Here is a 115,343-nt window from a genome sequence, read left to right as displayed (position 1 = left end):
GATACGAATTGTATCTAACTTGTGCTTCAACAACTCGAAATTGCGATTATATGTGTCGGTTGTTTACTGTAAAACATCAGTTAAATTTCATAATACTCAGAATAAAGATTATCAATTCACTTTCTCATACATATATGCAAAAATGTAACTAAGCTAAACTTTTCTTTCAATCTTTCCCCTAATAAAGGTTGAAATGATACATGGTTGTTAGCCTGAAACAGAAAAGCTCATTTCTTGTAAAAATGAGCTTTTCTTTGGAATTTATTAAAATCGATACTAAATTCACTATTTTATATATTTTATCATAATACACACAAATTTATCACATTATTCTGATGTGTTTTAAGCGAATTAATAGCGGGCTTTAAACCGGTAATATCACTAGGATGAATTATTGTTATTATTGGATTTGTTTGTTATCCTTATTTACCTTCTATGCATGGTTTTATACAATGTGGAGACTTCGAGGCTTTTTAGACATGAATGTTTTGTATTAGGGTGCAACGTTGTATAAAAAATCGATTTTTTGTAAGGATCTTCTTAAAGAAAAATAGAATAAGTGAGCTATAGAGCTTATCTTTATAATAAAGTTAGATTTGTACATTTTAGTTTGTATTTAAAAAGCAAAACAGAGTAATTTAAATTACTCTGTTTTGCTTTTTTTCGTTTTGGGTAATTTTGAGTTGAAGTTAGTGGAGGTAAGGATTGATAGATCCTTACTAATATTTTATGAATAAGGTGAAAAGAAGCTTGTACATTTTTGATGAAATTTATTTTATTTTTATGTAAAAGGGGCCAAGAAATAATTTGTAGTTTTATTTCTTGGCATGGGTGTTTGGAACGCTTGGATGCTGTCCCTTACATTATTCTATGTTTATATTTATTAAATGGTTTGTTATTATTGTTAATTTTAATGAAAAAATGGAACATGAAAACACCTATTTTAAATGAATTGACAACAATCGATTTGAAAAAAATAATACTACACAAACAAAGAATTTAAGAATACATAAGGAATTAACACCCTTTTTAGTTGATTTTATATTTGCATTTATTAAACCTGCGCTAAATATATTCCTCTTACAGTTAACATAATAGAAGCTCATATTGATATTATTTTCTCTTAAAATCAGTTGTCCATTTGATATTAACCACAAACTTTTATTAAAATCTTGCCGTATTTTCCATGCTGTTAGATGATTTTTAGTTATTTTTAAATTTTTTTACTAATACTCTGTATTCGATATTGTCTATCTTGACACAAGAAAGCCCTCAAATACCACTACAGTAACTGTTCGTACGTTTCCATAACAGAAACTCAAACTCCTTTTTACATACAACAGATGCAAATACCGGATAATTTTACGGATAGCATGGAAAACTATCGCTTGATTCGCATTTCACTTTACTAAAGAAAGGAAGATGTTATTGTTAATAGAATATATTTGGGCATTACTGATTTTAATTATTTTAGAAGGTGTTTTAACTATTGATAATGCGATTGTGTTTGCTTTTCTTATGAAAAAATTACCAGAAAACCAACGAAAAAAAGAATTATTTTACGGTTTGACAGGAGCATTAATATTCCGATTTATAGCATTATGCATGATTTCCTTACTTCTTGATTTATGGCAAGTACAAGCGCTAGGATCACTTTATTTACTGTATATAGCTACAAAGAATTTATTTGAAAAGGAAAATCAACAAGCAACGAAAGGAAAGCATATAAAAAAACAAGAAGATTTTTGGCGGATACTCTTAAAAGTTGAACTCATTGATCTTGCGTTTGCTATTGATTCTATTTTCGTAGCGGTGGCATTAACGATGAATTTACCTAAAACAAACTTAGGTACTATTGGTGAACTTGATATAGGTCAATTTTCTCTTGTTTTAATAGGCGGTATGATTGGTTTAATCATTATGCGCTTTTCTACTTCTGCCTTCGAGAAAATAATAAAGAGTAGACCAAAATTAAACATTACGGTATCTTTAGTCATAGGCTGGGTTGGTATTAAGCTAGCAGTATATGCATTAGCCCATTCTCCTTTAAGCATGATTGCACATTCCTTTCCGGAATCTACAACTTGGAAAACCCTATTTTGGACTATATTTATTGGGATTGTAATTAGTGGATGGATTTCTTCTATGAGGGATAGGGCCAGCATCTCCGATTAATATATTATTATTAAACATTCTAAAAATAATATGTTTTAAAAATTTCCCTGTTTAAATCATGGTTTATGAGTTCTGTATCACTTTTTTGAGTTTGTGAACTACCCGCCACTTAACGTCCTAAGACAGCCTAGCTAACAAAGGTTATTTTATTACTATCTATGTTAACGCTAATAGGCGTATTACTTCATTTTTGATATTGATAGCTGCGTTACATCTCTATCGAGATTTACACCGCATATACAAGAATAGACTCGCTCAGACAATGACATATGTTTTACATTTCCACAACTGCTACATGTTTTGGTGGAAGGAAACCATTTATCTATTTTCACAAGCTGTTTGCCTTGTTCATGTAGTTTATAAGCTAGGTAAGAAGTGAACATACCCCAAGCATGATCAGCGACGCTTTTTCCAAAATGAAGTGCTTGCGATATGCCCTTCCTATTTAGATCTTCAATAGCTACAACATCAAAATGAGTCGCTAGCTCTTTAGATTTATGATGAAGGAAGTTCTTACGTTGATTTGCTACTTTTTCATGCAGCTTAGCTACACGGATACGTTGTTTATTCCAACGACCTGAACCTTTTGTACGTCTTGATAATGCTCGTTGAGCATTTGCTAATCGGTCTAATATTTCACGATAGAATTTAGGATAATTGGCTCTCTCATCCTCAGAACTGACGTATAATTGATCCATCGCAAAGTCTAATCCAACAACTGTTTCTACTTCTTTTTGTACGATTTCTTTTTCATATACAGGCAAAATGGACACATAGTACATGACTTAATTATATGGTCTTGTCGTATTTCTCTATGCTGTTTGATACGTACCATTTTCAGTTTTAGCAATTTGATATGACCGTTCAGCTAACATTCTGTTATACACGAAACGTACACAACCGAAGGTTTTACGCATAAGGTGTGCTTGGTCTTCTGTTGGATACAAACGGAATGTATATGCTTTATTCTGCTTTGCCCTATCATTTTACCTCACTTTTCACTTTGATTTTCAATATATGTTTTTACTACGTCTATTGGCGAACCACCAATAGTTCGCAAGCAAAAACTTCTTGACCAAAACATCTCTTTCCAAAGTTTCTTTTTCACTTGTAGAAAGTCTCTTTTCATAAGTCGAGAACTTGCACTTTTATAAGCATTGATGAATTTTGTCATTTCTGTATTAGGGTGTGCCTTGAATAAAACTTGAACATGGTCTACATCATGATTCCATTCAACTCATGTGATGTTATAGTTTTCAGATAGTCGAACAAACATATCTTTTGCATAGTTTGATATATCATCATCAAACACATTTCTTCTGTATTTCACGACCAACACAAGGTGATAATTCAACAAGAATACTGAATGGTTATTACTATCTCATTTCATTTATATAACATCCTTTATAATTTATACGACTGATTATATCAGAGGCAAAATAAAAAGGAAAACCTTTTGGCTACGCCAAACCGAAATTCATTAAAATATGAAATGAAATTGATATTGACGACAAAGTGTCACAGAAGCATATTTCTATGACACTGATTGTTTAAATTTTAAAAATAAAACTTTACTTGTCGATGCTAAGACCTACAATAAAGACAACGCCATCGTCCTAGATTTAAATAAAAAGGTTTTAAATAATAGTACATATCAGGATATGACAGTAAAAACGAAGAAAAGATATTCTTATAAAAGGGCGGAACGGCTTCAACAAGTCGATATTGCGATTATATGTATTGGTTATTAGACACAAACTTTTAAACAGGTTGACTTTCCATTTACCATAAAACGGATTGAAACGTATGTGTATTAAGATAAAACGTTTTATTTGTTCCACACACAAACGGGTCTTTTTAAAGTCCGAACGATTTGGTAGTTACTCTTTTCACTTTTGCAGAAAATATTACTTACATCTGTAATCGCTTGATCTTTCACTTGGAAGATCGGCTTTGATATCCTTTATACTTTTCTTTGTTCTTCTCTTTTCTTCAACCATTTCAGATACAAATGTAGTAATGAATTTGATATACTCTTGACTACTTTGTTTCAATAGCCTGGTTTATTCTTTTGTCGGAAGTAATTTAATTTTGACCGTCATGGTTTGCGTCACAAGTTTCACCCTCTTGTTTTTAGACTTTCTACATACTATTGTATGGTCTCACTTAATCCATTTCCAGCAATAGTACCAAAATCGAAACGTGGCCACAGGCTTGGCAAGTACTGAAGAGCAAGAAATTTCTCTCTTACTTTTTTAAGAAGTCACTCCTTTGATTTTGCTATCGTATCAATGCCGGTAATGTATGCAAGAACAAGTGAACATGATCTTCGTCACATTTCATTGCGATAATTACAACATCCAGCTCATTGCATACTTCTTGAACCAATTCTGTAAAATGTTCTTCTATAATCATTCATCATGTATCCGTTTAATAAAAACTACAACAAAACGATACCCACATTTTGGATACTGAGAGTGCCACAACCCTTACAATTTTTAGTAGCACTCTGTCTCCAACCTCACTTTCATCCTATACCTAAAGGCGATGTGCTTTCTCGTTCAAAAAGGACTGTAATTTCTTGTTACCCTGTTAGAAGAAGAATCGCATTGTATGGCCTAAGGATGTATGTTATTTATACATCAACTTTTGAAATCGTCACTTAAGATTCCACAAAAAGACTTTACCTTCTGTATATCTTACCGTTGCCATAAACTTATAAAAAATCTATACATCATGTTTATTTCCCTGTTCTACGTGTCTAATTTTGCCGAAGCTACTTTTGTTTGATATAACACTCCGAGAGCGTAAATTCGGATACAACGAATCCTACATATCAGCATTTTCACATTTTCAATTTGTCTTTCTAAATCATCTTTCTGCTTATGGGAACTAACTCTACAATAGCCTATCACCTTTTTAGTTATTTCTTCTTTATTGCGAATCCCTAGAAAATGATTAAGTTGTTCCTGCGAATAATAGCGAGTGCCACCAACAGAAACATGATGTGGTTTGAATTTATTATTTTTATCCCCATTCCTAAGAGTTTGTTCCGTCCTACCTATCTTTTCTGCAAAATCACCAATTGAATATAGTTTCATGTTTCTCACCTCACGAAACTATTTTACTATATCAATATTTTCATCTATAAATATTTTATCGTTACTTATAGATTTTTATAAATATAAACTAACTGTGGTTACCCTCCTTATTTTTAACAAGCCTCTATTGATGCAGTACGTGTCCTCGATCCGAAGGGAGTACAAAATACCCTTCATAATTTAAAAAGAAGCGTTCCATATTCGGAATAAGAGTGTTTACAATATGTGTATTATTATTAAAAGACGCGAGGATAGAATAATAGATATCAAATCCACAATCATTTAACCTAATTTTTAGTTCTTGAATATATTTTTCAAGAGATTGATGTGGAAATGAGCAGATAGAATCAAAAGAAACCTGTCTAGATTCCACATTCCATAGCCGTTGTGTATTAAACTCTGCGCATCTGTAATGTTGGGGATATTCTTTTAGAGCTTCTAATATAGCTACTCTTTCTTCATTAGCTTGTTCGGGAAACAAACGTATCATATGACACGTTTGAACTAATTCCGTTATTGCACGAGTGATAGCATATTCTAAGTAGAGAGAGGTCCCTAAACCCACATAGGGAATATTTCCATTTAAGCTTACAGCAAGGATAGTTGGTATATTTGTTTCTGTTGTAATATTGAGTAAAATAATATTTTTACCTATTTCACTGACAGCATTTTTCATAAGTGTTTTTAGTTCACTTGGAAATGTATTTAGGTCCATTATTTGTAAAATACTTTTATTTTGATAGTAATAATGCTTTAACAAAAATAATGACCACGCGTCACGCTCAATCACCTCATTTGTTGCGTGAATAAGAGCTTCATAAAAAGTAGAACCGATAGCAATCCCACTATTACTACTATATCGCTTTAACTTTTTATAATTAAAAGAGTCGTCTGGATGAGTAACATTTTCAGCATAATATGGATTTGTAATAAAAAGAGGGTACCATACATGTTGTTTGTTTTTTTTTAAAGAAGTGTACTTACGGCATAGTAAAACGTCTTCCCTCTCCGTATATAATAGTTGTATAATACATTCCCGATTAAATGTTTCAATTTCAGGAATCCTATGAGAAGGAAATGTACAGCAATTATGTAATGCATCTTTTTCGGTATAGTAATGTTCCAGGGCCTCAAATAAAGCACCTATCTCACTTGTTTCTCCTAATCCTTTTCCCGTACCTGAACTTACCACTTCATTTTGTGCATTTCTAAGCGTAATATGAGTTGTATATATGGTATCTCCTATCACATTTTTTTCATAAGATAATCCAGATTGTTGAATGACAGTAATAGCTTTATGGTAAGCATTTTGCATAGATGTTTCTCGTTCCCAAATGTACACATATTCCACTCCCTATACAAAAGATCTAACATGTATACAAATATACGTAGCATGTTAGATCTTATGAATTGAATTGACTTCACTTCATTATTTTGTTACTTGTTTTTTTTCTTGTTGTGTTAATTCCGGTTTTGTAACTTTTGTACCAGTTAGCATTCTTGCAGCACCCATATTTTCACCTTCTTTCATAATTAGAGTAATAAAAATATAGCACAGTTGTTACACAATTATAATTGAGAAATAATAACTGTAGTATTGATACAAAACCTAGTAGATTTTATTGCAACATTTCTTTTCAAGATATTTGAGCGATACCTTGAGCAGATTTCTTTGTGATACGAAGTCTGCCTAACTTGTGCTTCAACAAGTCGAAATTGCGATTATATGTGTCGGTTAATACGGCACGAACTTTTAAACGTGGTGACTTTCCAGTTACCATAAACGGAATTGCAATGTACGTGAAGCCCAATGAATCGTTTTAGTTATTCCACACATAAATATTTTTAAAAATTCAGAATATTTTAGTGGTTTCTCTTTTTCACTACACTTAGAAGGTTCGCCTTGATATCTGTTGTACTTTTCTTTTTCTCAACCATTTCAGATACAATTGTAGTAATGAGTTTGATATATTCCTGGCGACTTCAAAAAGTCAGATACCGAAAAAGATACGCTCCGTAAAGATGCATTGCATGTATTTGAAGATGCGAAATAACAGAAATATCAGGACAAACAGATGCATGTTTGATATTATATTTTATAAGCTATGGTAAGCTGTTATTTGGAAGATTGAGCGAATTCGCTCAATCTTTTTTTATATTTTTTACTATCCCATGACTCAATTGCAACATATGGCGAGTACACACTGCCTATCAAGGGAATTTCCATGACAGTAAAATGTTGATGTATCGACGATAGAGGACCTCTATCTCAATTTTTATGTTTTAAACAAATGTTTGATTCGACATCCTTCGTACGAAACACATACGGATTCGCTGCAATTCGTCAATACTTACATATTTTTTTGAGAAAGGAATTCTCGCATGTATAAATCTAATTTCGTTGCTTTCTTATTATTCATGATTTCTTTTTCTTGTTACGTCATCTATGTAACCAAAAATCCGCTCTATTTGCATCCAGTCGTTTTATTATCTATTATGTTGATTACCATTATAGGTATCATTCTTTTTAGTGATTTCTATGATACAACTTATATGAAATATATACTTCTCGCAGGATTATTTCTGTATCTCATTCTTATATGTCGTACAATGCTAAACATCATATGAGTGTGGGTTGTACAATAACATCCTAGTATTTTTTTACTTGAATCCCTTTACATTGGCTCTCTAAGATAGGTGACAAATAAAATCACCCCATTTTTATTGCAAAAACCCATTCTATGCGAGTCATATTTCTGTTTTCTTACATATTTATACTTCAAACAACACACGCTATTATACATACCAATTCTTAATAGAAGGAGTGTATATGAAAGCGATTCTGAAACTCATTTTTGCTAGTTCCCTTCTTTGTCTATTGTGTGCGTGTGCGGAACGAAGAGAAATCGAAGAATTAGGATTTGTTGTTGGCGCCGCTTATGATCAGGCACGAGGGTCGGGAATCAAAGGAACCTATCAAATGGTATTACCTAATACACTTAGTACCTCAGAGCGTGGCACATCTACACAAAAAAATTATATTAATTTAAGTGCTACAGGAGAAAGTATTTTTTCTCATTTCCGCATGATTGCAAAAAAAATTAGTCGCCCTTTATTTTTCCCACACATACAAGTGATTATTTTCTCTGACAAACTCCTACAAACACCGTATATGTTACAACATATTTTAGATCAAAATGCAGGTCCTGAATATTTACCTGCCAAATACGTTGACATGTTATCAGAACATACACAAAAAAATGCACAAATGGTAGAGAAAAAACGAATTGGTGATATTCATAGTAAGATCCTTGCCAAGAAAAGCTTTGTACTTCCCGCTTTATTTCAAACAAAAGAAGGAATAGCATTAAGTGGGGCGGCTTTATTTAGAGGAAAAGATAACCGTCTCGTTACAATTTTACCTGCAAAAGATACAGCCTCCTTAAATTACATGACTGGTTCACAGGTAAGAGGAATTTTTACCATTTCAATGCAGAAACAACCCATTACATATGAATTTCAACGTGTACACCATCGTATGAAACTAGATATTAAGAATCCAAAACATCCTAATATAGATATATACGTGACAGTAGATGGAAAATTTTCAGAAATACATCCCTCTTTGTATCGTCATTTTTCAGTAGAACAATTACATAACTTACTAGCAAAGAAAATGACAGAACAATTACAAAGTACGATACAGCGCATACAAAAACAATATAAACTAGATGTCTTAGGAATAGGAGATGTATATCAGCGTAAAGACTATAAAAAATGGAAAACAATATTTCACTACATGTCAAATCCGTATCCATGTAAACCCCAATATTACACACTCCGGTTCTACATTACCAAAATAGTACACGAGGAGATCTACCCGGAACTTTTATCTCATGATTTCTTTTTTACACCATACAAAAATCAATAGGAGTATAAAAATAATGAAAGTAAACCCAGCATATCAAGTATCTACCATCTATACACTTTTTTAATCCATAGTGCCCAATTTGGAGCTGGTGTCCTAGGTTTTTCTAGAATTGCAGCTGAACAAGCAGATTATGATGCATGGATAGGCGTTTTACTAGCAGGAATTGTTCTCCATATTTTGATGTGGATGATATATCGTATGCTTTCTTGGATAAATGGCAGTATTTTAGAACTCCAAACTTATATGTTTGGAAAATTATTTGGTACAGGTTTAAATTTACTATTTCTCCTCTATTTTTTTATTGTGAGTGCTTCTATCTTACGCACTTATATTGAAATTGTACAAGTATGGATGTTTCCTACCGCGTCTACTTTTATCCTTGCCACGGTTATGTGTATATGATGTTAGACTAAAAAGTAGACACAGGTTACTATAAAAAAAATGAACCAAATGGGGTGTTTACATGGGGAAAATAAAACAATATGAAGAAGAATTTAAACGCCAAAGCGTAAAACATATCTTTACAACAGGAAAGTCCGTAGCTCAAGTTGCCCGAGAATTAGGGGTTTCAGTAAATACCCTTCATGGTTGGGTAAAGAAATATAAGCAAGAGCCTAAAGTTACAAAACAACGAACATTCCGTTCTGAAGATTAACAAACAAAAGAGATGGAACAACGTATTCGAGACTTAGAGGAAGAAAATGCAATTTTAAAAAAGGCAATGCACTTTTTCGCGAAAGACCATCGGTAAAATTTCAATTTATCCATCGATACCGCTTCACATACCGAGTGGAGAAGATGTGCCAAGTTCTACATGTATCCCGAAGCGGATATTACAAATGGAAACATCATACGAAAAGTCCCAGACAAGCACAAAGAGAACAGGTCACCAAAGAAATACACTGTATTTTCTTAGAATCTCGTTCTTTATATGGAAGTCCTAAAGTAACGTCCATGTTACGCCAAAAAGGAAGACGTATCTCACAAAAAACAGTAGCAAGAATCATGAAAGAACAAGGGCTACAATCAAGAACTGTAAAAAAATATAAAGCTACTACAAATTCCAAACATTCTTATCCGGTACATGACAATGTGCTAAATCGTCAATTCAAGGTAGAAAAGCCAAATCAAGTTTGGGTAGCCGATATTACTTATGTACCGACGAAAGAAGGGTGGTTGTATGTAGCAAGTCTGATGGACTTGTATTCTAGAAAAATTGTGGGCTGGCATGCTGATCATACGATGACAAAAAAATTGGTATTAAAGGCTTTACAACAAGCCTATTTTCGTCAAAAACCGGAAGGTTTTGTCTTGCATCATTCTGATCGAGGAAGCCAATACGCTTCTCTGGATTATCAAAGTCAATTACAACAGTATGGCATGAACTGTAGCATGAGTAGAAAAGGAAATTGTTATGATAATGCTTGTATTGAATCATTTCATGGTGTCCTAAAAAAAGAGCTTATTTATCAGCAACAATACGCAACACGTGCTCAAGCACAGCAAGATATTTGGGAATACATTGAAATTTTCTATAATCGTAAAAGAATTCATTCAGCGAATGATTATTTGTCACCAATTCAAAAAGAACGCATGTACGAATTAAAGGCTGCATAACTGGAATTATCTGTGTCTATTTTATTGACTTAATATCAATATTAGTGTATTATATCGTTTCATCTGGATTTCGAATCATGACTGCAATCTGTGTACTCTCTATTTTTATGTCTATATTATATATTTTCTTATGTATATACTGCACCATGAACTATGGTGAGATGGATAGTTTTTTACCGATTTGGAATCATTCGATACAAGATATTGGCGATGCTATGCAAAAGTCCATTTATACGATGGCAGGATCAGAAATCATTCTCATGATATATCCTTTTATTCATAATCCGAAAGAATCCCATAGATTTGCGCAATATGGATTGCTTTTTTCTAATTCGCTCTACCTCTTGACTATTGTTTCGGCATTAGCCTGTTTTAACGAAAACATGCTTGCACATAAAATTTGGTCCCAACTTTCTCTTTCTCAATTGATTACGTTCCCTTTCATACAAAGATTAGAGTATATTATGGTATCCGGATATGCATGGGGGATGATTACCAGTATCATTTTACCCATCTGGGCTTGTACACGTGGTATACGAGAAATATTCGCTATTCGCCAAAGATATATATTGCTTGTCTTGATAGGGATACTGATTGCCATCGCATGCCAGCTACAAGATCGACATACGATTAATACATTTATTACACAAACTTCTCATTTTACCTTTTATTTAATCTATATCTACATTCCTATCCTCTTTTTGTTATTTTGTTTAAAGGTACAATATCAAAAAAAACAGAATGCTCTATAAGTGTTCCATCTATATGGAGTGTGATTTAAGAATGAAGTGGACACATCGACTGCTCCTAGTACATATAGAAATCCTTATAGTTCACCAAAATCTTTGCACAAATAAGAAAGCAAACGTGATGGACAAAACAATGAATCTTTGTAACTACTCAGCCACCTTTCGGTGTCTTTTTTAAATTTTACTAGTTTCATATGCCTCCCATTTGTAAATACTGAGTATATCAAACAGGGGAGGTGAATCTTATGGTCGATCGAAAAATTATTTTAGATACATATAAAAAAGGACCTGAAGCTGTTATTTCTTTATTTGAAGAAACATTTTCTAAGTTAGAAAAACGTATACAAGAACTAGAAAATGCTTCAAAAAAAAACTCCAAAAATAGTCATAAGCCACCTTCTACAGATGGTTTGGGTAAGCCTGTTACAAAAAGTTTGCGCAAACCGTCTCATCGTCAAACGGGTGGCCAGTTGGGCCACAAGGGACATACTCTTGGTTTGACAGCGACTCCAGATCATACGATTACACATTCTCCTACATATTGTACTTGTTGTCATACTTCCTTGAACCACGAGCCTGTAAAAGGGTATCGCATTCGCCAAGTGTATGACTTACCACCTATTCAGATCGAAGTGACAGAACATAAAGTAGAACAGAAAGAATGCCCACATTGCCATTCTATCCAAGAAGCCCAATTTCCTTCGACAGTATCTCGTCCTGTTCAATATGGTCCAAATATAAAAAGACTGATTCCCTATTTAACGCATTATCAATGCATTTCTTTGAAGCGAACAAAAGAATTCTTTCAGGATTGTTTTGGACATTCTATAAGCGAAGGAACCCTGGTAAATCATACACAGGCTTTCGCTTCTCAATTGCAGCCATTCATAAAAGAAGTAAAGGAAAAGATTCTGCAGTCTCCTGTTGTCCATTTTGATGAAACTGGTATGCGTGTAGAAAACAAAACACAATGGTTACATACTGCCAGTACACCGGAGGTGACATTGCAACATATTCATCAAAAACGTGGAAAAGAAGCAATGGATGCTGGAGAAATCTTGCCATCTTTTTCTGGAATTGCGATGCATGATGGTTGGAAATCGTATGATGCGTATACAGATTGTCGTCACGTTTTATGTAATGCCCATCTCTTACGAGATTTACAAGGAATTATAGATAGTACTGGAGAACAATGGGCACAACAGATGCAGAAATTTCTAACGCAAGCGTTGACGATGAAAAAGCAATCCGAAGGTACCATGCCAAAAGCGACGCAAAAGAATCTGTTTATTATGTATCAATCCATATTGAAAGAACAACAGATTCTTTCCACGAAACAAAAGAAGAAAGGAAAGCAGACGCCTTCTCAAAATTTATGGAATCGCTTCGTCAAGTATTCTGACAGAATTCTAGGGTTTTTAGAACATCCAGCCATTCCATTTGATAACAATCAAGCAGAACGGGATATTCGGATGACGAAAGTAAAACAGAAAGTGTCTGGGACTTTCCGAAGTAAGAAAGGCGCAGAATCTTTTTGTCAGATACGAAGCTTTATGAGTACCATGAAAAAACAAAAACAATCGGTCTTACAAGCGATAAACCAAGTCATAGAAACTAGAACGGTTCCTTGGAATAACACGACTTCATAAGAGAATTTCTCTATTTGGCATAGATTCTTTCTCTGATTGGAGTATTTTCTTTTCATGTTTTCGAATCGGAAACATGTATTTGGCCTGTTTTTTTATTTGAAGAAGCTGAGTAGTTACCTTTGTCGTTTCTGTATTGGGATGTACCTTGAACAAAGTCGGAGCATGGTCTACACCATGATGCCATCCGACTAAAGTTACATTGTATGTTTTAGACAGTCGTACAAACATGTCTGTTGCATAGTTTGATATAGTATCATCAATACATTTCTTCTATATTTTACAACTAACACAAGAGGATCATGCAATAAGAATACTGCATGATGATTACGATCTCATTGCATTGATATACCAACCTTTTATTTTGATAAGACTAATTATATCAAAATAAAAACAAAAAAATAAAAAGCCAAGCCAAGTTCTTTTTGGCTACGCCGAACCGAAATTCATATCCCCCTACCGTTGGTCTAGCGCCCTTCACATGCTTGTGGAAGGAGAATTTTTTCGGATAGTGCGTTAAAATTAGGGGCTCTGGTTAGTGCTAGTTAACGAATTGAATATATCTGAGCAATTATTACCCACATATTACCTGAAATGAAGTGATTATGACAGCCCTTTCGTGTTTAGGTTTTCAATAGTTACCATGAAGTGTCTACATTTGTTCGTATTCAGTCAAGGTAGATACAAAGTATTTACTATCAGATGGTATAGAAAATTCACATGATTTGAGTTTTGCTACTTTAATATGAATGCATAATACTTCCATTTACTATATAGGTTGTATAGGAAGCTTTTGTTTATTTAGTTGTTCTTAATTTATATTGTATTTCTCATATCTTCCTTCACGCTTAGTCAGATTTGATTATGTGCGCTTTGTATATAACTGAAATATATAGGCTTTATTATGTTTGGCCCCCCCTCCCCTCACTTAATGATTAAGAAAAAATTCCAAATCTTATATGAATACATGTTGCCGTTTCTGTATTAGATTGTATCTGAGACAAAATATGAACGTGTTAAACTTTCTGATGCCTCTTTCGTGGGAGAATAAGAAGTAGAGTGTATGCTAAACAGAAGTACATCTCCGCCTATCGTTGAATTCGCAAATCGATGTTGGCGGAGTTTACGTGCTTCATACCGCTGTTAGTTAATATGAAATTGATAAAACTTAATTTAAAAAGTAGACAAATAAATAAAAATAAGTCACAAGTTTATGTAGTATTCTGAAGATTCTAGAGACAACTATTAAGTTAAGGACAACTTAACATAACAATGACGTTCCTCCTATTTTTATATTTATACTATGTTTTTATTTTGAAGGTATATACCTTTTGTTGTGCAATATTTTTTGATCCGCGTTTATTCTTCAGCATTTCTTTGCTATTCAACATGTCTATCACAACTTATTTCATATGCACGAGAAATTTGATATTTTTGTTTTTTTATCGAGTCTGATTCTTATTTTTCTCGTAGTCAACAGCTAAAACAGTGCAAATTTTTATATAGAATCACAATCTTTTCTACTCCCGAATTAGTGACCTTTTCAATGAGTTGAATGATTCCTTTTTACTCTAGTTAATTCTAGTTGTTTAACGTTTAAGCTATTTTTCTTATTAAATGAGCAAATTCACCTATGGAATCGTACTGAATCTATTACTCCCTGCCTTTTTTGAATATCAAATAAAAAAAGAAAAAGAAATTATATTTTACGGGTTCATTTATACGGCGCTCATATAAAACTTATAAATAAGACTTGTTTATAAGTTTTATATGAATTTCATACTGTATTTTACATGTATGAAATTCATATTTAATCTTTCTATACAAGTGTTTTTTTATAAGACGTATTTATGCAACTTATATATAAGTTGCATAATGAAATGATTATAATAAAAGTATATTATTTTGAGGAGATATAGTTTAGAGATTTGATTTCAGAGAGAATCCTACATGTTTTTTGTGTGTTTGTTCATTTTTTAATATGTATTGTTAATTATATGAACGCTAATATTAACATATGTTATTCACTACTTGCATATACGTCTTATATATCTAATGTTGATATATAAGACATTAAGGCTAATTTTATGTATTGTAACGTATATATAAGACTTATTTATAATGACTTGATATACATCCTATAATGATGTAAGATGTTTTTAGGAATAATTAACCAACATTTTAAGGGGGGGACAAATTGAACGAAGTATTGAGTAGGAAATATAAACAAAACAAATTTACTGAAGAAGTTGTGGAAATGTTTGCAGATATTATTGAAGAAGACACTGTACTTTACAATGTGTTTCATTACATAGGATCTCAAGTCAATAAACAATATCAAGAGACAAAATATATGAGAGGTATTTCAATAAATGAGATAGTAGAACATGTTGTTGTTGATAGGAGGGTAAAGAAGCCTAGGGGTAGGTCTTACTCATTAGAATTTGAAAGGACTAACATTTCCAGAAGATCGGCAGAAGGAAGTGTAGGCACTTTAGCTGCCATGTCCTTAATAACAGAAAAGATTATGCACCCATATAAGTTTTTGGTTTCAACTATTCGAGGGCAACAAGTTTTAATCGAATTAGAGAAGCGTAAACAAAATATAAACCGAATAGAGGAGAGATAATATAATGGCGAAAAAATTTTTGAAGAATGAAGTAGCGGTGAAAATGACTATGGTCGGTTTTGGACAAGCGGGAACTAGAATGGTAGATAAGTTTGCTGAATATACCTACACGGACGGTACAGCAGTTTATAATTGTCTTGCATTGAATAGTAATGACGGAGATTTAGCAGAACTGAAACATGTTCCAAAAAGTAATCAAGTTTCATTGAAATTAGGCGGTTTAGGTAAGAATCCAGAACGCGCTATAAAGGTTTTAGAATCTAACGATGAAGCTAAAGATAGGTTGAAAAATTTTATAACGGAGCGTGTTCGACCATCTGACGAATTAGTGTTATTCTTTGCAGGATTAGGTGGTGGTACGGGTACATCTACAATTATTAAAGCGATTGAAGAATTCACTGCTTATCATAATAAACCTGTAATTGCTGAAGAACTTAAAAATATGGCCATGAAAATTCCTAGAGAAGAATTAATAGAAAATCAGCAAAAATATGCAAGAATTGCATTTAATAATGCAATAGAGCGTAAGGATTTCATTAAAATGGGGATTGTAGTTACACTGCCAGTTAGAGCGGATGGACCAGATGTGTTAAGACAAGTAAATAAGTTTTCTCAAGAAATATGGAAATTAGCAAATAATCCAGCAAAAGGCGTTGCATTTATTGTATTTGCAGATAATCAACATTTTTATGATGAGTTTAAAGGGTTAAACGAAAATGAGAAAAAGGGCATTACAAATTCACGAGACTATGCAAATCAGCGCATTGGAGATATTATTCATGAGTTAAATACAGCAGCAAATGGTGGAGGAACATCTGTAATTCTAGATTCTCAGGACTTTAAGCGGATTTTACTGGAAAAAACAGGTTGTTTAGTAATCAATAAAGTTTCGCGGAATATGAATCAAATTGAAAATAGTAAAGAGATTGTAGATTTGTTTACAGAGTCCTTGAAAGGCAGCTCCTTCCATCACCCCATAGACCTGATGAAGACAAATGAAAATGGAGATTTAGAAGCATCAAAGATACATCATTTTGGTATGTTAGCAATTTTAGATGAACAAAAAAATATTGATGATTCATTTATGGATGATGCAAAAGTCGAAGTGACAAACAGACTCCCTATTAACGGCACTGTTTTTAATGGCTATTTAGTCAGTAAAAATGATTTTATGGGGAGTGTATATACATTTTATAAAACAGATGCACTCCCATCTAGATTATCGAAAGGATTAGTTGAAGAATATAATGAATTTAAAGCAAAACAAAGCCAAATTCATTATACAAAATCCCAAATTACTACTATTAATGAACAAGACTTAGATGATGATTTTAATATTAAATTTGGGGATTATTTCGAATTAGAATCAGTTGAAGATGACATATCTGAAAAAAAAAGTGATGAAGCATTAGAAGCATTTATGGATCCAGATACCATGTTTGGAGCGGAATAAAAAAATAAGCCTGGAATTTACCAGGCTTATTTTTCTATTTTTAATGTATTTTTCATGTGTTCAATCATATTCTCATCAATATAGTTCTCTATGAAAAGTTGTTTTTTCGCAAGGTCTTCTTTTTTTTTAAACCAACCCACTTTCTTAATACGAGTTTCTTCTGATTGTGTACTCCATTCTTTTTCGGCTTTTTTTCTCAATTCCTTACGTGCTCTATGCTGGATTATCATATTATCTAGCCGTTCTTGTCTTTGGCGCGCTTTTAACATTTCAGGATCCTCTGGTTTAGGTAATATAGTGTGTATAGTATCTTTAAGTTGTTCTTGATATTTTAATTCAATAGTTTGCAAATGCATTTGAACCTTTTGCTCTACTATTCTTTCAATAGTAGTTGCTATTTCATGCATGTTAAATTGAGCTGAGATTTCACTGGTTTGATTTTCTGGAGAAACGGGTCTTAGTTCAAATTGATGTGGTAAAAGCTCAATAATTGCATCTAGTGACCATTTTTCATCCCTCTTTAGCTTTATAAATAAAGCTATGTCTAAATCCAGGGTGTTATATAATTTTTCATTTGTATTATTGGTTCTTAATGTACCGTGTATCCCCTTTTCTTCTAGAGTATTAAACCAATTGTATACAGTGTTATGATGCCGGCCCACTAATTTTGAGAATTCTGTTATTCTCCATGCTTTTTCAAAAATATCTTCATGACTAGAATGTCCGTTTGTATTATTGGTATCATGTTCAATCATTGTTATACCCCCTTGGAATATAATGGTAAAGACAAAATGGAATTAACATTAACATGTTGAGTAGTTTTCGATAGCGCGAAACCCAATACCTCCTATTAATTGAGATCTATATAAAATATATAATTAACATGTAAAAAACACGTATCTGTATGATGATATAAAATACAGATTTGAATGAATCTACTATCAATGTTATGTCGATAAAAAATAAGTGCTATTGCTATAAGATTGATAAATAAAACCTATATTAATGATAAGAAAATATAAGTGATTTGTAAACAAATTATATGAGGCCTACAAATATTAAAAAGAAAGCCTTATATTAAGGATAACAAAAATATACAGTGATATTAAAGTAACTAGTGCTAGGTTGATGACTATTAACGGTTGCGAATACTCATACCATAATCTAAAATTGCTATATTTAATGAATGCGAGTAAAACGCTGCAATAAGACAACCTTCGCTGACTTATTCAACGAATTATACCGAAAGAAATACTCTATTAATGACCGCTACAGCCAGAGCTTTCAAACTTATAGTTGACAGAGTAGATTCAAATACCTTGTCAATGTCGTGTTCATAATTCAAAGGAAATGTAACTAGAGAGTGGCACTTTCTTCAACTTACGCGATTAATCAAAGGATTTGGTTCGGATCCTTTGTGTGCGGTGGACTCAATTGAGGTAGTGATTACATATCAACACTCCCCCTCAAGATAAACAAATAACACAACATGTCAATTCTACATTTTATATCAATAGACAATCAATCTATTAGTGCGAACGATGCTCCCAGGAGAGATTGTCTTTAAATCATCGAGATAGTGTATGTCAAAATTATTTCTAAAGATGGCAACAACAAACAACACCAGAAACATTGATATGTAATTAACAATTGACATGTCAACGCTAAAACTAAACCAAGAAACAGAGCGTATTCGATTCACATTGACATGAGGTTAATAAATCAACGTATAATCAATCTAATTTCAAACGATTACGAAACATAGCTTATCACTTAATTTATGTGCAGAGGAATCAATTTTAGCAGATGAAGTTTAATTATTTTAGAAAATACAGTTTCAAATTGTGCAGTTAATCAAAAATTTAAGCGTAAAACTTATTTTTATATACTTCTATAGTAGACGCAATTGATATGTTAAAGATTTGTCAACAGCGCCTCTGGTGATTAGGAGAAAATAATATATCAATTGTGTACTCCATATCAGTAACAGATTGCTTAGTGTGAATAAGGTTTCGGAAAAATAAAATCGTATTTATACTGTTAATGTTATTTTTATGTGGTGTTAACAGCAAATGACGAAATAAACATCCGCATGTCAATAACAACCCACATGTCAATGATAACAAGAGTGTTATGTGTATCCTTTACGTTAACATGAAATGAATATGATATATATATATCTTGGGATTTAATATTGAAAGCTTGTTAAAGAAGGTTTATTACTGGTAATGCACTTCTGGAGCAGTCTATTTTAATAGACAATCATTTCATTTGGAAAACGAGGATTTGATATATACATATTAATATTATGTCAATAGTAGCTCTGTACAATCAAAAATTAATAATATAACATGTCAATTCTACATTCTATATTAATGATAAATCGACTTACTAGTGTGAACGATGTTCTGAGAGAAGGAGTTGTTATTTCAATTAATTGTATTATACTTTGTTATGCTCCCCTGATATTAACAATAAGTACGACGGGAAATTTGACATGTCAATGTTAGGTTATATGTTAATTATAAAAGTGACGATAGAAGACATTGTTATTGTAGTTTTTATTAACAAAAGAGTGAATTTTTGGATATCTTAGGATTTAATATAAACAGTTCCACAAGATTTTTAGAAAGAAATGGTGAATCAGTGTTTTTAATATCAAACAAGAATATTCACAGGAGATCGATAACTATAAATTTTGTGATATGCTAGTGGGAGCATGGACAGTTGTTTTGTAGGTGGGGAAGAAGGAAAACTGTGACAAGAATTGATCAAGGAGAGCTCAGGTATAGATATAGGCGTCACTCACAAGAACAACTTAATCACTTCTTGGGTATGAAAGAGAAAAGGCAGGTAAATAAAATGGTGATAGGATACTGTAGAGTTCGCTCGCCTAAACAGAAAGATGATTTGGAAAGACAAATAGATAACGTAAAAACGTATATGTTTGCTACAGGCTATCAATTTGAAATCATCACTGATATAAGTAGTGGGATTAACTATAATAAAAAGGGATTACATCAACTAATTGATAAGGTCACTCATTCAGAAATAGAAAAGATTGTTATTCTGTATAAAGATCGGTTCATTTGATTCGGGTATGATCGAAAACGGATGTAATACATATGGAACGACTATTGAGGTCATTGATCATACAGAAAAGACCGAGGAACAAGAATGAGTAGAAGATTTCATTCAGATTATCACTGTTTTCAGCTGTAGATTGTAAGGTAAAAGAGCCAATAAAGCCAAGAAGATGAGTAAGGAGTTGATGGAAAATGATACTTACGAGGAAAGTAAGAATAAGACCAAATAAAGAACAAGAACAGCAACTTTGGAAATCCGTCGGAACAGCCCGATGGGCTTATAATTGGACATGAGGTAAACAAGAAGAAAATCCAAGCTGTCTTGTTAGAATGATAATGTGAAGTTGAAAGTTCGAAATAACGAAGTGTGGATTGAAAAAGTTGGATGGATGAAAACTTCAAAATCATTACCAGTCGATGTCAAGTATACGAATTCACGTCTTCATTTCGACGGGAAGTATTGATATTTGTCCGTTGGCGTAGAAAACAAGTGTCCCAAAATAGAATGAACAGATGTCTCAATAGGTATTAATGTTGGTATGAAGGAACTGACTGTTTGCTCGGATGGAGAGAAAAAGAAACATATCAACAAAACCCAAACAGTAAAAAAGGGAGAGAAACGCCTTCGTAGGTTGCAACGTCAAGTTTCTCGCAAATATGAAATGAATAAGGAGGAAAACCGTTTTATCAAAACCGGCAATATTATAAAAGTCGAAAAGAACATACAACACTTGCATAGAAGGTCGACCAATATCAGAATAAATTATCTTCATCAAGCCACAAAAGATAGCGTGAAAACCAAGCCATATCGAATTGTGATGGAAACCTGGAACATCAAAGGAATGATGAAGAATAAGCACTTGTCTAAAGCGATTGCAAAACAATGCTTATATGAGCTTACGCGACAAATTCAATATAAAAGCGAAAAATATGGTATTGAATTTATGGAAGCTGATACATGGTATCCATCTTCTAAGATGTGCTCAAGTTGTGGAAGCATCAAGAAAAATCTAAAGCTATCTGATTGCATATACAAATGTACTTGTAGTTATGTCATAGATCGGGATTTGAATGCAGCCATCAACTTGTCACGTTATGAATTAGTCAATGAACCAAACGTTATGGCTAATATGTAGGATGCGTTGTATCCGAATTTATGCCCTCGGAGAGTTCTATCAAACGGGTAGTAGCTTTGGCAAAACCGGACTCGTAGAACAGGAAAATAAACAAACTTTATAGACTTTTATAAGGTTTTGGAAATGGGGCTGCGCACGTTTAGTCAATCAAGAATCCCATTTGTTACATCGAAAGGTGTAGGACTTGTGGCTTTAGCTATGGGAGTGTCAACAGAAATATATCAAAAACAGGATTTTGAGGGGATATAATCCGTGTTCATTCCTTATGGAAATAGTGGAAAATCAAATTTAGTATACAAGCATATGATATCTACCATTCAGTTAGAAAGAGATAAAAAGTAGCGCAAAAGATAATTGAAATTATCTTTTGCGCTACTTTTGGGATAGAGTAATGAAAAATAACAATATATAACAGTATTAAGGTAACCAGCTTTTAAGGGTTTCCATTAAGTCTTTTGCGCCTTCCTGGCTTAAAATTAAACGTCCGTCATACAATTCAATTTGATTTTCAGATGTTTGTCCTGTGATGAAACAAGCCCTAGGCTGTTGTTTGATGCGAACAGTTCCTTCTAGTACATACATTTCTACAGAAGTATTGGGAAGAAGATCGAGCGTCCGTCGTATCTCTTTAGGCAGAACAATTCTCCCTAAATCATCCACTCTGCGCATAACCCCTGTTTTTTTCATAAGATTCCTACTTTCCTTTTTGAATAGTATGTCCAATGTTTTACTTGTATACAATAAAATGTAACTACTATCAGATTTTTATTCCTTTTCTATTCGCTTGTGATATGTCTGATGCGAAATAAGAGGAAGTTTGTAATTTATGTGTTATTATAATAATAAATTTTTCCATAGGGGTACGTCTTTTCTTATCCACTACAATAGAGATATGACATGGGGTATTATGTAAAAATAGAGCGGGTTAAAGAAATTAATGTTAGGTAATTTAGAGCCTAACATTATTGAAATTCTGAAATTAATGGTGCAGTGAAAACAAGAATCAAAACAAGTACTCCCAAGGGAAGACGTTTTTATTTAGATATCAAAGATCGGGGATAAAAAATAATGAAGATTAACACGGCATATCAAGTATCTTTAATAATACATAGGGGGAAAATTGATGTTAGACTAAAAAGTAGACACAGGTTACTATAAAAAAAATGAACCAAATGGGGTGTTTACATGGGGAAAATAAAACAATATGAAGAAGAATTTAAACGCCAAAGCGTAAAACATATCTTTACAACAGGAAAGCCCGTAGCTCAAGTTGCCCGAGAATTAGGGGTTTCAGTAAATACCCTTCATGGTTGGGTAAAGAAATATAAGCAAGAGCCTAAAGTTACAAAACAACGAACATTCCGTTCTGAAGATTAACAAACAAAAGAGATGGAACAACGTATTCGAGACTTAGAGGAAGAAAATGCAATTTTAAAAAAGGCAATGCACTTTTTCGCGAAAGACCATCGGTAAAATTTCAATTTATCCATCGATACCGCTTCACATACCGAGTGGAGAAGATGTGCCAAGTTCTACATGTATCCCGAAGCGGATATTACAAATGGAAACATCATACGAAAAGTCCCAGACAAGCACAAAGAGAACAGGTCACCAAAGAAATACACTGTATTTTCTTAGAATCTCGTTCTTTATATGGAAGTCCTAAAGTAACGTCCATGTTACGCCAAAAAGGAAGACGTATCTCACAAAAAACAGTAGCAAGAATCATGAAAGAACAAGGGCTACAATCAAGAACTGTAAAAAAATATAAAGCTACTACAAATTCCAAACATTCTTATCCGGTACATGACAATGTGCTAAATCGTCAATTCAAGGTAGAAAAGCCAAATCAAGTTTGGGTAGCCGATATTACTTATGTACCGACGAAAGAAGGGTGGTTGTATGTAGCAAGTCTGATGGACTTGTATTCTAGAAAAATTGTGGGCTGGCATGCTGATCATACGATGACAAAAAAATTGGTATTAAAGGCTTTACAACAAGCCTATTTTCGTCAAAAACCGGAAGGTTTTGTCTTACATCATTCTGATCGAGGAAGCCAATACGCTTCTCTGGATTATCAAAGTCAATTACAACAGTATGGCATGAACTGTAGCATGAGTAGAAAAGGAAATTGTTATGATAATGCTTGTATTGAATCATTTCATGGTGTCCTAAAAAAAGAGCTTATTTATCAGCAACAATACGCAACACGTGCTCAAGCACAGCAAGATATTTGGGAATACATTGAAATTTTCTATAATTGTAAAAGAATTCATTCAGCGAATGATTATTTGTCACCAATTCAAAAAGAACGCATGTACGAATTAAAGGCTGCATAACTGGAATTATCTGTGTCTATTTTATTGACTTAATATCAAATATAGGGTTGGAGGAGGAAGTATGGACAGATGTTTTTTCATATTTTAACGTACTAATGAAAGGGAGTCTTTTTCCTCAAAAATTTTGCAATATGATATAATCCGTCTTATAAAAGTAAAGGATTGATATAACATGAAATTAGACATTAACAATCATTCAGTATTCTTATTGGAGTATCGTCTTGTACTAGTTGTGAAATACAGAAGAAATGTATTTGATGATGCGATATCAAACTATGCAAAAGACATGTTTGTACGATTGTCTGAAGGCTATAATATAATGTTAATGGAATCATGATATAGATCATATTCATATTTTATTCAAGGTACATCCGGATATAGAAATGATAAGGTTCATTAATGCATATAAGAGTGCAAGTTCTCGATTGATTAAAAAAGACTTTCCAAAAGTAAAACAGAAGTCTTGTTACATCGCAGAAAAACCGGTAATTCTATTGTAAGAATTACCGGTTTGTTGTAACGTGAAAGAAGAATAAAGGGTGTATATTTTCATTCTACATATAAGCCAATTGCGGCCACGATTGCTTCAGAAGCGTATTCCCATTTTCCATCTGTTAGAGTTCCTAATTGTTGTCCAATCTGAGATAGGAGATTAGGCGTAATCGGAATACCAAAATATTGAGCAATGATTGCACCGATAGGTGCCGTAATTTTCGTCCATCCACCACGATCGATTTTAATTTCTAAATTTTTGATTTCTTCAGCTTCTGTTACAAATCGATAGTATACTTGATCATCCAGGCGAAAACTTAAGTGATGCGAAATTTGGCCATTTACGACAGTTTGATTGCCCTTTTTAGAAATATAAGCCGGTTTTACATTGAATTCATGATCGAATACTTTTAATTTTTTAATTTCAGGCCCTAACATAGCTGCTTGAACCGCTTTATCTAGATTATTCATCGAATTGCATCAAGAGTTTGTGTTTGTTCAATAAATTTGGGTGAAAACACATGAACGGCTTGTATGTACTGCGGAGGTGTTTTTTTTCAGCAGCAAATGCGCATGTGGAAGGTCCTGTGATCAATATTGCAGCAAGAGCTGTTGTACCAATTACTTTATACGGTTTCATATTCGTATTCCTCCTTGTGCCTCTTTTTTGTGAAACTTGTCAAATCGTGTCATTTGTAAGATTGGGACCATCATATCACAAGAAAAAACAAATGGTAAGATTAAATTCTGAAATTTCAATTTTTTAATTCTGAATTTGGGTATATGTCATTCGTTATATAATGATTAAAAATAACAAAAAACAGAATTTTCTGTTTGCTTAAACGTCCAGCCAACCAATCTATTTCAGATAAAGGAATAAGTTTTATAAACAAATTATGTTTCTTTTGTTATCATAAGAAAAAAGCAAAAAGAAAAAATAGGGGAGAATGGAATATGGATGCAAAAGTAACGAGAATTCGAATTATAAATATACAAGAACAACATTGTCGTGGATGTGAATACCTACTAGGCTCTTATCAACATTGCATCGAGAATTGTGAATGGGGAAAAGAAGTGTATCAGTTAGGAAAAAGTTTGTCTGGAGAGGAAAATACGAGTAAAAAGAACGCAGAATGGAAATGGGATCAGTTATGTGAGGATACGGTTCAATTACGGAATACGGGTCTGGACTATGTGGAAATTGCAAAGTGTTTAAAATGTCGCGTCAGTAGCTTACGTGAGCATTTGAAAAAGCGAGGATTATATAAATAATAGACCAATGATTTCAATGTCAGGATGATGTGGTCGTTGTTTGAAATTCATACCGTTGTTCTTATTAGAGAAGGTGCATTTACTGTAATTGATGAGCATAGGTGATATTCTAACAAAACACAGCCAAAACTTAAGCTCAGGTTTTGGCTGTATAATATATGGTACATGTAAAATTGAATTTTAATTTTTCCATCTGTTAATTCTAAAATAGCTATGAGTTCTATTATACCATTATTTCTATTTTTTCTCTTTGCATGAACCTCAGATTTTAAGGTGGAGGCCTGTTTAATTTTTATTATATAAAAAGGTGATAATACCAGTTTCTCTACTATGTTTTTTAGTATCCATGTGAGTTTTAAATTCCTGTAAAATCTAAAATAACGTCTTCATATACTTGTTTTGTATGCAACAATATAATTCCTCCATCATTTCGTTTGTCCACCGCTCTATTCATTTATTTAAAAAGGAATACTAACATCTATGATTATTAAAAAAGAATAACGTTTTCTTGTATTTGGGGTAGTAAAATTTTTAAGTGGATAGACATGTATGGTGAGGTCTAATAATAAACTCTTCAACTCATTGGATATTAAAAAACTTTGTAACAAAATCGAAAGAGGCCATACATCCTTTATCTTTTTGTTTTTTTCTTTTTAAATGTGCTTAATACTTCATAAACGATTGGAACAATAAGAAGTGTTAATAATGTTGAACTTGTTAATCCACCAATTACTGTTACACCAAGTCCTTTAGAAATTAAGCCACTACCTTCAAATCCTAATGCAAGCGGGATAAGAGCACCGATTGTTGCAATTGCAGTCATTAAAATTGGACGAAGGCGTGTTGCACCAGCTTCTAATAAAGCTTCACGTGTTGATAGACCTTCATTTTCTTTATGAATAACGCGGTCGATAAGCACGATTGCGTTTGTTACAACGATACCGATTAACATAAGCGCACCAATCATTGCAGATACACTTAATGTTTCACCAGAGATTAATAAGGCAACAAGAGCCCCAATAATTGTGAATGGTAGCGAGAATAAAATTGCGAATGGTGCAAGAGCACCGCCAAATGTAACGACAAGAACGAAGTATACAATGGCAATCGCAGCTAACATCGCTAAGCCCAGTTGTTTGAATGATTCTTCAATATCTTTAGTAACACCGCCCATAGAAACATCTACACCGGAAGGAAGATCCATTTTATCTACTTCTTTTTGGACTGCAGCAGATGCTTTTGAAACGTCATCAGATGTTAGTTTTGCACTAACCTCTGCATAAACGCGTCCATCTCGGTGTGTTACTGTATTCGATGTTTCACCTTCTTTTACAGTCATAACATCTTTCACAGCTACTTCATTACCAAGTGGTGTTGTAATTTTGCGATTTGTTAAGTCATCGATTGTTTCATAATTTTGTTTTTCAGCTTCTACATATACATTGATATCTTTACCGTCTTTTTTAATTGTTGTCAGAACAGGGCGATCATGTTGATTAGAAAGTCCCATTCCAATTTGAGCAGCCGTTAAGCCCATTTTACTTAGCTTTTCTTGATCTGCGACTAAAGTGTACTCTGCATATGTTTTTGCAATACTAGAATCTATATCTTTTAAGTCTTTATTTTTCTTCATGATATTTTGAATATCTTTTACGACAGGCTTAATGTCTTCTGAGCTATCTCCGTAAACGTATAGTTTAATTTCATTACTACCGCCACTTGCTCCGAAGTCTTGGTTTTTCCATTCGCCTTTGCCAGACATCTTCTGTAAATCTTTAACGACTTGTTCTTTCTCTTTTTCGAAGTTTTTCGTGTCGTTATCATATTGCACGAAGAACATTGCTTGGTTTGATTGACCAGGACTCATTGGATTCTCTCCACCTAATGAGAACTGAATTGTTTTGACGTCTTTATTATCTTGGAAGTGCTTCTCAGCTTTTGTTGCAATTTTTTCAACGTCTTCTAACGTTTGACCTGGTTCAGGATTATATGTTGCAATAATCATTTTTTCTTCTTCAGAAGGTAAGAAACTTACACCGATAACTGGTACAAGTGCAAGACTACCAACCAATAGAAGGACAGCGATACTTGATGTAATAATTTTGTGATTTAAAGCCCATGCAAGTATGCGTTTATAACCATTTGCTAATTTACTTGGCTTTTCTTCATGATGTACTTCTTTTTCCCTCATACACTCTTTCTTAAATAAAGAGTGAGCTAGCATCGGTACGATTGTAACAGCTACTAGTAATGATGCTAATAAAGCGAAGACGATAGTTAAGGCAAATGGTAAGAACATTTCACCAATCATACCTTTTACTAGTCCAAGTGGTAAAAATACAGCAATTGTTACAATGGTAGAAGACATAATTGGGATAAACATTTCTTTCGTAGCTTCACGAATTAAATCTTTTCCGCGCAATTTCTCTTCTGATAACGACATACGTCGGTAAATATTTTCAATAACAACAATTGAGTCATCGACAACGCGGCCTATAGCAACGGTCATTGCTCCAAGTGTCATAATGTTAAGCGTAATATCCATTTGCTTTATGACTAAAACAGCAATTAATAAAGAAAGTGGTATTGAAACGACAGAGATTAACGTTGTTCGAATATTTCGTAGGAACAGCATAATAATAACAATCGCAAAGATAGCACCGAAAATTGCTTTGCTTAGCATTGTTTCAACTGATTTTTCAATAGGTGCACCTTGGTCGAATGTTGAAATGATCTCTAAATCTTTATATTTTTTCTCAAGATCTTTTACTTTATCTTTTACTGCATTTACAACATCAACTGTATTTGCATCAGAGGCCTTCACAATTTGAATTCCAATTGCTTCTTTTCCATTTGTTCGAGAAATGGATTCTGCTTTCCCAACTTCTTTAATGTCAGCAATTTCGTCTAATGTAACTGTTGGAATCCCGTTCATAGCAGTTGGATTCATTTGCGGCGTTTGTGCACCAGCGCCAGCATTTTGACTACCTTGACCGTTAGGTGAGGAAGGTATAGCTGGGATTTTAAGTTCTTTTAATGCTTTAATCGTTGTAATATTGCCATCTACAACAACTGATTTTTCCGTGTCTTTAAATGTGTATAAGCCAAGTGGTAAAGATACATCCGATCCCTTAATCACATTTTTTACAGTATCTTCACTTAGTCCTAGTTCTTTCATTTTATCTTTCTTGAAGACAAGCTGTACTTCATCTACTTGTTGGCCAGCAATTTGGACAGATGCAACACCATCAAGTCCTTTTAATCCTGGTACAACATTTTTTTCTACATTTTCAGTTAAGGTAGCTAAAGATTCATTCTTGCTTGCTACGCTTAACGAAATAACTGGGAAAGCATTGAAGTTTACTCGTGAAACTTTAGGATCTTTAACACCTTCTGGGAGTTTTACATTTGTGAGAGCTTCTTTAATTTCTGTTTCTGCTTTTTCCATATTTTTATCAAAATCGTATTCTACTTGAATAGAAGATGCGTTTTGAAAAGATGATGAGCTTACAACGTTAACACCGCTTAAATTTTGTAGTTGTTCTTCCATCGGCTTTGAAACTTTATCAGCTACTTCTTCTGGTGTAGCACCAGGATAGACCGTAGTTACTGTTACAATCGGTGTTGTAATATCAGGAATTGTTTCCAGCTTCATATTGAGTCCAGAGTAGATCCCTGCAATAGTAACAATAATGGTTAGTAGCCAAATTGCGAACTTATTTTTTAACGAGAAATTGATGATTGTATTCATGTTTAGCTCCTTTTCATATGTATTGGAAATGGATCAATTGATAGGATTTACAGTAAAAAAAGAGTGATACTATACTGGAATAGTTCCCCATACTATACGTAAAATACAATTATTTTATTCGATGCTGGACAGAAGTTGTAATGCATTGTATTATATATTGAAAAAATAAAATTTAATTGTTGTAATTTCGTTTATGTTTAATATGGCTAATTTGAATTTTAATGGATACCAAGGAAATGGTATTTATAAATGCATAAAAAGTCAATTGAAAATGTCTCGATCTTAAGTATTATTTATACTCTATATAAGAAAAAAACAGGAGTTTGAAGACTCCTGTTTTTCGATATACAATGAATTATTAGTATAGGTAAAAAACGTAAGAAAGGAGGAATTATCTAAAATAATGTAATCATATATGATGAGGACATTTATTTTGCAATTTATGGAGATGATATAGACCGTGTGAAACAAAGAGAGCCTCTTTAAGAAAGGGTTTACATGTTATTTAATTTGTCATTATAGAAAAAATGAGTTTTACGAAAGATGCAGAATGTTAAACTTATAAAAGCCATTGATATCATGCACAAATGCTGATATCAATGGCTTCTGATTTCGATATGTAGCAATCAGTTTTACAAAGTATAAAAAATTATAAGCTCAGTTTTACTCTTCACCAGCAATATGTTTGTGGATTTATCTTTCTTGTCCATCTATTTGATTGGCTTGGAACTCCATTTTCAGTGCAATACTATCTCCCTGGAACATATTTTGATCTGTACCATTGTCTTCAAAGATAAATTTTATCCAGAACCAATCCATTTTTCCAGCTTTTAATCCACCTGTCTCGGCCCATTTTGAAAGGAATATTTTTTGAGAAGCAATTTCTGGTTGTTGTGATTTTAATTCTGCTAAAGTTGTTTCGTGTATAGGACTTTTCTTTGGATCCCAATCCCAAAGAAATTGTACTTTAATGTGTTTACCAAAGTCTTCAACACTATTATCTTTTTTTAAATCGTTCACAGTATAATCAACTTTCATCAGAATATCTTTGATATCCAACGTACCGCTATTTTTTATATTGAATTTTTTCAATATTTTATCCCCGGGTTTTAAATTGTCTAGATTAAGAGATGTAGTAGGCTGCATAGAAAAATCTAATGTTCCTGTAGCAAATTTATTATTTGTTACCTCTTGATCGCTAAAATATGCATATGTTCCCCCACCGACTAAAGATAAACCAAGAGCGGCAGAAACCACTCCAACACCTAATTTCTTTTTCAATGACATTTTTTGTTCCTCCCATATGATTTTTATAATCTTTCCTTACTTAATCAATAATGTCCCCTTAATACAGATATAGCATAAATTGTAAGGATTTTATATTAAAATTCAAAGAATACTTGTTGAGAAAATTATGTTGCTGTCCACCTATCCTCCATAAATAAAAAGTCCCAAAAGCTTATTCCAAAAGGGTATGAATTAGATTCGTAGATATGTCATAGTAGGTAATGACAATCAAAATTTAGATGTATAAATTGAAGTACTAAAAAAAATTGAGTAGGGGAAATTTATCAAAAAAAGTAAACGGTGTATCTGAAAAGCAACCAGATTTAGACAAGTTACTTAATAATCTTCAAGAAGGAGGTACAGTTATGGTATTTTGAATGGAATGATTAGTCGGAATATTAAAATATACGTTAGAACTGGTTGGAAACTTATGGTGTTAGGAGCGAGTTGTATAGAAGTATTGTGAAAAATTACACATTTTTATTTTACAAGAAATTTATTTCTATTAAGTACTAATCTAAAGAAGAAATTTGTCTATATAATGATCTTACTATGATGTATCGATGTGGAAGTCAGTAATCATGGAACTCTGTCTTGTTATTTTTAGATATGATGATTTTCGGAACGATTGTGTCTTTTTCTTTTTTCTACAAAAAAAGTAGAATTTATCATGTTATGTCACCCATAAAACAGCAAAAAGTGCACTCCTTATTTGCTATTCTAATTTGGTTGAATCTTAATTAAGGGCATAGGGAGGAATTTTTTATGTTTAAACGTATTTTTATAAGCATTATCGTTGGGTTGTTCTGTGTTTATGTAACTGGATGTGCATCGTATACTACTTCTGTGGATAAAATATCCACTCCTTACAGGAATGAAGATCTGCAAAAGGCTTTTCCTATAGGTATGCCGATAGATACCTACATAAGCAAAAAAAATGTAATGCCAATAAAACATATTTTTAATATATCACTTTCAAATGGAGATATTGGCAGAGTGCTACAGACAAAAGATGGATTTGTTATCATTTGTGGAAATGAAAAAGAAATTTTTGATGTGAAAACATTTCAGACAATAGCAGATGTGCAGAATTATAAAGAGAGCGTGCAAAAATAACATGAGAATAGCATTTTCTCAATGTTCGTCAAAAGTATATGGGATACGGTGTAGGTAATTTTTATTAGCTGGAATCTATAAAATATTCCAGCTTAATTGAACGAGAAAGGATACATCATTCGATATTTAGAAATGAGGGTTTTCTTTTTTTTTGCAAGTGAACTGTTATAGTAATTTTTTGTACATAGTAATGCATTGAAATGGTGTAAATGACCACAAATAAATAGGGAGGTTATTTTGTGAAAAGGGCGGATGGGAAAATGAGTATATTGAAAAATTACTTTTGTGGCAAGCATAAACAATATGAACGGATAAAAAAGAAAAAGACACAAGGAAATTTAAGTATGCGAGATATTGAAGAATTAATGGGACTCCACAGACCTCGTTATGAGCGTAGGCGTGGGGCGTTAAGACAAAAATAACACCAAGGGGTAGTAAGTGAGTGATAGAGAGTAAACATATCAAGATCTAAGGTGGTATGGATAGCAGTGTTTTTTTGTAATGGTTACAATAACCAACTAACCAGTTAACTTAAAAGAAAGAGGGTAAGTTGTATAATCTTTCGAATTGTAAAGAAACAATAATTTGTTACCTTTTTTTGTCTAGTGATTTGATGAAAAGGAATGTGACTGCATGTACTATGATTCAGGAGGCCCCTTCCTATGTCTTGGGACAACGTTTTATGTTCAGTCAAAATATAAGAGTATTTATCAAATGAGAATATCTATGGAAAAAATGATTGGTTTCAAGTATATAAAGAAGAAGTGCCCCAGTACACCCGAAGAAAGATTCTAAAGACAAGAGGGAAAATAGATAAATCGAGAAATTAGTAAAACGAACCCCCGTCAATTATAGACTTTAATAATTACGAATATACATAAAAAAGAAGGTAATGATAGTTCTTAGTTCGGGCACTATAGACCTTTTAGAACGAAAAAAAACAGACTATTTTATAGTCTGTTCACAAATTAAGGTGATGTGAAACGGTTTAAAAAATAATAGCTATGAAAATAAAAAAGAACGGATTACATAATCCGTTCTTTAGAAAGGGAATCATAATAGAGATTTATCTTAATTATAACTGAAAACAAAAAAAATTAAATCTTTAAATATTGAGAAAGTGTTTATGATGATTTTAAGGATGTCCTAGGAAATCCAGTTAGAGGTTAAAGATGTAAAAGAACAGATACAGAAAATGCTAGCTGCATTAGAATGACAAAATCAAGCCCATCCCAATAGATTTTGGGGAATGTGAGTATAGAAGAAATATATGAGGTTTATCATATACTTTTAGAAATAGTCCAATCGTTGTTTACTGTGCAACAAGCCCCGAAGATGTAAGGACTAAGTTTACAACGTCAAAATACACAGAAACAGTACAAGCGATTGTTTAGCAGGGAGGTCTCGGTCTACTTTGATACCTTTTTTCAAGAACGTTGGTAATTCTTACATTTTCATACCGCTATTTGTGCCCCTTAAATAATTTCTATATTTTCTCATTTGACATTTTGTTCTCATGCGTGATCTCGTTCATTTCATATGAGAAGGATAATGTGCGCTTTCATTTGTATTTGTGTATTTAACGATATGGAGTATTAGAATGAATTGATAATTTTCCGGCAAATACATTTACAAACCCAGATGAACAGCAGCTAGTTTAAATGGATGAGTATAGACTTTTTAATCATCTGTCCCACTGAAATTAGTGCCGTGGTGTTTCTTTTCATATCAAAAGGAAGGCAATGGAATGAAAAGAAATAATAAACAAAAATATATTTTCACATTTCTAATATGTTACGTACCGTAAATTGCATCACTATTTTTATTGTATTTCTATCATTATATAAATATAATACGTTTTTAAGATAATTTACTTTTAGTTATGTCGATAAAACCAATTATATATATCGAAAAGGTTTTATCAACCAAATGTATAATTACCTGTTTAAAAACGCTCTTCAGATTATGATGTAAACGTTTTTAGATTGTATATAATACAAAAACATACGAACTAGTTAAAATGCATACACGAACTTATAAATGTGTTTAAAACGATTTCAGATAATTTCCGTGTCATGGAAATTTTGTGGTTTATCTATTATCTCTTAAAAAAGATAAAATAAAGGGATGTTCAATCCATGTTTGTATTAATAAGCTCAATGGATAAGTTAACCAAGTGATATTTGTTTAATAATTTTTCCGTCAGAATCCTTTATCAGAGGTAAAAAAGAATAAGTATAATAAGGGATATTTTTATATAATAAAAAAGTGTAACAAAAGAGAGTGTTAAGAAAATAGATTATAAACGAATATGCAGAAATGGAGCATGAATATTGAAACGAGTAACAACAGAATAAATATATTATTATTATTATTATTTAAGGTTTTTTTCAAATAAAGAAGGATTTATTAATATTACAAATTGTTCAAATGAAATATTATCATTACCAGGTTTAATTACCTTTTACTTAGAGTATGGTTTTATCCGATTGTTACTGTTCCATCTAGCGAAATCTTGTATTTAGTTAACTGCAAAAAAGGTTGCTATACTTAGAAACAAGTTAAACACACCATTGGTGGAATGGAGAGAGGACACATGCAGCTCATAACATTCTTAGCTGAATTTATAAAACACCCGAAACATACTGGTGCAGTAGCACCAAGTTCAAAAATATTAGCAAAAAAAATGGTGGATGTAATTGATTTTAATAGGGGAAAATGCATTGTAGAGTTAGGTCCTGGTACAGGAGTTTTTACGAAAGAGATTGTGAAAAGAAAGAAAAAGGAGACAACATTTCTTCTTATCGAGCTTAATGAAGTGTTTTTCGAAAAGTTAAAGACAAGATTTAAAAATGAGAAGAATGTCATTGTTGTACACGGTTCAGCCGAAAATATAAAAGAGTATATGGAAGAGTTCCATATAGAATGTATTGATTATGTATTGTCAGGATTACCTTTCACTTCTTTACCAGAAGAAGTTTCAAAGCGAATTTTGAACAATGTAATGGAAGTGATGCATGAGAATGGGGAATTTATTACATTTCAATATTCACTTGTAAAAAAAAGGTTTATACAATATTTTTTTCCTGAAATTACACTAGAAAAAGTATGGTTCAATTTTCCACCAGCGTACGTTTTTAGCTGTAAAAAAACTTTAAGGAGAACGCATTTATAATGGAATTACATGAATTATTATCCTATATTGAGCAATACGGTTATTGGGCATTGTATTTTTGCCTATGGTTAGGTATTATTGGTATGCCAATTCCAGACGAAATGATTGTGATGAGTGGTGGTTTTGTATCTTCAGTCGGTATATTAAATGTCATTCCTACTTTTTTGTTAACATATTTAGGAGTGGTATCTGGACTTTCGCTGGGATATATACTTGGGAAAATATTTGGAACAAAAGTGCTGGATAAGTTAATGAAAAAGAAAAAAGCGAAGTATCTTATAACATCGCAAGAGATGGTTAGAAAATACGGTCATTTTGCTTTAATTATCAGTTATTTTATACCTGTAGTAAGACATATTGTACCATATTTAGTTGGAATGAATAACATGTCATTTAAAAGGTATGCGATTTATTCATATGTAACAGGATTTGTTTGGGTATTAGTTTACTTCGTTATTGGGTCTATATTTGGGAAACATATAGAAATGATAGTAGTGCTTGTGAATCAATATGGTATGTATTTTGGTGGAATTATTATCGTTATTTCGGTTGTTTCCTATTTGTATTTGAACAAGAGGAAGACAGTATTAAATTGATTTAATTTAATAGACGTGGGAGCTGTTTTGTTTTTTGAAAAAGCGTTGGGGTATGTGCACTTCTTCCCTAGCTTATAAACGAAATGAACAAGGCAACGAAGCGAAGTGATTGCTTATGCGGATTAGGCTGTAGAAAGGTTACAAAGAAAATATCATCGAATGATGTATCAAGGAAAACCTAGAAATGTCGCCGTGATAGCTATCGCAAGAGAACTGGGGTGTTTTATATGGGGATTAGAAACGGGTAAAATTCACCGAAAATAAAGAAGAAGGGATATGAAGTTGATTCATTCATAGTTAGAGACCAAAGGTATCAATTGATGGTATAGATGAGCTTCATAGATAGTGAATTCCAGGTCCGGCTATCTATGACTCACCTCTTCTGGCACAGTAGAAATTCTGATACACAAGCTATTTATTAGAATGTGAAAAGTTGTAATCCATGCAGTGAGATTATAAGAGCCTAACGACGGACCATTAACCTGAGGTAACTAATCCACGAATAACAGAGTGGTTAACTGTCGATAGATTTTATTTCTGAAGCTTTTGTATGCCATCAAGAAAATATTAGGGGTAAAGAAACTATTGACAAAGGTCACTTCATAACAGGTGAGATACAGAGTGCTACTAAAAAACGTAAGGTTGTGGCACTTTAGTTATCCAAAATGTTGGTTTTATATTTTTTATCTCATTCATTGTAGTTTGTTTATTAAGCGGATACAATATAATCATAATGAATGATTATAGAAGAACGAAAACGACCGTATCAGGAATAAACTACCACTTTGTATTTTGTCCACAATACAGAAGAAAAGTTTTTCTTAACACAGAAGGAAAAGAGCGTTTCAAAGAGTGGGTTCAGGGCATATGTAACGAACTGAACATTATTCTTGTATACGCTTTCAACAAGTGACCCTGTTGATACAATGGCAAAAATCAAAGGAAATGTTATTCAGAAGGAACAAAACTTAATCAGGACATCGCTTCAGAATCGGTTATTGTGAGAAGAAGTGCAAGAGAAAAATAATGTTACGTTGATTTTGTTGAAAGGCTTTCATATAAAAGGAATAATACAAGTGCATGACTTATATTCAATTTTAGTAGAGGCGGAAGGGGAACGAACGTTGGTATATAAATATGCTGTTTCAACCATTCGTTTTTAAAAGAAAAGAAGCATGAATGTAAAAAACATGCTTCTTTCGATTAATAGATAATTATTTTTTTACAGCTTCTTTGAGTAGCTTTCCTGCTTTAAAGGCAGGTGTTTTTCCTGCAGGAATGGTCATAGGTTTTCCTGTTTGTGGATTCCGTCCTTCACGTGCAGAACGCTCTCGTACCTCGAATGTACCGAACCCAATTAGTTGGACGGTGTCTCCATTTTGCAAAGCTTTTTGGATGGATTCAAATACGGTATTTACCGCTAGACATGCTTGTGTTTTCTTTAGTCCTGTTTCTATTGCTACTTTTTGGATTAATTCGGTTTTATTCATTGTGCACCTCTTATTATGATAGTTATTTATTTTAGTATAAAGGGAGAAAGGATACCGTGCAAGAAAGTTCTTGAGGTGTGAAATTATCTTCATTGATAACGAAAAAACGTGTATGTGAGGAAAATAGCCTATAAAAAAATAAGGAGAAAAAAAGATGATAAAAGGTTTTGATATAGCGCTAAACGAACTTGAACGAAGTGTGGAAATACTGAAAGTATTGGCGCATCCTATGCGCTTACAAATTGTACATCAATTAGTAAAGGAAAGATCATTAAATGTGTCTGCATTACAACAAATTTTAAATTTACCGCAATCTACGGTTTCACAACATCTTCATAGAATGAGAAATCATAAGGTGTTATCGTATGAACGCAAAGGAACCGAGGTATTTTATCGAGTAGACGATGCACAAGTGAAACGAACGGTGACGATACTTATGGATAGGGAATAAGTGGATATATATGTGTATCTGACTAGTCAGATACACATAATAACCTACATGATTATAGTATAACAGTGAAAAAATTGATTTTTATTCATGCTTACGTAACAAGAATAGCAATCTTTCTTTAATAGGTATTACGGATTCTAGGACAGTTTGTTTCTGAAGAAATTCGAAACCGTATTACCAAAAACCGTCGGTAGTGTATACGGAAAACAGAAAGGCCCTTCTAGGATATTAGTTTTTAACGAATTTCCCGAAAGAATTCTCCTTCCTCAAGCGTGTGAAGGGGTAACCCAACGGTAGGTGGGAGATGAATGTCAGTTTGGCGTAGCCAAAGGTTTTCCTTTTTATTTTGCCTCTGATATAATCAGTCTTATAAATTATAAAGAATGGTATATAAATGAGATGATATAGTAATAACTATTCAGTATTCTTGTTACATTATCATCTTGTGTTGGTCGTGAAATACAGAAGAAATGTGTTTGATGATGATATGTCAGACTATGCAACAGATATGTTTGTTCGACTATCTGAAAGTTATAACATCAAATTAGTTGAATGGAATCATGATGTAGACCATGTTCATGTTTTATTCAAGGCCCACCCTAATACAGAAATGACAAAGTGCATCAATGCTTATAAAAGTGCAAGTTCTCGACTTATTAAAAGAAACTTTGGAAAGAGATGTTTTGGTCAAGAAGTTTTTGCTTGCTAACTATTGGTGGTTCGCCAATAGTTAGCAAGCAAAAATATATATTGAAAATCAAAGTGAAAAGTGAGGTGAAATGATAGGGAAAAGCAGAATAAAGCATATACATTCCGTTAGGACGTTAAGTTGCGGGTAGTTCACGTGTATCTATGTATATTAGAATTATATATACCCATGTACGTTCTAACAAGAAAAGTGTAAAATAGCGATATGTTTTGCGGTTTTTGAATATGTGAATATTAAAAATATTCACAAAAAAACACTCTTACGAGTGCTTCTCCCTTGACTTGATAACCACTTTAATTTTAATAACATCTTGTTTCACAGAAACAATTGTATGCATTATTCCCATCCCATATATATTCTATCATGAATACTTAATTTTTTTATCAAGAAAATGATGAAACATAAAAAATATATAAAACTATTAAGGGTGTACAAGAAAACATAGTAAGATAAGTGCTTTTATCGTACAACAGTATTCAGCAATTTGGGTGAACTATCTCTATTTTTCCTTCGTGTAGAAGAGAGGATTTCTAAGTAAAGAGTTCTAACGGACTCTAATTTATGGCTTTTCCACATATGAGATCCTTTATATCAATCATATCGTGGTTTTTGATACTTTCAGTTGAGACTTTGTCTCAGAAATCTTTTCTAGCATGCATTATGTATCATGAATATTAGCTACTTTTACTCGCTGTTTATGCCAGCTCGAAGATCCTTTTATTCTTCTAGCAAGAACATGCTACGCTTTCGCCAACTTCTCTTCTCATGACCGAAAAAACTTCGGATTTTTATAGGTTGTTCCATCTGACAAAAAGGCCAAATCTTTTCCTCCCACATCCATTCCGATGTAAGGTTGTGTTTTCAGAAGTTCTTGCACTTCTGTTTCAACTCACCATGACACAAAGTATCTGCCAGAAGAGTTTCATGTACCTGTAGTACGTACAATAGGTCCTTTTACTTCACGACCTTTGGCAAATCGAATAAGTAAGATGGCTTCTATCATCCTTTGTCCGAAGCCCATTCATCGTTCACTGACTCACTTCGCGTTCCTTGAGGAAGGAATACTCTTGGTTAAAATGCTTTTCAATATGTGTTAATTTGGGAACATATTCGCCCTACAAGGTCACGTTTTATTTTCTCCACTTCATATTTCTCAATACATTGGTAAAGGTTAAAAAGTTGATTTGCCATATATAAGTAATGTTGGGATGTTTTTTTAACAATAAGTGATAGGCAAAAAATCATACAAGTTAGATGCCTGTATATTGGTATAATCCCAATAAGACAAAAGAGAAGAATGGAGGGATGTTTATGAAAAACATACATGTTTTTCGTGAAGCATTTCCATAGTTAAACTATTTAGTTTCCATACTCTATGAAAAAATCTGAACTATCATGCGACAGTCAGCTAGAATTTTTTGATTTTTGGAATGGAGGAATTGGATGAAACGTATAGGTAAGATTATGATACTGTTTTGGTGTTGTACGATTTTAGCTTCCGTCCATGTTATACAGGCGAGCTCTATACACGCTTTTAGCAAATTAATTGTATCTAGGCCGGTTAGTAGCGTAGCGCAAGGTATGCATTGGGAATGCATGGGTACCACCATCTAATCCGAGCCCATATGATTTACATTTACATTCATCGAAAATAAAACGACAATATATGTCCCAAAAACCTTTTCACAAGCCATATCTATATACTTCAAATTTGTTCCCTACACCATTTCAAATCGACCAATCGATTCAACCACCTGATGAGAAACTAAACTTTGCAACGCTCACTGCTACATCAGCCACTCAACAAACATATACGATGGCACAATTACAAGCACTTAGCTATGCAAATCTTGAACAAGTACTGTCAACAATCCGATGGAGTGACATTACGGATTTATTTCAATTTAATACAGACTCTCTGGCATTCTATCAAGATCAAAATCGTGTCCAATTCTTAATTCAAGTATTAGAAAAAAGAGGAAATACGTATACTGCAACAAATTCAAATGGGATAGAGACGTTAGTAGAAGTATTGCGTTCAGGATTTTATTTAGGTTATTACTATAAAGGAATTCGAAACATCTATTGAAGCACCCATATTTTCTAACGCTCGCATTCTTCTCCTACGTATGGGAAACGTTTCTTTTATGGATACCTCGGCAGAGTTTGCAGTAGAAAATATTCGAAAGAAAATGATAGAAAAACAAGGAACCCTTTTGATTTCAGGCGTCCAACATCAACCGAAAGAAATATTTCATCAAACAAGGTTATACGAAAGGATTGGAGAACAATACTTTTTTACACATTCAGGATTAGCGATGCACTTCGCACTACAAAAATTAGAGACATCCCAATGTAAGGGCTGTAAACAATTTGTATTTCAAGAATGTGCGACACTTTCTGAACAATCTGCAGAAATAGACTCAGATAGGAAGTGTTTTCCATGGGGAAAACATGTAAGTCCTGAAGAAACGTTAAAATGAGAAATTTCCATATTTTTTATGTTTGTTTTTCACAAAAGATATACGTTTTTTAGAGGGATTTTCTATAGAAAATCTCCAGAGTGTTGGGAAACCCTTTAGGGTTTCCCAACACTCTGGAATCATTTTGATTTTAGCGAATAAAAACAACATAAAATTAATAGAGTTTCAAAAAAATAGCCCTCCACCAGACCTTTTTTGGTCAGATGGAGGGCTATTTTTTCATGTTTTGACAAGCTGCGGTGAGATAAGCCTGCATTTGGACAGACTTCAGCCCTCGAAATCGAGCATATCGATAGCCATGTAGTTCTTTGGCGTCTGCAAAGCTTCGCTCTATAGTTGAACAGCGTACTTTGTACAACTTTTTCCCTGTAACTGTTAGTTTGTTTTTTCTAGCGATATCCTTATATTTCTCCCATATATGATGAGTGATAATTTTTTGTTTTTGTTTCTTTGAAAAACATATCTCACGTAGCGGACAAACAGCGCAGTCTTCTGGCTTCGATTTATATTGACGATATCCTTCACGATCCGTTGTACTTATACGAGTTTTTTTGGTAGGGGTATCACTTTCCTCTCTAGGTTTTAATTCTTTTTTCCATGTACTTTACGATCTTCGATTACCGCAGCTTCTAGCTCATCTATATAAAACTTTGCTTTTTCTTTTTTATATTTATGTACAAATTTATTTTTATTGGCATTGGCCTTAATGTGCGTAGAATCTGTCATTAGCGCACGTCCTCCCACCATCCGGTGCTCTGTCGCTTGCCTCACAATCTCATCAAAAATTTCTTCGAAAATATTTGTATGAATAAAGCGGGTACGGCGATTCCAACTGATTGTAGAATGATCTGAAATAGTATCTGATAGAGAAAACCCTAAAAACCAACGGTAGGCGATATTCGTTTTAATCTCTTTTTCCAATTGACGCTCCGAACGAATACCGTAAAAATATCCAATAAACATCATTTTAAATAAAACGATAGGGTGGATTGACGGACGTCCATTGTTTTCACAGTAATAAGGGCGTAATTTCTCTTCAATAAAATCAAAACTAATTGTCGCTTCAATCGCACGAAGGAAATGATCTTGTGGAACCAACTCTTCTACAGAAACAGATACACGTTCATCACGATGATTTTTTAAAGCACCCATCATAAAAACTCTCTCCTTTTCCTCTTTTTTATCAGTGTTGACACATAAAAAGAGGTTCAGACACAAAAACAGGCTGTGGAGAAGACTTTCTCCACAGCCTGACTAAAAAGCCTCCGATAAGGAGGCTTTTTAGTTATTTTGGTACAACAATAAAGTAAATTTTGAACCCACCGATAATACATTCGCTTTCTTCATTGTTTCCACTGTTGTAATTTCTGCTTGGGTCTACCAAGGTGTTTTCCCTGTTTTTAGCTAAATCAATTCCTTATCTTTGGTGTATTTTGATTTGGATATGCTCTTCTTTTGCCAACCAGGAAAAAATTTGAAGTACAAGATTGGTAATCAAACTCCCTAAAATATTTCTATATTTGGTTGTATCTAACTCTATGATAATTTTTTGTGGAAAAATAGTAAATTTATACGATAAATTTCTGAGTATTGCAAAATTACCGATTTGTTAGGTGATTTTGGTTCTGCCCTAATAAGATTAAAGCCTATAATAGGTTTTCGAAATGGTTATTTTTAGATGTAATGGTATTATTACAGAAAATGATCCAATCCAACAAGAAAAATGTATAGAGTACAATGATTTAATCAACAATTCTGTAATTGTTCAAAATATAGTAGACATCACAATGATTTTATGGCAACTAAAAAATGAAGGTTATCGTTTTCACGCCAAGAGTTAGAAAGGCTAAGTACCTATATAGCTAGATATATCACCCGATTTGGTGATTATGTAATTGACTTATAAATAGACCCTTCATCCAGTAGAAGACGAAATACCTCTATAAAAGAAACCGGTTATAGTTGGAAGAAAGGAAATCCATGACTTATTTTTACACGGATCTCGGTTGTACCCCGACAAAAAATGATTAAGGAATTAGCCCCCAGAAATAGGGGTATGTGCAGAAAAAACCTTATAATTTCAATTACCGTAATGTAAATAAAAATAAGACCTTCCCAAACAAAACAACAAAGATGTTTTGTTTTCCTGATCTCCGAAAAAAGGGACTATCAAAAATATATAGATTGACCTACTCAGCACTTAACGTCCTTTTAGAAGCCTTAAAGCTTTATTTTTAAGATTGATACTTGCGTTAATATCTCTATCGTGATGACTATTGCACTCAGGACAATCCCATTCAGGAAGATTTAGATTCTTAACATCTTTATTTTGATACCCACAACAGCAATGTTTTTATTTGTTTGTTTTGTGGTATAAGATTGTACGTTGTTCTTTTTAGATTTGAAACGCGGGGCACTGTTTTGGTTTTTTAAAAAGCATGTATAAGCATCCGCAAGGTTCCGAACAGACGATTGAATAGCAATACTATCCACTTCTTTTAACCAAACACACTCTTTCTTCATTGCAGGAAGTCTGGCAGAGCATGTACCATATGTCAAACCTTTTCCTGTTTCTTTGTATGCATTATCCCATAGAGATAGGAAGTGATTGAATACAAAACGAGAACAACCAATCGTTTTATTGATCCGGATCGTTTGTTCTTTATTTGGATAGATACGAAATTTATACGCTTTATTGATCATCCTTCGTTTCACCTCCATTTTGATATATATCTATTATATAACAAACATACATTCGATTGATAGTGAGGTGATTATGACAAATTGTCCGGTAACACTTTACATATGTCGAACAATTAAGATGACTTCCTGCCATCTCTTGTTCGAAGCCAATTCATCTACCACTATGAATCAACCTTTAGTCAATTTACGAGTTAATTTTGCTCTCAAACAATTATTTGGCTCAGCGAAGATATCGGAAATTTTTATAAAAAATATTTTAAAATAGAATAACATCATTGCAGAATATAAAATTACACATAAATAATTTGAAAATCATCCTTGTGGAAAAGGTTGTTTCAATTGTTGTTATAATGTCTTTCATGTTTCAATAAACAAATTTGCAGGTAAGTTTCTAACATGTTTAGTCAAATAATCAGAGCCGGAATCACTACAAAACTAAAAGTATAGATAGCTATTCTATACAAAGAGAGGATTACGAAATACACAAGAAATCGTCAAACGTTCCCTTTATTATTGGAGTAAACTGTATACATCTCAATTAGAGCAAGGTATGCCTTACCGCTCTTTGCGAAAAACCATTATCATTAATATATTAGATTTTAAGCTCTTTCCTGATTATGATGATATGCATACAGTCGGACAGTTTTGGAGCAAGCAACAGAATGATGTACTTCTCGACGATTTAGAAATACATTTTATTGAAATTCCAAAATTACTAAAACAATGGAGAGAAAAAAATTAACCCGTGGGAAAATGAATTTGCTCGTTGGTTACTTTTATTACCAGCGTATGCAGATGAACACTTGACCCACACATTGGAGGACATCGCTATGAAACAAGATCCGATATTACAAAAGGCCATCCACAAATGGGAAAATATGAGTCAGAGCAGTTCGTTTCGCCTCGCATATGAAGAACGGGAAAAAGTATTATTTGATGAACAAGCGAAATTAGCACATGCTCGTGAGGTTGGTATAGAAGAAGGAAAAATCCAACTGATTCGTGGCATGCATAAAAATGGCATGGATATCGAAGATATTGCGAAGTTTACGAATATGGAACTGTCGGACATACGCAATATTCTAGGACAATAGAAGATAGGCATCTCATTGACTGAGGTGTCCAACTTCTAATTTGTCCACTAGAATCCACTCCCCGTCTTCCGAATCTATGCCTATTGTACTACGGAAAAAGGAGAACAGGACATCTGTCGGTTTCTCCTTTTGAACTGGAGGTTTGAACAACGTCATCGTGATTTTGTTTAAAGAAACCATCTTAATAATTTAAAGAAAAACGACAATAATAGCCGACGGCTATCAAGATAATGTCTTTCTCGAATTGTTTTTCTTTAAAATATCCCATATGTTATGCTCTTCATCTCGTTTTTTCTACAGTCTAGCTCCAAAAACTTTGAACAGAACCCAAGCCTATTTACCATTAACAAAGGGAATTTTCAAACATTTTCCTTATATTATAAGTAACTACTCAGCCACCTTTCGGTGTCTTTTTTAAATTTTACTAGTTTCATATGCCTCCCATTTGTAAATACTGAGTATATCAAACAGGGGAGGTGAATCTTATGGTCGATCGAAAAATTATTTTAGATACATATAAAAAAGGACCTGAAGCTGTTATTTCTTTATTTGAAGAAACATTTTCTAAGTTAGAAAAACGTATACAAGAACTAGAAAATGCTTCAAAAAAAAACTCCAAAAATAGTCATAAGCCACCTTCTACAGATGGTTTGGGTAAGCCCGTTACAAAAAGTTTGCGCAAACCGTCTCATCGTCAAACGGGTGGCCAGTTGGGCCACAAGGGACATACTCTTGGTTTGACAGCGACTCCAGATCATACGATTACACATTCTCCTACATATTGTACTTGTTGTCATACTTCCTTGAACCACGAGCCTGTAAAAGGGTATCGCATTCGCCAAGTGTATGACTTACCACCTATTCAGATCGAAGTGACAGAACATAAAGTAGAACAGAAAGAATGCCCACATTGCCATTCTATCCAAGAAGCCCAATTTCCTTCGACAGTATCTCGTCCTGTTCAATATGGTCCAAATATAAAAAGACTGATTCCCTATTTAACGCATTATCAATGCATTTCTTTGAAGCGAACAAAAGAATTCTTTCAGGATTGTTTTGGACATTCTATAAGCGAAGGAACCCTGGTAAATCATACACAGGCTTTCGCTTCTCAATTGCAGCCATTCATAAAAGAAGTAAAGGAAAAGATTCTGCAGTCTCCTGTTGTCCATTTTGATGAAACTGGTATGCGTGTAGAAAACAAAACACAATGGTTACATACTGCCAGTACACCGGAGGTGACATTGCAACATATTCATCAAAAACGTGGAAAAGAAGCAATGGATGCTGGAGAAATCTTGCCATCTTTTTCTGGAATTGCGATGCATGATGGTTGGAAATCGTATGATGCGTATACAGATTGTCGTCACGTTTTATGTAATGCCCATCTCTTACGAGATTTACAAGGAATTATAGATAGTACTGGAGAACAATGGGCACAACAGATGCAGAAATTTCTAACGCAAGCGTTGACGATGAAAAAGCAATCCGAAGGTACCATGCCAAAAGCGACGCAAAAGAATCTGTTTATTATGTATCAATCCATATTGAAAGAACAACAGATTCTTTCCACGAAACAAAAGAAGAAAGGAAAGCAGACGCCTTCTCAAAATTTATGGAATCGCTTCGTCAAGTATTCTGACAGAATTCTAGGGTTTTTAGAACATCCAGCCATTCCATTTGATAACAATCAAGCAGAACGGGATATTCGGATGACGAAAGTAAAACAGAAAGTGTCTGGGACTTTCCGAAGTAAGAAAGGCGCAGAATCTTTTTGTCAGATACGAAGCTTTATGAGTACCATGAAAAAACAAAAACAATCGGTCTTACAAGCGATAAACCAAGTCATAGAAACTAGAACGGTTCCTTGGAATAACACGACTTCATAAGAGAATTTCTCTATTTGGCATAGATTCTTTCTCTATTTGGCATAGATTCTTTCTCTGATTGGAGTATTTTCTTTTCATGTTTTCGAATCGGAAACATGTATTTGGCCTGTTTTTTTATTTGAAGAAGCTGAGTAGTTACTATTATAAGTAGTAAAATAGAATTATAAAACGTATATAGGAAAGGGAAAGCCATGAAACAGAACTTTTTCACTAGTAAACATATATCCGAATTTTCTTGTATTGGATCTCAGTGTGAAGATAATTGTTGTAATACGAATTGGACAGTTTTTATTAATAAAGAAAAATATGAACTATATAGGAAAATGGATGAGAAAAACGACTCTAATCTTTTACAATCTATAGAGAAAAATGTAGAAGCTACGAATGAAGAAAATTACGCTATACTAAAATTTAATACGGCTGGGGCTTGTTCATTTTTAACAGAAGAAAAATTATGTAGTATTCATTTAGAGCATGGCTCGTCTGCACTATGTAATACGTGTAGGTATTACCCTCGAGTGACTCAAACGGTTCATCACACCTATTATGAAACAGGTTATCTTTCCTGTCCTGAAATGGCTCGTTTAGTTTTATTATCTACAATCCCATTCGAATGGACAACATCTGTCGATCGAGACAGTCAAGATGCTCTAGTAGTTCCATACAATTCTCCAAGCAATTTGAACTATGTAAAAAAGGTTCACACCTATATTACTCATCTTCTGAGTCAACGTGAAATCCATTATCAAAACGTCTTTGGTTGATTGGGCTATTTTTCAATGAATTATATGACTCTCTTCGAAAGAAGGCTGGGACAGATAAATCTATTAAGCTAGCAAAGAAAAAAATAAATAGCTCTATGAAAAGTCAACCAAATGATTTTATACAACCTAAGATGCAAGTCATATTGAGAACGATATTACAGTTATTGAACGATTCCAATATATACTCTGCGTTCCCTAGATTTCAAAAATGCTTACAACTTTTTAAAGAGGGTATGGGAATACAAGAGGGGGAGAATATTAATATAAATGAATTCTCAAAGATTTACCAGAAGAACTATCGTACATACAAAATTTTTTTCAAAACATGAATATATCTTAGAAAATTATTGTTTATATTATTTTCAACACAAAATATTCCCTTATAATAAGTAAGAGTTTTGCTAGAAGCTTTTTATTATTTAATATAGAATTTGCAATTTTAAAGCTTATTCTAGTAGGTATTTCAGGTTCTACGACTCAATTAAATGAAAATATAATCATTCAATTATTTCAGAGTTATTCAAAGATATTTCAACATAATCCTTCGTATTACAAGGAATGTATTGGCACTATCCATGATGAATTATTAAAATATACCACAGATTTTAAACAATTAACTGCGATATTAATTAGTGAATAAAAATCAATATTTTATAAGTTTTGAAAATATATCTTTGTACTAACATTTTGATTGGATATAAGTTAGACGCCCTAAAATATACTGAATGTAAAGGTAGTAAGGCGTTGTATATTTTTATGCCCTGTAGACAATCTACTAACTTTACAGCTCTTCCCGAACGAAAGCCCCTCGCCTTTAGGCACGGGATGAAAGTGAGGTTGGATACGGAGTACCACTAAAAATTGCAAGGTTCGTGGTACTTTAAGTATCCAAATTATAGGTAGTTTCTTTGGGTCTTTTTGTTGTAATTTTTCGAAAGTAAATGATACATTGTAGCTAGAATAAATGATAATAGAAGAATGTTTCAAAGTGTTTGAGAGGAACATCTCCTCATCTTATGTAGTTGCAAAGTTTATGGACAAGTTCTTATTTTGTTTCTATTGCTAGAAATGTATCAAATAAACGATGCTGAAAATCAAACAATAAGGGGATGAAACGTATGTCACAGACCCTAACAGTGAAAGTGAAATTGATTCTAACAAGAGAACAAATCCGTTTGTTGGAACAAAGCAGTCACGAATATATCAAAGTTATAAATACGCTTGTATCGGAAATGGTGGAAGCAAAGAAAAGTACGAAAAAAAGCACAAAAGATATGGAAGCAAATATCCCAAGTGCGGTGAAGAATCAGGCGATTAAAGACGTGAAAAGTTTGTTTGCTACAAAAGTAAAGAAAAGCAAGTATAAAATCATTCCGGTTTTAAAGAGACCTGTTTGTGTATGGAACAATCAAAATTACTCATTTGATGCCATTCATATTTCAATCCCGTTTAAGAGAAATGGAAAGTCCACTCGTTTAAAGGTCCGCACTTTATGAATCGATAAAAACAATCGCAATTTGAATTTGTTAAAACATAAATTAGGTACACTTCGTATCACAAAGAAATCGAATAAGTGGATCGCCCAAATATCTATCACGCTTACTACAAATGAAAAAGCAAGGACGAAGATTTTAGGAGTAGACTTAGGTCTCAAAGTCCCTGCGGTAGCAATCACAGACGATGACAAGGTTCGTTTCTTTGGGAATGGTAGGCAAAACAAATATAGGAAGCGTAAGTTTCGGAGTGTTCGTAATAAGCTAGGAAAAGACAAAAAAGTGAATGCCACCCGACGATTGGATGATAAAGAAAAAAGATGGATGCAAGATAAAGATTACAAAATAAGTCGTGAAATCATTGATTTTGCGATGGATAATCATATTTCTGTCATTCTATCGTTTGTCACGATTTATTGCGTATAAAGCAATGTTAGCTGGTATTTAGGTTGAATATGTGAATCCAGCTTATACAAGTCAAAGTTGTCCAAAATACGCTGAAAAGAACAGGGCACAAGACAGAAAGTACAGGTGTCCATGTGGGTTTAAGACACATCGTGATATCGTTGGGGCGATGAATATTCGCTACGCAACTGTGATTGATGGTAACAGTCAATCAGCCTAAGCACCTATATGGTCTGGTTTAGGAAGGGCAATGAGATACCCTCATCTTGAAGGTTGTTCAAAACAGAAATGGACTGCGAACGCTTAGTCATTCAAGAATCCCACCCGTAACTTCATAAGGATTCGGGCTTGCGACTTTAGTCGTGGGAGTCTCAAAGACATTATAAAAAGAGTTTATTGATAGGGAAATTTACTTTAATATCGAAATAAGATAATCAATACAGCACAAGTAACGCTAATTAATAAAACAGTGGGTGGTTCTCGCTTTGTGTGCAATCATTTCCCATTTCTGTGGGATCATACATTTAAAGAAACAGGAAAAGGTTTGACATATGGGATATGCTCTACTAAACTTGTTTTCCTCAAGAAAGCACTTGTTTGGCAAAAAGAAGTGGCTCGTATTATGATTTCACGGTCTGTTGGAAACTCTGAGGATGCTTATACAAGCTTTTTCAAAAAATAAATCTCGTGTTTTAAATCTAAGAAGAACAACGTACAATCTTATATCACAAAACAAACAAATAAAAAATTTTTTGTTGTAGAAAACAACAGAAAATTGCGAAGTAAAGGAAAGTATTTTAAATGCTACAGTTAGATGTAGGTATAGGGATAAAAGAATTCGTCATGTTGTTAGCTGGAACAACTCAAAGCTTATTTCTCGTATTGTTGACGTGCAGGTATGTCGTGTATTAACGCTCCATTTCTACAATTGAATCCTTTTAGCTCAAGCTCACACTTAAAAATGAATGAAAGTCGGATATGTATTTCTGTATTTTGACTCCCTATTTGTTTGAAATCTATTTAAGTTGTATTAGCATTATGTGGGATTGAATGTTATTGGATTTGTCATAGGTGATTTGCTGTATATGTTATTTTTGTAGAGGGAGAGAAAATAGTGATGATTTTTTAGGGACATGCATATATTTTGTTGAGTAATGAATTACTCGTCTTTTTTCTTACTATAGTTTTGTTTTCATAGCTTTCACAAACATGTTTGTTTACCCACAACCATTAGGCTATCTTTTGTCCAATTGAGGAGAGGATCTTTTAGTTCGAAGAGGGGAAATACAGTGGGGAGGAAGTGAAGAGACCATGGTACATCGATACGAATTTGAATTTTCAGTGATGTATAATGACAAGATAACAGATGCACAGTCTACAATTATCTCAGCAAGCTCTTTGGAAGAAGCCCATAAAAAATTAGAATTAGAAGTAAAGCGGCGATTAGGAAAATGTCAACTGAAGGTTGACATAACAAGTTTATTGGTTTCAGAGAATAATCGGTATACAATTGAATAAAAAAAGAAAGACCAAATACCACTTAAAAAATGGAAATGGTCTTCTGACCTTTTCTTTTGGGACATTAAAAGAAAAAATAGAGGCATAGCGCAAGAAATACAATATTTTAGTGATGTATAAAGTTTTAATATTCAAAAAACGGTCGAGTAGCGTATGCGTGCTACATAGGGATGCTATCGTTAGTTGGATAATTTTCTACTATTTTAGTAAGGATAAGTGACTATGATTATATTGTACAGTTATGCAATATTAGGGTTAACCAAGTTGTATAACAGTTAATGATGCAGCGCGGATGTCTATTGTACCCATTATTTCAATTGGTACAATTTGAATGAGGTCATTAGAATTTAAATTAATGAGGATGACACCGCTAGAAACATCAATTTCACCGGTGCCTATGGTGTTAGAACGTACGGCGATTCCAGATCCTGGGATGATGTTATTTGGCGTGTTTAATGTTAGAAAGAATCGACCTGTTTCAGGTGCCGTAGGAATGTTATCAAGGCTGATTGTTAGCGTATAACTGATTTGATAAATACCATTTTTTTGAACTTCAATACCAGTACCTGTACTTATGGTATCATGTATAACCGGGATTGTAATATTGGGATTTGGACTTGTGCTAGGTAAGGATAGTGGGGTTCCTAGAGTTGCAAATTGGGGATTTGTAGCATTGAAAGCGAAACCAAAGGCAGGAAGTATATGAATTTTGGGTGGTGTGCAGCATATTTCCATACATTTAAAATCAAAGGAATCCATATTTTTTTCACCTCTTTATTTAATCTATTTGTAGTTAATACTGTGGATAAATCATTTGTTCTAGAAAAGATTTCAGATGATTGAGTCAAAAGAAATACATTGCTATTCTTGTGAAGAAATATACTCTTTGATTCCATTCATTATATTATACTGTACATGGTTTGTTGATTCCATCTTAGGTACAGAAATATACTTTATCATTTTAGTCAAGAAGGCTTCTTGTTCAAAGCATATGAAGTGAGTGAGAGATGAATAGGATTCGGACAAGAGATGACAGAAAGTTATCTGTATTATTCGATATATAGTATATTTGTTGTACAATACGCACATGTCGAAATGAATGATAATTAATAAAGTTTATATGTTGTGTATCTATCTAAATAAAGCTTGAGCAATTTTAATAAATAAAAAATAATTGGTTGTTCTTGTTTTGTATGCAATCTTTTCTTAGCTCTTTGGGATTATACATACAAAGAAACAGAAAAGGTTTCACATATGGGATATGTTTTGCTAAATTCCTTGTTCTGAAGAAAGCGTTTGATCGATTTGCCAAGAGTCGTGAAGTAAAGGGATGTATTGTATATGCCATAGTTAGATGGCCCTTTTCCGGCAGCTACTTTGTGTTCTTGGTCTTGCCCTCACCTTTGTTCCTTATCATCAAGTTGTCGAAGGTCATTTCGTTTCTCCTAACTTCTTACGAACACTACGAAACTTATGTTTCGAACGTGGTCTTTGTCACATGCCATTGCGACAATAACAATATCCAGTTCGTTACATACCTCTTGGACCTATTCTTTGAAACGTTCTTCTACTTTTGTGTGAAGAAAAATCTTTCTTCTGTATCGTGGGCAAACACAAAATGGTAGTGAATGAAACAGTTGTTTTGGTTTTTCTATACTTATATATCATGTTCATATTGTATTAGTTAGATTATAGAGCTACAACAAAAAGATAAAAAAATAATACCAACATTTTGGATACTTAAAGTGCCACAAACCTTACGGTTTTTTGGTAGCACTCCGTATCCAACCTCACTTTCATCCCAGGGGCTTTCTTGTTCGGGAAGGGCTGTAAGAATGAAGCGATAAGGCTTCTAACTGCGAGAGCAGCGGAATTAACTTTAGTATATTAGAGTTAGTTAGAACTTTTTACTTAGGAACCCCACTTTCAATTCGTTTAGAAGTGAAAGTGGGGTAATTCAATTATAGGGAAACAGCATATTGGTGATAAGCAGACCCTTGATATTGTCTAAATTGGTTGTAACTACTCAGCTTCTTCAAATAAAAAAACAGGCCAAATACATGTTTCCGATTCGAAAACATGAAAAGAAAATACTCCAATCAGAGAAAGAATCTATGCCAAATAGAGAAATTCTCTTATGAAGTCGTGTTATTCCAAGGAACCGTTCTAGTTTCTATGACTTGGTTTATCGCTTGTAAGACCGATTGTTTTTGTTTTTTCATGGTACTCATAAAGCTTCGTATCTGACAAAAAGATTCTGCGCCTTTCTTACTTCGGAAAGTCCCAGACACTTTCTGTTTTACTTTCGTCATCCGAATATCCCGTTCTGCTTGATTGTTATCAAATGGAATGGCTGGATGTTCTAAAAACGCTAGAATTCTGTCAGAATACTTGACGAAGCGATTCCATAAATTTTGAGAAGGCGTCTGCTTTCCTTTCTTCTTTTGTTTCGTGGAAAGAATCTGTTGTTCTTTCAATATGGATTGATACATAATAAACAGATTCTTTTGCGTCGCTTTTGGCATGGTACCTTCGGATTGCTTTTTCATCGTCAACGCTTGCGTTAGAAATTTCTGCATCTGTTGTGCCCATTGTTCTCCAGTACTATCTATAATTCCTTGTAAATCTCGTAAGAGATGGGCATTACATAAAACGTGACGACAATCTGTATACGCATCATACGATTTCCAACCATCATGCATCGCAATTCCAGAAAAAGATGGCAAGATTTCTCCAGCATCCATTGCTTCTTTTCCACGTTTTTGATGAATATGTTGCAATGTCACCTCCGGTGTACTGGCAGTATGTAACCATTGTGTTTTGTTTTCTACACGCATACCAGTTTCATCAAAATGGACAACAGGAGACTGCAGAATCTTTTCCTTTACTTCTTTTATGAATGGCTGCAATTGAGAAGCGAAAGCCTGTGTATGATTTACCAGGGTTCCTTCGCTTATAGAATGTCCAAAACAATCCTGAAAGAATTCTTTTGTTCGCTTCAAAGAAATGCATTGATAATGCGTTAAATAGGGAATCAGTCTTTTTATATTTGGACCATATTGAACAGGACGAGATACTGTCGAAGGAAATTGGGCTTCTTGGATAGAATGGCAATGTGGGCATTCTTTCTGTTCTACTTTATGTTCTGTCACTTCGATCTGAATAGGTGGTAAGTCATACACTTGGCGAATGCGATACCCTTTTACAGGCTCGTGGTTCAAGGAAGTATGACAACAAGTACAATATGTAGGAGAATGTGTAATCGTATGATCTGGAGTCGCTGTCAAACCAAGAGTATGTCCCTTGTGGCCCAACTGGCCACCCGTTTGACGATGAGACGGTTTGCGCAAACTTTTTGTAACGGGCTTACCCAAACCATCTGTAGAAGGTGGCTTATGACTATTTTTGGAGTTTTTTTTTGAAGCATTTTCTAGTTCTTGTATACGTTTTTCTAACTTAGAAAATGTTTCTTCAAATAAAGAAATAACAGCTTCAGGTCCTTTTTTATATGTATCTAAAATAATTTTTCGATCGACCATAAGATTCACCTCCCCTGTTTGATATACTCAGTATTTACAAATGGGAGGCATATGAAACTAGTAAAATTTAAAAAAGACACCGAAAGGTGGCTGAGTAGTTACGAATTTTCAAGTATTCCTTGGACAAGATACGCAGATGATGGAATAGCACACTGCACTTCATTGAAACAAGCAAAATATCTTCAACGAAGACTGGAAGAAAGATTTAAATTGTTTGGACTAGAGCTAAACTTAGAGAAAACGAAAATTGCCTATTGTAAAGATGATGATAGACAACTGAACTATCCGAACATTTCTTTTGATTTTCTTGGGTATACGTTTCGACCAAGACACGCAAAGAACAAACATGGAAAATTCTTCACAAACTTCTCACCAGCTATTGCCGATAAAGCTAAGAAAGCAATTAGAAAAGAAGTGAGAAGCTGGCGCTTACAGTTGAAAGCAGATAAAACATTACAGGATATTTCTAATATGTTTAATAAGAAAATCCAAGGATGGATCAATTATTACGGGCATTTCTACAAATCAGAAATGTACGGTGTATTGCGGTATATCAATAGTGGTCTAATAAAATGGGTTCGTCGGAAATATAAGAAACGAAAACATCGAAGGAAAGCAGAATATTGGCTAGGCACTATTGCGCAACGAGACCGTAAACTATTTATTGGAAATATGGGATACTACCGGCAACGAATAATGGGAGCCGTATGAGCTGAGCGGTTCACGTACGGTTCTGAGAGAGACTTAGGGGGAAGTTCCCTAGGTCTACTCACTTCCTAATTGGTGTAATTGGTTCAAAGTACGATGCGAGATATATTAAGAAAACGTTAATTGAGTATCTAATGAAGACACTTCAATTGGAATTGTCGTCAGAGAAAACGCTTATTACCTATGCTTCTGAAAAACATGCAGGATTTCTCGGTTACAATATTCGTGTTTTTAGAGGAAGTGCACCTCGAAAAGATGCGATTGGAAGAGTATGCAGATACCTTAATGGAAAAGTTCAATTAAAAATGCCTCATGAGGCTTGGGTCAACAAATTGAAGAAATACCAAGCTATCAAAATGAGTGCCGATGGCACTTGGATGCCCAAAGACAGAGGATACTTCATTCATAATGAAGATTTAGAGATTGTCGCTCAATATAACAGTGAAATAAGAGGATTGTATAACTGTTATCGGCTAGCAGAAAACGTGAGTAATCATATGCATCGTTTTGCTTACTTTATGTATTACTCTATGCTAAAAACATTTGCATCTAAGTATAGAGTTAAAACAAAAGAGATTCGAAAACGTTATGAGAAAAACAGACGATTTACTGTCACATATAAAACATCTCGAGGAGAAAAGCAAACGCATTTTATTGAACGTAGTTTGCCACGAGAGAAACAGTCCAAAGAAGCGAACTTAGATTTAATTCCAGATACAAAATATGTGTTAAGTGAAACGAAACTCTCTGATCGAATCAAAGCTGAACAATGCGAATTGTGTGGGAAAGCAAATATCACAATTCATATGCACCACGTAAAAAGATTGAAAGACATTAAAAATAAGCCGAGCAAGTCCTTTCTAGAGAAACGTATGGTTTCAAGGAATCGTAAAACCATAGCGTTATGTAAAGAGTGCCACGTAAAAAGGCACAAAGAAGAGGTTTAGTAGGAGACAGATGGAGAGCCGGATACATTGAGAGATGTAAGTCCGGTTCGGGGAGGAACACTTAAAAACCTACTACAGTAATGTAACAAGGCGTTGGGTGCTTACTCTACTTGTACGTTGATGCAGTTTTAAAATATTATCAGCCGGGTTCTGTTGTTTCTGGTGGAGGAGGAAATCCAGGAAGTAGCGGTTCAAAAGTTGCCGATGTAGGTCGCCAATGGATAGGGCGTTCTACCTATGTATTTGGTGGAGGACGTAACACAAATGACATCGCAAGAGGGATTTTTGATTGTAGTAGTTTTGTACGCTGGTCATTCGAACAAGTAGGAATGTATACCAGTCCGATTGGCGCTGTGAGTACGGAAACATTAAATAAAATTGGTACAAAAGTATCAGCAAATGATATGAAACCGGGTGATGTTATTTTCTTTGATACCTACAAACATGACGGACACGTTGGCATTGTAATTGATAAAAATACGTTCATTGGATGCCAAACGAATAAAGGTGTTTCTATTGAAGATTTAAATAATCCGTATTGGAAAAAAGTCTTTTCTGGTCATGTAAGAAGGTTCTAAAAACCGAAAGAATAGGAGACTAAAAGAATGAAAGATAAACGAAAATCTTTGTTTATTGTGTTTGTCATTTTAGTTGTAGGTGTGACAGCTTTTAATATCTATTTGAGTAAAAAATCAATGAGTGATGGTAAAGAAAAACAGCTAAAACTTTCAAATGAATTACTAACAAAACAAAATGAAGACTTAAAAAAACGACTGGATAAGGTGCTTCCTTCCGCACAAGAACAACAGAGAAGGGCGTATTTATCGACAGCCGAAACGTTTATTCAATTATCATTTCATCGAGAAAAAGAAGGCTACAGTGAGCGAAAAGAAAAAGCAAAATCCATTATGAGTGAAGAACTATTACAACAATTTTATCCAACTGATAAATACGAATTAGGAGATACGTATAAAACGAAACCAATAGAAATGAAGTTTTATTTACAAGAAAATGAACCCGATAAAAAGGAGGTAAATGTGTTAGCTGAATTTATAAATGTCACGACAGATTCAACGCAAAATCGAGAAGAAAAAGTAAACAATGTATTACGAATCATCATGAAAAAAGAAAATGAAACATGGCGAGTTACAAGTGTGGAAGAGTTAAATATGAAAGTTTTATAACGAAAAAGGTGGGGTGAGAATGTGATAGGTGCAATTGGTAAGAAGAGCGAAAGAATCAATCTAAGAAAAAATAAGTCGTGGATCTATTTAACAATTATCAGTTTTCTATTTTTAGGTTTTTTCACTTTCTTAACATCTAAAATTTACATGCCAAACGATGAAAAACTATTTCATACAGAGACGAATAAAGTAATTAAGTTGTCGGGTATGGGGAAATTGATTGTAGAAAAAAGAGAATACAATCCACACAAAAACTTTATACAAATTTACTTTCGATTAGAAGGATATGAAGAGACAGGATATACATTTAAAGCACAGCAAAAAGCCAATCCAGGTGTCCAATTACCTGTCAAAGTATTGTATGAGGAGAACGGAAAATACGTAGTAGAAGTAAAAGACTTATCTCCGAATTGGGGAGCGTTAGCTTTCGATATTTACAATAAAAATGGTGAGAAAGAACAAATGGATATTTGTAAATTTACACAGGATGTGAACGAATATGAAGAAGAAAATGCAGCAACAAAAAGTCCAAATAAATTAGTTCAAACGATTTTTACCGATCAAAGAAAAACAAAAGCGAATGACGAACTGATAGCTGAAGATAAAAAAACATATGAGTTAGATTTTATAGAAAGAGACAAAAAGGATATCTAAACAAAGATAAAAAATTATGGGAAAGCAATCAAACTGGAAGAAGAAAATGCGAAGGCAGTTTATGAAAAAGTAAAAGAATTACAAGATGAAATGAAGTATCAAACGGAAGCAGAAAAAACGGAAACACAATCAAAAATAGCATCCTTAGAATCAAAAATAAAATCATCAGAAAAGAACGTGGAATTGTTTAAAGGTGAACAAAAAATTGCACGAGAAAAGATCAAAAAATTAGAGGAAAAGGCACAAGAAATTAATGAAAAGTGAAAAAAGTCATGTCGTCAGTGAGTACTCACCAGTGAAATTTGAGTACTCATTGAGTGCTCATTTGTTGGTTTTTGTATCGTCAGTGAGTACTCACCTTGCAGGTTTTCTTGTTCCCATCGTTTTGCTAGGATCTGCCTAGCTTCACACCTTAGGTGGGAACAAAAACCCCTTATGCTCTTCTTCTTCTTCTTCTTCTTCTTCTCGCTATTTTTGATCTCTACCCAGAATTGTAGGAGAGGGAAAAGTGGAAATTAGAATAAGAGAAGTAGATCCAATTGCCGTAAAGAAAATAGATGAAATGGCAAAGAGAAAGGGAATATCCCGACAAAAATTTTTGAAAGCTCAAATTGAAATGCTGGCATTTTTTCAGCAACAAAATAAAAGGGAAATGGAATTAGAAAATCTCATTGAAAAGAATATCCATATGATGAGTGATTGTTATAGCGCAATGGAAAAAATGAATGAGTTTATTCAGATGATGTTGCAGGATGATGAAAATGAGTAGTGCTGTTCCTGTTCAGTCTTCCGTCACACCAGGTGTTGTTTTAAAAACGAAATTTGTGTTACCAGGTTCGAAAGCCTTTCAAAACTATGTTGATTATGTAGATCGGGAGGAAGCGAAAAGTGAAGTGAAGTTGAATCCGAAAATGTTCGAAACGTATCAAGACTATATGGGTAATTCAGAAAAGACATCGGCACTATTTACGGAACACGCAAATCGGTTAACAGAAAGTGAGAAAAAGTCCTTAAAGGAAATGTTTAAAATCGCTCATGAGAATGGAAGTATCATGTGGCAAGATGTCATTTCTTTTCATAATCCCTGGCTAGAGAAACAAGGAATTTATGATGAGAAAACAAAAACGTTGGATGAGAAAAAGTTAATGGATGTAACAAGGCTTATGATGAAGGAAATGCAAAAAAGAGAGGGGTTGGAAAAAGGCTCTATCTGGTCAGCAGCCATTCATTTTAATACGGATAATATTCATATTCATGTGGCAACTGTTGAACCATTTCCAACGAGAGAACGTGGTAAAAGAAAACCAAAAACATTAGATGCGATGAAGGGGAAAGTCGTAAATAATTTGTTAGATCGTAAGCAGGAACAAAAACAAATTAATGATCTGATTCGAAACAATATGGTGGGAAGGAAAAAAGAAGATTCCGTTTTTGATTGGCGTAATCAACATTTGAAACCATTGTTTTTACAAATCTATAAACAGTTACCAAGTGATAAAAGACAGTGGCAATATAGCTACAATACGATTCAACCATTAAAGCCATAAATTGATGAATTAAGCAGTCGGTATATTCAACATCATCATAAAAAAAATTACGATCAGTTTCTCCAAAAGTTAGATAAAGAAGTGCAAGTTTTTAAAGAAGCATATGGGGAAGGAAAGTATGATAAGAAGCAATATGAAAATTACAAGACGAATAAAATAGGTGATTTGTATAAAAGAATGGGTAATGCTTTTTTACAAGAAATGAAGGCATATGATAAAGAACAAAAAAGAATCCATCACATGAAAAAATCAAAGTCATTTCGAAAATTTCAGCAGAATGTATCTATTCAATATTCTATGAGGAAAGTGGAAAGTGCTTTTAAAAGTGAATATGAAAGCTGGAAGAATCAAAAGTATTATGAGCGTATGCAAAAAGAGAGTGCGTATCAAAATGAAAGGGGTTATTAAATGAGTACAATTAGAAGACAGGTAACGATGGATCAAGCGACAGAAGATTATATAAATGATTATATGGAAGAACACGGAATGCGATATACAGGCGAAGCAATGGGACGAATTTGCAAAGAGCATGAAGCGGCAAAAAATACAGAATGGTCGTTAAATTATGTAACGGAAGTGGTATCAAAAAACTTACATGATGTGTTAAAAAGTGAACTAACAAAAATCCGTCTTGGTGCAAATAGTGCGGATAGAAATACGCAAATTTTAATTGAGTTATTAAATGGCTATTTCTTTTTAGAGGGTGTAGATAGTCTTATTACGACTGATAAACAAGAGATGGGAAGTGTGAAGATAGCAAAAGAAGTCGTAGCCGAACGGATTAGTAACGCAAGACAAAAACGTTTAGATCATGAGGCATCAAAGAACAATGTAACGTAAGCTACATTGTTTCTTTTTATAAAAAAACAGGAGGTTAGTAGGATGTTATTATTTCGTGAAGATATCGCATTAGGGGTCATTAAAGAGGTTGGAGAAGGTGAACTTGTTTTACTTGTAAAAGAGGAAGAACTAACAATCAAAATTACACGAGAACAAGAGGAAGAACTTGCAGTACATGTCATGAATCAAGAAAATATGTTAGTTCCAGTTAATGTGAAAACTCATGAGCTTTTCTTTGATACAGCTGAGAGATGGAATGAAGAGGAAATGGAGGAATTACAAAAAGCAAGTGAAAGAGTAGGAGAAGATCATGAGTAAAAGTTATAAGAAAAAGTACCAAACGAAATCACCAGAAGAAAAGAAAGAAGCGGTGCAAGCTTTAACAAAAAAGATGGAAAAAAGCGTTGAAGGTTATTTTGGTTCTGGTGCAAAAAAGTTAGGTTAATTGCAAGTAATCTTCTAATTTGGGACATACTGATACGATTACTCTACAAAAGGGATGTGATCAGTATGAAAAAGGACAATTTGTTTAAATGGAAGCATTACCAACCAGATATAATTTTATTAACTGTACGTTGGTACCTACGGTACAATCTAAGTTTTCGAGATTTGGTGGAAATAATGGAAGAAAGAGGATTAGCCTTAGCACATACAACGATTATGCGCTGGGGCCATCAATACGGACCGGAACTGGATAAACGTATCCGATGTCATCTGAAACAAACAAATGATTCATGGCGAGTGGATGAAACGTATATAAAAGTAAAAGGGCAATGGATGTATTTATACCGTGCGGTTGATTCTGAAGGAAATACGATTGACTTCAATCTTAGTAAAACTAGAAATCATAAGGCTGCAAAGCGATTCTTTAAGAAAGCTTTGCAATCTTTTCATGCCTCAAAACCTCGTACAATTACAATTGATAAAAATCCTGCTTATCCAGTTGCTATCACCAAATTAAAGAACGAGAAAAAAGTGCCGTTAGGCACTCAAATTCGGCAGATAAAATATCTAAATAACGTAGTGGAGCAAGACCATTGCTTCATTAAAAAACGTGTACGCTCTATGTTAGGTTTTAAATCTTTTGGCACAGCTACATGTATATATTTTCTTTATAGAACAAATGTATGTATAGCCTTATCTTAATAAAGGTAACTCACTAGCTTCAGTTTATTAAAATATCTAACTGGATATATATTATAAAACTTTGCTAATTTTTTACGAATAGTATAGGTAGAATATTACTACTAAGAGAAAAAGGAGTTAAAAAAGTGAATAGAATGAACATACGAAAGAAAAAAATAAAAAAATCCATAAAAAGATTTTTTCTTCTTTTTTGCATCATGCTGTTATTAGGAGCCTGTACTTTATTTGGTACACCTTATGGTCATAAATTGCGTGTAACATTAGCCGAAATCATTTTAACCTCACAACATCAATACTTAGCACCTATCAGTTTATTATCAAAAAAGGAGCTAGATGATATTTCGTATAAAATTAACAATCCAAAATGGAAAAATAGTAGCGAGATAGAAGGGGCAAAGTTCACATCTAAGCAACTGCAACAACAAAAGGATAAACCTCTAGAGATTAAAATCGAAACAATCCATTCTACCAGCAATGCAGAATATAAATTTGAAGGTAAACTGCTCACAATAAGTAATCCATTTAATGTGAAATTAGTAAACCAACAAGGAACTCAAGGGCAGAAGTTAGGGGAAAAGCTTAGTGTGATGGCAAAACGTAACCATGCTTTAGTAGCAGTCAATGCAAGTGGATTTTCTGATGAAACAGGTAAAGGAGGAGGGGCTACAGGTACCGGAATCGTTATTGAAAATGGGAATGTTATTCATCGAGCTGATGAAAATGATTCGCCAACCTTGGTTGCAGGTTTAACATCCTATGGAGGACTATTAACGGGAAAATACACATCTAATCAACTGTTAGAAAAAAACGTAATATATGCTGCTGGTTTTATGCCACAACTCATAGTTAACAGAGAAAAGCTAATCAAAGATGATGATGGTTCATGGGGATCTGGCCCCCGTACTATTATGGCACAGAAAAAAGATGGCTCGATTATGTTTTTAGTGATAGATGGAAGACAGTTGCACAGTATAGGTGCTACACTACGAGAATGTCAAGATATTTTGTATGAAAAAGGGGCTGTAAATGCATTAGCTATGGACGGCGGTGCTTCTACCATTCTGTATGCAATGGGTGATATTATAAATAAACCAGTTACATCTCATGAAGGCCGTTTTATTCCAAATGCTTGGGTAGTTACTGCAAAATCAGGTCAAGAGGTAAAGGTAACGATTGATGGAAAAGAAGAAGCACAAGATCAGATAAAAGAAATAATAACGAAGTAAAATGGAATATAGCCGAGATATACACGTGTAAAAATAGGTCATAGGCTTACTGTTATTTCTAATCCCATTCAGAACCTTTTTGTTACTTTGTCTAAAAGTACGGTATTTGTCAGCAAACGAGAGTGCACAATTAACACGGACACTGGAAAAGGTCTCTATGAATCGAGACCTGATTTTAAAAAATGTCATTGAAACGTGAGAAAAGATGAGGTAAGTCCCTGCATTTCGCATGTTATATAAGGCAAGACAGAAGGCTCTTATCGATGAAGCTTCTAAACCTAAAGAATTAACACTAAAAAATGATTGAATGTTCAGAAAAAATACAGACCGAATGAACCTGTTTATGCTATACTTAGCTTAATCGATACTGTACTACCTTTTTCTCCCTGATTTGTATAACAAGTTAGGGATTTTTTTGTATTTTTTATGTCCTATGGCTCTTTTATCAACAGATTCCTATATAAGAGCACCAGAAAATAATCTACAAATGGGAAAAGATGAGTTAGAGGAGTTCATCTCGTCTTGCATATGAAGCCAGAGAAAAGATATTATTTGATGGACAATGACAGTCAGTAAAGACCTAATGTGAAAAATGATTGATAAAGAACTGAGAAACAGGGAATATGTGAGAAGTGGGGAGGAATAGCAAAATGTAGCTTATCCTATATCAAGAAACGCATTCTTTTAGTATTTTGTATGTAAATTTCCTTTTTAAGATAGCAATAAAATCGGAAATCAAAGAGGTTAGAAATAGTGTTGACATTTACAAGTAATTCTACATATTGAGATTCGCAAAATGGTTTTCAGATTATAAATAAACCTAAAGGAGATTCTAAATGAAACCAATAGCAGAAACTATGGATATGAGGTATGAACATATGGTGTTCTTTAAGTCGAATCAAGACTTAACACGAGAGCATGAGTCAGCGCTTGTAAAAGAAATTTTACGTTTTAAAAAATTCATACCGGGCATTTTAGATATCTCTGCTGGTCATAATATAACAGAAGAAACAGATAAAATTCAAGGTTATACGCTAGGATTGCGTATTACATTTGAAAATCAACAAGCATTAAAGGATTATGCTATACACCCCGTTCATCAATCGTTTAAGAGGAAAATCCAGGGTATATATAATAATATCTTGGTTACTGACTATCCAATTCAAAACTAACTAGCACAAACAATGTCTACTCATACTTGTTCCAGGATTGTATTCCATTGCTACACTCATCCCATATTGACTAGGAAATTGAGATTATCAAATGCACAGATAAAACAATTCAACTAATTTCTTACAATAGATGATTTTGCAGAAATACCCTTTTCGTTTGGAGACATAGGTCCAAACGAAAAGGGTATTTTTCTATCGGAAATCAAAAATTACAGAGCTATTTCGTGAAGATCCCAGTAAGTAATGGAATACATGGATTGTTTTTTGGAATATGTTTACTTGGCAATGGCAAGACCCAGAGAAGGATAGGGGACTTTTAGGCTACTGGGAAATTAACATTGAGGGATAACCAATAATGATTTTTTTGATTGGAAACAAATGATGAGGGAACCTTGGCACAGCTGGAGATGATGTTTCATAGGTTTCACCGTATGTTTGGAAATAGGAACACCGAAAAATACAAATAAGAAAATATATGGAGGTTGTACTGTAGAGGAGAAACACCTATTTGCAGTTATAAGAGACACAATGCCCCATTTTAGTGTACGACCAGATAGGAGCATTAGGAGAGAATCAGGAATCTATTATGTATTTATTTGGGTATATATTTCTGAAGATTACCGGAATTTAATTATTTGTAAACTCAAGCGCTTTTCTTGAAACGAAAAAGAGGAAGAAAATAAAAGTATTTCTATTTTTAAATGTTATTAAGAAAGAATTTATAATAAATCATCTGGTATCAATTGGGAGGTAAAGTATTTTGGTTTTACTTATTAAACATTCAGGGCATCTTCTTATCTTTTTTAGGTATTACCACATTTATTTGATGAAATCAGCAAAAAACTAGCACGAAGGGCTTGGGTCTTGTATAACATACAGTAAGCAACGGACATATTGTTTCCTGTCTCGATTGTTCTTTTGCATTTTCGATGGGGATACTCGATTGGGAATGTGTATCGTAGAAACAATTGGGCTGGATGAATTGACCTGGTCAAGAAAAACTGGAACATCAATTAGATTACGCAATTGATTTTGAATATTGGTACGGAGTCAAGCCATTTAATGATGAATGAGGGCGAACGGAATGATAGTACATATAAATAAATTCAGCGACTAACTGATTTACTTGAGCGAGAGAAATTAGATTTTCTCCATGTAAGCATTCGCTTTTAAAGATGCTAAAAAAAGATTCCATCACAGCGTTATCCCAACAGTTTCCCTTGCGGGACATACTTTGCTGAATTTTTTGTTGATTACAAAAATCAGTAACCTTATAACTGGCAAACTGAGATCCTTGATCACTATGAAATAGGATTCTTTTTTGACTTTCATAAGCTTGTTTAACTTGCTGAATTGTGTCTTTTACTAATTGAGCATCCTGGTGAGTATCCAACGAATAACCAAGCACCCGACGGGTGCTAATATCTAATGCGGCACAAAAATATACTTTTATCCCATTCATTAAACGAAATTCTGTGATATCACATACAACAGTCGGAACGTCTCATGTGACCATTTTGACAGAGTTACAAGACATCTACGATGTCCTCTATCGTAATGAAATCTGGGAATGGTGCGGGTATCCGGAGTGGAAGTGGAATGAGACGCTATTTTCTTCTCGTAAACGAGAACCGCTTGTGCCGACGGCTTATTGGTATCAAGGGCGGCGCCTGCATGTCGTCGAAATCGATACAGGGGAGAATTTGCATGCAACACTTTGTAATATGCGCCGCTATGAGGGACTCGTGAAACAAGCCGAAAAACGTAGCACACCCGTTCCCCAAGTCTATTATTTTACAAGTGATCGGCTGCGTTTAACGTGGCTGGAAGAAGCGCTGGGTGGACATAAACCGTGGTTGCGGTGTGTGCATACGCCGAAAAGAGGGGGCGGTTCGTCGTGAAGGAAAAAATTACGCGGGTTCCTTTGCTTTCGCGCGATACGGATGAAACGTTCGTTTCTGTTTATCGCTGCCTCAAGTGGTTTACATGTATAGGGTCTTTGCGCCATCAAAACAAAAACAAGGAGGGATTGTAGCATGAAGCAAGAAGATCACAATGTGGTACCCATGTTGGTACCCACGATACCCATTACACCAGCGGAAGAGGCACAGCTGATTACGCTGTTTCAGCAGTTACAAACCGCGGTGGTGAATTATTTTGCCAATCCGACGATACTATCAAATCAAGCGCTGCAGCAAGTCTTAACCCAGTTATACACGTTTTTACTCAATACATTTCCGACGCCAGATGGGCGAAATGCGACGCGGTATAATATGTTTCTTTTACTTGGTACGACAAATTCGTTAGCCAGCTTGACTGCACCGGTTGGGCAAATCGCAGAGATGTTAAATGCGCTGTATAACGCGCTTTCTGTATTTGTCGCGTCTCTGATTACGTCTTCGCCATCCGTTCAAAATCAATTGTTCGTCATTCTCATCAATTTATTTGCAGCAACATCCACAAAGCTGAATACGGCACAAGGTGCACAAGGTGCGGCTGGATTTACAGGACCACAAGGGTTGCAAGGGCCTGCAGGACCACCCGGCTTACAGGGACCGCAAGGTGCACAGGGATCACAAGGACCAGCGGGTCCACAAGGCGTGCAAGGACCTGAAGGAGACAATGGTGTGACAGGACCAACGGGTTGCAAGGGGCACCGGGCGCACAAGGTGCACAAGGCTTGCAAGGACCTGCAGGGATTCCGGGCGTGAAAGGTGATCAAGGAACGCAAGGGGCGCAAGGATTGCAGGGACCTGTGGGAGCACAAGGAAGTGTGGGGCCAGAAGGTGATAATGGAGTGACCGGGCCTACAGGGCCGAAGGGGAATGTGTTTGTGACGAACTACGATATTGCAAATGTATCAGTGATTGATGGGACTTCATTTGAGAAGGTGACGACAATTACCACGGGAACGGGTCCTAGAGGTGTAGCTATAGATACAATTAACAACAGGGGATGGGTGACGAATAGAGGCAATAACACCGTATCAGTTATCAATACTTCGATATATACAAAAATTACTACAATCTCTGTTGGAACATCATTTCCTTACGGTGTAGCAGTGGACATGAGTAATAACAAAGTATGGGTGGTCAACTATGGTAATGGCAACGGAACTACTGTTTCAATAATCGATGCCTCGACGTACGCAATGATTACCACAATCTCTGTTGGAACAGGTCCTATCGCTGTGGCAGTAGAGTCAACACACAACCAAGTGTGGGTGGTAAATTACACTAGTAATAACGTATCTGTTGTTGATGCCATAAATTTCGAAAAGATAACGACTATCACCATAGGTTCACATCCTTGGGGTGTAGCAGTTAACCCGCCAAGCTTATAAGGTTTTCCTATCTCCTGTCGATTTTCGGCTGGGGATAGTACATAAAGATAAAATCAGATATTTACGTCACAGAAGAGTCATTCTGTGACGTTTTTTGTTATAATAACTTTAAAATACATCAAATTTGGAGGTACTAAGGGTAAAGAAGTGACATAGAACTCAAATCGTTTAAACATTTTCTTTTTGAGGAAAAGAAACGTCCAAATACTGTAGAGGATTATTCCCGTCATATTTGTAATATTTGCTAAAACTTATAGGAAAGAATAAAAAGAACGGATTTGTACTATTAAAGGCATGGATAAAGCAGCATGCCAACTTTCGAAAAGTGTTCATTACCTTCTATAAACATAAAAGCCCTAGAAAGGGATTTGAAATAGGCTATCTATACAGTACCTTCATTAACACGACCACTAGATAAAAACACCAGTATATTCAGAATTACTGAATCATTACAGTCCGTAAGTTCTTTTCGTTACGTATGGAAAAAATTACAATCCGTCACACAGTATCAATCCAAAGAGAAAGGAGAAGACTAACGACCTATACTGAAGTTTGATAAGTTTATTACTTTTTTCTAGTATACATAATCTTTATTATAGGCAGTTGTGAAAAATATTAGAATCACGTCTCAAAAAGACTATATATATTATCTTATTGAGATGAACTTCGAAAATTTTTTTGAAATTATATATGATACTTTTTATTTACATACCGTTTTATTTTGCAGAATTCATTTTTTTCATCAATATTTATAGGTAGAAAAATCGCTTGTATCTCAAAACAAAAAGTATTCTTGATTTTTGAGATATTATAGAAAAAATAGAATTTTTCCATCTATCTTTTATCCTAGCTATAGGATTATTGTTCTAGTTTAGTAGCAAATAAAATTCGTTCCACGCAAGATTCTCTACTTATTGTTTCTGCTGCCGGGTTCCCTGTATACCCCACTCGCATTTTACAGGATATGTCATCTATACAATAGTCAGTTTTTGGTGTTTGTTGGCGTACGAACGGCTCTTGACATTCCCCTTTTTTTCTACAAGGGAAGGATTGATCGAGTATCCCCGCACTGGAAGTGCGATTGACATCTCCCGTGTCTTTCCTTAACTTATTACGCGAAAAAATAAAAAGTCCCTCTTCCCATCATAAGAGCCCCTCTATCCCCAAAACTGTACGCATGACGGTAAGAATAGCTATTTGGATGTTACGTTATTCAATAGTGTATGTACTATCTCCTGTCAAAAATCAACAGGAGATTGACAAACTTTATAAGCTTGGTGGATTAATAGCGACACTAAATATGTTAGGTCCCGTACCCACGGTTAAGGTTGTAATTTTCACAAATGTAGATGCGTTAATCACCGAGACGTTATTGGAGAGAAAGTTCGCCACCCAAATTTGATCATTATTTGCATCCACTGCCAGACCATTAGGACTCGAGCACGCGCCCACCTCTATTGTCGTCACTTTCATATACAATGTCGCATCCATCACTGAGACATTATTACTATTTTGATTCGTCACAAACACATTCCCCACCGGCCCAGTCGGTCCAGTTGCTCCCGTAGGTCCTGTAGGCCCCTGTGGTCCAGTCACGCCATTATCTCCCGCAGGTCCCGCACTTCCTGCGCCCCTTGCGTTCCTTGGTCGCCTTTCACGCCTGGAATCCCTGCAGGCCCTTGCAACCCTTGTGGTCCTGTAAATCCAGCCGCACCTTGTGCACCTTGTGCCGTATTCAGCTTTGTGGATGTTGCTGCAAATAAATTGATGAGAATGACGAACAATTGATTTTGAACGGATGGCGAAGACGTAATCAGAGACGCGACAAATACAGAAAGCGCGTTATACAGCGCATTTAACATCTCTGCGATTTGCCCAACCGGTGCAGTCAAGCTGGCTAACGAATTTGTCGTACCAAGTAAAAGAAACATATTATACCGCGTCGCATTTCGCCCATCTGGCGTCGGAAATGTATTGAGTAAAAACGTGTATAACTGGGTTAAGACTTGCTGCAGCGCTTGATTTGATAGTATCGTCGGATTGGCAAAATAATTCACCACCGCGGTTTGTAACTGCTGAAACAGCGTAATCAGCTGTGCCTCTTCCGCTGGTGTAATGGGTATCGTGGGTACCAACATGGGTACCACATTGTGATCTTCTTGCTTCATGCTACAATCCCTCCTTGTTTTTGTAACTACTCAGCCACCTTTCGGTGTCTTTTTTAAATTTTACTAGTTTCATATGCCTCCCATTTGTAAATACTGAGTATATCAAACAGGGGAGGTGAATCTTATGGTCGATCGAAAAATTATTTTAGATACATATAAAAAAGGACCTGAAGCTGTTATTTCTTTATTTGAAGAAACATTTTCTAAGTTAGAAAAACGTATACAAGAACTAGAAAATGCTTCAAAAAAAAACTCCAAAAATAGTCATAAGCCACCTTCTACAGATGGTTTGGGTAAGCCCGTTACAAAAAGTTTGCGCAAACCGTCTCATCGTCAAACGGGTGGCCAGTTGGGCCACAAGGGACATACTCTTGGTTTGACAGCGACTCCAGATCATACGATTACACATTCTCCTACATATTGTACTTGTTGTCATACTTCCTTGAACCACGAGCCTGTAAAAGGGTATCGCATTCGCCAAGTGTATGACTTACCACCTATTCAGATCGAAGTGACAGAACATAAAGTAGAACAGAAAGAATGCCCACATTGCCATTCTATCCAAGAAGCCCAATTTCCTTCGACAGTATCTCGTCCTGTTCAATATGGTCCAAATATAAAAAGACTGATTCCCTATTTAACGCATTATCAATGCATTTCTTTGAAGCGAACAAAAGAATTCTTTCAGGATTGTTTTGGACATTCTATAAGCGAAGGAACCCTGGTAAATCATACACAGGCTTTCGCTTCTCAATTGCAGCCATTCATAAAAGAAGTAAAGGAAAAGATTCTGCAGTCTCCTGTTGTCCATTTTGATGAAACTGGTATGCGTGTAGAAAACAAAACACAATGGTTACATACTGCCAGTACACCGGAGGTGACATTGCAACATATTCATCAAAAACGTGGAAAAGAAGCAATGGATGCTGGAGAAATCTTGCCATCTTTTTCTGGAATTGCGATGCATGATGGTTGGAAATCGTATGATGCGTATACAGATTGTCGTCACGTTTTATGTAATGCCCATCTCTTACGAGATTTACAAGGAATTATAGATAGTACTGGAGAACAATGGGCACAACAGATGCAGAAATTTCTAACGCAAGCGTTGACGATGAAAAAGCAATCCGAAGGTACCATGCCAAAAGCGACGCAAAAGAATCTGTTTATTATGTATCAATCCATATTGAAAGAACAACAGATTCTTTCCACGAAACAAAAGAAGAAAGGAAAGCAGACGCCTTCTCAAAATTTATGGAATCGCTTCGTCAAGTATTCTGACAGAATTCTAGGGTTTTTAGAACATCCAGCCATTCCATTTGATAACAATCAAGCAGAACGGGATATTCGGATGACGAAAGTAAAACAGAAAGTGTCTGGGACTTTCCGAAGTAAGAAAGGCGCAGAATCTTTTTGTCAGATACGAAGCTTTATGAGTACCATGAAAAAACAAAAACAATCGGTCTTACAAGCGATAAACCAAGTCATAGAAACTAGAACGGTTCCTTGGAATAACACGACTTCATAAGAGAATTTCTCTATTTGGCATAGATTCTTTCTCTGATTGGAGTATTTTCTTTTCATGTTTTCGAATCGGAAACATGTATTTGGCCTGTTTTTTTATTTGAAGAAGCTGAGTAGTTACTTGTTTTTGTTTTGATGGCGCAAAGACCCTATACATGTAAACCACTTGAGGCAGCGATAAACAGAAACGAACGTTTCATCCGTATCGCGCGAAAGCAAAGGAACCCGCGTAATTTTTTCCTTCACGACGAACCGCCCCCTCTTTTCGGCGTATGCACACACCGCAACCACGGTTTATGTCCACCCAGCGCTTCTTCCAGCCACGTTAAACGCAGCCGATCACTTGTAAAATAATAGACTTGGGGAACGGGTGTGCTACGTTTTTCGGCTTGTTTCACGAGTCCCTCATAGCGGCGCATATTACAAAGTGTTGCATGCAAATTCTCCCCTGTATCGATTTCGACGACATGCAGGCGCCGCCCTTGATACCAATAAGCCGTCGGCACAAGCGGTTCTCGTTTACGAGAAGAAAATAGCGTCTCATTCCACTTCCACTCCGGATACCCGCACCATTCCCAGATTTCATTACGATAGAGGACATCGTAGATGTCTTGTAACTCTGTCAAAATGGTCACATGAGACGTTCCGACTGTTGTATGTGATATCACAGAATTTCGTTTAATGAATGGGATAAAAGTATATTTTTGTGCCGCATTAGATATTAGCACCCGTCGGGTGCTTGGTTATTCGTTGGATACTCACCAGGATGCTCAATTAGTAAAAGACACAATTCAGCAAAGTATGTCCCGCAAGGGAAACTGTTGGGATAACGCTGTGATGGAATCTTTTTTTAGCATCTTTAAAAGCGAATGCTTACATGGAGAAAATCTAATTTCTCTCGCTCAAGTAAATCAGTTAGTCGCTGAATTTATTTATATGTACTATCATTCCGTTCGCCCTCATTCATCATTAAATGGCTTGACTCCGTACCAATATTCAAAATCAATTGCGTAATCTAATTGATGTTCCAGTTTTTCTTGACCAGGTCAATTCATCCAGCCCAATTGTTTCTACGATACACATTCCCAATCGAGTATCCCCATCGAAAATGCAAAAGAACAATCGAGACAGGAAACAATATGTCCGTTGCTTACTGTATGTTATACAAGACCCAAGCCCTTCGTGCTAGTTTTTTGCTGATTTCATCAAATAAATGTGGTAATACCTAAAAAAGATAAGAAGATGCCCTGAATGTTTAATAAGTAAAACCAAAATACTTTACCTCCCAATTGATACCAGATGATTTATTATAAATTCTTTCTTAATAACATTTATATTCTTATACCTAACACAGCTAAGTTTTTAGTGGGCTCAATTTACTTGTAGGTTAAACAAAGACCAATTCTTTCATCAAATGAGTAATATTAAATATATCCCAAAAATTTGAACACAGAGTTTGCTTTTACTCCACTTTTCGACGGGTGAGATAAAATGAGGCTGTTCCGAATTGTTTTTCATTTTATTCTTCCTCTACTAAAGGACCTTGCATAAACTAAGCTATACATATCTTTACGCACGAAAAAAACAGACCATTAAAATAGTCTATTTTCAGATAAAAGTTATCATTTATGAATAAAAATTAATTTTTTATAGCCCATGGTACCAGCCTATTTATTAATTTAAAATTTCTTGTACCTATTCAGGTTGATTCAGTATACATAACATAATTACGTTAACCTTCTTTCGGAAGTACGATTCTTTTATACAATTAAACTGTAATCCAGTAGTAAATCACGATGAAAATAACAGTGGGTAATCAAATTCGAACATACGAATCAATTAAAAGAGGCGCAAACATATTCATATCAACTAATATGTGAACAGTACCTACAATTGCTGAGACTAAGGATACAAAGAATAATTACTTATAAATTGATTGTATTAATAATTCCCGGCGAACACCCATTTTATGCAGTATTTGATGACGTGTACTGTCTTTAGGTGCACCAGACCGTTAAGCAACTTGTTATCATTGTTAACAACGCAATTCCAACGAAGAGCCCCATACACATTGTTCCGTTGGAAAAACCTTGATTTACAATACATTGTTGATACTTTCTATACAGCTCTTCAGATGGACATTTTGAAGTATGGCTGCAACAGCTAACATATCCGCTACTTTTTCTACTTTCGGTTCAATATTATGTGGTGGAACACCTTGAAGAGAAAATAGGAGTGCAATGTTTTCGTAAATAGATACTTTCTCTAAAATAAATTAAAATCTTGAAAATCCTAAATTTTGAGAACAAGCACCAGAAAACGCACCTCATCTTACTTTACTTTCATAATATCTGTTCCTACAGTTTCCATAACACCGCCTATCGTCTTATCCAGTACTGAAATTACATGTAACGGTATTGTTTTACCGAAATCAGATGATTCTATACTACTGAGAAATTCACCCTCTTGAATGAAAAATGATACATTTATTAACACATGGGATTGGTTTCCCCCTTTTTTACCGTACATTTTTTGAATATTTTTTACATCTACAACTGATTTCATCAGGTGAATTCTCCTATATTTGCTATTCTTTTGTCTATTTTTTGCTTTTTAGAGGTGAACTACTACTGATGAATATGACCGTAACCTTACACTTTTGTAAAAATCTATGCACTTTGTAATGGAGTCTTATAAAAATGTAGGGAGATATTTTTTCTATTATTTGTAAGTGACAAACCAAAAAATAAAACAATATTGGTTTGATAAACCAAATACAATTGCTAACGTTCCATTTATGATGTTCAGATTGGCTTTAAAAAGGTTTTTTATAAAAAATAATATCCAAAGCACATAAATCCAACATTGTCTGTTTACAGATGCGTTAAGCGTTTTAAATTAGCTTTCTGTTTTTTCGCAATAACATACAGCTCAATTTATACTTTATTTTCATCAATATGAAACTGAAAATCAGCATAATAATTATAGCTACTTGAAAAATGTGTATATATTCTTTCGTTATGTGTCTGTTTATAGTTTTTTCTGTTTATGTTTCTGATAATGACACATTAGGCTGTAATGGACTTTTGTCATACTAAAATCCGACGTAAGAAATTAGCTTGGCCTTTTTTGTATAAGAAATCTTAGAAACAATCCTAGATATAATAGGAGTGTTTGATCTCTGAATATGTTCTCATGAAAAATAGCCTTCCATATGAAATCAGCTCAAGTATTTATTCAGTTTCATCTATACAGCAAAGTCGATAGTTTTTATGACTCACAACGGTCTTATCGTATGGAAAATCACCACCAATTATTTTTATAATTTCTATTAATACAGATTTCTCATACAGTTTTATTACGATACCTGTAATTTCCATACCATTTCTCTCAAATACGATTGCATCATCTAGTTTTGCTTGCATATTAAACCTCCTCATTATTTTGATTTTGCATTATATATGCGTATAATAAATCTACAAATTCTACATTTTCCTCTTGTAACACACGATCCTCATTTTCTCAATGTAAATTAACATGCTATACAAAACGAATATCAAATATCAATTTTCCTTACTTTTAGCAAAATACAGTATTACTACAGTATGCTCTACACGCAAATGGGCTTTTCCTCATATCCTTGTAAGAAGGGATAAAGCTATGAATTAAAAATACTATACTCTATTATTATGAGTGTTATCCGCTATAAAAAAGGATACATGGATGAAAATATATTTACATATCTAAGTAGAACTATTAAGTTTTGATGCATTAGCAAGTTTGGTATTTATAATGCAACAGTATTTTACACATGTATGTCTAAATTGTATCGCCCCCTTCCTTTCATGTTTATAAAACCTAATATATCTTGATTTTATTCAATTCCTCATATCATCATGTAGAATCTTTAAATTTACATGTAATAGGAAGTACTTTATAGAACAAAGCTCTATCACGACTCTATTATGCCACTTAAAATGATTTTATATAATTTTTACATCATAAAATATAAAAAAATTTTTTTCTCGTTCGAAACAGGAGGAAATAAAAAGTTCTTTCTTTTATAATATAGGACTTCTCTTCCTCGAAAAAGAATTGTATTTTGAGTATACCTACTGTAAATACGTTCATACCATACATCTAGGAATAAAATATCAAATGAAAGAAAAGCTGAAAATCGATACGATTGTAATGCTTTTCGCTTTTTCTAGTAGGATAATTGCTACAAGTAGGCGTAAGAAAATACTTCCACTTGTAGAACAACAAGTCCTATCAGATATGTTGCATCAAACAACAGATGCTATTCCCTATAGAGAAATAGCATTGAAGAAATGAAATTAGATGCGAAATTTATCAAAGGTACAAAAAAATGTGATTGTGTTTGATTTAAATGAACCAATCATGGATAATAATCCATATCAAACTATGGCCATGTAATAGGAAAAGGCTATTCATTATAAATTGAAAACATAGACTCCATAAGGAAAAACGATATCCTTACGTATTTTCGTTTCTTTTTTACATTATATAAATAAAAGAAAAGTGCCGATTTGTTACAATTCAAACCAGTAACTAAATCTGTTAAATGCTACATTAAAAGATTCAAAAAATTGATAAAGTACATGTTTTATTGCATAGAGGCTGACAAAGGGAAAGAGGAACGAGGAAAACAAATTATAGCGCAACATGCTATTCTCTTTTCTTTAGAGATAATCTATTTGATTTTACTGAATTTGATAAAAAAACCATAAGAGATTGAAAAACACACCATAGAAGAAACAAACACTTCTTTTGGAGGTGCAATTATTATGTTTCCAAGTCAAATGTATAGTGATGGAGAATAGGTTTAATTTCAATATAATTTGAAACAATTAAATGTGAAGAAAGATAAATTTCATAATTTTTTTACCCGTATTTAACAAGAAGAAATAGTGAAAAATTGAATTATAACAGAGCGCAGCAAGATTGGATGAATATACTGTACCTATTAAAAAGGAATGTCACTGATAGCTAGATATATCGCTATCGTTATGCAACTGTAGGAGGGGGATGGCACACCCTCATCTTGAAGACTGTTCAAAACAGAAATGGACTGCGAACGCTTAGTCATTCAAGAATCCCATCCGTTACACTGTAAGGTGTAGGACTTGCGGCTTTAGCCGGGGGAGTGTCAAATGTTATTTACTTTCGTTAGAAGAATCAAAGATTCTTCTAGAGAGGGATACGTGGAATTATTGCTAATTGCTCTTCTAACGTACGAAAAAAGCATAGTTCAGACACAAAAATATGCTGTGGAGAAGACTTCCTCCACAGCATGAAAATGAGTAATAAACTTATGCCTTATTGTAATTCTTTCAAGCTGTTTTTTGTGACTTCATATTTTTTGATAACAGCTGTATATGGACTTCCTAATTTAGTAGTCTCGCCATTATCAATAGTGTAACGCAGTCTATCTCCTTCAGTATGTACAATTTCAATTGTATAACCTGCTTTCATTGGAATCATTTTTGATTCATCCGCTAGTTGCTGAGCATTGTTTATAGCTCGATCATACACTACTTCACCAGTAGATTTTTTAACTTTGATATTGGCATAGTGTGAATTTGTAGAATAAATATTAGGTATACTTAGATTAAATTTAATCTGTAATTCTAAATTTTTTGGAGTAAAGATCATATTTACGAATTCGTTATCCATATATCCTACTAATGACCATTTAAATTGTTGTTCAAGTTGTTGATCATTTATTTTTACTAGACCTACATTTAAATCTTTTAAATTATTTTGAGTTACAGTTATGTACTTTGTTAATCCATCACTACCAAAATAAGGAACGCTTCCACCAAAGCGATAATTTTGTGGAACGTTTACTTTCGCATAGTACTTCTCATCGGCCACATCACCAAAAGAATACTTCCCTTGTGAATCCGTTGTAGAACTTTTAATTAAAGAGCCATTAACAGTAAATAAATCCATTTTAATATTATTGATTCCAGATTCCCCTGCATCCATCTTACCATTTTTGTTTTTGTCTTCCCACACCACACCTGTATTTTCAGCAGCATATGTTGGCGTAGTCATCACATATTGACTACTTAATAGTGTGGTAGATAATAGTGTTCCATACATTATTTTGTTTAATTTCATAAAATGATTCCTCCCAAAGTTATTTTTCATTGACTTACTAAAGATAACGAATCCGAAAGGTCATATTTTATATTTTGATGACATGAACGTAGGAAGTTTTCAAAATATAAATTTGCACATTTTGTATTACATTTAGATGAAATTTACATCCATATCAAAAGTGATTCATGTTATAAGATTGATTAACAAAATACCGTATATAAAAGAAATTCCCTAACTTAATTTTGGTTTTTAACGTGCAATGAATTACATCATTCATTGTATATAAATTTTGGTTCTGGTGCAAATAAAGGATACATTCCCAAAAAATAATGAGGATTCCTACTGGAATCATTCTTTACGCTGTGAATCCAAATAATTGATGAATAAATTCTTTTTGATTGCGAACAGACTGATTCTGTAAATCCACCTGTTCTTTTTTTATCATGTGCATGGCTTCTACTCCCGCAAGCATACATGTAGCTGTGCCAAAAGATTTAAAACCTAACATAGAGCGTACACGTTTTTTAATGAAGCGATGGTCTTGCTCCACTACGTTATTTAGATATTTTATCTGCCGAATTTGAGTGCCTAACGGCACTTTTTTCTCGTTCTTTAATTTGGTGATAGCAACTGGATAAGCAGGATTTTTATCAATTGTAATTGTACGAGGTTTTGAGGCATGAAAAGATTGCAAAGCTTTCTTAAAGAATCGCTTTGCAGCCTTATGATTTCTAGTTTTACTAAGATTGAAGTCAATCGTATTTCCTTCAGAATCAACCGCACGGTATAAATACATCCATTGCCCTTTTACTTTTATATACGTTTCATCCACTCGCCATGAATCATTTGTTTGTTTCAGATGACATCGGATACGTTTATCCAGTTCCGGTCCGTATTGATGGCCCCAGCGCATAATCGTTGTATGTGCTAAGGATAATCCTCTTTCTTCCATCATTTCCATCAAATCTCGAAAACTTAGATTGTACCGTAGGTACCAACGTACAGTTAATAAAATTATATCTGGTTGGTAATGCTTCCATTTAAACAAATTGTCCTTTTTCATACTGATCACATCCCTTTTGTAGAGTAATCGTATCAGTATGTCCCAAATTAGAAGATTACTTGCAATTAACCTAACTTTTTTGCACCAGAACCTAAATTTTTCCTATGAAATAAAAATTGAATTTTCGATTTTAATACATTAAAATAAAGTATGAGATTCATGAATTTTCTGTCATCGAAACCCTTGTACGAATTAAGATAGGATTACCTCTATCTTTTCCAGGGTGTTGGGAAGCTCTTTAGGGCCCCTCAATATTCTGGAATCTTTTTTGATATTAAAGAAAGAAAACAATATAATTTAGAAAAAATAGCCCACGCCTTTAGGCGCGGGCTGACAGTGAAGTTGGATACAAAGTACAATTAAAAATCGTAAGGTTTGTGGCACTTTAAGCATTCAAAATGTGGGTATCTTTTGCTGTGATTTTTATTAAACGGATACAATCTGAATGTGATGAATGATTATAGAAGAACGAAAACAACCGTATCATAAATGAACTACCATTTTATGTTTTGCCCACGATACAGAAGAAAGATTTTTTAACACAAAAGTTGAAGAATATTTTACAGCATTGGTTCAAAAGGTATGTACTCGGTTGGATGTTGCAATTATCCGTGACAAACCATGCTACAACCGATACACAGTCCTACTGATACAATGGTACCTGAAATAATATGAAATTGCTCAAGTCTTAGAGACTATTGGAGAAGTGATGGTAATAAAGCTGTACTCTGTTGCAACACTATTCTGCACAAACTATCTTTTTTTGTTTTATTCAGCTTCTTTTTGATCATCAGTCCCTATCTTTAAACAAGGATTCCCCCAATAGCTTCATTTAAGAATTTATTGGGAGAATCCTAATATCATAATTTGGATTTATTTTTATACAACATACAATCTTTTTTCATTATTTTAATAATTGAGCTCGTTTTTCAGGATTTTGATAATCGGCTAAAGACATTTGAACTTTGGGTTTATTTGGATCACTTGGTATAAATTCAATTTTCGCATCGGATTTAAATCCTAATTTTCCTGTAAAGTTTGAAAGAATCGGCTGTTTTAAGACGACCCTCTTATTTACATTATCTAGTTCTAGATAATCCGGTAATGTATACCATTGATTTGTGAGAGCTTGTTTAAATACATCATAGATATTTAATGTTTCTTTTCCATTTTTTGTATAATCATAAGGGCCGGTTCCGGGACCGTTCTCGGTAGCTTGACGGAAATTTGTCTCCGCCTCTATAGTACCTGTAATATAGCCTGTATTCTCCATTGTTCCAGAAAATTCAACCCGTTGTACTTTTCCTAGATAGTGTGTTGTTCCATGTGGTGCCGCTACGATAGTCTGAGAAGGTATTGTAATTTGTTCTGTACGCGTCGTTGTATTAGAACTTGTATGATTATAAGAGAATTCAGTAGATACTTTTTCCGTTGTAGAGCTACCGGCCCCTCCTACACCTGGGATACTTACGTTTGCATTGAATGTATGATCTAATTCTACACTTAATTTTGCTCCTTCTGAATTGGAATACGTAAAGGAATCTGTATTGGTAATCGTTTTAGACGGTGTGATATGTGTTTGGTTTAAATCTGTGACATTTTCATACGTTGCTTCTTGCATATCGTCCGCTGTTGTTATATCTTTTGTTTCTGTAGCAGTGACATCTTTAAAGTTTTCTAAAGAAAATACCATATTAATTATAGCTGGATTGGTGGTGTGAAATGGATTGTATATTTTTCCAGTACCATTGGGTTGAATAATCGGAGGTATATTTGTCATTGCCCTCATCAAATCCTGTTCAAATGTTGCCCTATCAATGGCTTTTGTTCCTTGTTCGTTTTGTGTTTCTGCCGCAAAGGTAGAAACGGGTGCCGCTAGCATGGGTGTACTTAACATGCATGCTAATGGAAAGATAGCTAATGCTTTATGATATTTTTTCTTCATAAAATATTATCCCTCTTTTGAATTGTTTTTTTAGTCTATTTTAATTATATCAATGAAATGAGAGACGAAAGGTTCAAAAATAGCATTTGGCAAAATGTGGAACGCTATAAACAAATGAAAATAGAACGTACTCAGAGAAAAGTAAAAGTTTAGCGAAATTTTAAGCGTGTACGTGGCGAATACACCTTGAGAATGTGTTAAACAGGTACACAAATTATATTGGCGTTGACAAATGGAAATAGTCTTTAAAACGTGGAAATCACTTTTCAAAATAGATCCTAAGTGTAATGTAAAACAAGAACGATTAGGGTGCCAACTATGTGGCCTCACTATACCAGTTCGAGAAAATCATACATTATCAAAATTTAAATTGTATAAAGTCATAAAAAAGTAAAAGGTGATACATATTAAGCATGCCTAATATGTATCACCTTTTACTTTTTGTTAAACAAACGCGCCCGATTCCTGTAAGTAAGAATTGTTTATTTTAACAATAATCGTCATCAAATGTTAATCAGTTTTAACTACTCATTTATTAATTTTTGGCATTTTCTTCAGCCCAGTCGAGATTGACTGTGGTTCAATAAATTTATCTTGTTTTCTACAACGGCAATGTTTTCGTCTGTTTGTTTTGCGATAAAAGATTGTACGTTGTTCGTCTTAGATTTGAAACACGAGGCACTAGTTTGTTATTTTTGAAAAAGTGCATACACACAAAGTTGCAAACAGACGACTTCATCGCAATACGATCCACTTCTTTTAGCCAAACACACACTGTCTTCTTGGCAGGAAATTGGACAGAGTACTATAGTCAAATCTCTCCCACCTACTCACGTCACTTTCCTTGAGGAGAGAATCTTCTTGGCTAAAATAATAAAAGTAGTGCTACATTTATATACGTATAAATAGTAGTCACTACTTTTTACAGGTGCAACAGGAGGAACAGGAGCCCCCTATACCATATATATGGTTCATAATGGAATTTGTGAATAAAATAATTTATTCTGATTATTATTTTTCTTTGTACGAAAATGGTACGTATTTTTAGCGTACAAAGAATTGGTAGTTTGTATCTAAATATACAATTTCTTTTAAATAGAATTGTTATGTCATTTCAGTTGAACAACATAACTTTAGCCACTTTCTCTATATTTATTAGTCTGTTCAAAATCAAAAAGAATTTATTCATCAATTATTTGGATTCACAGCGTAAAGAATGATTCCAGTAGGAATCCTCATTATTTTTTGGGAATGTATCCTTTATTTGCACCAGAACCCTATAAACGCTTATCCTTTTGGAAATTTAGACAAAAATGATCTGCATCATCATATACTCCAAACTCATACCCTTGCTCTTTATAAAATTTAATAATTTCAGGAAGAACTTGTAGTGTTTGTGGTCTTTCATGCATTAAAACCACTTCTACATCTTCTGTTGTTTGCTTTTTTACATTTTCTATAATCTGGTTTGGATTATCTTTTAATTTCCAATCATTTGAGTCAATTGTCCAATCCCAAACTTTTATGCCTGCTTCTACAATTTGATTTCGAATCTCTTCTCCTTTTAAACCTGGTGCAGATCCATATGGTGGACGAACCAGCTTAGGAGTGGTGCCTGTAATATCGTGAATAAGAGCTAACGTTTCTTTCATCTCTGGTACAAATTGTCCTTTTTGGTACAACTTCTCACTATTATGTGTCATACTATGTGCACCAATATAATGCCCTTCTTTTACTGCTCGTTTTACATTTTCCTGAAAACGTGTATTTTGTAAATTGCTACCTTGCATAAAAAATGTTGCTTTAATATTCTGCTCTTTCAGCATATCTAAAAATTGTCCTGTTAATTCGCTAGGACCATCATCAAATGTTAAATAAACCACTTTCCCTACAGGTTTTCCATCCGGTCTTTTTTGTTTCGGCGGTGGTGTTTCATTTTTCTTTTCTGGTTTCTGTGTGTTAACTTGTGTAACGCTTTCTTTAGCACTTTCTTTAACGCTTCCTTTTGCTGGAGTAGAGCTAAGTTGTCCCATTAAAAAGATCATGGAAATAGATGCTACTAGAATAACGCCTACAGATAGGAGTATCTTCATTATTCCACTTCTTTTATTTTGTGATTTTTTCATTATTTGTCACTCCTCCTTTTACAGTAATTATTTATAAAACTGATTCTTTACTCGGTTAAATTATTAGTTTCAACCGATACTTATAGTACATAGATTACTAGAAAGAGATAAAGATAAAGTGCAGATAATGTCGAAATTCGCTAAATTCTCTCTCTACTTCAATTAAATTTATTCTCAAATTCACAAACTAGTTATATACTAAAAAAATAACAAACAAGCATTCCGTTTCTGATGAATGTATCTAATGTGACAACTATTAGCTTTATGCACAAAAAGTACTATCCTTCATGATTAAGATATAGAAAAAATAGTATTTTTTATTTACCTGTTTTGCTAGGTAGTAAAATAAGTAATAATAGCATCTACAATACCCTTTTGTGATTTTACTTGGAAGTCTGCTGAATTCATTCTTTTTTCATCACTCTTATTGGACATAAATCCTAACTCAATTAAAATAGCCGGAGAAGAATTTTCTCGTAAGACAAGAAAATCACTTGCTTGAATGCCTCTATCCCGAGTATCTATATTTTGATTAAAAATGGCTTCTTGTACAATTTCAGCTAACTTTTTATCCTGTCTCTTATTAGCTCCATAATGAGTTGTGATTCCTTTTACTTTTGTATCTCCAAAAGTATCATGATGAATGCTGATATAAAGATCCGCTGCATTATCTTTAGCTACTTTGACACGTGCTTGTAATTCTTCCTTTTGTTTTGTTTCTGGAAGTAAACTAGTATCTGTTTCACGTGTAAGTATCACTTTTGCATCCGTTCTTTCTTCTAATTCTTTTTTTATATTTTGTGCCACTTTTAAATTAAGAGCCTTTTCAATTGTTCCATAATTTTTTCCTTGCGCCCCTCTATCGCCCCCGCCATGCCCTGGGTCAATTACAATGGTTTTTCCTTTCAAGCGTAAATCTTCTTTTGATATATTTTTACGTCCTTTAGCATGTATTAAACCAAATCCTGTACTCATTATTAATATAATAAAGAAAAACAGTATCGCTCTTTTTTTCATTTCAACAACCTCCTTATTAGCTTTTCATTCTGTTTCTAATGAAAATAATAATAAATTCAGGTAAAGATTACGTGCAGATAATGTCGATTTTAAAAAAATAATACGCCATCTTCTGTATTTGATACACCATATTCCGCGTCATGGAGCTCTAATATATTTTTTGAAATAGCAAGACCCAGTCCTGTCCCACCTTTTTTAGATCGCTGACGAGATGTATCCCCTCGATAAAAACGATCCCATATCTTTTCTACATGTTCTGATTCAATATGAGTCCCTTTATTTTCTATACATATTTTCACACGTTCATTCTCTTCTATAGTGGAGATAATAATATTCTCGCATTCTGGTGTGTAACGGACTGCATTCGTAATAAAATTAGTAAGTACCTGTTCTATTCGATGTAGATTTGCAACGACTGTGCGCCACGAAAGTGTGCGTGAGTAACGAGAATTACTCAAAGCAACTATGCTGTACAAATGATGACGGCGGGCCCGTCGGAGTCGCCATACAGGTGGAGATTTCAAACCGCCTTAAGGTGCTGTAGTCAAAAGCTATGGTATTGAGCGTTAAGGAAAAGGCAATCAAGAATTGTCAGGTGGGTGTTATGGAGATGAACGAACATGTGAACCACTTACGGAAATGTCGAAAGCGTAGAGATTCCATCAAAACTAGGGGGGAGTCGTTAACCTAGGATAAGCTTAGAGGAAACCTGTTTACTGTCTAAGTGGTGGGCGGCATAAAGGTGGCATGAACATAACACAGGCGTTTGTGCGGAACGTGGGAACCTACGGACTGATGCGAAGGGAGTATTTCAAGTGGAAGAACCACAAGAAAAGAGTACCGATGCAGTCATAGGGGCAGATTGGATTGTAGTAGTGAGGAAGCCTCTGTACTGGAGGATGAGCGAAGAATCCAAGTTATTCAGTTTCCAGGATAAGTCAACTTTGAGGAGGAGGAACTTATGCAAGAAACAAAACCGTTTAGTATTTCAAAGAATGTTGTAATGATGGCCTTCGAACGAGTAAAAGCTAATAAAGGGACATATGGAATTGATGAACAATCCATCGAAATGGATTTGAAGAATAATTTGTACAAATTATGGAATCGTATGTCTTCAGGAAGTTATTTTCCAAAACCAGTAAAAGCAATAGCTATTCCTAAGAAGAATGGAGGAACAAGAACACTAGGTATTCCAACAGTTGAAGACCGAGTGGCACAAATGGTAGCGAAACTCTATTTTGAACCAAATGTGGAGAAGTTGTTCTATGAAGATTCTTATGGATATCGACCAAATAAGTCAGCGATTCAAGCTATTGAAGCGACAAGGAAAAGGTGTTGGCGGAAGGATTGGGTATTAGAGTTCGATATTAAAGGGTTATTTGATAACATCCGACATGACTATCTAATTGAAATGGTAAAGCGTCATACCAATCAGGAATGGATTACGCTCTATGTACAAAGATGGTTAGCAACACCTTTTCAAATGGAAGATGGAACATTAATAGAGAGGACAGCTGGGACACCGCAAGGTGGTGTTATCAGTCCAGTTCTTGCGAACTTGTTTCTTCATTACACATTTGATGATTTTATGGTAAAAGAATTTTCAAGTATTCCTTGGACAAGATACGCAGATGATGGAATAGCACACTGCACTTCATTGAAACAAGCAAAATATCTTCAACGAAGACTGGAAGAAAGATTTAAATTGTTTGGACTAGAGCTAAACTTAGAGAAAACGAAAATTGCCTATTGTAAAGATGATGATAGACAACTGAACTATCCGAACATTTCTTTTGATTTTCTTGGGTATACGTTTCGACCAAGACACGCAAAGAACAAACATGGAAAATTCTTCACAAACTTCTCACCAGCTATTGCCGATAAAGCTAAGAAAGCAATTAGAAAAGAAGTGAGAAGCTGGCGCTTACAGTTGAAAGCAGATAAAACATTACAGGATATTTCTAATATGTTTAATAAGAAAATCCAAGGATGGATCAATTATTACGGGCATTTCTACAAATCAGAAATGTACGGTGTATTGCGGTATATCAATAGTGGTCTAATAAAATGGGTTCGTCGGAAATATAAGAAACGAAAACATCGAAGGAAAGCAGAATATTGGCTAGGCACTATTGCGCAACGAGACCGTAAACTATTTATTGGAAATATGGGATACTACCGGCAACGAATAATGGGAGCCGTATGAGCTGAGCGGTTCACGTACGGTTCTGAGAGAGACTTAGGGGGAAGTTCCCTAGGTCTACTCACTTCAATTTTTGAAAGCTGTTTATGGACATATAATCGCTTAGCTGTTATATCTGACGTTAATTGCTCACATATATAATCAATCATCTCATCAACATGGAAAACGTCCATTTTCATTTTATATATACCAGACTCGAATTTTGCTAACTCCAATATATCAATAATGAGCATATCCATTTTATCTATTTCTTTTGACATTGCTTTAAAGTAATAATCTTTTTTATTACTCGCAACACCATCCGCCAAAATGGAAATACAGCTCTTCATAATACTTAAAGGTGTTTTTAATTCATGCGACACACCCGAGATAAATTCTTTACGTGTATTTTCTAATTGTTTTTCTTTCTCTATATCTTGTTGTAATTGATTAATATACGAATGCAAAGTTTTAGAAAGCGTATTAATATTTTGTGATAAATCACCTATTTCATTATTTGTAGTAATAGGTATTGTCTCTGAGAAATCTAAACCAGCAATTTTTTTGTCGTATCATTTATTTGTAATAATGGTTTGGCGATTTTTTTTGAGTAATAGAACGATATCAAAATGATTAAAATCAATACAAAGATAATTAAATATATATAATAATCCTTTATCATTTGCACAGCTTCATCCACTGGCTGCAATGATGTCATAGTGAATATATAATTTGTCTTCCCAGTTGTATCTTTTGTTGGTTTGATTAATAATTTATATTTAATATCATTTTCTTCATAATCCATTATTTTTGTAGAATTACTATTTTTCGGTGTTTGATTTAATATTAGATCGGCTTGAAATTGTTTTATTCTATCTATAAAGCACACAATTTCCATAAATAGAGTTAGTCCCTGCGGTAGCCACTGGTAATCGTACATTTTTAATGCTTCCTGCTAAATATAATTGTGAGCCTTCTGTTGAAGATATGTTTTTTTTTCCATATAGCCTTTCTGATAATTGCTCATTTTCCAGCCCGACATTCTCATTTGTCATTGTTAAAATTGCAGGGACAACAATATCCCCTCTTTGTACCCCATCGATAATAATATGATATCCCTGTTCTAACCTATATTTTATTCGTTGTATATCTTCTATATGTACAAAGCTATACAATGGAATTTGAATGATATGCTCTGAAAAAGTCTTATTTTCATTAGGATCTAATTGAATTTCTAAAGAAAAATCATTTGCATATTTTATATTGCCCACATTATCTAACGTTGTGATCCATGTCCCATTATCTCGATAAAACGTCTGTTCTAATTCTTGGATTATTTTCTCGTCATCTCCAGCTTTTACATATGCTTTTTCAAAGGATTGAATATTTGTTTTAATATCATTGATTTTTCGGTTCGCGTAGTATTGCTTAAAAAATATGGTTTGCCCAATAAAAATAATGACTAAAATAAGAGTGCATAATACTGTTGTTAATATAAATAATTTTAATACAATTCCTTTTTTCATACTTGTCCCTCAAACTTATAACCCGCTCGTACGACAGTTACAATACAGTTTGCTTTTCTTCCTAATTTATGACGCAAATTACGTATGTGACTATTAACAGTGCGGTCATCCCCTGTAAATTCATAGCCCCAAATTTTAGTAATTAATTGTTCTCTTGAAATTACAATCCCTTGATTTTGCATTAAATACGCTAATATTTCAAATTCGGTATGTGTCAGCGTTATGTTTTCTTCATATACAGTAACTACACGAGAAGATAAATGGACATGGATATCATTGCTAGTTAAACTAGTTAATTTGTCTTCAGTAGACACATCGACAGTAGAAGCATAGCCTTTCTGAATTAATTGTTTTACTCTTGCTAATAAAATAGGAGGACTATATGGCTTTGTAACATAATCATCCGCTCCTAGTTCAAACCCGAGTAAAATGTCATCCTCGTCCACCCGCGCCGTTAACATAATAATTGGTACATTAGATTTCTTACGAATTCGCCGACAGACCGCCCAACCATTTAATTCCGGTAACATAATATCTAAAATGATTAAATGCACCTCATTTTCTTCAAATATACATAGTGCTTCTTTCCCATTCATCGCCTCTAAAACGTTGCATCCTTCGTTCAGTAGATAATCTTTCATTATTTCACGTAAAATGTCTTCATCCTCTACAATTAAGATTGTTTTTTGCATATTTTATCTTCCCTACGATCCATTTTATTTTCATGCAGAAATAGTCCATTTTTTTAGTGTAACCAATTATATATTTTTCACTATTTTTATCGTTACTCATGTATCATACATGATATGTTTCCTGTATGTATTTCTCCTACTGTTTCCAAAGAAACGAACTGTATCATCATCTATGATGGCTACCGCAGGCAGTTTGAGACCTAAGTCTACTCCAAAAATTTTTGCTCCTGCTTTTTCTATTATAGGAATTGTGACAGAAATTTGAGCAATCCATTTACCAGATTTCATTATGATATGAAATCTGCCTAACTTATACTTCAATAAATCGCAATTGGTCGGTTAATACGGCACGAACTTTTAAACGTGTTGACTTCTTATGGTTTTTAGTAGCACTCTGTATCCAACCTCTCTTTCATCCCATGCCTAAAGGCGATAGCTTTCTCCTTCGAAAAAGACTGTGAAAACTTTCACGCATTCTCCCACTCCTCACCTACAACCTACTTATGTCTACCCTGTAATTTCATTATAAAAGAAAAACAATAGGTAAATTTTATATAATAAAATTTACCTCAGAGTGTTGAGAAACCCTTTAGGGTTCCCAACACTCTGGAATCTTTTTTGATTTTAGCGAATAAAAACAACATAAAATAATAGAATTTTAAAAAATAGCCCTCCACCTGACCAAAAAGGGTCAGGTGGAGGGCTATTTTTTTCATGTTTTGACAAGCTGCGGTGAGATAAGCTTGCATTTGGACAGACTTCAGCCCTCGAAACCGGGCATAGCGGTAGCCATGTAGTTCTTTGGCGTCTGCAAAGCTTCGCTCTATAGTGGAACAGCGTACTTTATACAACCTTTTCCCTGTAGCTGTTAGCTTGTTTTTTCTAGCAATATCCTTATATTTCTCCCACACATGATGAGTGATAACTTTTTGTTTTTGTTTCTTTGAAAAGCACACCTCACGTAACGGACAAACAGCGCAGTCTTCTGGATTCGATTTGTATTGACGGTATCCTTCACGATCAGTTGTTACATATTCTAGAATACATCCCATCGGACAAGCGAAAACATTCATTTCTTCTACATATTTAAATTGGCTTTTCGGTACTTCTTTATTCCGTTTTCCAAATCGGCGATACCCCATCACCATAAATATATTCCGTTCTGATAGTTTCTTACAGATATATCCTGTAAAATAGCCAGCATCAAGGGCAACAGCTTCTACTTTGAAGTCGAATTTATCAATCTGAGCTTGGAGGCGTGCTAAATACGGCTCGGAATCTGCCATATTTCCAGCCGTTACATAGGTATCTGTAATAATATTGTACTTCGCATCAGTCGTACGATGATCCAAGAAATGAAAACCATTTGGTTTTCCATCTCTCATTAAAAATCCACTATCTGGATCCGTTGTACTTATACGAGTTTTTTTGGTAGGGGTATCACTTTCCTTTCTAGGTTTTAATTCTTTTTTCCATGTACCTCACGATCTTCGATTACCGCAGCTTCTAGCTCGTCTATATAAAACTTTGCTTTTTCTTTTTTATATTTATGTACAAATTTATTTTTATTGGCATTGGCCTTAATATGTGTAGAATCTGTCATCAGTGCACGTCCTCCTACCATCCGGTGCTCCGTCGCTTGTCTCACAATCTCATCAAAAATTTCTTCGAAAATATTTGTATGAATAAAACGAGTACGACGATTCCAACTGATTGTAGAGTGATCCGGAATAGTATCCGATAGAGAAAACCCTAAAAACCAACGGTAGGCAATATTCGTTTTAATTTCCTTTTCCAATTGACGCTCAGAACGAATACCGTAAAAATATCCAATAAACATCATCTTAAATAAAACAATAGGATGAATGGACGGGCGTCCATTGTTTTCACAGTAATAAGGGCGTAACTTCTCTTCAATAAAATCAAAACTAATTGTCGCTTCAATTGCACGAAGGAAATGATCTTGTGGAACCAACTCTTCTACAGAAACAGATACACGCTCATCACGATGATTTTTTAAAGCACCCATCATAAAAAATCTCTCCTTTTCCTCTTTTTTATCAGTGTTGACACATAAAAAGAGGTTCAGACACAAAAACAGGCTGTGGAGAAGACTTTCTCCACAGCCTGAGGTAAATTTTATATAATAAAATTTACCTATATTGAAGATAGACACTCTCAGTAATGGCATCACTTTACATGTTGTTAAAAAGGATAAGTTAACTTTTACACCGTTACATTTAGAAAGTATCACGCCGAAGTCGACTTGACTTTTATCTGTTTCCACAACTCATGCGATTACTTTTGAAAAAATCTAACTTATTAACTTTCTATCGAGAAATGAAAGAAAAAAGATGCCTACAGACATCTTTTTTTACATCCACATTTATTCGCTAATCAAGATATTAAGTATTCGCGAATAGTCTGTCGTATAATTTAATAGTTCATCATGTAATTTATTAATACATTCAATTTTATATCCGGGATAATGTTGAAAAATTTTAGAATAACTTTGGAATAATTGAATGATAATATCCTCATTTAATCCTATATGTGACGCAGAGATACCTACTAGAATAAGTTTTAAAATTGAAAATTCTATGTTAAATATTAAAAAATTTCTCGCAAGTATATTACCATCATATGGAAAGAGCTGGTGTTGAAAATAATAAGAACAATAATTTTCTAACATCTGTTCATGTTTTGTAAAAAATGGTTGGTAATACGCATCATAATTATGTTTATATATTTGTAGGAAGTCAGTTTGATTAACGGTCTCCCCTTGTTTGATTTTCATACCTTCTTTAAAAAGTTGTAAACATTCTTCAAACCGTGGTGAAACATCATGTGACTGCAAAGCATTTTCTATTTTTAGAATAACATGTAACAGCAGAGATATCTTAAGGTCGAACGTATTTTCGTTTTTGTTTTTCAAGTCGATGTTTATTTGTTTTTGTGCTAATTTCATGGCTTTATTCGTACCTATGTTATTTTGAAGTGCATGACAAAATCTGTTCACAAATATCCCAATTAACCGAATTCGTTGCGTTAACGCATATTCCTTTTGTGTGAGAAAATATGTGATATGTTTATGCATTTTTTTTACATAATTTAGATTTCTGTCAATATCAGATGATCCTACAAACGTGGTCTTCAGATTGCTATCTATCGATGTAATCCAATCAAATGGCGTGTTAGCCAACAAAACTAACCGTGCTACCTCAGGACAAGAAAGATGACATGTTTCATAGTAGCTATGCTGGACTTTCTGTATGACTCGAGGATATATTTTACAGGTATCGCATAACGTATGCAGTCCATGATCTAATTGGATTTGGCACAATTTTTCCTCGGTTAAAAATGAACATCTCCCCGCAGAATTAAATTGTATTGTCGCATACGCACCATTTGATATAGCGTTATCATTTTTCTCCATATATTGTAAAAGATTAGTTGCGTTTTCACTATCCAACTTTTGATATCCTTCATATTCTTCTTTGCTTATAAAAACACCCCAATCCCCCTGACAACAATTGTCTTCACATTTAGAACCAATGCAAGAAAATTGAGAGGTATACTTGCTTGTAAAAAAATTTTGGTAACTACTCAGCCACCTTTCGGTGTCTTTTTTAAATTTTACTAGTTTCATATGCCTCCCATTTGTAAATACTGAGTATATCAAACAGGGGAGGTGAATCTTATGGTCGATCGAAAAATTATTTTAGATACATATAAAAAAGGACCTGAAGCTGTTATTTCTTTATTTGAAGAAACATTTTCTAAGTTAGAAAAACGTATACAAGAACTAGAAAATGCTTCAAAAAAAAACTCCAAAAATAGTCATAAGCCACCTTCTACAGATGGTTTGGGTAAGCCCGTTACAAAAAGTTTGCGCAAACCGTCTCATCGTCAAACGGGTGGCCAGTTGGGCCACAAGGGACATACTCTTGGTTTGACAGCGACTCCAGATCATACGATTACACATTCTCCTACATATTGTACTTGTTGTCATACTTCCTTGAACCACGAGCCTGTAAAAGGGTATCGCATTCGCCAAGTGTATGACTTACCACCTATTCAGATCGAAGTGACAGAACATAAAGTAGAACAGAAAGAATGCCCACATTGCCATTCTATCCAAGAAGCCCAATTTCCTTCGACAGTATCTCGTCCTGTTCAATATGGTCCAAATATAAAAAGACTGATTCCCTATTTAACGCATTATCAATGCATTTCTTTGAAGCGAACAAAAGAATTCTTTCAGGATTGTTTTGGACATTCTATAAGCGAAGGAACCCTGGTAAATCATACACAGGCTTTCGCTTCTCAATTGCAGCCATTCATAAAAGAAGTAAAGGAAAAGATTCTGCAGTCTCCTGTTGTCCATTTTGATGAAACTGGTATGCGTGTAGAAAACAAAACACAATGGTTACATACTGCCAGTACACCGGAGGTGACATTGCAACATATTCATCAAAAACGTGGAAAAGAAGCAATGGATGCTGGAGAAATCTTGCCATCTTTTTCTGGAATTGCGATGCATGATGGTTGGAAATCGTATGATGCGTATACAGATTGTCGTCACGTTTTATGTAATGCCCATCTCTTACGAGATTTACAAGGAATTATAGATAGTACTGGAGAACAATGGGCACAACAGATGCAGAAATTTCTAACGCAAGCGTTGACGATGAAAAAGCAATCCGAAGGTACCATGCCAAAAGCGACGCAAAAGAATCTGTTTATTATGTATCAATCCATATTGAAAGAACAACAGATTCTTTCCACGAAACAAAAGAAGAAAGGAAAGCAGACGCCTTCTCAAAATTTATGGAATCGCTTCGTCAAGTATTCTGACAGAATTCTAGGGTTTTTAGAACATCCAGCCATTCCATTTGATAACAATCAAGCAGAACGGGATATTCGGATGACGAAAGTAAAACAGAAAGTGTCTGGGACTTTCCGAAGTAAGAAAGGCGCAGAATCTTTTTGTCAGATACGAAGCTTTATGAGTACCATGAAAAAACAAAAACAATCGGTCTTACAAGCGATAAACCAAGTCATAGAAACTAGAACGGTTCCTTGGAATAACACGACTTCATAAGAGAATTTCTCTATTTGGCATAGATTCTTTCTCTGATTGGAGTATTTTCTTTTCATGTTTTCGAATCGGAAACATGTATTTGGCCTGTTTTTTTATTTGAAGAAGCTGAGTAGTTACAAATTTTGTTTCATTTTCACACAACCTTTTTTATGGAAAATATAATGATTAAAAAATATTGTGATACAGGAAATTCAAAAATATTAAAGAGGGGCGCATTTTCGGCTGTAATCAAAGATGCAAAGTATTCTGGGACTCTTTCTCATGAAAGATTGATTATTTTCTAATTATACTAATCAAAGAAGAGGACGAAGAGACAAAAATAAACCTTTGACAAAGTCTTTTTTTAGCTTTTCCTATATTTTTTTATAGGACTCACAAATAACACGAAAAATTGAACTTCTAGCACTATCTTAATAACAAGATGTTTTTGCTCAACGACATAGATTTTATTATTAAAAAGAGTTTGAGTAGCAGGCAGATAGTAGAAATCATCTCCAGAATATACATAAGTTGAAACTATAATACTTCACTACTCCATAAAGATAGGAAGTAATTGTATACAAAATAGCTGCCTACTCTCCCTTATCAGAAGCCACATCTACTCCTTAGAAGGATGGGTCCCGGTAAGGCGTCTACTTAGCTAAAATGAGAAATGAGATACTATCTATCCCTCATAATGTCCGTTTGATTTATTTTTCATTGCAACATATCTGCAAATGAAGCGCCCACATTATTTTTCCGTTTCATATATTTCTCTAAATAAATTTTTGTGGTTTGGATATTTTCATGCCCCAACGTTTGCATTAAATGATACAGATCTGCCTGCCCTTGTTCCACTGCCATAATTGCAAAAGCATGACGGAATGTATGCGCCGTTACAGGATTTTCACGATACAGTAGAAACTCTAGGTTTGTCTTTTTGATCATATCTGTTACCTGATTTGATAACGTTTTCGAATTATAAGACTTCCCCCTTTGATTTATAAATAAGGACCTTTCATCTCCTCTATCCAATACAGTGTGGAACCCTCTTCTCCGCCTCATTTCACAAATACACTGATATAAATGTTCCGAAATGAAAAGTTCACGCACTTTATCCCCTTTTCCAGTGACTTTTAACCAGTACTTTCCGTCATAATGTAAATCTTTCACTTTCGCGTTGCACAATTCTTGAATTCTTGCACCAGTACTTGCGAGAGCCAATAAAATTGTATAGTTAATTACATGCCCTCTCTCTTTATAAAATCCTAAAATTTTCACAACTTCATCATAAGATAAATCTCGGTTTGGTCGATCTTGTTCATTTACATTTGCACGCTGTAGTTCTTCATGAAGTGGTTTTGCAATATAAGAAAATATATGAAGGTGTTTTAGAAAAGAACGGATAAGCACTGCTTTCTTTGCAAATGTTGCGACCGCATAGGTGTTACCGTTTCGACCATTCTTTACCTGCTTCAACCATGTATTGTACTTACGAATATGCCAAGGCTGTAATGTTTTTAATAAAGAGTCTGTTTTCTGTACCTCTTCCCCATCTAATTCGAATTCTTCTGCATGCTGAACCATGCACTGACAAAACGACAGGATTTCAGATATATAACTCTTTTTTGTATCCTCTTTCCTATTCTTCTTCTCATCCATATCTTTTTGTAAATGTACGAAATGATAAATCACTTCCAGGTCACTTACATACGTATATTTACTCTTTCCCTCTTTCTCTGCAACTTCCATCTTCTCTTCTACTTTATCTATATAACCCTTGTTATGTAAAAATGGAATGATATCTCTTATATTTTCTATATATCTATCAATATAATTACTTTGATTGTTTATAATAAATAAATTGTCTTTTTCATTTGTATTATTCATATGTTAAATTCGCCTCTCTTACTAAAGATTATAAACGTAATTTAGTTTATTACCTATACTCATTATTTTATTTTACTTCTATCATTTATACAAATGATATTTACTATTCTTTCTGTAAGAATCCTACATTCTTCTCCATTATCTTATACTTATATTTTTTTATAATTTATTAGTAAATATATATCTATATGTAATTAATGATTATATTTTTACAGCAATCATATTATTAACTCCACATATAAATATAATTAAGATAGGAAGATAATCTTAACTATTTATAACTTGTAAATAGTTATTTATTTTATAAAAAGATTTTTTAAAGTTTTAAATACAAATAAATTTTTGATATAATATATATAAAATGTATCCATTATTAAACAACAATTAAGGAGGTCTTTTATGACAGAAGATTTATTGTTCATTACAAAACCTACTGTGACAACAAAAGAGGCAGCAGACTTATTAGGAGTAACTGTACAGACCATATTAAAAAAAGAAAAAGATGGATTAATAGAATGTGTATATAAAGATAATTGGAAACAATTTGGTAGTAAGATTTTCTATTTGGGAGATATTGAACGCCTAAAAAATACAGCAGAGCTTAAGGGGCTTAGTACAACCGAAGCAGCTGAAATTCTTAATGTAGCACCTTCCACTATCTTTACCTACATCAAATCCGGAAAATTACCTGCGAAAATGATAGAAAAACGTGGAAAACAAGTATATCTAATTGATGAAGAGGAACTAGAAATTTTTATGCTTGATTATGAAAAAGTTAAAACAAAAGAACGAAAAACATTCCTTACTAAAATTTACGATAAAGATATATATTTATATCAATTATTAAGACATATACATACCGAAAAAACAGCTAGGGTAATAGAAATCAATGGTAATGATGGTAAAATTCTCACAGAGGATGAAGAGGTTTTTCCTCTATCCACTTATAAAGAACATGAGTACTCCTTCGAAATTCTCCCGAAACAAACCGTAATTACGAAGCGAGGATATTTATCTTTTACATTTAAAAAGCCGCAATTATTTAATTCCATCACTTATAATTTAATTAACTTATTTTATAAAAAACTTGGTGCCACAAATATGCGATTAAATATTACACCAGATACTATCAAATTAGAAATTAAACCTTTTGTTTTACAAGTAGACCCCTTGCAATTCCAAGAAGAGCTTAAGTATTTACATGCACATATGAATTCTGGCATGATTCTTCCACATGTAGAAGGGGTTTACTTTAAAAGTAATATAGAAGCACTAAGTTTTCATGCTACTCATGAATTTAAACAAAAAGTAATTCAAATGGCCGCCGATGCTGGCATGAAGCAAGAAGAATTTTTATTACATGTCGTACAAACCTATATGAATCAAGAAAAATAATAAAAAAACAGCAACTGACTAATACTGTTGGCTATAAAATACGAAGACTCCTTTTATTAAATACAAAAATGGATTGGCACCTTGAAAAGCCAATCCATCTTTCTGACTATCTATATAACAACAGTACTTAGCAAATACCCCTGTTAACTATCTGTCCCCACATCAGCTTAAGCACTTTGTGCATCAATTTTAGTAAATGCAACTCACATAGCAATATACCGTTGATGGAGGTATTCTTATGAAAGAAATTCTAAATATATCTTGGGCTTATAGTAAAAAGTATTTTAATCGGATATATTTTATTCTTTTTAGGGAGTGGATGTTCTCTAAAAACAATCATTGATGATGTGAATCTTGTACAGCATATTTTCTGTTGTATTCGAGTATAAACTGGATTTAGAATCCATTCATATTTACAACTTTATTTGAATTCTTCGCATAACACTGAATTCCCTTAGGTAATTTGGTGTCTTCATTTCTATCCAATCTTCTTTGCACCAGAACAATTTGGTAAAGGTATTAAAATGTTGTATATAGTAGCTTCTATTGTGGTAATCTAGTAAAGTATCCAATCACGCCAGGATTGTGATATAAGTAACGCGCATATTTCTGAATAGCAAGGATCTTATATTGTACCTCACGCTATAAGATCCTTGTCATAAGCACATATGTAGCTATAATGTGAACAAAGATACTTTTCCTCACATTATTGTTTTTTTAGATGACAAAACAGTATGAATTATACAGCAAAAGAAAGGATAGTTCTTACATGAAAAAATTTGGCCGTTGGTTTGGCATTTTAATAGTAGCTTTTATTTTTACTGTGGTTATCAATATGTTTATTTTTCAAACGTATAGAGTGGAAGGACATTCTATGGACCCAACGCTTTCCAATCAAGAATTACTATTTGTGTCAAAGATCGTACATACTTTTTCAGCAGAACCTGATTATAACGACATCGTTATAATTGATAGTCAATTAGGAAAAGCAGAAACCCTTCAAAATCAAATTCTTGATATTGGCTTAATCGCTATGTTTACAGGGGATACAAATAAAAGCATATATGTAAAACGTGTCATAGGAAAACCCGGCGACAGCATTGAAATTAAAGATGGCTATGTGTATCGAAATCACAAAAAAATAAAGGAACCTTATATAAAAGAACCGATGAATGCTCTTATAAAGGACCAATGGGTCGTTTCTCCAAATCATATTTTTGTAATGGGAGATAATCGTAACAATAGTAAAGATAGCAGAGAAATTGGACCAATTCCAATAGATCATATTTTAGGGAAAGTCATATGGTAAATATTCTTGATATGGTGTGATTGAATCTGTGGTTACTTTGCAAGGTTTGAAAAAACACAAATAGTTTAAGCGATTCTGACTGAATAACTTTTATAATTCCTTGTACGTCGAAAAAGAGAAGTCTGGAATTTGACTTCTCTTTTGTTTGTATATAGTATAAATGGTTTCGATTCATTTTCAGACATATTAAATATCCTTACGAAGATAATCACTAAAATGTCTCTGAATCGAGTAGGGCAGACGGATTCAGAGACATTTCCTTTTATGGAATAAATCCTTAATGTACCTTTTGGAGGGGATGAGCAAAAAACCCCCAATACTAATTTTAGGGATAAAAAAAGAAGACTAAAAAATAATCTGTACCCTTCGTAAAGGACATTTTGAAAAAAGTTAGGCAACATCAAGAAGATGATTTCTGTATCCAACAGGAGTCATCTTTTTTAAATTCCATTGGTATCTATAATGATTATAATACGTCATATATTTCTTAATCTCTTGTTTCAATTCATTAAAGGACGCGCAAGGTTTTATATGGGCTTCATCTTTCAGATGACCAAAAAACGATTCTTGTGGGGCGTTATCCCAACAGTTTCCTCTTCTTGACATGGATTGTCCAAGGTTTAGCTTTTTGACTAGCTTCTGATAGGTAGGGCTTGTGTAGTGGGCTCCTTGATCTGAATGAATATAAGCACCTTCAGTCAATCGAATCCGCGGATTCCTGTTTAGTTTATGGAGAGTTGTCGTTACGAGCTCTAATGTCATCTTTATCTGACGAGCCCCCTTCTTTCTATTTCTAAATCGAAGTGCTTTTAATATGGTTTCCTTCAAGATTTCATCTCGATCACTCTTTTGTTTCCGTTGTTCTTGAGCTGAAATTGAAAAGTATTTATAGTATCCCGAACGGGATACACCGGCTACTTTACACAAATAACTGACCATATTCCTTAAGTTGTATTTCATGATGACAGAACGAATCAAGATGAATTTTTGACTAGGTGGTAGTGTTATTTCCTTCTCCTCCTCCCTTCCATAAGTTTGATTTTTTTTAGCAATTCGTTTTCCGCCTTTAGTAAGTTTCGTTCGGCTTCTAAACGGGCATACTTTTCTTCTAACGTAAGCTCTCTCTCAAGAGTTCTTCCAGTGTTTTCAATACGTGTATCCCTTAAACCCAATACACCATTTTTTCTATAAGCAGCACGCCATCTACTTCCCGATGACATAACCCGTTTCATTCCAATCATATCTATATCAAAACCACATTCTTCAAAAATATTTCGAGGTAGCTTTCCTTTTTCATTTTCCTCAATAAAAATATGCTTAAATTCCTCTGTATAAGTGATACCTTTCTGACTTACAGATTTTACGTATAGGTTATTTGATAGAATTTGAATTTCTCTTTCTCTAAATAGCTTTTTTGTCATTTTTAACATTCTCCGATCTCAATTTTTCTTTTATTATACAAGAAATACCCTATAGGATAGACTTTTTTCAAGTGTCTATTCTATAGAGTACATTTTAAAAATCCCCTTAATTTTTATCTTTTCTATTTAACTTCATTGCATGTAGTCCAGTGATTCCAGCTAGATATTCAATGCTAGATGTTTGATTCTCAGTTTGTTCTTTTATTACCTCAGTATCATTTTTAAGCTTATCAAATTCTTCACTAGCCACACCATGAAACTTTCTAGCTTCAACTAAAACATCATCGACTTTCGCTTCTAAACGTTCTAGCCTATTATCCATTTTATCAAGTTTTGTATCCATCGTATTAAATCTATTATCAATCTTTTCAAGTTTTTCCATGATTGCTTTTAACATATTATCCATGATGGCGTTTCCTCCTTAATCTTCATGCACCATTAAAATATAATCAATCATAATATTAGTGTATGTATTTGTAAAGTTTGAAAGGTTTTGTTGCGAAGTTAAAAAAATAGAGAATGGGTTACAAATTGGATGTTGTATTTAAGCAACTGCGACTAATTTTTGTAGTTCATTGTACGCTGAAACGACGGAGTCTGGTTCAAGACTTCGTCTTTGGGTTCTGGTGCAAATAAAGGATACATTCCCAAAAAATAATGAGGATTCCTACTGGAATCATTCTTTACGCTGTGAATCCAAATAATTGATGAATAAATTCTTTTTGATTGCGAACAGACTGATTCTGTAAATCCACCTGTTCTTTTTTTATCATGTGCATGGCTTCTACTCCCGCAAGCATACATGTAGCTGTGCCAAAAGATTTAAAACCTAACATAGAGCGTACACGTTTTTTAATGAAGCGATGGTCTTGCTCCACTACGTTATTTAGATATTTTATCTGCCGAATTTGAGTGCCTAACGGCACTTTTTTCTCGTTCTTTAATTTGGTGATAGCAACTGGATAAGCAGGATTTTTATCAATTGTAATTGTACGAGGTTTTGAGGCATGAAAAGATTGCAAAGCTTTCTTAAAGAATCGCTTTGCAGCCTTATGATTTCTAGTTTTACTAAGATTGAAGTCAATCGTATTTCCTTCAGAATCAACCGCACGGTATAAATACATCCATTGCCCTTTTACTTTTATATACGTTTCATCCACTCGCCATGAATCATTTGTTTGTTTCAGATGACATCGGATACGTTTATCCAGTTCCGGTCCGTATTGATGGACCCAGCGCATAATCGTTGTATGTGCTAAGGATAATCCTCTTTCTTCCATCATTTCCACCAAATCTCGAAAACTTAGATTGTACCGTAGGTACCAACGTACAGTTAATAAAATTATATCTGGTTGGTAATGCTTCCATTTAAACAAATTGTCCTTTTTCATACTGATCACATCCCTTTTGTAGAGTAATCGTATCCGTATGTCCCAAATTAGAAGATTACTTGCAATTAACCTAACTTTTTTGCACCAGAACCTTATCACCAGCATGTCCCGGAGAGGAAATTGCCATGATAATGCCGTCATGGAAAGCTTCTTTGGTCATTTGAAAAGTGAAGCCTTCTATTCACAAGAGATAACAAAAGTATCCAACACAACTGTGCGAAAGATTGTGCTAGAATACATTCATTACTACAATTGTGTGCGAATTCAAGAAAAATTAAACCACCTATCCCCTAAAGAATTTAGGGAACAAGTGGTTTAGGTGTTTTGATAGGTGTCCCGTTTTCAGGGTTCACTTCAAAAACAATGGTTTTTTACAATCATTTGTATTACATTTTATTAATTATAAATTTTGACTAATTACAACATCATGTGTAACAGATTTTGCAGAGTCAGTATCATTGTTATATTGGAATTGTGAAAGTTCTATTCCGGTATCTGTTTTATAAGTGATAGTTAATTGACTATGTGGAGGTACTTCTAATGTGTCTCCACCAAATTCAACAGCTGCGGATAATTGATTTTGTGTTTGTACAGTTTTAATTGGCTCATGTTTCTCGGCAGCAAAGGTCATGGAAGGAGATAATAAAAGAGATGTACCTAACGCAGCCATTGGTGCTAAGGTTGCTAATTTTTTATACATTTGCATAGATATTCCTCCTGAACTAATATATTTAGAAAAATTGTTGATATACTGATTATATATGTTGTGATTTTATATTAACAAATATAAAAATGTACGTTTCCTGTTGTTTAGTATTTCCATATTAAAGAAAAAAGAGTTCTGTTGTAAAGTTTTCAAATGAAGCTAAGCTGTAGGAGAAATGCATGAGGGAACGTGATACATGAGATATTTTAAAGCAAAATCGCTCAAGAAAGGCATTCTTTTAGTATCCATTAGCTAGTACTGTTGGTTTTCTTTAAGCTATCGTAATGTCTTGAAATTTTACATCCTTTTCAAATAAAAAGAGCTTTTATAAAGGAATTTTGTAACTACTCAGCCACCTTTCGGTGTCTTTTTTAAATTTTACTAGTTTCATATGCCTCCCATTTGTAAATACTGAGTATATCAAACAGGGGAGGTGCATCTTATGGTCGATCGAAAAATTATTTTAGATACATATAAAAAAGGACCTGAAGCTGTTATTTCTTTATTTGAAGAAACATTTTCTAAGTTAGAAAAACGTATACAAGAACTAGAAAATGCTTCAAAAAAAACTCCAAAAATAGTCATAAGCCACCTTCTACAGATGGTTTGGGTAAGCCCGTTACAAAAAGTTTGCGCAAACCGTCTCATCGTCAAACGGGTGGCCAGTTGGGCCACAAGGGACATACTCTTGGTTTGACAGCGACTCCAGATCATACGATTACACATTCTCCTACATATTGTACTTGTTGTCATACTTCCTTGAACCACGAGCCTGTAAAAGGGTATCGCATTCGCCAAGTGTATGACTTACCACCTATTCAGATCGAAGTGACAGAACATAAAGTAGAACAGAAAGAATGCCCACATTGCCATTCTATCCAAGAAGCCCAATTTCCTTCGACAGTATCTCGTCCTGTTCAATATGGTCCAAATATAAAAAGACTGATTCCCTATTTAACGCATTATCAATGCATTTCTTTGAAGCGAACAAAAGAATTCTTTCAGGATTGTTTTGGACATTCTATAAGCGAAGGAACCCTGGTAAATCATACACAGGCTTTCGCTTCTCAATTGCAGCCATTCATAAAAGAAGTAAAGGAAAAGATTCTGCAGTCTCCTGTTGTCCATTTTGATGAAACTGGTATGCGTGTAGAAAACAAAACACAATGGTTACATACTGCCAGTACACCGGAGGTGACATTGCAACATATTCATCAAAAACGTGGAAAAGAAGCAATGGATGCTGGAGAAATCTTGCCATCTTTTTCTGGAATTGCGATGCATGATGGTTGGAAATCGTATGATGCGTATACAGATTGTCGTCACGTTTTATGTAATGCCCATCTCTTACGAGATTTACAAGGAATTATAGATAGTACTGGAGAACAATGGGCACAACAGATGCAGAAATTTCTAACGCAAGCGTTGACGATGAAAAAGCAATCCGAAGGTACCATGCCAAAAGCGACGCAAAAGAATCTGTTTATTATGTATCAATCCATATTGAAAGAACAACAGATTCTTTCCACGAAACAAAAGAAGAAAGGAAAGCAGACGCCTTCTCAAAATTTATGGAATCGCTTCGTCAAGTATTCTGACAGAATTCTAGGGTTTTTAGAACATCCAGCCATTCCATTTGATAACAATCAAGCAGAACGGGATATTCGGATGACGAAAGTAAAACAGAAAGTGTCTGGGACTTTCCGAAGTAAGAAAGGCGCAGAATCTTTTTGTCAGATACGAAGCTTTATGAGTACCATGAAAAAACAAAAACAATCGGTCTTACAAGCGATAAACCAAGTCATAGAAACTAGAACGGTTCCTTGGAATAACACGACTTCATAAGAGAATTTCTCTATTTGGCATAGATTCTTTCTCTGATTGGAGTATTTTCTTTTCATGTTTTCGAATCGGAAACATGTATTTGGCCTGTTTTTTTATTTGAAGAAGCTGAGTAGTTACGGAATTTTTTATACAGGTTTTATTATTTTTATCTGCTACTATAGAAGTTGAAACATCAAATAAACTTAACAAGTGGGAGAGGTGTATGATGAAAATAACTAAATATAAAAAGTTATTAGCTGCTGTACCATTAGCATGTATGCTTAGTGCGCCAGTTATTGCAGCACCTGTGAATGCTTTTGCTGCAGCACCAACAAATTATGAAGAAACTAGTCAATTTTCTAAAGATAGTTTTAAACAGTGGTTAGATGAAAAAATATCACCTGCACTTGCGGATCCCGTCAAGCAAATTTATACAGGTGCTAGCAGCATAGATCTTGATGGTAACTATACTAATTTAGATTCAGGTGACATTAATTTAACCGCAACTACTGTGGGAGATGGAAAGCCTACATTTGTAAGTGTAGGAACCTTGCATAATACTACAGATGTAGATCAAGTATTAAAAACAGATAGTCAAGCAATAACGAATACGCATTCATTTACAGAAACAAATGCAGAAGGTGTAGCATTGAAGATTGGTGCCGAGACAAAAGTATCAGTAGGGATACCTTTTGTAGCAGAGGGTAATGTCACACTTAAAATGGAAGTTGATACGTCTTATACTCATACAACTGGTAATACATATACTAAAACAACAACAGACACGTTCCCATCTCAAGATATAAAGGCCGCACCACATGGAACAACAGAAATGAATATTGCGATATTTAATCAAGAATATTCAGGAGCATACGATGGGTATACCGAAGTTACATCGAGAATTGGACAAGCTGATTATATAAATCAAACGTCAACATTAGGCGTGATGAGTTTATATGATTTTATTAAGAAAGGACTTGCTAAGGATCCATCTATTAGTCTACCATCTTATATAAAATTAGACGACATAAATAAAAGAGTATTTGTAAAGGTACCAATGAGCTTTTCTGGTGTAGCGGGTTATCATACAAAAGGTGAAGTAACATTTACACCAGATGATCCAAATAAACCAGCTGTAAAAATGTCAGTAGAAGATTATAAAGATCCAGTAAAACGTGCTCAATTATTAAAATAAAAAAGATAGGATTCCGTTTTGGATTGACTGACTATTATGTTAAATCAAGGAGAATTATACATGAGAACCTGACGATGTCTTTAAAAGAGGTATCAAACACGACATTATATAAACCAGAAAAAATGGATTTGTTCTTGTTATACAAAGGAGAAAATCTATTCGCTCCACTCCCTACATAAATAAGGGTTCTGCATTACCAAAGCAGAATGAGAAACATTTAGTTTACAGGGACGGACTTCTGCCACCAACTATTTTAACCTTAGAAAATCAAATGACAAGGGGGGCTACGAACAATTTCAAAAGTGCCAAATCTCCTTCAAAAAATAGTTTGTTAAATGATTTACCCAATCCTTCATTTTGTTTTTTACTACTGACTCTTATATACCTTGAGTTTCTATTATTAAATTCATATGAATCCCTTCTGTTTTGTTTACATAATGATATAAAGGCTGACTTTTCAAAAATGTCCGTTTTACTCGGAGTTGCTGGTTTTACCCCATGCCCATCAACTTAAGAGAACAAATAAACTGAAATTCCCTTCAAAAGGGTTATAAACTGTTCAACAGATTGATTGTTCTTAAAAATCCGCATGCGAAATAAACTCTAACGAGTTTTGTTTTTTAAATTATGCAGCTTTCTTTTGTGCTCTAGCTATACTATACTTTTTAGTACACAAGGGTTTAGATGACAGAAAATTCATTCATCTTACACTTTATTTTAAATTATTAAAAGCGAAAATTCAATTTTAATTACAGATTTCTCATTATGTTTTTTGAATAGTAATGGACAAAAAGGTTCCAACTCTAGTAACTCGATAATGTGTCTCATACTATGTTCAGAATCATAATACATATAAGTATGTTATATATTGATATTTTCGCTTCGCGCAATTCATCGAGTATAAAGCGAAATTAGTTGGTATACAGGTTGAATATGTGAATCCTGTTTATACAAGTCAAACATGTCCCAAATGCACGAAGAAGAACAAGGCGAAAGATAGAAAATATAAGTGTCCATGCGGATTTCAGAAACACCGCGATATCGTTGGAGCGATGAATATTCGCTACGCAACTGTGGTTGGCGGTAACAGTCGATCAGCCGAAGAACCTATATGATTTGTCTTAGGAGGGGGAGGACCCCCCCATCTTGAAGGCTGTTCAAAACAAAAATGGACTGCCAACGTTTTCTCATTCAGGAATCCTATCTGTTACACCGTAAGGTGTAGGACTTGTGGCTTTAGCCGTGGGAGTGTCAAAAGATGTAGAAGTGTTCAAGGAAATACATCCAACTTTATATTCGAACTTTATGAATTTGAGCATAGATATCTTGTAAATGTAAATACTATACAGTATAATTATAACGTAATAACAACAAGATGCTATAACAAGAAAGATAGGAATAAACACAGACAAACATGTCGTATTAAAACAAACTAAAAGGAAATAAGATACCTACTGACAATATCACGTAGTAATTGTCAGTAGGTATCTGCAAAGTGAGGAAATTCAAATGACTGTAGTAACTATAGGAGGTGCACTAACGATGAAACCAGTAGAAAGAAAGGTAACAAAGATAGGGAATTCTTTAGGAATAACTGTTCCGCAAGAAATTATGAATTTGTTAGATGTTAATTTGGGTGACATCGTTAGTCTAGAAGTAAATGATAATAATGATGAAATTATTATCAAAAAACAAAAGAAGGTATCGCTACCTAAAGATGTTGACCCTATGTTTTTGGATATTGTTTCTGATGTATTCGAAAGATATGATGAAACTCTAAAAGGTTTGGCGAACCGTTAGAGAGGAAGAAGTAGTAAGATGAATGCAGTAAAATATATAACAACAACCGAAGTAATCCTTCTTAATGAAATTGTCATTAAGAGAATAACACCAAGTGAACCCGTAGGTGTAAAAGAGTTGGGGCTTTTAGAGTCTGCGGTAGACCGTCCTAAATCTTCAGCATTTGGAGATGATGCTTATCCTACGATTTTTGAAAAAGCAGCCGCATTATTCGAATCAATAGGGAAAAACCATGCTTTTTTTAATGCAAACAAAAGAACTGCATTCACAGCTATGAACTTATTTTTAGGTTACAATGGTTATAAATTAGTAATGGGACAAAAGTTCGCTGAAGACTTTACTGTGAATATGGTTAATAAGGAATACACCTTCGAACAAATAGTAGCCATCATAAAAGAATACTCAGTAGAACGATAAAGACATAGAAGTGAAATAATCTATGTCTTATTTTTTATTTAAAATATATAATTGTACCCATACGCCCATTATCCTTGCGCAGCCGCTTTATTCAACTAATTTGCCAATATACAAGCGGCGATCACGCATTATTTTAGCAATCCCACTTCAATTAGAATAGGGCATGCCTTACCGTTCTTTGTGAAAAACGATTACCATCAATCTATTAGATTTTAAACTCTTTCCTCATTATGATGATATGCACACTGTTGGACAGTTTTGGAGCAGGCAACATCAAGAGGTGTTACTCAAAGCTTTAGAAATCCATTGTATTGAAATTCCAAAGTTACTACAGCAATGGAGAGAAGAAAAAAATGAATTCGCTCGTTGGTTACTTTTATTACCAGCACATGAAGCACGAGAAAAAGTGTTATTTGATGAACAAGCGAAATAGCTTATAGAAATAATCTTGTCAGAAAATTTAGCAAAAACGCAAAAAGACCTCTCTACGCCGTCGAAAGTGTGGGAGGTCTACCAAAAGAAAATAATATTTAGTAACCAACCACCTTGCGACTATAGTTACCAGAAGAGATGTTGACAGCATCTCTTCTTTGATTTTATGTGTTTTAGAAAATACTTATGCGTTTAAGTTGATATTTATATTATGCCATCTTCAAAATAACTTGCAAAACCATAAGTTAAGTTTCGAAATAATCAGCATAAATATTATCAATTCACTTTATCTTACATGTATGCAAAAATGTAACCAATCTAAACTTTTCTTCCAATCTTTTCCCCTAATAAAGTTGAAGTGATACACAATTGTTAGTCTGAAAAAGAAAAGCTCATTTCTTGTGGAAAATGAGCTTTTTCTTCAGAATTCATTGGATTCAACAATAAATTCTCTACTCTTTTTCATACATATATTATCATACTACACATAAAATTACCATACTATTCTCATGGGTTTCATTTGAATTGTTTTGGAATTTTAAACTCGAAAAATATTTAAAAGAACTTACTATAATAAGTGGGTTCTTTTTTTTATTATTTCTTTGTCGCAAAAGGGCTGATTTTTTAATATAGAAAAGAATCATCCTTTTTCATGTGAAAATATTCCTTAATATACAATTTTTTAGGGTCGAGTGATTCCTAGTACCAAATATAATTTCTGAAAAGTTGAAAAACTATTGCATCTATATCCGTTCAACGTTATAATAAGAAAAATTCTTTATTAGGGAAGGGGATTTATACATATGGCCATCACAATCGCTGTGTTAACATTTTTAGGAGCTGTTATTCCAGCAGCTATAGAATTATTAAAAGTACTAGGTACATAGTCTAATCCCATCTTTTTTATCTTGTCATATATATAAGTATGATAGATTATTATCTTGTTCCGGAGTAATTAGCATATGAGTACCTGTTCCGTAAATATGTGCTTGCTCATCATCCTGATTGGTACGCCTTGGTTTTGATACCAAGGCGTACTTTTTGTTTGAAATCCTTGTAAAGGCCTTGAAAAAGATTACATGGTGTTCGTTTTTTCATTTGTTTTAGAAAAAGAATTATATAACATATAGCGATTAGATGTTGAATAGGTCTCGTATGGGTAGAACAGGTTTATAATATGTTTTCTGCCACTTCGATGCCAAGTAACGATCGTACATGTTCGATCTGGTTTGCGATTGTAACTGAGGCTGAACCAGCAAATAACAAGCCAATGGCAACGCCATCATTTGTCGTGATTAAAGAGCCAGAGTCTCCGCCTGAAGAAAGGTTGGTTGTGACAATTTGATCTCGAAACCGTGCAACCCTACCACTTCCGTAATTTACATCTTCGGTTGCGTTTACTGCAGTGATGACGCCATGTGTATGATTTGTGGTCCGTCCCGTTTTCATGACGCGTGTACCGACGGTAACATTTTGTTTTCGTCGCCAGCCTTGCACAGAACCAATCCAATGAATTGAACGATCTATCTGATGAAAAGGTGCTTCTGCAATCGCGGCATCAACGAGATTGTTTTGATTTTCAAGTGGTACTTGTGAAGAAAAGGTAATTGGGATAAATCTTGATAAGGTTGCAATCCGATCTGTTGGATCGCTTCCCCCATCAATTGGACCAGGTTGTAAAATGGGATCGCCTATGTTCGCGTTATTACTATTCGCTAATACATGATTGTTACTTAATATATAGTATTGATTTGGGATACCATATCCATGTGCTGGCGGATTGGTAGAACCATTCGGTAATATATCATATACGCAAGTCGCAATCGTACCAGCCGTCACATTTCGATGAGCAACGCTATATCCCCCTTTGGCTGGACGTTGTGTATCAACTTGTAATGTTTGTTGATTCCCAGCAAATAGATATCCTGTTTGAATGACGTCGGTTTTGATTCCGTTTATTTCTTTCGGAATGACTTGATTCGTTTCTAATGTTTCAATAGGTAGTTTTTGGTCTACAAATACAAGTAAAGAGGGTTTGCCTGTCATAACCCCGTTTACCTGTTGAATACCAGCTCCAATACCTGTTACATTCCGAAACTGTAAGAAAGCATCCTCTACATCTTGCTGCACTTTTTGAATGTCTTGTTGTTCCTGAACAGTCAACACCTTTATATTTGAATGTTTCCCCATAACACTCTCCTCCTTATCCCGTGTAATGATTTGTAATGGTCCCCACTTCTATAATGTTCGTTGGGTATGTTTCTAATTGTGTAGGTATTTGTTCCGCTGCTTTTAATTGAGAACGTGGTACTTTTTTCGAAACAAATACTTGAATCACTTCTTTTTCTTGTACAAATCCCATTCCTACTCCTACAACATAAGGTAAACGTAATAAATCTGTTTCATATTTGCGCACAACTTGTTCTAATTCCATCGGACCGCTCCCTCTTCATTTAGATGATATATTCGGTTTGTCTTCGATGGTTTTAAAAAAATGGTGTATGACACCACTATAAGTATTTAACTATACTCCTGTATTTTCCTTCTTGAAGCATAGATGAGAAAGAAAAAAAAGACCTTCTATAGAAAGTCTCTTTAAAAAACTTATTTTGTTTCCTACTCTTACAAAATAAGTTACATAACAGCTTACTTATAAAAAAATACTAGAAATTTTCTGTATAAAAAAGCGGGAAAATATGTAAAAATATAGAACTTCGGAATATAACATTGCAAAATATAAGCCCCACTGAATTATAAACAGGGCTTAAGCTATTGATAAAACATAGATACAATTCGTCCTTTTCATATTCAGCAGTAACAGATGGTGTACGAGTATGTATTCATATTTTGTAGACAAACGAACATATAGGATTAGAAATATGCCTATTTATTTTCTCAATAGATTCCCTGTATTTCTACATAAAAAATGATAACAAAATGATAACGCTCTTATTATAATAGACAGCGTGGAAAGAACTTCTGAGAATGTCTTACATGTCTGCATTCTACAATTAAAAGTGAAAGGCGTGGAAAAGATGATGAAAGGGTTATCAAAATTTACATTAGCTGCCTTGATTGGCTGCAGTATCATTGTTGCACCGCAAGCCCATGCAGCTGGTCAAGAAAAAAAGACTGCTATGAACCAAGAATTTCTACAAAATGACCAATATGTCTATAATGGCTATCGTGTAAAGGAAGTAGGAAAACCAGCCATCTATTTAGTGGATAGAGGCATGAAACGTTACATTACAGATTCAGATACGTATAATCGTATTTTTAAAAATTGGGATGGGGTATTAGAATTTCAAAGCTTACATACGATTCCAAATGGAAGAAGTATTGATCCGGATATGGGATTAGTACGGTTTGAAAAGGATTCGTTCCTCTATTTTCTTGATAAAGATGCGACTGGAAAACCAATGAAACGCTGGATTACGAGTCCGTCTATCTTGAACAAGTATGCTTTTCATTCAGAGGCAGCTATGCTTCCTCAGTGGATGAAAAATGCTATACCAAATGGCGCAGCTATTCGTTAAATATAAAGATTCCTAACATAAGTAATAGAAAATAGAACTTTATTTTTTATAAACTTGTATGCTAGCTATGGAATTTAGAATCTTTATACATACAACAAACAGAGGCGTATACCAAAGTACCTTCTGTTTGTTGTATAAGAAGAGATTCTGGGTTCTATCTTAATAAAAATAATGATTGGAATCATCCGAATTGGAGGCTATTCCATGTAAGGGAACCTCTCAATTTTTCATTTTACATACATATATGATGCGCTACTTGTTACAAAAAGAAGCTATCGCATCATTGGTACCTGTATACAGATAGGCGTCACTCATCCAATACCCATTTGTGAGTTGATTCCATCTATTTGTGCTCCCCTTACGACCAGTAAATGTCGCCCCATTTACGGTACAAGAAACCGTTACAACCTCTCCATCATGAAGAGAACCTACAACCGAATAGTTCGTACCAGGGCCTGTACGAAGGTTTACTGTACGCCCTCCATTGGCATCTACAATTCCTTGATTCGCCAGAAGTTTTCCGTAATTATACAAAGTATTGCCTGTATATCTCATTGTACTCCCATGCATCGCATAGCCATTATAAGGAGCGGTTTCAAAGAATACCCAGCCACCTAGTTCTTTTCCATGTAAAGGGATACGCGTATTGCCCTGCAAGAGGGAAAAATGCACATGGCGACCACTTGCATATCCACCACACGATACATCCGTCCCCGTATACCCTAAAAAGGTTCCTTCTTGGACTGGCTGACCATTTGGTATCATATTATTCCACAAATGATAGTAATCCGTGGCATATCCATTTTCATGATAGATACGGATCCAGCCTCTGTTATTTGCGCACATGGTGTAAGCGATGCCATCTCCCGCAGCTAACACGCGTTGGTCTCCGCCATATAAATCAAGAGAACTATAGGGTCTATCTGATCCTGACCATCCATGAGGACCGCCAGACATCACCCAAGATTGTCCTTTTTCGTAAGGTAACCGAAGTTCAGTCCTATTTTGTGAGGAGTCCTGCGCATTCCCAAGTAAAGAAAATGTCTTTTTTTCTTGCACGCTCATCATTGCATTGGGAATTTGTTGTGAGAGTTCACTGAATAAATCCACTCCTTCTAAAGCAACTTTCCAATTTGCAGTAGATTGTTTTGCAATGAAAAGTTTTCCTTCTGGAAATGCTCCTGTTACATTTGGAGCCAATATCACTACAGATCCAAATGCCCAGTTCTCATCGTTGGATAACCGCTTCACATTAACCTGCACTTGTGTATCTGTAATCTGTGATTCTTCCCCGAGTGTCTTTTTTTGTTGAGATAGTTCCTGTAAAACAGCATGTTTAATCGCAGTTTCTGGTGTTTGCACGGGGAGTGCGTTTTTCATCGGTTTTGGATTGTCTTGTCGTAATATGGAAGTATATCCCACTCCTATTAGTAGTAATACTAGAAATACCCCCAATAAAATCCATCGAGATTTCTTCTGTAACCTCATTCTTTTCACCCCTTACCTTTATAAAAATAGCTTTCATAAGGGTTATATGCTACATTCCAGCATTTATTTTTGAGAAAATCATGTGGATAGGTATTTTATACTTGAGAGCAAAAATGAAAAGTAGCAAGATGTTAGGGATACACGTAACTTTGTATAGCGATGCATTTCGAAAAGCAAGATGACCATAGAATTTTCTCAATATGTCATGTTTTGATTTCCATATAAACTTCTCTCTATTCGTGCTATATCTATATCAAGGGGTTCTTACATAGATTAGAAATAGAATAGGAGGAACAAAATATGTCATTCAAAAAGAAATTAGGGGTAGGAGTGGTTTCTGCCGCTCTTGGTTTATCTTTCATCGGTGGGGGAACATATGCCTATTTTAGCGATCAAGTGGTAACGAATAACTCATTTACGGCGGGTACATTAGATTTAGCTATGCAACCTACTACTTCATTGGATTTAAATCAGTTGAAACCAGGGGATAAAATATTAAAAAAATTCAACTTAAAAAATAGTGGTACGTTAGCTATTCAAGATGTTGTGATGAAAATAGATTATACGGTAAACGATGTTCTAAAAAATAATCAGGCAGATGATTTTGGTAAGCATATAAAAGTACAATTCCTTTGGGATTGGGACCCAGCAAAGAGCCCTGTTTATGAAACAACCCTTGCGGAGCTAAAAGAACAAGGATCAGAAGTCGTTTCAAAGAAAGTATTTGCATCCAAGTGGACGGAATCACGAGGGTTACAACCTGGGAAAATGGATTGGTTTTGGATGAAGTTTATATTTGAAGACAATGAAAACGATCAAAATATGTTCCAAGGAGATAGTATTGCTTTGAAAATGGAATTTCAAGCAACTCAAACAGCAGGACGGGAAAGATAAGAAATACTGCACAGAAAATTCGTGATACAATAAGCACTTAATGTATCAAGCTATCGTATAGAGTAATTTACAAATTCAAATGATACATAAAAAACCGTTATATTTGTTTTATTACAAAATGTAACGGTTTTTTATAGATGCCTATCCCTTTTCACTATTCTTTTCATCCTACATCCTTGCGCATGATGATTGTACTTTTCTATCTCTTTATTTACAAATAGGGAATTCCGCCTTTAGCCATGCTAAATATCCACCTTGTACATTTATTACGTCCTTTACACCATGTTTCTGTAATATACTTGCTGCAATAGCGGAACGTATACCAGAACGACACTGTACAATAATCGGACGATTTTTTGGAATGTCTTGTACATGCTCTGTCAAGTGTTCTAGCGTAATATGTTTGGCATGCGGAAGATGTCCCTCGTTCCATTCCGATTGATTTCGAACATCAATAACGGGATGGGTTCCCGATTGTATAAGAGGAAACAATTCTTGAACAGTTCTTTCTTCATACGTCTCTAATGACTCTATATCTTCCAGTGTGTTTGAAGGCATATAGGCTATCGTACGATCTAGTCCAATTGCTTCCAAATCTCTCCGTACCTCGTTTATATTTGCAGATAGAGGATCGATAACGATGATAAGGTCCTGGCTATCCTCTAGGAGCCAACCACACCAGGTTGTAAAAGACTGGTTATAAGGAATATTCAGGGACCCCTTTACGTGACCAGATGCAAAAAACGTTGGTTCTCTTGTATCAATGATTTGTTGGTCTGTATGTGCTAGTTGTTGCCATGCAGGGAAAGAATGTATTTCTTTTATGAGACCCTGTGTACGAATCGGCGGACCAGCTTGATTGATTCGTTTCATTTTAGAAAAATAAGGTGGTGGTTCCGGCTGTCCACTTAATACATGTCTCACAAAAGAATTTTGTTCCTCTGTTTGAAAGGCCCAATTAAAAAGTTTCTCATAGCCCATTGTAGAAGAGGGAATGGCGCCTAATGATTTTCCGCATGCGCTACCAGCACGATGGGAGGGCCAAATTTGTAGGTATACCGGCATCGTTTTGATTTTTTGGATCGAATGAAATAAGTCTTTGGCGCTATCCTTCGCATGATGTGGAATACCCACAGCGGTTTCTAATAAATCTAGTCTACCCACATCACCAACAAATAGAAAATCTCCTGTAAAAATCCCTATCGGTTTATCATTGGTTTCATTATGCTGTTTTGTATCTATGACTAGAAAGGAGATACTTTCAGGCGTATGTCCTGGTGTGTGAATAACCTGAAATTGGATCGTACCAATATGAAATTCACTGCCATCTCTGACAAGATGGTATGGCACTTGATCGAGATACTGATACTTCCACGTGCTTCCCCCTTCAGCTGATGCATAAAACATTGCGTTACAAGATAATGCAAGCTCCTTTGCACCAGATACAAAATCAGCATGAATATGTGTTTCCGTTACCGCAATGATGTCTACTCCTCGCTTTCTAGCAAATTCCATATATTGTTCGATGTGACGTCCTGGATCGATAACGATGGCCACTCCGTGATCCTGGCACCCCATGATATAAGAAGCATGAGCCAATTTTTCATGATAAAAACATTCTAATAACATACATCAGCCCCCTTATATTTCAAACTCTTTTTTAACCAGAATTCCTTTTGACAATGTTTTATTTCTTATACAAAGCCTTTCAGCATATATTTCCAATACAGAAAGGGAAGTGCATATCTCTTTAACAAAAACATACTATATCTTTCTTTTGATTGATCAAACGGAAATGTTTCTTGTTCTTCCTGATGATAATCAAATTCTGCTAAAATCAAACTTTTATATCCCGTGACAATGGGGCAAGATGTATAGCCATTGTATGTCGCTTGTACCTCCTGTCCCTGTAAAAATGCCAACAGGTTTTCTCTTACAACAGGGATTTGTTTTCGAATAGCCGCCCCCGTTTTAGAAGTTGGCAAATTGGTACAATCCCCAATCCCAAATATATTGGGGTACCGTACATGCTGCAGTGTATAAGGGTTTATATCTACCCATCCTTCTTCGTCTCCTAGTAAACTATTCTTGATCATATCAGGTGGTCCCATAGGCGGGACAACATGTAAGAGGTGATACGGTATGCTTTCTCTATTACCTGTTTGTATATCTTCAAAAATCGCTTCTTTTTTTTCCGCGTTAATTTCTACTAAATTCTGATGAAAGCTCGTTATAATTTGTTTCCTCTGAATTACCTTTTCTAAAGAGGAAGCATAGCGAGGTACATGAAAAATATGTGGATTTGCTGTTTGAAACATAATCTTACTTTTCTCCCGGACACCTTGGCGACAAAAGTATTCCTCGGCTAAATACATAATTTTTTGAGGTGCACCGCCACACTTGATAGGGGTATTCGGATGCGTAAAGATGGCGTTTCCTCCTTTAAATTGTTGGATTTCTCTCCAGGTTGCATCCGTATAGTCATACGAGTAATTACTACAAATCCCATTTTTTCCAATCGCTTCTTTCAATCCTTTAATGTGATCCCAATGAATTTGAATACCCGCAGCTACAATTAACATTTCATAGGCAATAATAGTTTCATTCTCTAGCAGCAACCTGTTTTCTCCCGGACTTATTTCCGCAACTTTCCTTTGTATCCAATGTACGCCTTCTGGAATGAGGTCGGATTGCTTTTTCATTGTTGCTTCTTTTTTGACAATCCCAGCTCCCGCAAAGGTCCATAGTGGCTGGAAATAATGTGTTTGAGCAGGGTCTATGATGGCCACCTGTTCTTTTAATACAGGGGCATGACGGAGTAAATGAGCAGCCAAGGAAATTCCAGCTGTACCAGCTCCGATAACAACAATTGTATATGCTTGTTTCATGTTTATTCACGTCTCCTAAACGTTTATTCAAACGTATGTTTTCCGCTCTACTGTAATTGAAAAACAGCACTCACAGGATTATGATCACTATGTGTAAACTGTAAATCGTGTCCCTTGACTGGAAGGATTTCCGCATTAGGTGAGACGAAAAATCCATCAATAATGGTCACAAAACTTTTTCCTTTGATGTATGCCGTACGATTATCGCGTACCGTATACACAGAAGAATCTACAGCCCATTGAAATCCTCCTTCTGTAAAATATTGGGGTAATCGCACTAACCATTTGGGCCAGGCGGCTAGAAATGCGGGGTCTTGTAACTGAATATCTGACAGTAGCTGATTCCAGTCGCCACCTACAATCACATAATGGGTGTTTTTGCCCAAATCCCCGAAATGGGGGAATAAGACTATGTTATTTAGGTGTTATACCCAGTGTCCAAAAGT

The 115,343-nt window shown here is 34.3% G+C and carries 73 protein-coding genes and 46 pseudogenes (1 of these 119 cut by a window edge); 66 read left to right on the top strand and 53 right to left on the bottom strand.

Translation table 11 applies throughout. The features are described from left to right. Nucleotides 1–60, bottom strand: a pseudogene (locus AC3WVZ_RS31060) (RNA-guided endonuclease TnpB family protein) (its annotated part extends 255 nt beyond the left edge of the window); the annotation flags it as partial. 1,362 nt (nucleotides 61–1,422) lie between these two features. On the opposite strand from AC3WVZ_RS31060, the gene AC3WVZ_RS31055 reads away from it, so the two are divergent. Next, nucleotides 1,423–2,175, top strand: coding sequence for a TerC family protein (locus tag AC3WVZ_RS31055; protein ID WP_233936701.1), 753 nt, complete (start codon nucleotides 1,423–1,425; stop codon nucleotides 2,173–2,175). 156 nt (nucleotides 2,176–2,331) lie between these two features. Here the strand turns inward: AC3WVZ_RS31055 and AC3WVZ_RS31050 are convergent. The 6 genes and pseudogenes from AC3WVZ_RS31050 to AC3WVZ_RS31025 all read right to left on the bottom strand — a co-directional run. Continuing rightward, nucleotides 2,332–3,122, bottom strand: a pseudogene (locus AC3WVZ_RS31050) (RNA-guided endonuclease InsQ/TnpB family protein). Nucleotides 3,123–3,166: 44 nt separating this feature from the next. Continuing rightward, nucleotides 3,167–3,532: pseudogene (gene tnpA / locus AC3WVZ_RS31045) on the bottom strand (IS200/IS605 family transposase). Between the two features lie 792 nt (nucleotides 3,533–4,324). Continuing rightward, nucleotides 4,325–4,584 (bottom strand): annotated as a pseudogene (locus AC3WVZ_RS31040) (transposase); the annotation flags it as partial. Nucleotides 4,585–4,928: 344 nt separating this feature from the next. Next, a complete protein-coding gene (locus AC3WVZ_RS31035; protein ID WP_282082064.1) occupies nucleotides 4,929–5,276 on the bottom strand; it encodes a recombinase family protein in 348 nt (115 codons plus the stop codon). Nucleotides 5,277–5,400: 124 nt separating this feature from the next. Next, nucleotides 5,401–6,618: a YcaO-like family protein gene (locus AC3WVZ_RS31030; RefSeq protein ID WP_233936699.1), complete on the bottom strand. Its 1,218-nt coding sequence runs from the start codon at nucleotides 6,616–6,618 to the stop codon at nucleotides 5,401–5,403. 298 nt (nucleotides 6,619–6,916) lie between these two features. After that, a pseudogene (locus tag AC3WVZ_RS31025) lies at nucleotides 6,917–7,214 on the bottom strand (RNA-guided endonuclease TnpB family protein); the annotation flags it as partial. Between the two features lie 892 nt (nucleotides 7,215–8,106). Here AC3WVZ_RS31025 and AC3WVZ_RS31020 point away from each other — a divergent pair. The 5 genes and pseudogenes from AC3WVZ_RS31020 to tnpC (AC3WVZ_RS31000) all read left to right on the top strand — a co-directional run bounded on the left by AC3WVZ_RS31020 (nucleotide 8,107) and on the right by tnpC (AC3WVZ_RS31000) (nucleotide 13,222). Beyond that, nucleotides 8,107–9,207: a Ger(x)C family spore germination protein gene (locus AC3WVZ_RS31020; RefSeq protein ID WP_233936698.1), complete on the top strand. Its 1,101-nt coding sequence runs from the start codon at nucleotides 8,107–8,109 to the stop codon at nucleotides 9,205–9,207. Between the two features lie 30 nt (nucleotides 9,208–9,237). After that, on the top strand, nucleotides 9,238–9,609 hold the full coding sequence (locus AC3WVZ_RS31015) for a GerAB/ArcD/ProY family transporter (protein WP_345743031.1): 372 nt from the start codon (nucleotides 9,238–9,240) through the stop codon (nucleotides 9,607–9,609). A gap of 70 nt (nucleotides 9,610–9,679) precedes the next feature. Beyond that, nucleotides 9,680–10,824, top strand: a pseudogene (locus AC3WVZ_RS31010) (IS3 family transposase). Continuing rightward, nucleotides 10,809–11,576: a GerAB/ArcD/ProY family transporter gene (locus AC3WVZ_RS31005; RefSeq protein ID WP_345743030.1), complete on the top strand. Its 768-nt coding sequence runs from the start codon at nucleotides 10,809–10,811 to the stop codon at nucleotides 11,574–11,576. The pseudogene AC3WVZ_RS31010 and the gene AC3WVZ_RS31005 overlap by 16 nt, the downstream one beginning before the upstream one ends. A gap of 242 nt (nucleotides 11,577–11,818) precedes the next feature. Continuing rightward, nucleotides 11,819–13,222 carry an IS66 family transposase gene (tnpC, locus tag AC3WVZ_RS31000; protein WP_233935200.1) on the top strand — a complete coding sequence of 468 codons (1,404 nt, stop codon included), beginning with the start codon at nucleotides 11,819–11,821 and terminating at the stop codon, nucleotides 13,220–13,222. Between the two features lie 117 nt (nucleotides 13,223–13,339). Here tnpC (AC3WVZ_RS31000) and AC3WVZ_RS30995 read toward each other — a convergent pair. Then, nucleotides 13,340–13,527 (bottom strand): annotated as a pseudogene (locus AC3WVZ_RS30995) (transposase); the annotation flags it as partial. A gap of 1,889 nt (nucleotides 13,528–15,416) precedes the next feature. Between AC3WVZ_RS30995 and AC3WVZ_RS30990 the strand changes: the two are divergent. Then, a complete protein-coding gene (locus tag AC3WVZ_RS30990) occupies nucleotides 15,417–15,848 on the top strand; it encodes a hypothetical protein (RefSeq protein WP_078187463.1) in 432 nt (143 codons plus the stop codon). 4 nt (nucleotides 15,849–15,852) lie between these two features. Continuing rightward, complete coding sequence (locus tag AC3WVZ_RS30985) at nucleotides 15,853–17,301, top strand: FtsZ/tubulin family protein (protein ID WP_233936696.1); 1,449 nt, start codon at nucleotides 15,853–15,855, stop codon at nucleotides 17,299–17,301. A gap of 26 nt (nucleotides 17,302–17,327) precedes the next feature. Here AC3WVZ_RS30985 and AC3WVZ_RS30980 read toward each other — a convergent pair whose 3' ends face one another. Further along, nucleotides 17,328–18,056, bottom strand: a complete 729-nt coding sequence (locus tag AC3WVZ_RS30980; RefSeq protein WP_233936695.1) for a terminase gpP N-terminus-related DNA-binding protein — start codon at nucleotides 18,054–18,056, stop codon at nucleotides 17,328–17,330. Between the two features lie 2,038 nt (nucleotides 18,057–20,094). Between AC3WVZ_RS30980 and AC3WVZ_RS30975 the strand changes: the two are divergent. Continuing rightward, nucleotides 20,095–20,617: pseudogene (locus tag AC3WVZ_RS30975) on the top strand (IS607 family transposase); the annotation flags it as partial. Continuing rightward, nucleotides 20,580–21,523 (top strand): annotated as a pseudogene (locus AC3WVZ_RS30970) (RNA-guided endonuclease InsQ/TnpB family protein). The pseudogenes AC3WVZ_RS30975 and AC3WVZ_RS30970, both read left to right, overlap by 38 nt. Before the next feature lie 417 nt (nucleotides 21,524–21,940). On the opposite strand, the gene AC3WVZ_RS30965 reads toward AC3WVZ_RS30970, so the two are convergent. After that, nucleotides 21,941–22,210, bottom strand: a complete 270-nt coding sequence (locus tag AC3WVZ_RS30965) for an AbrB/MazE/SpoVT family DNA-binding domain-containing protein (protein WP_233936694.1) — start codon at nucleotides 22,208–22,210, stop codon at nucleotides 21,941–21,943. A 498-nt stretch (nucleotides 22,211–22,708) separates the two neighbouring features. Here AC3WVZ_RS30965 and AC3WVZ_RS30960 point away from each other — a divergent pair. Then, nucleotides 22,709–23,862 (top strand): annotated as a pseudogene (locus tag AC3WVZ_RS30960) (IS3 family transposase). A 172-nt stretch (nucleotides 23,863–24,034) separates the two neighbouring features. Further along, nucleotides 24,035–24,323, top strand: a pseudogene (gene tnpA, locus AC3WVZ_RS30955) (IS200/IS605 family transposase); the annotation flags it as partial. Nucleotides 24,324–24,411: 88 nt separating this feature from the next. On the opposite strand, the pseudogene AC3WVZ_RS30950 reads toward tnpA (AC3WVZ_RS30955), so the two are convergent. Continuing rightward, a pseudogene (locus AC3WVZ_RS30950) lies at nucleotides 24,412–24,994 on the bottom strand (methyltransferase). Between the two features lie 314 nt (nucleotides 24,995–25,308). Between AC3WVZ_RS30950 and AC3WVZ_RS30945 the strand changes: the two are divergent. Further along, complete coding sequence (locus AC3WVZ_RS30945) at nucleotides 25,309–25,626, top strand: hypothetical protein (protein ID WP_078188048.1); 318 nt, start codon at nucleotides 25,309–25,311, stop codon at nucleotides 25,624–25,626. 631 nt (nucleotides 25,627–26,257) lie between these two features. Here AC3WVZ_RS30945 and AC3WVZ_RS30940 read toward each other — a convergent pair. Both AC3WVZ_RS30940 and AC3WVZ_RS30935 read right to left on the bottom strand, forming a co-directional pair. Beyond that, entirely contained in the window at nucleotides 26,258–29,377 is a 3,120-nt protein-coding gene (locus tag AC3WVZ_RS30940; protein WP_233936691.1) for an efflux RND transporter permease subunit, read from the bottom strand. 693 nt (nucleotides 29,378–30,070) lie between these two features. After that, the gene (locus AC3WVZ_RS30935; RefSeq protein ID WP_233936690.1) at nucleotides 30,071–30,664 is read right to left on the bottom strand and encodes a TasA family protein; all 594 of its coding nucleotides are present in this window, start codon (nucleotides 30,662–30,664) and stop codon (nucleotides 30,071–30,073) included. A gap of 765 nt (nucleotides 30,665–31,429) precedes the next feature. Here AC3WVZ_RS30935 and AC3WVZ_RS30930 point away from each other — a divergent pair. The 7 genes and pseudogenes from AC3WVZ_RS30930 (at nucleotide 31,430) to AC3WVZ_RS30900 (ending at nucleotide 36,714) form a co-directional block, all read left to right on the top strand. Continuing rightward, the gene (locus AC3WVZ_RS30930) at nucleotides 31,430–31,780 is read left to right on the top strand and encodes a hypothetical protein (protein WP_233936688.1); all 351 of its coding nucleotides are present in this window, start codon (nucleotides 31,430–31,432) and stop codon (nucleotides 31,778–31,780) included. Between the two features lie 239 nt (nucleotides 31,781–32,019). Further along, entirely contained in the window at nucleotides 32,020–32,202 is a 183-nt protein-coding gene (locus AC3WVZ_RS30925) for a hypothetical protein (protein WP_233936920.1), read from the top strand. 2,174 nt (nucleotides 32,203–34,376) lie between these two features. Beyond that, nucleotides 34,377–34,955 (top strand): class I SAM-dependent methyltransferase, encoded by a 579-nt coding sequence (locus AC3WVZ_RS30920; RefSeq protein WP_233936687.1) that lies wholly within the window; start codon nucleotides 34,377–34,379, stop codon nucleotides 34,953–34,955. Continuing rightward, nucleotides 34,955–35,551: a DedA family protein gene (locus AC3WVZ_RS30915; RefSeq protein WP_233936686.1), complete on the top strand. Its 597-nt coding sequence runs from the start codon at nucleotides 34,955–34,957 to the stop codon at nucleotides 35,549–35,551. The genes AC3WVZ_RS30920 and AC3WVZ_RS30915 overlap by 1 nt, the downstream gene beginning before the upstream one ends. Nucleotides 35,552–35,644: 93 nt before the next feature. After that, a pseudogene (locus AC3WVZ_RS30910) lies at nucleotides 35,645–35,815 on the top strand (IS110 family RNA-guided transposase); the annotation flags it as partial. Between the two features lie 466 nt (nucleotides 35,816–36,281). Beyond that, a pseudogene (locus tag AC3WVZ_RS30905) lies at nucleotides 36,282–36,495 on the top strand (transposase); the annotation flags it as partial. Then, a pseudogene (locus AC3WVZ_RS30900) lies at nucleotides 36,478–36,714 on the top strand (RNA chaperone Hfq). The pseudogenes AC3WVZ_RS30905 and AC3WVZ_RS30900, both read left to right, overlap by 18 nt. A 51-nt stretch (nucleotides 36,715–36,765) precedes the next feature. On the opposite strand, the gene AC3WVZ_RS30895 reads toward AC3WVZ_RS30900, so the two are convergent. Beyond that, a complete protein-coding gene (locus tag AC3WVZ_RS30895) occupies nucleotides 36,766–37,041 on the bottom strand; it encodes an HU family DNA-binding protein (protein WP_078186814.1) in 276 nt (91 codons plus the stop codon). A gap of 154 nt (nucleotides 37,042–37,195) precedes the next feature. Between AC3WVZ_RS30895 and AC3WVZ_RS30890 the strand changes: the two genes are divergently transcribed. Together AC3WVZ_RS30890 and tnpA (AC3WVZ_RS30885) are read left to right on the top strand one after the other, a co-directional pair. After that, nucleotides 37,196–37,492: an ArsR/SmtB family transcription factor gene (locus AC3WVZ_RS30890; protein ID WP_078186815.1), complete on the top strand. Its 297-nt coding sequence runs from the start codon at nucleotides 37,196–37,198 to the stop codon at nucleotides 37,490–37,492. Nucleotides 37,493–37,919: 427 nt separating this feature from the next. Beyond that, nucleotides 37,920–38,265 (top strand): annotated as a pseudogene (tnpA, locus tag AC3WVZ_RS30885) (IS200/IS605 family transposase). A gap of 574 nt (nucleotides 38,266–38,839) precedes the next feature. Here the strand turns inward: tnpA (AC3WVZ_RS30885) and AC3WVZ_RS30880 are convergent. Next, a pseudogene (locus tag AC3WVZ_RS30880) lies at nucleotides 38,840–39,186 on the bottom strand (transposase); the annotation flags it as partial. Between the two features lie 681 nt (nucleotides 39,187–39,867). On the opposite strand from AC3WVZ_RS30880, the gene AC3WVZ_RS30875 reads away from it, so the two are divergent. Both AC3WVZ_RS30875 and AC3WVZ_RS30870 read left to right on the top strand, forming a co-directional pair. Next, entirely contained in the window at nucleotides 39,868–40,290 is a 423-nt protein-coding gene (locus AC3WVZ_RS30875) for a M9 family metallopeptidase N-terminal domain-containing protein (protein WP_425594315.1), read from the top strand. After that, nucleotides 40,259–40,684, top strand: a complete 426-nt coding sequence (locus AC3WVZ_RS30870; RefSeq protein WP_345743029.1) for a sodium-independent anion transporter — start codon at nucleotides 40,259–40,261, stop codon at nucleotides 40,682–40,684. Before AC3WVZ_RS30875 ends, AC3WVZ_RS30870 begins: the two co-directional genes overlap by 32 nt. Nucleotides 40,685–40,803: 119 nt before the next feature. On the opposite strand, the pseudogene AC3WVZ_RS30865 reads toward AC3WVZ_RS30870, so the two are convergent. Next, nucleotides 40,804–41,839 (bottom strand): annotated as a pseudogene (locus tag AC3WVZ_RS30865) (transposase). Nucleotides 41,840–42,316: 477 nt separating this feature from the next. Here AC3WVZ_RS30865 and AC3WVZ_RS30860 point away from each other — a divergent pair. Beyond that, nucleotides 42,317–42,630 (top strand): annotated as a pseudogene (locus AC3WVZ_RS30860) (Tn3 family transposase); the annotation flags it as partial. Between the two features lie 254 nt (nucleotides 42,631–42,884). Here AC3WVZ_RS30860 and AC3WVZ_RS30855 read toward each other — a convergent pair. After that, nucleotides 42,885–42,992, bottom strand: a pseudogene (locus AC3WVZ_RS30855) (zinc ribbon domain-containing protein); the annotation flags it as partial. Between the two features lie 2 nt (nucleotides 42,993–42,994). Beyond that, nucleotides 42,995–43,387, bottom strand: a pseudogene (locus AC3WVZ_RS30850) (helix-turn-helix domain-containing protein); the annotation flags it as partial. Nucleotides 43,388–43,859: 472 nt separating this feature from the next. Here AC3WVZ_RS30850 and AC3WVZ_RS30845 point away from each other — a divergent pair. After that, nucleotides 43,860–44,481 (top strand): annotated as a pseudogene (locus tag AC3WVZ_RS30845) (Rpn family recombination-promoting nuclease/putative transposase); the annotation flags it as partial. Nucleotides 44,482–44,665: 184 nt separating this feature from the next. On the opposite strand, the pseudogene AC3WVZ_RS30840 reads toward AC3WVZ_RS30845, so the two are convergent. Further along, a pseudogene (locus tag AC3WVZ_RS30840) lies at nucleotides 44,666–44,749 on the bottom strand (IS6 family transposase); the annotation flags it as partial. Nucleotides 44,750–44,966: 217 nt separating this feature from the next. Here AC3WVZ_RS30840 and tnpC (AC3WVZ_RS30835) point away from each other — a divergent pair. The 7 genes and pseudogenes from tnpC (AC3WVZ_RS30835) to AC3WVZ_RS30805 all read left to right on the top strand — a co-directional run bounded on the left by tnpC (AC3WVZ_RS30835) (nucleotide 44,967) and on the right by AC3WVZ_RS30805 (nucleotide 50,550). Beyond that, the gene (tnpC, locus tag AC3WVZ_RS30835; RefSeq protein WP_233935200.1) at nucleotides 44,967–46,370 is read left to right on the top strand and encodes an IS66 family transposase; all 1,404 of its coding nucleotides are present in this window, start codon (nucleotides 44,967–44,969) and stop codon (nucleotides 46,368–46,370) included. Nucleotides 46,371–46,561: 191 nt separating this feature from the next. Then, on the top strand, nucleotides 46,562–47,134 hold the full coding sequence (gene fliB, locus AC3WVZ_RS30830) for a flagellin lysine-N-methylase (protein WP_233936682.1): 573 nt from the start codon (nucleotides 46,562–46,564) through the stop codon (nucleotides 47,132–47,134). Beyond that, nucleotides 47,131–47,463 (top strand): hypothetical protein, encoded by a 333-nt coding sequence (locus tag AC3WVZ_RS30825; RefSeq protein WP_492226182.1) that lies wholly within the window; start codon nucleotides 47,131–47,133, stop codon nucleotides 47,461–47,463. Before fliB (AC3WVZ_RS30830) ends, AC3WVZ_RS30825 begins: the two co-directional genes overlap by 4 nt. 14 nt (nucleotides 47,464–47,477) lie before the next feature. Further along, entirely contained in the window at nucleotides 47,478–47,774 is a 297-nt protein-coding gene (locus AC3WVZ_RS30820) for a hypothetical protein (RefSeq protein WP_492226183.1), read from the top strand. Nucleotides 47,775–48,252: 478 nt separating this feature from the next. Beyond that, nucleotides 48,253–49,252 (top strand): annotated as a pseudogene (locus AC3WVZ_RS30815) (RNA-guided endonuclease InsQ/TnpB family protein). A 210-nt stretch (nucleotides 49,253–49,462) separates the two neighbouring features. Next, nucleotides 49,463–49,822: pseudogene (locus tag AC3WVZ_RS30810) on the top strand (hypothetical protein); the annotation flags it as partial. Nucleotides 49,823–50,343: 521 nt separating this feature from the next. After that, nucleotides 50,344–50,550 (top strand): hypothetical protein, encoded by a 207-nt coding sequence (locus AC3WVZ_RS30805; RefSeq protein ID WP_233936681.1) that lies wholly within the window; start codon nucleotides 50,344–50,346, stop codon nucleotides 50,548–50,550. Nucleotides 50,551–50,805: 255 nt separating this feature from the next. On the opposite strand, the gene AC3WVZ_RS30800 is transcribed toward AC3WVZ_RS30805, so the two are convergent. The 3 genes and pseudogenes from AC3WVZ_RS30800 to tnpC (AC3WVZ_RS30790) all read right to left on the bottom strand — a co-directional run bounded on the left by AC3WVZ_RS30800 (nucleotide 50,806) and on the right by tnpC (AC3WVZ_RS30790) (nucleotide 54,089). Next, nucleotides 50,806–51,309: a hypothetical protein gene (locus tag AC3WVZ_RS30800; RefSeq protein WP_233936680.1), complete on the bottom strand. Its 504-nt coding sequence runs from the start codon at nucleotides 51,307–51,309 to the stop codon at nucleotides 50,806–50,808. Between the two features lie 722 nt (nucleotides 51,310–52,031). Further along, nucleotides 52,032–52,218, bottom strand: a pseudogene (locus AC3WVZ_RS30795) (transposase); the annotation flags it as partial. Nucleotides 52,219–52,685: 467 nt separating this feature from the next. After that, on the bottom strand, nucleotides 52,686–54,089 hold the full coding sequence (tnpC, locus tag AC3WVZ_RS30790; protein ID WP_100910632.1) for an IS66 family transposase: 1,404 nt from the start codon (nucleotides 54,087–54,089) through the stop codon (nucleotides 52,686–52,688). A gap of 51 nt (nucleotides 54,090–54,140) precedes the next feature. On the opposite strand from tnpC (AC3WVZ_RS30790), the gene AC3WVZ_RS30785 reads away from it, so the two are divergent. The 13 genes and pseudogenes from AC3WVZ_RS30785 (at nucleotide 54,141) to AC3WVZ_RS30725 (ending at nucleotide 63,513) form a co-directional block, all read left to right on the top strand. Next, nucleotides 54,141–54,800 carry a group II intron maturase-specific domain-containing protein gene (locus AC3WVZ_RS30785; RefSeq protein WP_233936679.1) on the top strand — a complete coding sequence of 220 codons (660 nt, stop codon included), beginning with the start codon at nucleotides 54,141–54,143 and terminating at the stop codon, nucleotides 54,798–54,800. A gap of 62 nt (nucleotides 54,801–54,862) precedes the next feature. Then, nucleotides 54,863–55,744: pseudogene (locus AC3WVZ_RS30780) on the top strand (HNH endonuclease); the annotation flags it as partial. Between the two features lie 110 nt (nucleotides 55,745–55,854). Continuing rightward, a pseudogene (locus AC3WVZ_RS30775) lies at nucleotides 55,855–56,322 on the top strand (C40 family peptidase); the annotation flags it as partial. A 27-nt stretch (nucleotides 56,323–56,349) separates the two neighbouring features. Further along, a complete protein-coding gene (locus AC3WVZ_RS30770; protein ID WP_233936677.1) occupies nucleotides 56,350–56,928 on the top strand; it encodes a YddI family membrane protein in 579 nt (192 codons plus the stop codon). 21 nt (nucleotides 56,929–56,949) lie between these two features. Beyond that, nucleotides 56,950–57,846 (top strand): annotated as a pseudogene (locus tag AC3WVZ_RS30765) (hypothetical protein). A gap of 244 nt (nucleotides 57,847–58,090) precedes the next feature. After that, the gene (locus tag AC3WVZ_RS30760) at nucleotides 58,091–58,351 is read left to right on the top strand and encodes a hypothetical protein (RefSeq protein WP_233936676.1); all 261 of its coding nucleotides are present in this window, start codon (nucleotides 58,091–58,093) and stop codon (nucleotides 58,349–58,351) included. Continuing rightward, nucleotides 58,344–59,537 (top strand): annotated as a pseudogene (gene mobP2, locus AC3WVZ_RS30755) (MobP2 family relaxase). The gene AC3WVZ_RS30760 and the pseudogene mobP2 overlap by 8 nt, the downstream one beginning before the upstream one ends. Next, nucleotides 59,538–59,969, top strand: coding sequence for a hypothetical protein (locus AC3WVZ_RS30750; RefSeq protein ID WP_233936675.1), 432 nt, complete (start codon nucleotides 59,538–59,540; stop codon nucleotides 59,967–59,969). A gap of 42 nt (nucleotides 59,970–60,011) precedes the next feature. Then, nucleotides 60,012–60,287: a hypothetical protein gene (locus AC3WVZ_RS30745; RefSeq protein WP_000923991.1), complete on the top strand. Its 276-nt coding sequence runs from the start codon at nucleotides 60,012–60,014 to the stop codon at nucleotides 60,285–60,287. Continuing rightward, nucleotides 60,280–60,387: pseudogene (locus tag AC3WVZ_RS30740) on the top strand (ArdC family protein); the annotation flags it as partial. The gene AC3WVZ_RS30745 and the pseudogene AC3WVZ_RS30740, both read left to right, overlap by 8 nt. 92 nt (nucleotides 60,388–60,479) lie before the next feature. Next, on the top strand, nucleotides 60,480–61,115 hold the full coding sequence (locus AC3WVZ_RS30735) for an IS6 family transposase (protein WP_233936673.1): 636 nt from the start codon (nucleotides 60,480–60,482) through the stop codon (nucleotides 61,113–61,115). Nucleotides 61,116–61,249: 134 nt separating this feature from the next. Beyond that, entirely contained in the window at nucleotides 61,250–62,341 is a 1,092-nt protein-coding gene (locus AC3WVZ_RS30730) for a phosphodiester glycosidase family protein (RefSeq protein WP_233936909.1), read from the top strand. An 836-nt stretch (nucleotides 62,342–63,177) separates the two neighbouring features. Next, nucleotides 63,178–63,513 (top strand): Dabb family protein, encoded by a 336-nt coding sequence (locus tag AC3WVZ_RS30725; protein WP_233936672.1) that lies wholly within the window; start codon nucleotides 63,178–63,180, stop codon nucleotides 63,511–63,513. 1,018 nt (nucleotides 63,514–64,531) lie between these two features. Here the strand turns inward: AC3WVZ_RS30725 and AC3WVZ_RS30720 are convergent. After that, entirely contained in the window at nucleotides 64,532–64,993 is a 462-nt protein-coding gene (locus AC3WVZ_RS30720) for an IS3 family transposase (RefSeq protein ID WP_282082071.1), read from the bottom strand. 37 nt (nucleotides 64,994–65,030) lie between these two features. Here AC3WVZ_RS30720 and AC3WVZ_RS30715 point away from each other — a divergent pair, with 37 nt between their 5' ends. From AC3WVZ_RS30715 to AC3WVZ_RS30705, 3 genes are all read left to right on the top strand, one after another. Further along, on the top strand, nucleotides 65,031–65,414 hold the full coding sequence (locus AC3WVZ_RS30715; RefSeq protein WP_233936668.1) for a hypothetical protein: 384 nt from the start codon (nucleotides 65,031–65,033) through the stop codon (nucleotides 65,412–65,414). A gap of 135 nt (nucleotides 65,415–65,549) precedes the next feature. After that, nucleotides 65,550–66,224 (top strand): collagen-like repeat preface domain-containing protein, encoded by a 675-nt coding sequence (locus AC3WVZ_RS30710; RefSeq protein WP_233936670.1) that lies wholly within the window; start codon nucleotides 65,550–65,552, stop codon nucleotides 66,222–66,224. Further along, nucleotides 66,158–66,856: a YncE family protein gene (locus AC3WVZ_RS30705; protein ID WP_233936669.1), complete on the top strand. Its 699-nt coding sequence runs from the start codon at nucleotides 66,158–66,160 to the stop codon at nucleotides 66,854–66,856. The genes AC3WVZ_RS30710 and AC3WVZ_RS30705 overlap by 67 nt, the downstream gene beginning before the upstream one ends. A 1,266-nt stretch (nucleotides 66,857–68,122) precedes the next feature. Here the strand turns inward: AC3WVZ_RS30705 and AC3WVZ_RS30700 are convergent. Beyond that, a complete protein-coding gene (locus AC3WVZ_RS30700; protein WP_233936919.1) occupies nucleotides 68,123–68,380 on the bottom strand; it encodes a YncE family protein in 258 nt (85 codons plus the stop codon). Nucleotides 68,381–68,448: 68 nt separating this feature from the next. Beyond that, entirely contained in the window at nucleotides 68,449–69,024 is a 576-nt protein-coding gene (locus AC3WVZ_RS30695) for a collagen-like repeat preface domain-containing protein (protein ID WP_282082062.1), read from the bottom strand. Between the two features lie 124 nt (nucleotides 69,025–69,148). On the opposite strand from AC3WVZ_RS30695, the gene tnpC (AC3WVZ_RS30690) reads away from it, so the two are divergent. Then, entirely contained in the window at nucleotides 69,149–70,552 is a 1,404-nt protein-coding gene (gene tnpC / locus AC3WVZ_RS30690) for an IS66 family transposase (RefSeq protein ID WP_233935200.1), read from the top strand. Between the two features lie 238 nt (nucleotides 70,553–70,790). On the opposite strand, the gene AC3WVZ_RS30685 is transcribed toward tnpC (AC3WVZ_RS30690), so the two are convergent. Beyond that, on the bottom strand, nucleotides 70,791–71,174 hold the full coding sequence (locus AC3WVZ_RS30685) for a hypothetical protein (protein WP_233936668.1): 384 nt from the start codon (nucleotides 71,172–71,174) through the stop codon (nucleotides 70,791–70,793). Between the two features lie 55 nt (nucleotides 71,175–71,229). On the opposite strand from AC3WVZ_RS30685, the gene AC3WVZ_RS30680 reads away from it, so the two are divergent. Then, nucleotides 71,230–71,562 (top strand): integrase core domain-containing protein, encoded by a 333-nt coding sequence (locus tag AC3WVZ_RS30680; protein WP_233936667.1) that lies wholly within the window; start codon nucleotides 71,230–71,232, stop codon nucleotides 71,560–71,562. A gap of 754 nt (nucleotides 71,563–72,316) precedes the next feature. On the opposite strand, the pseudogene AC3WVZ_RS30675 reads toward AC3WVZ_RS30680, so the two are convergent. The 3 genes and pseudogenes from AC3WVZ_RS30675 to AC3WVZ_RS30665 all read right to left on the bottom strand — a co-directional run. Beyond that, nucleotides 72,317–72,683, bottom strand: a pseudogene (locus tag AC3WVZ_RS30675) (ABC transporter permease); the annotation flags it as partial. Between the two features lie 8 nt (nucleotides 72,684–72,691). Next, nucleotides 72,692–73,116: pseudogene (locus AC3WVZ_RS30670) on the bottom strand (P-loop NTPase family protein); the annotation flags it as partial. Nucleotides 73,117–73,781: 665 nt separating this feature from the next. Continuing rightward, nucleotides 73,782–73,973, bottom strand: coding sequence for a DUF2187 family protein (locus AC3WVZ_RS30665; protein WP_233936666.1), 192 nt, complete (start codon nucleotides 73,971–73,973; stop codon nucleotides 73,782–73,784). A 733-nt stretch (nucleotides 73,974–74,706) separates the two neighbouring features. Here AC3WVZ_RS30665 and AC3WVZ_RS30660 point away from each other — a divergent pair. Continuing rightward, nucleotides 74,707–74,883: a hypothetical protein gene (locus tag AC3WVZ_RS30660; RefSeq protein WP_233936665.1), complete on the top strand. Its 177-nt coding sequence runs from the start codon at nucleotides 74,707–74,709 to the stop codon at nucleotides 74,881–74,883. Nucleotides 74,884–75,888: 1,005 nt separating this feature from the next. Here the strand turns inward: AC3WVZ_RS30660 and AC3WVZ_RS30655 are convergent. Both AC3WVZ_RS30655 and AC3WVZ_RS30650 read right to left on the bottom strand, forming a co-directional pair. Further along, nucleotides 75,889–76,695, bottom strand: a complete 807-nt coding sequence (locus AC3WVZ_RS30655) for an SdrD B-like domain-containing protein (protein WP_233936663.1) — start codon at nucleotides 76,693–76,695, stop codon at nucleotides 75,889–75,891. 337 nt (nucleotides 76,696–77,032) lie between these two features. Beyond that, on the bottom strand, nucleotides 77,033–77,740 hold the full coding sequence (locus AC3WVZ_RS30650) for an IS6 family transposase (protein ID WP_233936662.1): 708 nt from the start codon (nucleotides 77,738–77,740) through the stop codon (nucleotides 77,033–77,035). A gap of 489 nt (nucleotides 77,741–78,229) precedes the next feature. Between AC3WVZ_RS30650 and AC3WVZ_RS30645 the strand changes: the two are divergent. Further along, nucleotides 78,230–78,350, top strand: a pseudogene (locus AC3WVZ_RS30645) (transposase); the annotation flags it as partial. A gap of 294 nt (nucleotides 78,351–78,644) precedes the next feature. On the opposite strand, the gene AC3WVZ_RS30640 reads toward AC3WVZ_RS30645, so the two are convergent. From AC3WVZ_RS30640 to AC3WVZ_RS30620, 5 genes and pseudogenes are all read right to left on the bottom strand, one after another. Next, nucleotides 78,645–79,685 carry an ETX/MTX2 family pore-forming toxin gene (locus AC3WVZ_RS30640; protein WP_233936661.1) on the bottom strand — a complete coding sequence of 347 codons (1,041 nt, stop codon included), beginning with the start codon at nucleotides 79,683–79,685 and terminating at the stop codon, nucleotides 78,645–78,647. 584 nt (nucleotides 79,686–80,269) lie between these two features. Beyond that, nucleotides 80,270–80,487 (bottom strand): annotated as a pseudogene (locus tag AC3WVZ_RS30635) (IS200/IS605 family element RNA-guided endonuclease TnpB); the annotation flags it as partial. 475 nt (nucleotides 80,488–80,962) lie between these two features. Then, nucleotides 80,963–81,811 carry a polysaccharide deacetylase family protein gene (locus AC3WVZ_RS30630; RefSeq protein WP_233936660.1) on the bottom strand — a complete coding sequence of 283 codons (849 nt, stop codon included), beginning with the start codon at nucleotides 81,809–81,811 and terminating at the stop codon, nucleotides 80,963–80,965. A gap of 333 nt (nucleotides 81,812–82,144) precedes the next feature. Next, nucleotides 82,145–82,828, bottom strand: coding sequence for an N-acetylmuramoyl-L-alanine amidase family protein (locus AC3WVZ_RS30625; RefSeq protein WP_233936659.1), 684 nt, complete (start codon nucleotides 82,826–82,828; stop codon nucleotides 82,145–82,147). A gap of 89 nt (nucleotides 82,829–82,917) precedes the next feature. Continuing rightward, nucleotides 82,918–83,244: pseudogene (locus AC3WVZ_RS30620) on the bottom strand (sensor histidine kinase); the annotation flags it as partial. A 545-nt stretch (nucleotides 83,245–83,789) separates the two neighbouring features. Between AC3WVZ_RS30620 and ltrA the strand changes: the two are divergent. Then, nucleotides 83,790–85,034, top strand: coding sequence for a group II intron reverse transcriptase/maturase (ltrA, locus tag AC3WVZ_RS30615; protein WP_492310912.1), 1,245 nt, complete (start codon nucleotides 83,790–83,792; stop codon nucleotides 85,032–85,034). A 59-nt stretch (nucleotides 85,035–85,093) separates the two neighbouring features. Here ltrA and AC3WVZ_RS30610 read toward each other — a convergent pair. From AC3WVZ_RS30610 to fliB (AC3WVZ_RS30590), 5 genes and pseudogenes are all read right to left on the bottom strand, one after another. Continuing rightward, nucleotides 85,094–86,536: pseudogene (locus AC3WVZ_RS30610) on the bottom strand (histidine kinase dimerization/phospho-acceptor domain-containing protein); the annotation flags it as partial. Continuing rightward, nucleotides 86,533–87,228, bottom strand: coding sequence for a response regulator transcription factor (locus AC3WVZ_RS30605; protein WP_233936658.1), 696 nt, complete (start codon nucleotides 87,226–87,228; stop codon nucleotides 86,533–86,535). The gene AC3WVZ_RS30605 and the pseudogene AC3WVZ_RS30610, both read right to left, overlap by 4 nt. Before the next feature lie 117 nt (nucleotides 87,229–87,345). Then, a pseudogene (locus AC3WVZ_RS30600) lies at nucleotides 87,346–87,601 on the bottom strand (RNA-guided endonuclease TnpB family protein); the annotation flags it as partial. 289 nt (nucleotides 87,602–87,890) lie between these two features. Continuing rightward, nucleotides 87,891–89,260 (bottom strand): annotated as a pseudogene (locus AC3WVZ_RS30595) (IS1182-like element ISBth7 family transposase); the annotation flags it as partial. Nucleotides 89,261–89,614: 354 nt separating this feature from the next. Continuing rightward, nucleotides 89,615–90,877, bottom strand: coding sequence for a flagellin lysine-N-methylase (gene fliB / locus AC3WVZ_RS30590; protein ID WP_233936657.1), 1,263 nt, complete (start codon nucleotides 90,875–90,877; stop codon nucleotides 89,615–89,617). Nucleotides 90,878–90,928: 51 nt separating this feature from the next. Between fliB (AC3WVZ_RS30590) and tnpC (AC3WVZ_RS30585) the strand changes: the two genes are divergently transcribed. Then, a complete protein-coding gene (tnpC, locus tag AC3WVZ_RS30585) occupies nucleotides 90,929–92,332 on the top strand; it encodes an IS66 family transposase (protein WP_233935200.1) in 1,404 nt (467 codons plus the stop codon). A gap of 696 nt (nucleotides 92,333–93,028) precedes the next feature. Here the strand turns inward: tnpC (AC3WVZ_RS30585) and AC3WVZ_RS30580 are convergent. Beyond that, the gene (locus AC3WVZ_RS30580; protein ID WP_233936655.1) at nucleotides 93,029–94,201 is read right to left on the bottom strand and encodes a tyrosine-type recombinase/integrase; all 1,173 of its coding nucleotides are present in this window, start codon (nucleotides 94,199–94,201) and stop codon (nucleotides 93,029–93,031) included. A gap of 399 nt (nucleotides 94,202–94,600) precedes the next feature. Between AC3WVZ_RS30580 and AC3WVZ_RS30575 the strand changes: the two genes are divergently transcribed. Both AC3WVZ_RS30575 and lepB read left to right on the top strand, forming a co-directional pair. Next, complete coding sequence (locus AC3WVZ_RS30575; RefSeq protein WP_233936653.1) at nucleotides 94,601–95,596, top strand: helix-turn-helix domain-containing protein; 996 nt, start codon at nucleotides 94,601–94,603, stop codon at nucleotides 95,594–95,596. A 769-nt stretch (nucleotides 95,597–96,365) separates the two neighbouring features. Continuing rightward, complete coding sequence (gene lepB, locus AC3WVZ_RS30570; protein ID WP_233936650.1) at nucleotides 96,366–96,905, top strand: signal peptidase I; 540 nt, start codon at nucleotides 96,366–96,368, stop codon at nucleotides 96,903–96,905. Between the two features lie 90 nt (nucleotides 96,906–96,995). Here lepB and AC3WVZ_RS30565 read toward each other — a convergent pair. The 4 genes and pseudogenes from AC3WVZ_RS30565 to AC3WVZ_RS30550 form a co-directional block, all read right to left on the bottom strand. Continuing rightward, nucleotides 96,996–97,076: pseudogene (locus AC3WVZ_RS30565) on the bottom strand (IS6 family transposase); the annotation flags it as partial. A 219-nt stretch (nucleotides 97,077–97,295) separates the two neighbouring features. Next, nucleotides 97,296–98,335: pseudogene (locus AC3WVZ_RS30560) on the bottom strand (IS3 family transposase). Between the two features lie 97 nt (nucleotides 98,336–98,432). After that, nucleotides 98,433–98,732 (bottom strand): hypothetical protein, encoded by a 300-nt coding sequence (locus AC3WVZ_RS30555; RefSeq protein WP_233936648.1) that lies wholly within the window; start codon nucleotides 98,730–98,732, stop codon nucleotides 98,433–98,435. Nucleotides 98,733–99,009: 277 nt separating this feature from the next. After that, nucleotides 99,010–99,717 (bottom strand): IS6 family transposase, encoded by a 708-nt coding sequence (locus tag AC3WVZ_RS30550; RefSeq protein WP_233936647.1) that lies wholly within the window; start codon nucleotides 99,715–99,717, stop codon nucleotides 99,010–99,012. Between the two features lie 91 nt (nucleotides 99,718–99,808). Between AC3WVZ_RS30550 and AC3WVZ_RS30545 the strand changes: the two are divergent. Continuing rightward, nucleotides 99,809–100,036: pseudogene (locus AC3WVZ_RS30545) on the top strand (IS3 family transposase); the annotation flags it as partial. An 81-nt stretch (nucleotides 100,037–100,117) separates the two neighbouring features. Here the strand turns inward: AC3WVZ_RS30545 and AC3WVZ_RS30540 are convergent. Further along, nucleotides 100,118–100,423, bottom strand: coding sequence for a hypothetical protein (locus tag AC3WVZ_RS30540; RefSeq protein ID WP_233936646.1), 306 nt, complete (start codon nucleotides 100,421–100,423; stop codon nucleotides 100,118–100,120). Nucleotides 100,424–100,865: 442 nt separating this feature from the next. Here AC3WVZ_RS30540 and tnpC (AC3WVZ_RS30535) point away from each other — a divergent pair. The 6 genes and pseudogenes from tnpC (AC3WVZ_RS30535) to AC3WVZ_RS30510 form a co-directional block, all read left to right on the top strand. Continuing rightward, nucleotides 100,866–102,268, top strand: a pseudogene (gene tnpC, locus AC3WVZ_RS30535) (IS66 family transposase). 202 nt (nucleotides 102,269–102,470) lie between these two features. After that, nucleotides 102,471–103,442, top strand: coding sequence for an ETX/MTX2 family pore-forming toxin (locus tag AC3WVZ_RS30530; protein WP_233936644.1), 972 nt, complete (start codon nucleotides 102,471–102,473; stop codon nucleotides 103,440–103,442). An 872-nt stretch (nucleotides 103,443–104,314) separates the two neighbouring features. Then, nucleotides 104,315–104,557, top strand: a pseudogene (locus AC3WVZ_RS30525) (transposase); the annotation flags it as partial. Nucleotides 104,558–104,984: 427 nt separating this feature from the next. Further along, nucleotides 104,985–105,242 (top strand): AbrB/MazE/SpoVT family DNA-binding domain-containing protein, encoded by a 258-nt coding sequence (locus tag AC3WVZ_RS30520; RefSeq protein ID WP_078187468.1) that lies wholly within the window; start codon nucleotides 104,985–104,987, stop codon nucleotides 105,240–105,242. An 18-nt stretch (nucleotides 105,243–105,260) separates the two neighbouring features. Next, complete coding sequence (locus AC3WVZ_RS30515) at nucleotides 105,261–105,659, top strand: type II toxin-antitoxin system death-on-curing family toxin (protein WP_078187467.1); 399 nt, start codon at nucleotides 105,261–105,263, stop codon at nucleotides 105,657–105,659. A 160-nt stretch (nucleotides 105,660–105,819) separates the two neighbouring features. Continuing rightward, nucleotides 105,820–106,089, top strand: a pseudogene (locus tag AC3WVZ_RS30510) (PD-(D/E)XK nuclease family transposase); the annotation flags it as partial. 1,172 nt (nucleotides 106,090–107,261) lie between these two features. On the opposite strand, the gene AC3WVZ_RS30505 reads toward AC3WVZ_RS30510, so the two are convergent. Both AC3WVZ_RS30505 and AC3WVZ_RS30500 read right to left on the bottom strand, forming a co-directional pair. Beyond that, complete coding sequence (locus AC3WVZ_RS30505) at nucleotides 107,262–108,281, bottom strand: S1 family peptidase (RefSeq protein WP_233936643.1); 1,020 nt, start codon at nucleotides 108,279–108,281, stop codon at nucleotides 107,262–107,264. A 13-nt stretch (nucleotides 108,282–108,294) separates the two neighbouring features. After that, a complete protein-coding gene (locus tag AC3WVZ_RS30500) occupies nucleotides 108,295–108,525 on the bottom strand; it encodes a hypothetical protein (RefSeq protein WP_065486461.1) in 231 nt (76 codons plus the stop codon). Between the two features lie 601 nt (nucleotides 108,526–109,126). On the opposite strand from AC3WVZ_RS30500, the gene AC3WVZ_RS30495 reads away from it, so the two are divergent. Beyond that, nucleotides 109,127–109,627: a hypothetical protein gene (locus tag AC3WVZ_RS30495; RefSeq protein ID WP_233936642.1), complete on the top strand. Its 501-nt coding sequence runs from the start codon at nucleotides 109,127–109,129 to the stop codon at nucleotides 109,625–109,627. A gap of 252 nt (nucleotides 109,628–109,879) precedes the next feature. Here AC3WVZ_RS30495 and AC3WVZ_RS30490 read toward each other — a convergent pair whose 3' ends face one another. Beyond that, entirely contained in the window at nucleotides 109,880–111,115 is a 1,236-nt protein-coding gene (locus AC3WVZ_RS30490; protein ID WP_233936640.1) for a M23 family metallopeptidase, read from the bottom strand. Nucleotides 111,116–111,415: 300 nt separating this feature from the next. Here AC3WVZ_RS30490 and AC3WVZ_RS30485 point away from each other — a divergent pair, with 300 nt between their 5' ends. After that, nucleotides 111,416–112,009 carry a TasA family protein gene (locus AC3WVZ_RS30485; RefSeq protein WP_233936638.1) on the top strand — a complete coding sequence of 198 codons (594 nt, stop codon included), beginning with the start codon at nucleotides 111,416–111,418 and terminating at the stop codon, nucleotides 112,007–112,009. A 207-nt stretch (nucleotides 112,010–112,216) separates the two neighbouring features. Here AC3WVZ_RS30485 and AC3WVZ_RS30480 read toward each other — a convergent pair whose 3' ends face one another. The 3 genes and pseudogenes from AC3WVZ_RS30480 to AC3WVZ_RS30470 form a co-directional block, all read right to left on the bottom strand. Further along, nucleotides 112,217–113,638: an MBL fold metallo-hydrolase gene (locus AC3WVZ_RS30480; protein WP_233936637.1), complete on the bottom strand. Its 1,422-nt coding sequence runs from the start codon at nucleotides 113,636–113,638 to the stop codon at nucleotides 112,217–112,219. Between the two features lie 65 nt (nucleotides 113,639–113,703). Beyond that, nucleotides 113,704–114,903 (bottom strand): NAD(P)/FAD-dependent oxidoreductase, encoded by a 1,200-nt coding sequence (locus tag AC3WVZ_RS30475; RefSeq protein WP_233936907.1) that lies wholly within the window; start codon nucleotides 114,901–114,903, stop codon nucleotides 113,704–113,706. 41 nt (nucleotides 114,904–114,944) lie between these two features. Continuing rightward, nucleotides 114,945–115,277: pseudogene (locus tag AC3WVZ_RS30470) on the bottom strand (endonuclease/exonuclease/phosphatase family protein); the annotation flags it as partial. Nucleotides 115,278–115,343 lie beyond the last annotated feature (66 nt).

The organism is Bacillus sp. CPT56D-587-MTF (assembly GCF_058792335.1).
Note: the sequence above shows the minus strand (reverse complement) of the source record. Positions and strands in the feature narration are given on the sequence as shown.

Coding starts and splice junctions, on each gene's coding strand:
- AC3WVZ_RS30575 (WP_233936653.1), top strand. CDS start 94,601: ATGACAGAAGATTTATTGTTCATTACAAAACCTACTGTGACAACAAAA.
- AC3WVZ_RS30930 (WP_233936688.1), top strand. CDS start 31,430: ATGTTTAAACGTATTTTTATAAGCATTATCGTTGGGTTGTTCTGTGTT.
- AC3WVZ_RS31020 (WP_233936698.1), top strand. CDS start 8,107: ATGAAAGCGATTCTGAAACTCATTTTTGCTAGTTCCCTTCTTTGTCTA.
- AC3WVZ_RS30505 (WP_233936643.1), bottom strand. CDS start 108,281: ATGGGGAAACATTCAAATATAAAGGTGTTGACTGTTCAGGAACAACAA.
- AC3WVZ_RS30935 (WP_233936690.1), bottom strand. CDS start 30,664: ATGTCATTGAAAAAGAAATTAGGTGTTGGAGTGGTTTCTGCCGCTCTT.
- tnpC (WP_100910632.1), bottom strand. CDS start 54,089: ATGGTCGATCGAAAAATTATTTTAGATACATATAAAAAAGGACCTGAA.
- AC3WVZ_RS30485 (WP_233936638.1), top strand. CDS start 111,416: ATGTCATTCAAAAAGAAATTAGGGGTAGGAGTGGTTTCTGCCGCTCTT.
- AC3WVZ_RS30520 (WP_078187468.1), top strand. CDS start 104,985: ATGAAACCAGTAGAAAGAAAGGTAACAAAGATAGGGAATTCTTTAGGA.
- fliB (WP_233936657.1), bottom strand. CDS start 90,877: ATGAAACTAGTAAAATTTAAAAAAGACACCGAAAGGTGGCTGAGTAGT.
- AC3WVZ_RS30735 (WP_233936673.1), top strand. CDS start 60,480: ATGAAAAAGGACAATTTGTTTAAATGGAAGCATTACCAACCAGATATA.
- AC3WVZ_RS30580 (WP_233936655.1), bottom strand. CDS start 94,201: ATGAATAATACAAATGAAAAAGACAATTTATTTATTATAAACAATCAA.
- AC3WVZ_RS30655 (WP_233936663.1), bottom strand. CDS start 76,695: ATGAAATTAAACAAAATAATGTATGGAACACTATTATCTACCACACTA.
- AC3WVZ_RS30920 (WP_233936687.1), top strand. CDS start 34,377: ATGCAGCTCATAACATTCTTAGCTGAATTTATAAAACACCCGAAACAT.
- AC3WVZ_RS30965 (WP_233936694.1), bottom strand. CDS start 22,210: ATGAAAAAAACAGGGGTTATGCGCAGAGTGGATGATTTAGGGAGAATT.
- AC3WVZ_RS30695 (WP_282082062.1), bottom strand. CDS start 69,024: ATGAAGCAAGAAGATCACAATGTGGTACCCATGTTGGTACCCACGATA.
- lepB (WP_233936650.1), top strand. CDS start 96,366: ATGAAAAAATTTGGCCGTTGGTTTGGCATTTTAATAGTAGCTTTTATT.
- AC3WVZ_RS30650 (WP_233936662.1), bottom strand. CDS start 77,740: ATGAAAAAGGACAATTTGTTTAAATGGAAGCATTACCAACCAGATATA.
- AC3WVZ_RS30495 (WP_233936642.1), top strand. CDS start 109,127: ATGATGAAAGGGTTATCAAAATTTACATTAGCTGCCTTGATTGGCTGC.
- AC3WVZ_RS30945 (WP_078188048.1), top strand. CDS start 25,309: ATGGATGCAAAAGTAACGAGAATTCGAATTATAAATATACAAGAACAA.
- AC3WVZ_RS30480 (WP_233936637.1), bottom strand. CDS start 113,638: ATGTTATTAGAATGTTTTTATCATGAAAAATTGGCTCATGCTTCTTAT.
- tnpC (WP_233935200.1), top strand. CDS start 69,149: ATGGTCGATCGAAAAATTATTTTAGATACATATAAAAAAGGACCTGAA.
- AC3WVZ_RS30500 (WP_065486461.1), bottom strand. CDS start 108,525: ATGGAATTAGAACAAGTTGTGCGCAAATATGAAACAGATTTATTACGT.
- AC3WVZ_RS30555 (WP_233936648.1), bottom strand. CDS start 98,732: ATGGATAATATGTTAAAAGCAATCATGGAAAAACTTGAAAAGATTGAT.
- AC3WVZ_RS30805 (WP_233936681.1), top strand. CDS start 50,344: ATGGTACATCGATACGAATTTGAATTTTCAGTGATGTATAATGACAAG.
- AC3WVZ_RS30630 (WP_233936660.1), bottom strand. CDS start 81,811: ATGAAAAAATCACAAAATAAAAGAAGTGGAATAATGAAGATACTCCTA.
- AC3WVZ_RS30875 (WP_425594315.1), top strand. CDS start 39,868: ATGTCCCAAAAACCTTTTCACAAGCCATATCTATATACTTCAAATTTG.
- AC3WVZ_RS30940 (WP_233936691.1), bottom strand. CDS start 29,377: ATGAATACAATCATCAATTTCTCGTTAAAAAATAAGTTCGCAATTTGG.
- fliB (WP_233936682.1), top strand. CDS start 46,562: ATGAAACAGAACTTTTTCACTAGTAAACATATATCCGAATTTTCTTGT.
- AC3WVZ_RS30730 (WP_233936909.1), top strand. CDS start 61,250: ATGAACATACGAAAGAAAAAAATAAAAAAATCCATAAAAAGATTTTTT.
- AC3WVZ_RS30785 (WP_233936679.1), top strand. CDS start 54,141: ATGAAACTAGTAAAATTTAAAAAAGACACCGAAAGGTGGCTGAGTAGT.
- ltrA (WP_492310912.1), top strand. CDS start 83,790: ATGCAAGAAACAAAACCGTTTAGTATTTCAAAGAATGTTGTAATGATG.
- AC3WVZ_RS30640 (WP_233936661.1), bottom strand. CDS start 79,685: ATGAAGAAAAAATATCATAAAGCATTAGCTATCTTTCCATTAGCATGC.
- AC3WVZ_RS30985 (WP_233936696.1), top strand. CDS start 15,853: ATGGCGAAAAAATTTTTGAAGAATGAAGTAGCGGTGAAAATGACTATG.
- AC3WVZ_RS30800 (WP_233936680.1), bottom strand. CDS start 51,309: ATGGATTCCTTTGATTTTAAATGTATGGAAATATGCTGCACACCACCC.
- tnpC (WP_233935200.1), top strand. CDS start 44,967: ATGGTCGATCGAAAAATTATTTTAGATACATATAAAAAAGGACCTGAA.
- AC3WVZ_RS30605 (WP_233936658.1), bottom strand. CDS start 87,228: ATGCAAAAAACAATCTTAATTGTAGAGGATGAAGACATTTTACGTGAA.
- AC3WVZ_RS30725 (WP_233936672.1), top strand. CDS start 63,178: ATGAAACCAATAGCAGAAACTATGGATATGAGGTATGAACATATGGTG.
- AC3WVZ_RS30515 (WP_078187467.1), top strand. CDS start 105,261: ATGAATGCAGTAAAATATATAACAACAACCGAAGTAATCCTTCTTAAT.
- AC3WVZ_RS30660 (WP_233936665.1), top strand. CDS start 74,707: ATGAAAGAAAAGCTGAAAATCGATACGATTGTAATGCTTTTCGCTTTT.
- AC3WVZ_RS30550 (WP_233936647.1), bottom strand. CDS start 99,717: ATGAAAAAGGACAATTTGTTTAAATGGAAGCATTACCAACCAGATATA.
- AC3WVZ_RS30745 (WP_000923991.1), top strand. CDS start 60,012: ATGTTATTATTTCGTGAAGATATCGCATTAGGGGTCATTAAAGAGGTT.
- AC3WVZ_RS30895 (WP_078186814.1), bottom strand. CDS start 37,041: ATGAATAAAACCGAATTAATCCAAAAAGTAGCAATAGAAACAGGACTA.
- AC3WVZ_RS30890 (WP_078186815.1), top strand. CDS start 37,196: ATGATAAAAGGTTTTGATATAGCGCTAAACGAACTTGAACGAAGTGTG.
- AC3WVZ_RS30625 (WP_233936659.1), bottom strand. CDS start 82,828: ATGAAAAAAAGAGCGATACTGTTTTTCTTTATTATATTAATAATGAGT.
- AC3WVZ_RS30770 (WP_233936677.1), top strand. CDS start 56,350: ATGAAAGATAAACGAAAATCTTTGTTTATTGTGTTTGTCATTTTAGTT.
- AC3WVZ_RS31035 (WP_282082064.1), bottom strand. CDS start 5,276: ATGAAACTATATTCAATTGGTGATTTTGCAGAAAAGATAGGTAGGACG.
- AC3WVZ_RS30665 (WP_233936666.1), bottom strand. CDS start 73,973: ATGCAAGCAAAACTAGATGATGCAATCGTATTTGAGAGAAATGGTATG.
- tnpC (WP_233935200.1), top strand. CDS start 90,929: ATGGTCGATCGAAAAATTATTTTAGATACATATAAAAAAGGACCTGAA.
- AC3WVZ_RS31055 (WP_233936701.1), top strand. CDS start 1,423: ATGTTATTGTTAATAGAATATATTTGGGCATTACTGATTTTAATTATT.
- AC3WVZ_RS30710 (WP_233936670.1), top strand. CDS start 65,550: ATGAAGCAAGAAGATCACAATGTGGTACCCATGTTGGTACCCACGATA.
- AC3WVZ_RS30980 (WP_233936695.1), bottom strand. CDS start 18,056: ATGATTGAACATGATACCAATAATACAAACGGACATTCTAGTCATGAA.
- AC3WVZ_RS30530 (WP_233936644.1), top strand. CDS start 102,471: ATGATGAAAATAACTAAATATAAAAAGTTATTAGCTGCTGTACCATTA.
- tnpC (WP_233935200.1), top strand. CDS start 11,819: ATGGTCGATCGAAAAATTATTTTAGATACATATAAAAAAGGACCTGAA.
- AC3WVZ_RS30490 (WP_233936640.1), bottom strand. CDS start 111,115: ATGAGGTTACAGAAGAAATCTCGATGGATTTTATTGGGGGTATTTCTA.
- AC3WVZ_RS30540 (WP_233936646.1), bottom strand. CDS start 100,423: ATGCAAATGTATAAAAAATTAGCAACCTTAGCACCAATGGCTGCGTTA.
- AC3WVZ_RS30915 (WP_233936686.1), top strand. CDS start 34,955: ATGGAATTACATGAATTATTATCCTATATTGAGCAATACGGTTATTGG.
- AC3WVZ_RS30680 (WP_233936667.1), top strand. CDS start 71,230: ATGAATGGGATAAAAGTATATTTTTGTGCCGCATTAGATATTAGCACC.
- AC3WVZ_RS30750 (WP_233936675.1), top strand. CDS start 59,538: ATGAGTACAATTAGAAGACAGGTAACGATGGATCAAGCGACAGAAGAT.